Annotated in this window: 116 protein-coding genes and 1 pseudogene; 50 read left to right on the forward strand and 67 right to left on the reverse strand. The window is 45.1% G+C overall.

The genetic code is table 11. From position 1 onward, the window contains the following. Positions 1-596: 596 nt before the first annotated feature. On the forward strand, positions 597-2,807 hold the full coding sequence (locus QUA58_RS09955; RefSeq protein WP_333253010.1) for a PAS domain S-box protein: 2,211 nt from the start codon (positions 597-599) through the stop codon (positions 2,805-2,807). Positions 2,808-2,833: 26 nt separating this feature from the next. Next, a complete protein-coding gene (locus tag QUA58_RS09960; RefSeq protein WP_333253008.1) occupies positions 2,834-3,127 on the forward strand; it encodes a TIGR03792 family protein in 294 nt (97 codons plus the stop codon). Between the two features lie 238 nt (positions 3,128-3,365). Here the strand turns inward: QUA58_RS09960 and QUA58_RS09965 are convergent, their stop codons facing one another. The 7 genes from QUA58_RS09965 to QUA58_RS09995 all read right to left on the reverse strand — a co-directional run bounded on the left by QUA58_RS09965 (position 3,366) and on the right by QUA58_RS09995 (position 8,367). Continuing rightward, positions 3,366-3,578 (reverse strand): hypothetical protein, encoded by a 213-nt coding sequence (locus QUA58_RS09965; RefSeq protein ID WP_106147613.1) that lies wholly within the window; start codon positions 3,576-3,578, stop codon positions 3,366-3,368. Then, positions 3,562-3,837, reverse strand: coding sequence for a BrnT family toxin (locus QUA58_RS09970; protein ID WP_194011534.1), 276 nt, complete (start codon positions 3,835-3,837; stop codon positions 3,562-3,564). The genes QUA58_RS09965 and QUA58_RS09970 overlap by 17 nt, the downstream gene beginning before the upstream one ends. A 228-nt stretch (positions 3,838-4,065) precedes the next feature. After that, positions 4,066-4,485, reverse strand: a complete 420-nt coding sequence (locus QUA58_RS09975; protein WP_333393872.1) for a hypothetical protein — start codon at positions 4,483-4,485, stop codon at positions 4,066-4,068. Further along, a complete protein-coding gene (locus QUA58_RS09980; RefSeq protein ID WP_333253003.1) occupies positions 4,482-4,862 on the reverse strand; it encodes a type II toxin-antitoxin system VapC family toxin in 381 nt (126 codons plus the stop codon). Before QUA58_RS09980 ends, QUA58_RS09975 begins: the two co-directional genes overlap by 4 nt. Position 4,863: 1 nt before the next feature. Further along, entirely contained in the window at positions 4,864-5,085 is a 222-nt protein-coding gene (vapB, locus tag QUA58_RS09985; protein WP_106150059.1) for a type II toxin-antitoxin system VapB family antitoxin, read from the reverse strand. Between the two features lie 233 nt (positions 5,086-5,318). After that, the gene (locus QUA58_RS09990) at positions 5,319-7,820 is read right to left on the reverse strand and encodes an SIR2 family protein (protein ID WP_333393874.1); all 2,502 of its coding nucleotides are present in this window, start codon (positions 7,818-7,820) and stop codon (positions 5,319-5,321) included. 46 nt (positions 7,821-7,866) lie between these two features. After that, positions 7,867-8,367 carry an SLATT domain-containing protein gene (locus QUA58_RS09995; RefSeq protein WP_333393875.1) on the reverse strand — a complete coding sequence of 167 codons (501 nt, stop codon included), beginning with the start codon at positions 8,365-8,367 and terminating at the stop codon, positions 7,867-7,869. Positions 8,368-8,546: 179 nt separating this feature from the next. Between QUA58_RS09995 and QUA58_RS10000 the strand changes: the two genes are divergently transcribed. From QUA58_RS10000 to gmk, 7 genes are all read left to right on the forward strand, one after another. Then, on the forward strand, positions 8,547-9,917 hold the full coding sequence (locus QUA58_RS10000; RefSeq protein WP_333393877.1) for an NB-ARC domain-containing protein: 1,371 nt from the start codon (positions 8,547-8,549) through the stop codon (positions 9,915-9,917). A gap of 147 nt (positions 9,918-10,064) precedes the next feature. Further along, positions 10,065-10,541: a type II toxin-antitoxin system antitoxin SocA domain-containing protein gene (locus QUA58_RS10005; RefSeq protein ID WP_333393879.1), complete on the forward strand. Its 477-nt coding sequence runs from the start codon at positions 10,065-10,067 to the stop codon at positions 10,539-10,541. Continuing rightward, entirely contained in the window at positions 10,522-10,965 is a 444-nt protein-coding gene (locus QUA58_RS10010) for a hypothetical protein (protein ID WP_333393880.1), read from the forward strand. Before QUA58_RS10005 ends, QUA58_RS10010 begins: the two co-directional genes overlap by 20 nt. 941 nt (positions 10,966-11,906) lie before the next feature. After that, positions 11,907-12,743: a hypothetical protein gene (locus tag QUA58_RS10015; protein ID WP_333393881.1), complete on the forward strand. Its 837-nt coding sequence runs from the start codon at positions 11,907-11,909 to the stop codon at positions 12,741-12,743. Between the two features lie 534 nt (positions 12,744-13,277). Continuing rightward, entirely contained in the window at positions 13,278-15,380 is a 2,103-nt protein-coding gene (locus tag QUA58_RS10020; protein WP_333393882.1) for a M3 family metallopeptidase, read from the forward strand. Between the two features lie 993 nt (positions 15,381-16,373). Continuing rightward, positions 16,374-16,640 carry an extracellular matrix/biofilm regulator RemA gene (remA, locus tag QUA58_RS10025; protein ID WP_333046047.1) on the forward strand — a complete coding sequence of 89 codons (267 nt, stop codon included), beginning with the start codon at positions 16,374-16,376 and terminating at the stop codon, positions 16,638-16,640. A 78-nt stretch (positions 16,641-16,718) separates the two neighbouring features. Beyond that, entirely contained in the window at positions 16,719-17,288 is a 570-nt protein-coding gene (gene gmk / locus QUA58_RS10030; RefSeq protein ID WP_333393884.1) for a guanylate kinase, read from the forward strand. Here the strand turns inward: gmk and QUA58_RS10035 are convergent. Beyond that, complete coding sequence (locus tag QUA58_RS10035) at positions 17,285-18,019, reverse strand: hypothetical protein (RefSeq protein WP_333252980.1); 735 nt, start codon at positions 18,017-18,019, stop codon at positions 17,285-17,287. The genes gmk and QUA58_RS10035 overlap by 4 nt on opposite strands. Positions 18,020-18,255: 236 nt before the next feature. On the opposite strand from QUA58_RS10035, the gene xseA reads away from it, so the two are divergent. Together xseA and xseB are read left to right on the forward strand one after the other, a co-directional pair. Then, positions 18,256-19,425, forward strand: coding sequence for an exodeoxyribonuclease VII large subunit (xseA, locus tag QUA58_RS10040; RefSeq protein ID WP_333393885.1), 1,170 nt, complete (start codon positions 18,256-18,258; stop codon positions 19,423-19,425). Beyond that, positions 19,422-19,649 carry an exodeoxyribonuclease VII small subunit gene (gene xseB / locus QUA58_RS10045; protein WP_333393887.1) on the forward strand — a complete coding sequence of 76 codons (228 nt, stop codon included), beginning with the start codon at positions 19,422-19,424 and terminating at the stop codon, positions 19,647-19,649. Before xseA ends, xseB begins: the two co-directional genes overlap by 4 nt. A gap of 513 nt (positions 19,650-20,162) precedes the next feature. On the opposite strand, the gene QUA58_RS10050 is transcribed toward xseB, so the two are convergent. Beyond that, on the reverse strand, positions 20,163-20,372 hold the full coding sequence (locus QUA58_RS10050; protein WP_106149015.1) for a CsbD family protein: 210 nt from the start codon (positions 20,370-20,372) through the stop codon (positions 20,163-20,165). Between the two features lie 257 nt (positions 20,373-20,629). Next, positions 20,630-21,466 carry a PHP domain-containing protein gene (locus QUA58_RS10055; protein WP_333252976.1) on the reverse strand — a complete coding sequence of 279 codons (837 nt, stop codon included), beginning with the start codon at positions 21,464-21,466 and terminating at the stop codon, positions 20,630-20,632. A 112-nt stretch (positions 21,467-21,578) separates the two neighbouring features. Here QUA58_RS10055 and QUA58_RS10060 point away from each other — a divergent pair, with 112 nt between their 5' ends. Then, on the forward strand, positions 21,579-21,872 hold the full coding sequence (locus tag QUA58_RS10060; protein WP_333309829.1) for a hypothetical protein: 294 nt from the start codon (positions 21,579-21,581) through the stop codon (positions 21,870-21,872). 120 nt (positions 21,873-21,992) lie between these two features. Beyond that, on the forward strand, positions 21,993-22,319 hold the full coding sequence (locus QUA58_RS10065; protein ID WP_333393889.1) for a hypothetical protein: 327 nt from the start codon (positions 21,993-21,995) through the stop codon (positions 22,317-22,319). Between the two features lie 165 nt (positions 22,320-22,484). Here the strand turns inward: QUA58_RS10065 and QUA58_RS10070 are convergent, their stop codons facing one another. After that, positions 22,485-22,949 (reverse strand): hypothetical protein, encoded by a 465-nt coding sequence (locus tag QUA58_RS10070; RefSeq protein ID WP_333393891.1) that lies wholly within the window; start codon positions 22,947-22,949, stop codon positions 22,485-22,487. Between the two features lie 55 nt (positions 22,950-23,004). Here QUA58_RS10070 and QUA58_RS10075 point away from each other — a divergent pair, with 55 nt between their 5' ends. Beyond that, the gene (locus QUA58_RS10075) at positions 23,005-23,625 is read left to right on the forward strand and encodes a histidine phosphatase family protein (protein ID WP_333252968.1); all 621 of its coding nucleotides are present in this window, start codon (positions 23,005-23,007) and stop codon (positions 23,623-23,625) included. A gap of 37 nt (positions 23,626-23,662) precedes the next feature. Here QUA58_RS10075 and QUA58_RS10080 read toward each other — a convergent pair whose 3' ends face one another. Continuing rightward, positions 23,663-24,574, reverse strand: coding sequence for a HEAT repeat domain-containing protein (locus QUA58_RS10080; RefSeq protein ID WP_333393892.1), 912 nt, complete (start codon positions 24,572-24,574; stop codon positions 23,663-23,665). Between the two features lie 3 nt (positions 24,575-24,577). After that, positions 24,578-25,051 (reverse strand): hypothetical protein, encoded by a 474-nt coding sequence (locus QUA58_RS10085; RefSeq protein WP_333252964.1) that lies wholly within the window; start codon positions 25,049-25,051, stop codon positions 24,578-24,580. 139 nt (positions 25,052-25,190) lie between these two features. Here QUA58_RS10085 and QUA58_RS10090 point away from each other — a divergent pair, with 139 nt between their 5' ends. Continuing rightward, a complete protein-coding gene (locus QUA58_RS10090) occupies positions 25,191-25,562 on the forward strand; it encodes a VOC family protein (protein ID WP_333252962.1) in 372 nt (123 codons plus the stop codon). A gap of 113 nt (positions 25,563-25,675) precedes the next feature. Here QUA58_RS10090 and QUA58_RS10095 read toward each other — a convergent pair whose 3' ends face one another. Continuing rightward, positions 25,676-25,945 carry a hypothetical protein gene (locus QUA58_RS10095; protein WP_333393894.1) on the reverse strand — a complete coding sequence of 90 codons (270 nt, stop codon included), beginning with the start codon at positions 25,943-25,945 and terminating at the stop codon, positions 25,676-25,678. A 63-nt stretch (positions 25,946-26,008) separates the two neighbouring features. Beyond that, positions 26,009-26,680, reverse strand: coding sequence for a phosphoribosyltransferase family protein (locus QUA58_RS10100; RefSeq protein WP_333252960.1), 672 nt, complete (start codon positions 26,678-26,680; stop codon positions 26,009-26,011). Between the two features lie 194 nt (positions 26,681-26,874). Here QUA58_RS10100 and QUA58_RS10105 point away from each other — a divergent pair, with 194 nt between their 5' ends. Both QUA58_RS10105 and QUA58_RS10110 read left to right on the forward strand, forming a co-directional pair. Continuing rightward, positions 26,875-27,561 (forward strand): uracil-DNA glycosylase, encoded by a 687-nt coding sequence (locus QUA58_RS10105; protein WP_333393896.1) that lies wholly within the window; start codon positions 26,875-26,877, stop codon positions 27,559-27,561. 371 nt (positions 27,562-27,932) lie between these two features. Next, positions 27,933-29,816 carry an SUMF1/EgtB/PvdO family nonheme iron enzyme gene (locus QUA58_RS10110; protein WP_333393897.1) on the forward strand — a complete coding sequence of 628 codons (1,884 nt, stop codon included), beginning with the start codon at positions 27,933-27,935 and terminating at the stop codon, positions 29,814-29,816. 21 nt (positions 29,817-29,837) lie between these two features. On the opposite strand, the gene QUA58_RS10115 is transcribed toward QUA58_RS10110, so the two are convergent. From QUA58_RS10115 to tyrS, 3 genes are read right to left on the reverse strand one after another with little or no spacing between them, the layout of a single operon-like run. Further along, positions 29,838-30,428: a hypothetical protein gene (locus QUA58_RS10115; RefSeq protein ID WP_333393898.1), complete on the reverse strand. Its 591-nt coding sequence runs from the start codon at positions 30,426-30,428 to the stop codon at positions 29,838-29,840. 36 nt (positions 30,429-30,464) lie between these two features. Next, positions 30,465-31,175, reverse strand: coding sequence for an orotidine-5'-phosphate decarboxylase (pyrF, locus tag QUA58_RS10120; protein WP_333393899.1), 711 nt, complete (start codon positions 31,173-31,175; stop codon positions 30,465-30,467). A 39-nt stretch (positions 31,176-31,214) separates the two neighbouring features. Next, positions 31,215-32,426 (reverse strand): tyrosine--tRNA ligase, encoded by a 1,212-nt coding sequence (gene tyrS / locus QUA58_RS10125; protein WP_333393900.1) that lies wholly within the window; start codon positions 32,424-32,426, stop codon positions 31,215-31,217. Positions 32,427-32,786: 360 nt separating this feature from the next. Between tyrS and QUA58_RS10130 the strand changes: the two genes are divergently transcribed. Next, complete coding sequence (locus QUA58_RS10130) at positions 32,787-34,706, forward strand: transglycosylase domain-containing protein (RefSeq protein WP_333252945.1); 1,920 nt, start codon at positions 32,787-32,789, stop codon at positions 34,704-34,706. Positions 34,707-34,984: 278 nt separating this feature from the next. Here the strand turns inward: QUA58_RS10130 and QUA58_RS10135 are convergent, their stop codons facing one another. The 4 genes from QUA58_RS10135 to QUA58_RS10150 form a co-directional block, all read right to left on the reverse strand. Next, positions 34,985-35,308 carry a DUF1825 family protein gene (locus QUA58_RS10135; RefSeq protein ID WP_006632589.1) on the reverse strand — a complete coding sequence of 108 codons (324 nt, stop codon included), beginning with the start codon at positions 35,306-35,308 and terminating at the stop codon, positions 34,985-34,987. Between the two features lie 225 nt (positions 35,309-35,533). Continuing rightward, positions 35,534-36,127, reverse strand: coding sequence for a signal peptidase I (lepB, locus tag QUA58_RS10140; RefSeq protein ID WP_333393902.1), 594 nt, complete (start codon positions 36,125-36,127; stop codon positions 35,534-35,536). Between the two features lie 411 nt (positions 36,128-36,538). After that, positions 36,539-39,016 carry an ATP-dependent Clp protease ATP-binding subunit gene (locus tag QUA58_RS10145; protein WP_333252941.1) on the reverse strand — a complete coding sequence of 826 codons (2,478 nt, stop codon included), beginning with the start codon at positions 39,014-39,016 and terminating at the stop codon, positions 36,539-36,541. Between the two features lie 290 nt (positions 39,017-39,306). Then, positions 39,307-39,504, reverse strand: a complete 198-nt coding sequence (locus QUA58_RS10150; protein WP_333393903.1) for a hypothetical protein — start codon at positions 39,502-39,504, stop codon at positions 39,307-39,309. A gap of 26 nt (positions 39,505-39,530) precedes the next feature. Between QUA58_RS10150 and QUA58_RS10155 the strand changes: the two genes are divergently transcribed. Then, entirely contained in the window at positions 39,531-41,156 is a 1,626-nt protein-coding gene (locus tag QUA58_RS10155; protein ID WP_333393904.1) for a protein kinase domain-containing protein, read from the forward strand. 161 nt (positions 41,157-41,317) lie between these two features. Here QUA58_RS10155 and rimI read toward each other — a convergent pair whose 3' ends face one another. Next, positions 41,318-41,974, reverse strand: coding sequence for a ribosomal protein S18-alanine N-acetyltransferase (gene rimI / locus QUA58_RS10160; protein ID WP_333393905.1), 657 nt, complete (start codon positions 41,972-41,974; stop codon positions 41,318-41,320). 164 nt (positions 41,975-42,138) lie between these two features. Between rimI and lysA the strand changes: the two genes are divergently transcribed. The 3 genes from lysA (at position 42,139) to QUA58_RS10175 (ending at position 45,455) form a co-directional block, all read left to right on the forward strand. Next, positions 42,139-43,557 carry a diaminopimelate decarboxylase gene (gene lysA, locus QUA58_RS10165; RefSeq protein ID WP_333393906.1) on the forward strand — a complete coding sequence of 473 codons (1,419 nt, stop codon included), beginning with the start codon at positions 42,139-42,141 and terminating at the stop codon, positions 43,555-43,557. 237 nt (positions 43,558-43,794) lie between these two features. After that, complete coding sequence (gene cdaA / locus QUA58_RS10170) at positions 43,795-44,688, forward strand: diadenylate cyclase CdaA (RefSeq protein ID WP_333252925.1); 894 nt, start codon at positions 43,795-43,797, stop codon at positions 44,686-44,688. Positions 44,689-44,708: 20 nt separating this feature from the next. Next, complete coding sequence (locus QUA58_RS10175; protein WP_333252924.1) at positions 44,709-45,455, forward strand: isoprenyl transferase; 747 nt, start codon at positions 44,709-44,711, stop codon at positions 45,453-45,455. Between the two features lie 112 nt (positions 45,456-45,567). Here QUA58_RS10175 and QUA58_RS10180 read toward each other — a convergent pair whose 3' ends face one another. From QUA58_RS10180 to QUA58_RS10195, 4 genes are all read right to left on the reverse strand, one after another. After that, positions 45,568-45,840, reverse strand: coding sequence for a DUF3143 domain-containing protein (locus tag QUA58_RS10180; protein WP_333252923.1), 273 nt, complete (start codon positions 45,838-45,840; stop codon positions 45,568-45,570). A gap of 90 nt (positions 45,841-45,930) precedes the next feature. Then, positions 45,931-46,410, reverse strand: a complete 480-nt coding sequence (locus tag QUA58_RS10185; RefSeq protein ID WP_333252921.1) for a J domain-containing protein — start codon at positions 46,408-46,410, stop codon at positions 45,931-45,933. 151 nt (positions 46,411-46,561) lie between these two features. Next, a complete protein-coding gene (locus QUA58_RS10190) occupies positions 46,562-48,148 on the reverse strand; it encodes a chloride channel protein (protein WP_333393908.1) in 1,587 nt (528 codons plus the stop codon). Between the two features lie 467 nt (positions 48,149-48,615). Then, positions 48,616-50,052 (reverse strand): hypothetical protein, encoded by a 1,437-nt coding sequence (locus tag QUA58_RS10195; protein ID WP_333393909.1) that lies wholly within the window; start codon positions 50,050-50,052, stop codon positions 48,616-48,618. Between the two features lie 86 nt (positions 50,053-50,138). Between QUA58_RS10195 and QUA58_RS10200 the strand changes: the two genes are divergently transcribed. From QUA58_RS10200 to QUA58_RS10210, 3 genes and pseudogenes are all read left to right on the forward strand, one after another. Next, positions 50,139-50,279 carry a hypothetical protein gene (locus tag QUA58_RS10200; RefSeq protein WP_333393911.1) on the forward strand — a complete coding sequence of 47 codons (141 nt, stop codon included), beginning with the start codon at positions 50,139-50,141 and terminating at the stop codon, positions 50,277-50,279. A 21-nt stretch (positions 50,280-50,300) separates the two neighbouring features. Beyond that, a pseudogene (locus QUA58_RS10205) lies at positions 50,301-50,600 on the forward strand (pentapeptide repeat-containing protein); the annotation flags it as partial. Between the two features lie 15 nt (positions 50,601-50,615). Then, on the forward strand, positions 50,616-50,741 hold the full coding sequence (locus QUA58_RS10210) for a pentapeptide repeat-containing protein (RefSeq protein WP_333393968.1): 126 nt from the start codon (positions 50,616-50,618) through the stop codon (positions 50,739-50,741). A gap of 168 nt (positions 50,742-50,909) precedes the next feature. Here the strand turns inward: QUA58_RS10210 and QUA58_RS10215 are convergent, their stop codons facing one another. The 4 genes from QUA58_RS10215 to QUA58_RS10230 form a co-directional block, all read right to left on the reverse strand. Continuing rightward, a complete protein-coding gene (locus tag QUA58_RS10215; protein WP_333393913.1) occupies positions 50,910-51,260 on the reverse strand; it encodes a DUF5615 family PIN-like protein in 351 nt (116 codons plus the stop codon). Then, positions 51,244-51,609: a DUF433 domain-containing protein gene (locus QUA58_RS10220; RefSeq protein WP_333393914.1), complete on the reverse strand. Its 366-nt coding sequence runs from the start codon at positions 51,607-51,609 to the stop codon at positions 51,244-51,246. Before QUA58_RS10220 ends, QUA58_RS10215 begins: the two co-directional genes overlap by 17 nt. Before the next feature lie 196 nt (positions 51,610-51,805). Then, on the reverse strand, positions 51,806-52,342 hold the full coding sequence (locus QUA58_RS10225; RefSeq protein WP_333393915.1) for a hypothetical protein: 537 nt from the start codon (positions 52,340-52,342) through the stop codon (positions 51,806-51,808). A 262-nt stretch (positions 52,343-52,604) separates the two neighbouring features. Further along, a complete protein-coding gene (locus QUA58_RS10230) occupies positions 52,605-52,979 on the reverse strand; it encodes a hypothetical protein (RefSeq protein ID WP_333393916.1) in 375 nt (124 codons plus the stop codon). Between the two features lie 449 nt (positions 52,980-53,428). On the opposite strand from QUA58_RS10230, the gene QUA58_RS10235 reads away from it, so the two are divergent. Beyond that, positions 53,429-54,724: an NB-ARC domain-containing protein gene (locus QUA58_RS10235; protein WP_333393917.1), complete on the forward strand. Its 1,296-nt coding sequence runs from the start codon at positions 53,429-53,431 to the stop codon at positions 54,722-54,724. A gap of 5 nt (positions 54,725-54,729) precedes the next feature. On the opposite strand, the gene QUA58_RS10240 is transcribed toward QUA58_RS10235, so the two are convergent. Together QUA58_RS10240 and QUA58_RS10245 are read right to left on the reverse strand one after the other, a co-directional pair. Continuing rightward, a complete protein-coding gene (locus QUA58_RS10240; RefSeq protein WP_333252902.1) occupies positions 54,730-55,248 on the reverse strand; it encodes an isoprenylcysteine carboxylmethyltransferase family protein in 519 nt (172 codons plus the stop codon). A 288-nt stretch (positions 55,249-55,536) separates the two neighbouring features. Next, entirely contained in the window at positions 55,537-56,481 is a 945-nt protein-coding gene (locus tag QUA58_RS10245) for an aldo/keto reductase (RefSeq protein ID WP_333252900.1), read from the reverse strand. Positions 56,482-56,732: 251 nt separating this feature from the next. Between QUA58_RS10245 and QUA58_RS10250 the strand changes: the two genes are divergently transcribed. Then, positions 56,733-58,166, forward strand: coding sequence for a BCD family MFS transporter (locus QUA58_RS10250; RefSeq protein ID WP_333252898.1), 1,434 nt, complete (start codon positions 56,733-56,735; stop codon positions 58,164-58,166). A gap of 233 nt (positions 58,167-58,399) precedes the next feature. Continuing rightward, entirely contained in the window at positions 58,400-59,233 is an 834-nt protein-coding gene (locus tag QUA58_RS10255) for an inositol monophosphatase family protein (RefSeq protein ID WP_333252896.1), read from the forward strand. A 352-nt stretch (positions 59,234-59,585) separates the two neighbouring features. Here the strand turns inward: QUA58_RS10255 and QUA58_RS10260 are convergent, their stop codons facing one another. The 6 genes from QUA58_RS10260 to QUA58_RS10285 form a co-directional block, all read right to left on the reverse strand. Further along, positions 59,586-60,221: a retron system putative HNH endonuclease gene (locus QUA58_RS10260; protein ID WP_333393919.1), complete on the reverse strand. Its 636-nt coding sequence runs from the start codon at positions 60,219-60,221 to the stop codon at positions 59,586-59,588. Continuing rightward, a complete protein-coding gene (locus QUA58_RS10265) occupies positions 60,218-61,471 on the reverse strand; it encodes an AAA family ATPase (protein ID WP_333393921.1) in 1,254 nt (417 codons plus the stop codon). Before QUA58_RS10265 ends, QUA58_RS10260 begins: the two co-directional genes overlap by 4 nt. 235 nt (positions 61,472-61,706) lie before the next feature. Beyond that, positions 61,707-62,288 carry an NAD(P)H-dependent oxidoreductase gene (locus QUA58_RS10270; RefSeq protein WP_333252888.1) on the reverse strand — a complete coding sequence of 194 codons (582 nt, stop codon included), beginning with the start codon at positions 62,286-62,288 and terminating at the stop codon, positions 61,707-61,709. A gap of 37 nt (positions 62,289-62,325) precedes the next feature. Beyond that, the gene (locus QUA58_RS10275) at positions 62,326-63,210 is read right to left on the reverse strand and encodes a ChaN family lipoprotein (RefSeq protein WP_333252886.1); all 885 of its coding nucleotides are present in this window, start codon (positions 63,208-63,210) and stop codon (positions 62,326-62,328) included. Positions 63,211-63,809: 599 nt separating this feature from the next. After that, positions 63,810-64,172: a cupin domain-containing protein gene (locus QUA58_RS10280; protein WP_333252884.1), complete on the reverse strand. Its 363-nt coding sequence runs from the start codon at positions 64,170-64,172 to the stop codon at positions 63,810-63,812. Positions 64,173-64,268: 96 nt separating this feature from the next. Next, a complete protein-coding gene (locus tag QUA58_RS10285; RefSeq protein WP_333253013.1) occupies positions 64,269-64,544 on the reverse strand; it encodes a hypothetical protein in 276 nt (91 codons plus the stop codon). Between the two features lie 164 nt (positions 64,545-64,708). On the opposite strand from QUA58_RS10285, the gene QUA58_RS10290 reads away from it, so the two are divergent. The 4 genes from QUA58_RS10290 (at position 64,709) to QUA58_RS10305 (ending at position 67,678) form a co-directional block, all read left to right on the forward strand. Continuing rightward, a complete protein-coding gene (locus QUA58_RS10290) occupies positions 64,709-65,347 on the forward strand; it encodes a peroxiredoxin (RefSeq protein WP_333393923.1) in 639 nt (212 codons plus the stop codon). Between the two features lie 300 nt (positions 65,348-65,647). Then, the gene (locus QUA58_RS10295; protein ID WP_333393925.1) at positions 65,648-66,232 is read left to right on the forward strand and encodes a Uma2 family endonuclease; all 585 of its coding nucleotides are present in this window, start codon (positions 65,648-65,650) and stop codon (positions 66,230-66,232) included. A gap of 65 nt (positions 66,233-66,297) precedes the next feature. Next, positions 66,298-67,272: a cysteine synthase A gene (locus tag QUA58_RS10300; RefSeq protein ID WP_333393927.1), complete on the forward strand. Its 975-nt coding sequence runs from the start codon at positions 66,298-66,300 to the stop codon at positions 67,270-67,272. A 106-nt stretch (positions 67,273-67,378) separates the two neighbouring features. Continuing rightward, positions 67,379-67,678: a (2Fe-2S) ferredoxin domain-containing protein gene (locus QUA58_RS10305; RefSeq protein WP_333252874.1), complete on the forward strand. Its 300-nt coding sequence runs from the start codon at positions 67,379-67,381 to the stop codon at positions 67,676-67,678. 14 nt (positions 67,679-67,692) lie between these two features. Here the strand turns inward: QUA58_RS10305 and QUA58_RS10310 are convergent, their stop codons facing one another. The 5 genes from QUA58_RS10310 to QUA58_RS10330 form a co-directional block, all read right to left on the reverse strand. Continuing rightward, positions 67,693-68,922, reverse strand: coding sequence for a hypothetical protein (locus tag QUA58_RS10310; protein ID WP_333393930.1), 1,230 nt, complete (start codon positions 68,920-68,922; stop codon positions 67,693-67,695). Positions 68,923-69,087: 165 nt separating this feature from the next. Beyond that, positions 69,088-69,375 carry an HNH endonuclease gene (locus QUA58_RS10315; protein ID WP_190661290.1) on the reverse strand — a complete coding sequence of 96 codons (288 nt, stop codon included), beginning with the start codon at positions 69,373-69,375 and terminating at the stop codon, positions 69,088-69,090. 7 nt (positions 69,376-69,382) lie between these two features. Further along, positions 69,383-69,751: a hypothetical protein gene (locus tag QUA58_RS10320; protein ID WP_333393931.1), complete on the reverse strand. Its 369-nt coding sequence runs from the start codon at positions 69,749-69,751 to the stop codon at positions 69,383-69,385. Between the two features lie 9 nt (positions 69,752-69,760). Next, complete coding sequence (locus tag QUA58_RS10325; RefSeq protein WP_332985506.1) at positions 69,761-70,030, reverse strand: hypothetical protein; 270 nt, start codon at positions 70,028-70,030, stop codon at positions 69,761-69,763. 482 nt (positions 70,031-70,512) lie between these two features. Next, complete coding sequence (locus QUA58_RS10330) at positions 70,513-71,136, reverse strand: heme-copper oxidase subunit III (protein WP_333393932.1); 624 nt, start codon at positions 71,134-71,136, stop codon at positions 70,513-70,515. A gap of 12 nt (positions 71,137-71,148) precedes the next feature. Here QUA58_RS10330 and QUA58_RS10335 point away from each other — a divergent pair, with 12 nt between their 5' ends. After that, positions 71,149-71,322: a hypothetical protein gene (locus tag QUA58_RS10335; RefSeq protein ID WP_333393934.1), complete on the forward strand. Its 174-nt coding sequence runs from the start codon at positions 71,149-71,151 to the stop codon at positions 71,320-71,322. Positions 71,323-71,444: 122 nt separating this feature from the next. Here the strand turns inward: QUA58_RS10335 and ctaD are convergent, their stop codons facing one another. The 4 genes from ctaD to QUA58_RS10355 all read right to left on the reverse strand — a co-directional run bounded on the left by ctaD (position 71,445) and on the right by QUA58_RS10355 (position 76,425). Continuing rightward, positions 71,445-73,250, reverse strand: coding sequence for a cytochrome c oxidase subunit I (ctaD, locus tag QUA58_RS10340; RefSeq protein WP_333393936.1), 1,806 nt, complete (start codon positions 73,248-73,250; stop codon positions 71,445-71,447). 78 nt (positions 73,251-73,328) lie between these two features. Beyond that, a complete protein-coding gene (locus QUA58_RS10345; protein WP_333252397.1) occupies positions 73,329-74,330 on the reverse strand; it encodes a cytochrome c oxidase subunit II in 1,002 nt (333 codons plus the stop codon). A gap of 222 nt (positions 74,331-74,552) precedes the next feature. After that, complete coding sequence (locus QUA58_RS10350) at positions 74,553-75,311, reverse strand: class I SAM-dependent methyltransferase (protein WP_333393970.1); 759 nt, start codon at positions 75,309-75,311, stop codon at positions 74,553-74,555. A gap of 97 nt (positions 75,312-75,408) precedes the next feature. Beyond that, a complete protein-coding gene (locus QUA58_RS10355; RefSeq protein ID WP_333252403.1) occupies positions 75,409-76,425 on the reverse strand; it encodes an LD-carboxypeptidase in 1,017 nt (338 codons plus the stop codon). A gap of 73 nt (positions 76,426-76,498) precedes the next feature. Between QUA58_RS10355 and QUA58_RS10360 the strand changes: the two genes are divergently transcribed. Further along, positions 76,499-77,932 (forward strand): carotenoid oxygenase family protein, encoded by a 1,434-nt coding sequence (locus QUA58_RS10360; protein ID WP_333252396.1) that lies wholly within the window; start codon positions 76,499-76,501, stop codon positions 77,930-77,932. A gap of 828 nt (positions 77,933-78,760) precedes the next feature. Next, a complete protein-coding gene (locus QUA58_RS10365) occupies positions 78,761-79,582 on the forward strand; it encodes an SDR family NAD(P)-dependent oxidoreductase (protein WP_333252395.1) in 822 nt (273 codons plus the stop codon). Between the two features lie 117 nt (positions 79,583-79,699). Here QUA58_RS10365 and QUA58_RS10370 read toward each other — a convergent pair whose 3' ends face one another. The 3 genes from QUA58_RS10370 to QUA58_RS10380 are packed head-to-tail and all read right to left on the reverse strand — an operon-like array spanning position 79,700 to position 83,341. Continuing rightward, a complete protein-coding gene (locus QUA58_RS10370; RefSeq protein WP_333252394.1) occupies positions 79,700-80,002 on the reverse strand; it encodes a type II toxin-antitoxin system RelE/ParE family toxin in 303 nt (100 codons plus the stop codon). Between the two features lie 2 nt (positions 80,003-80,004). Beyond that, a complete protein-coding gene (locus QUA58_RS10375) occupies positions 80,005-80,280 on the reverse strand; it encodes a type II toxin-antitoxin system ParD family antitoxin (RefSeq protein ID WP_333393938.1) in 276 nt (91 codons plus the stop codon). 34 nt (positions 80,281-80,314) lie between these two features. Further along, a complete protein-coding gene (locus QUA58_RS10380; protein ID WP_445301870.1) occupies positions 80,315-83,341 on the reverse strand; it encodes a CHAT domain-containing protein in 3,027 nt (1,008 codons plus the stop codon). Between the two features lie 183 nt (positions 83,342-83,524). Between QUA58_RS10380 and QUA58_RS10385 the strand changes: the two genes are divergently transcribed. Then, entirely contained in the window at positions 83,525-83,788 is a 264-nt protein-coding gene (locus QUA58_RS10385) for a hypothetical protein (protein WP_333102337.1), read from the forward strand. A 43-nt stretch (positions 83,789-83,831) separates the two neighbouring features. Here QUA58_RS10385 and tsaB read toward each other — a convergent pair whose 3' ends face one another. The 3 genes from tsaB to QUA58_RS10400 all read right to left on the reverse strand — a co-directional run bounded on the left by tsaB (position 83,832) and on the right by QUA58_RS10400 (position 86,759). Further along, positions 83,832-84,491, reverse strand: coding sequence for a tRNA (adenosine(37)-N6)-threonylcarbamoyltransferase complex dimerization subunit type 1 TsaB (gene tsaB / locus QUA58_RS10390; protein ID WP_333393942.1), 660 nt, complete (start codon positions 84,489-84,491; stop codon positions 83,832-83,834). Positions 84,492-84,493: 2 nt separating this feature from the next. Next, on the reverse strand, positions 84,494-86,203 hold the full coding sequence (locus QUA58_RS10395; protein ID WP_333252391.1) for a serine/threonine-protein kinase: 1,710 nt from the start codon (positions 86,201-86,203) through the stop codon (positions 84,494-84,496). A 307-nt stretch (positions 86,204-86,510) separates the two neighbouring features. After that, entirely contained in the window at positions 86,511-86,759 is a 249-nt protein-coding gene (locus QUA58_RS10400) for a Ycf34 family protein (protein WP_332984083.1), read from the reverse strand. Positions 86,760-86,867: 108 nt separating this feature from the next. Between QUA58_RS10400 and QUA58_RS10405 the strand changes: the two genes are divergently transcribed. Then, complete coding sequence (locus tag QUA58_RS10405; RefSeq protein WP_333393944.1) at positions 86,868-88,121, forward strand: CCA tRNA nucleotidyltransferase; 1,254 nt, start codon at positions 86,868-86,870, stop codon at positions 88,119-88,121. Between the two features lie 190 nt (positions 88,122-88,311). Here the strand turns inward: QUA58_RS10405 and QUA58_RS10410 are convergent, their stop codons facing one another. The 3 genes from QUA58_RS10410 to QUA58_RS10420 all read right to left on the reverse strand — a co-directional run bounded on the left by QUA58_RS10410 (position 88,312) and on the right by QUA58_RS10420 (position 90,257). Further along, positions 88,312-88,662 (reverse strand): DUF952 domain-containing protein, encoded by a 351-nt coding sequence (locus tag QUA58_RS10410; RefSeq protein WP_333393945.1) that lies wholly within the window; start codon positions 88,660-88,662, stop codon positions 88,312-88,314. A gap of 158 nt (positions 88,663-88,820) precedes the next feature. Next, on the reverse strand, positions 88,821-89,258 hold the full coding sequence (locus QUA58_RS10415; protein ID WP_333393946.1) for a cupin domain-containing protein: 438 nt from the start codon (positions 89,256-89,258) through the stop codon (positions 88,821-88,823). Positions 89,259-89,486: 228 nt separating this feature from the next. Continuing rightward, positions 89,487-90,257, reverse strand: coding sequence for a cysteine hydrolase family protein (locus QUA58_RS10420; RefSeq protein ID WP_333393948.1), 771 nt, complete (start codon positions 90,255-90,257; stop codon positions 89,487-89,489). 213 nt (positions 90,258-90,470) lie between these two features. Here QUA58_RS10420 and QUA58_RS10425 point away from each other — a divergent pair, with 213 nt between their 5' ends. From QUA58_RS10425 to QUA58_RS10460, 8 genes are all read left to right on the forward strand, one after another. Continuing rightward, complete coding sequence (locus QUA58_RS10425) at positions 90,471-90,620, forward strand: hypothetical protein (protein WP_333393949.1); 150 nt, start codon at positions 90,471-90,473, stop codon at positions 90,618-90,620. 52 nt (positions 90,621-90,672) lie between these two features. Beyond that, on the forward strand, positions 90,673-90,810 hold the full coding sequence (locus QUA58_RS10430; RefSeq protein WP_333393951.1) for a hypothetical protein: 138 nt from the start codon (positions 90,673-90,675) through the stop codon (positions 90,808-90,810). Between the two features lie 113 nt (positions 90,811-90,923). Then, positions 90,924-92,063 carry a serpin family protein gene (locus QUA58_RS10435; protein ID WP_333393953.1) on the forward strand — a complete coding sequence of 380 codons (1,140 nt, stop codon included), beginning with the start codon at positions 90,924-90,926 and terminating at the stop codon, positions 92,061-92,063. Positions 92,064-92,194: 131 nt separating this feature from the next. Further along, complete coding sequence (locus tag QUA58_RS10440; protein WP_333393954.1) at positions 92,195-93,397, forward strand: glycoside hydrolase family 10 protein; 1,203 nt, start codon at positions 92,195-92,197, stop codon at positions 93,395-93,397. Positions 93,398-93,411: 14 nt separating this feature from the next. Beyond that, complete coding sequence (locus QUA58_RS10445) at positions 93,412-94,089, forward strand: TIGR02117 family protein (protein WP_333393955.1); 678 nt, start codon at positions 93,412-93,414, stop codon at positions 94,087-94,089. A gap of 404 nt (positions 94,090-94,493) precedes the next feature. Beyond that, positions 94,494-95,267, forward strand: coding sequence for a 1-(5-phosphoribosyl)-5-[(5-phosphoribosylamino)methylideneamino]imidazole-4-carboxamide isomerase (hisA, locus tag QUA58_RS10450; RefSeq protein ID WP_333393957.1), 774 nt, complete (start codon positions 94,494-94,496; stop codon positions 95,265-95,267). Positions 95,268-95,388: 121 nt separating this feature from the next. Then, positions 95,389-96,789 carry a cation:proton antiporter gene (locus tag QUA58_RS10455; protein ID WP_333393958.1) on the forward strand — a complete coding sequence of 467 codons (1,401 nt, stop codon included), beginning with the start codon at positions 95,389-95,391 and terminating at the stop codon, positions 96,787-96,789. A 190-nt stretch (positions 96,790-96,979) separates the two neighbouring features. Then, positions 96,980-97,276, forward strand: a complete 297-nt coding sequence (locus QUA58_RS10460; RefSeq protein ID WP_333252384.1) for a DUF433 domain-containing protein — start codon at positions 96,980-96,982, stop codon at positions 97,274-97,276. 232 nt (positions 97,277-97,508) lie between these two features. Here QUA58_RS10460 and QUA58_RS10465 read toward each other — a convergent pair whose 3' ends face one another. Both QUA58_RS10465 and QUA58_RS10470 read right to left on the reverse strand, forming a co-directional pair. Further along, positions 97,509-99,683, reverse strand: a complete 2,175-nt coding sequence (locus tag QUA58_RS10465) for a glutamine synthetase III (RefSeq protein WP_333252383.1) — start codon at positions 99,681-99,683, stop codon at positions 97,509-97,511. 899 nt (positions 99,684-100,582) lie between these two features. Next, entirely contained in the window at positions 100,583-101,833 is a 1,251-nt protein-coding gene (locus tag QUA58_RS10470) for an alpha/beta hydrolase (RefSeq protein ID WP_333252382.1), read from the reverse strand. Between the two features lie 186 nt (positions 101,834-102,019). Here QUA58_RS10470 and QUA58_RS10475 point away from each other — a divergent pair, with 186 nt between their 5' ends. After that, positions 102,020-102,214, forward strand: a complete 195-nt coding sequence (locus QUA58_RS10475; RefSeq protein WP_333252381.1) for a hypothetical protein — start codon at positions 102,020-102,022, stop codon at positions 102,212-102,214. A 3-nt stretch (positions 102,215-102,217) separates the two neighbouring features. On the opposite strand, the gene QUA58_RS10480 is transcribed toward QUA58_RS10475, so the two are convergent. Continuing rightward, the gene (locus QUA58_RS10480) at positions 102,218-102,820 is read right to left on the reverse strand and encodes a 2OG-Fe(II) oxygenase (RefSeq protein WP_333252380.1); all 603 of its coding nucleotides are present in this window, start codon (positions 102,818-102,820) and stop codon (positions 102,218-102,220) included. 143 nt (positions 102,821-102,963) lie between these two features. Between QUA58_RS10480 and QUA58_RS10485 the strand changes: the two genes are divergently transcribed. Next, on the forward strand, positions 102,964-104,076 hold the full coding sequence (locus tag QUA58_RS10485) for an ankyrin repeat domain-containing protein (protein WP_333393959.1): 1,113 nt from the start codon (positions 102,964-102,966) through the stop codon (positions 104,074-104,076). A 101-nt stretch (positions 104,077-104,177) separates the two neighbouring features. Here QUA58_RS10485 and QUA58_RS10490 read toward each other — a convergent pair whose 3' ends face one another. Next, a complete protein-coding gene (locus tag QUA58_RS10490) occupies positions 104,178-104,564 on the reverse strand; it encodes a DUF5615 family PIN-like protein (protein WP_333252378.1) in 387 nt (128 codons plus the stop codon). Then, positions 104,557-104,886, reverse strand: a complete 330-nt coding sequence (locus tag QUA58_RS10495; RefSeq protein WP_332990934.1) for a DUF433 domain-containing protein — start codon at positions 104,884-104,886, stop codon at positions 104,557-104,559. The genes QUA58_RS10490 and QUA58_RS10495 overlap by 8 nt, the downstream gene beginning before the upstream one ends. Before the next feature lie 151 nt (positions 104,887-105,037). Between QUA58_RS10495 and QUA58_RS10500 the strand changes: the two genes are divergently transcribed. From QUA58_RS10500 to QUA58_RS10510, 3 genes are all read left to right on the forward strand, one after another. Further along, complete coding sequence (locus QUA58_RS10500) at positions 105,038-107,398, forward strand: glycoside hydrolase family 31 protein (protein ID WP_333393960.1); 2,361 nt, start codon at positions 105,038-105,040, stop codon at positions 107,396-107,398. Positions 107,399-107,562: 164 nt separating this feature from the next. Continuing rightward, positions 107,563-109,077 carry a hypothetical protein gene (locus tag QUA58_RS10505; protein ID WP_333393961.1) on the forward strand — a complete coding sequence of 505 codons (1,515 nt, stop codon included), beginning with the start codon at positions 107,563-107,565 and terminating at the stop codon, positions 109,075-109,077. Between the two features lie 84 nt (positions 109,078-109,161). Beyond that, positions 109,162-111,066 carry an ABC transporter ATP-binding protein gene (locus QUA58_RS10510; RefSeq protein ID WP_333393964.1) on the forward strand — a complete coding sequence of 635 codons (1,905 nt, stop codon included), beginning with the start codon at positions 109,162-109,164 and terminating at the stop codon, positions 111,064-111,066. 53 nt (positions 111,067-111,119) lie between these two features. On the opposite strand, the gene QUA58_RS10515 is transcribed toward QUA58_RS10510, so the two are convergent. From QUA58_RS10515 to QUA58_RS10535, 5 genes are all read right to left on the reverse strand, one after another. After that, entirely contained in the window at positions 111,120-111,632 is a 513-nt protein-coding gene (locus QUA58_RS10515; protein ID WP_333252371.1) for a hypothetical protein, read from the reverse strand. Positions 111,633-111,843: 211 nt separating this feature from the next. Continuing rightward, entirely contained in the window at positions 111,844-112,122 is a 279-nt protein-coding gene (locus tag QUA58_RS10520; RefSeq protein WP_333252370.1) for a hypothetical protein, read from the reverse strand. 483 nt (positions 112,123-112,605) lie between these two features. Next, positions 112,606-114,225: a CHAT domain-containing protein gene (locus QUA58_RS10525; protein WP_333252369.1), complete on the reverse strand. Its 1,620-nt coding sequence runs from the start codon at positions 114,223-114,225 to the stop codon at positions 112,606-112,608. Positions 114,226-114,414: 189 nt separating this feature from the next. Further along, positions 114,415-114,885 carry a tetratricopeptide repeat protein gene (locus QUA58_RS10530; protein WP_333393966.1) on the reverse strand — a complete coding sequence of 157 codons (471 nt, stop codon included), beginning with the start codon at positions 114,883-114,885 and terminating at the stop codon, positions 114,415-114,417. Then, positions 114,878-115,057, reverse strand: coding sequence for a hypothetical protein (locus QUA58_RS10535; protein WP_333252367.1), 180 nt, complete (start codon positions 115,055-115,057; stop codon positions 114,878-114,880). The genes QUA58_RS10530 and QUA58_RS10535 overlap by 8 nt, the downstream gene beginning before the upstream one ends. Positions 115,058-115,343: the final 286 nt, after the last annotated feature.

The following is a 115,343-nucleotide window of genomic DNA, read 5'->3' on the forward strand; positions in this document are numbered from 1 at the left end:
CGAAAAATCTTCTCTTCATCCCTTGGGCTTGTCTTGGCAACTAGATTAACTGTTACCCCTACTTATTGAGCCGATACCTGAGGAAGCTCATGGTTTGGATCACGGGCCTACAGTTGCATTCTTTTAGGAACTTGTATAAAATACCCAACAATCACTAGGAACTCTTCTGAATATCAAAGTTTGGGGGCACTAGGAACTCTTCTGAATATCAAAGTTTGGGGGAAATTTTCTTGAGTATCTATAGACCATTGGTGTCAACAATCGCCTAAAACCCTTGTCTACCTCGTTTTTTGCCTAGTGTCGCTGCCCTCTTGTACCCCGGAATAGTTGGGGCAGGCAAGAGATCACTCCAGTCCCCTCCGATTATTCCGGGGGCGCCGGCGCGATCTATGCCTAATGGTCAAACAGCAGGCGGACACTACCTTTAGCCTTAAGTTGATAGCAATACCTATAGACATATCCCCATCAAAAATGATATCAATGATGGGTGAGACCCTCTAAGGAGATCGACCGAGAGAGCAAATCAGGGGAAAACAGCATTTTTGGTCTCAAACAGAATTTTTCAAACTTGACAGCTATGGAGGAAATCCCAAACCGTGCACACTAAGCCAGTTCAGCAAAAAAGTCAGGGACTGGGAAGGTACGTTGACGGGACTTTCCCGATCGCCCAACAACCCGCAGAGGCAGCCGTGTCCGAGAGTAAAGACAGATTTCGGAGGTTTGTGGAGCGCTCAGCCGAGGCCGTGGCAATGGTAGATGGTGAAATGCGCTATCTGTCGGTTTCTCGTCGCTGGGAAACAGATTGCGGGTTGGGCGACGGCGAGGCCATCGGCCGATCTCATTGGGAACAGTTCCCGAATCTCCCGGAATATTGGGAGCAAAATGCCCAGGCTTGTTTGACGGGAGTTTTGGAATACAGCGAGTTTGTGGCAGGGCGATCGATCGCATCTGTATCAGGAAAAACCGCAAGCTGCTCTGTCAGCGAGTCGGTAAGATGGGTATTTCAGCCTTGGAAAAATAGCGAAGGTGCGATCGGCGGTTTGATTTTGTTTGCCTCTAAGATAACTGAGGATCTCGCTCAAACCAATTGCTCTAGTAAATTTCAGTCCGAGGTCAAAAGCAAGCAGTTAGAAACTATACCACAACTAACTCAAATTGCCCTCGAAAATGCTGCTGATACAATCTTTTTTACTACGTCCGACGGTCAAATTTGCTACGCCAACAAAGCCGCTTGCCATCTTTTCGGCTACTCGGAATCGGAAATGCTAAACATGAGGGTTAGCGACATCGATTCGCAGTTGCCAGCATCGGATTGGCGAGAACACTGGGCTCAACTCAAGCAGCAAACCAACCTCACTTTTGAAACCAGTTACAAAACCAAAGACGGCGCCAGTTTTTCCGTCGAAGTTAAAGTCAATTATTTAGAATACGGCGGCTGCGAATACCGCTGCGCGATCGCCCGCGACATTTCCGCTCGCCTCGCAGCAGAATCAGCCCTCGTAGAGGCAAAAGAGCAACTTCAAGCCGTTTTGGACGCCGTGCCCGGATTAGTTTCTTGGGTAAGTTCAGATTTGCGCTATTTGGGAGTAAACCGACATTTAGCTAGCGCTTACAAGATGCCGGCAGAACTATTTATCGGTCAAAAAGTAGGTTTTTTAGATACAAGTCCCAAATTTAACGATTTAGTATACGATTTCTTTGCCAACCATAAAAAGAAAACATCTCAAGAAGTAACAGCGAGCATCAGAGGAGAAAATAAAACTTATCTAATAGTGGCTCAAAAATACCATAACAATACGGCGGCGGTATTTGTGGGATTGGATATTACAGAAAGCAAACAGTCTCTTTTAGCTTTGCAAGAATCCGAAGAACGCCTGCGACAACAAGCGGCTAAAATAGAGCAGACGCTGTTAATTTTGCAGCAAACTCAAACTCAACTGATTCAAACAGAAAAGATGTCATCTCTGGGGCAGTTAGTTGCAGGAATAGCGCACGAAATCAACAATCCAGTTAGTTTTATTTCGGGCAATGTCAGCCACGCCACTGGCTACATTCAAGAACTGCTGCGATCGATCGACCTTTACCACAAATATTATCCCCATCCCGTGCCGGAAATTCAAGATTTGATGGAAGAATTAGACTTAGACTTTATCAAAAAAGATTTGCCAAAACTGCTAAATTCAATGAAAGTCGGTTCCGAAAGGATTCGCGATGTCGTGCGCTCACTCCGCTTGTTCTCGCGTACCGACGAAGCCCAAATGAAGCCTGCTGATATCCACGAAGGTTTGGACAGCACTTTGCTGATTTTGCAAAATCGCCTGCAAGCTAAAGGGGGACGGCCGGGGATTTCTCTAGTTAAAGAGTACGGGGATTTGCCGCGAATTCACTGCTATGCGGGACACTTAAACCAAGTGTTTATGCACTTGCTGACAAATGCGATCGACGCTTTGGAAGAAGGGGGGAGAAATCCCGAAAAGTATGGTAAAATTCAAAATCAGTCTTACTTGTCTTCAGCCAGGTCGAACTCTGAAGTATGCAATCCCGAAATTAGGATTCGGACTTCTGTGGTAGGGGAAAACGAAGTTGCGATCGCCATTAGTGACAACGGCCCTGGCATGACTGAAGAAGTCCTCGACTGTATCTTTGATCCTTTGTTTACCACTAAATGTTCAGACACGAGCACTGGTTTGGGTCTAGCAATATCCCAGCATTTAGTAGTAGAAAAGCACGGCGGTAAGTTGCACTGTGTTTCGCGTTTGGGAGAGGGAACGGAGTTGATCATTAAAATTGCGATCGGCAACGATTAATTAGCTATTTACAAATAGGAAATAAGATGGTAATTGAGTGGCTAAAATTTAAAGTACCTCAAGAAAAGTGGGAGGAGTTTATTCAGCGAGATCAGGAAGTTTGGACGGCGGGACTAAAAAGTTGGGACGGTTTTTTAGGCAAAGAAATTTGGGTAGATCCGGTGGAAAATGAGGTGGTGATGTTGATTCGCTGGGAAACTAGGGAGAAGTGGAAGTCGGTGCCACAAAGCACAATCGAGGAGTTGGATGCCAAAATGGGTGATTTGCAAATTGCGATCGCCGAAAGTCGCGAATATCAAGTTCGCAAGTTTTTGGATTAGTTAGTCAGCAGTCTGTTGAGCGTGTTAATTTTTGAAAGATTAATCATGAGTTTTACCTTGATTGTACCGCAGACATCGATTTGGTATTTGGTGTGAAGGGCGATCGCACCTCCGTCCAATCATCGCAGTGTTTGGTATTTGGTGCCAAGGGCGATCGGGCTACCCCTTGCTTTCCACCTATGCAAGCACAGATAACCTGGAAACTTTCGGATCTGATTTGTTGTGTTGTGTGCGCTACCTAGACAGTGACAGACTTGGCAATTTTTGCCAGCAATCGCAACGCTTCATTGACAGAAGCTGAGTCTCGAAATATTTCTGCTACGTCTGGATCGAGAATCACAACATTACTTGATTTCATATAGGCTTCATAGTATTTGCCACGGACACCACCTGAAAAATCGTATTCAGGTCTCATCTCGTCATTAATTGTTACTTCAGGTTCCTGACTCATAGCTTTTTCTCTCTTGTCGGGTGGCTAAACGGGCACTGATTAAACGCACTTCACCTTCTCGTTCTGTATGGGACACAACAAAAAGGCGCTGTAAATTTGACTGACCGATCGTTAAAAGACGGAACTCACCTACAGAGTGGTTAGGGTCAGAAATTGTAATAGCCAGTGGATCTCCGAAGACAGTGACAGCTTCTTCAAAAGACACACCATGCTTTTTGGCATTACTAATCGCTTTGTTTGAGTCCCACTGAAACTTCATATCAAATCCGGTAGCATCGGAATGATTCAGATATATATTCTCTCCCTCTGTGTACTCTGTGTACTCTGTGGTTAAATCATTCCGATGCAACCGGAAACGAGATCATATATCTATTCTACTCTCAAGCAGAAGAGGGAGGTTGGCAATTGCCTAGCTTACTGCTCTATTTTACTATTTAAGGCAAAATGGCGAAAATCAAAAATGTCAATGTGACTGACTTCTAGGAACTCATAGACTCTGAGGAATGTTGAACTGCTGCTGTAGCGCTGTCATGGCTTTCTCAACTGGAATACCTTCACCTCGAACGAAGCTTTCGAGTCCTTTGCGGATGCCGATGATGGCTTCGAGGTAGTCGATTGGTTCTAGCAGTTGTTCGTAGGTATTAAGTTGGGGGTTTGGAGTGGATTTTAGCGATCGTACCAAACTGAGAAGATCCGCAAGTAGTTCGTCAGGTGTGCTATCGATTTCTTGGATGAGGAGTTCTTTGATGGTCATCGCGGCATCTGGTGGAGGATTGATACTTTGAGTATAACGAGTGCCGATCGCTATGAGTTTTGAGGGGCGATCGCTACCCGTACAATCATTGCAGTGTTTGGTATTTGGTGTGAAGGGCGATCGCAAGTATAAACTTTTTGCCTTGTTTATCACCACACCCGCTGAATTGGATAAGCATCAAAAGCCTCATCACGACTAATCAAAACAAGCGAATGATTCATCGTCTGTGCTACCAAAATGCGATCGAAAGGATCTCGGTGATGCAGAGGAAGACTTGTATAAATCTCAGTGTCTTCAAATGTAATTGGTAGAATTTGAACGTTAATGTATTCCAATTCTTTCGGCAGGTCTTCAAACGATCGATTCAGTTGAAGCTTACCGACATTAATTTTAATGGAGATTTCCCACAGGCTGGCAATACTAAAATACAAATTTGTTTTAGTATCGATCGCTTCTTTTGCTTTACTACCTAGATTGGAATCGCCAAGCAAGTACCACAGAAAGGCATGAGTATCTAAAAGGCATTCCATGTTACATATATTCCTTTAAATCTTCCAGCGGTTCATCGAAATCATCAGACATGACGATTTGACCTGCCCAACTACCATAACCATGAGGTTGTTCAAGTTGTTCTGGAGATGATTCAGTTTTGGCGTGTTTCTCAAGTAAATATTTTGCATAATGCAATATCTCTTGTTTGAGAGATTCTGGCATCTTGACGACTGTTTGAAAAATCTGTAGATCGATAGTCATGATTTCTGTGCAATTTTTACTAGATCATGTTCACTCATTATACTGTAATTGCAGTCAGAAGGTATTTGGTGCGAAGGGCGATCGCTCTGGGTACAATCATCGTAATGTTTGGTATTTGGTGTGAAGGGCGATCGGTCTTTCATTTTAGGCGATCGGTCGTCAGAAACAAGAAAGGGCGATCGCTCTTGATGCGTGAAGGGCAATCGAAGGCGTTGTGTTGGCCTGACTCGATGTCATGCTCTCGAAGTCTTTATTGCGTCGATTATCTGTGTAAGTTGTATTCCAGCTTGGCTCACCTTTCCATCATAGTTAGGGATATCGCCATTTTTATTTGCTTGTTCCCAATCGCTTTGCATTCTTTTGCAGGCTTGCTCAAACACTGTTCTGTTGCCACGGGAATAACTGCTATATTTTTTATCGAACAACTCTTTATAGGCATCGTACACTTGACGAAATCTATATTTATCGGGTGGAGTTGTCAATAATTTTTTATGGGCTTCAATGAAGTTATTAAAAGAGATTACCGCATCTGCTTCTTCTAGTAAAGCTTTTTTTAAAAAAATTCTCGCATATTGATTATCTATATATGATGTATCGAATGGAGTTCCCCAATAATCTCTTTTTCTTTCTGCGTAAGAATACGCAGTATTCAAATATCTTTCAGCAATATCATACTCTTCAAAAAGAATATGCGACATACCATACTGAAGCCAGTAGTGAGGCTCTGTTATCAACCAACGTGCACATTTTTTCAAATTTTCATAGTAGTCTTTGATATTTTTTTTCTTTCCTTGATCTGATAGTATTTTTTCAATAGTTGAGAATTTTAATATTTCTCTTAATATTTCTTTCTGATTATTTCCTTGATTCTTGGAAACTCCATATTTTTCGGCAATCTTCAATAGCTGACGGATAATAAAATCAGGCTCAAAATGATTCCGTAATAAGGTACTTGAGAAAATAGGAGATCTTGCATCAATGCGATTACCACTTCGGGAAAAAAATTGATGAAATGCTCTAGTGGCATCTGTATCTGAAATCGTGTTGTAAATATCATCTCGATCACACACATCAGAAACTAGAGCATTATCTGGATTGCTATAACCAAGAACACTAAGAAGGCAAATTGCAAAAGCAGTCTGTTTTAGACCATCCACACCAAATATAGGCTTAACCAGCTTTGCTATACGATCTCGCATCTGTGGCGCTTCAAATATTTTCAAAAGTGTCAGAGAGATTTTTTTTTCACAATCTTTTTCTATAATTTTCTTCTTTCTTTCAGGAGAATAGCGAGCCATTTCTTCCCAGATTCCAAGACTATCAATTATCTCAATCAGTTTATCTATTTCTGTATCGGTAAGAATATCTACACAGATTGTAGACCACCTAAGTGATGAAGAGAATTTATTTCTAAGACGGTCATGTTCTTGAGTTCTAGCAGCAACTATAAGCCTTACATTGTTTGGGCTTAATCTATCAAAGCATTCAATTAGATCGAAATATTTTTCATATCCATCTACTACTAATATGACTTCTGTATCTAATCGAGAAAATTTATATATGTCGCCAGCATAATCACCTTCTCCGTCTTCAAGTGAAAAAACATCGTTGCCCTTAATCACAAGGTATGATTTTAATTCTCTTATAAATATGGATTTACCATTTCCAAATTCACCAGTAATAATTAGGTTGTGTTTTCTATCAATCAATTCAATTGCTTTTTCGATTTCTTTTCTAATTACGAGATAAGGCGATTGTTGGGGTGCAGAAATTGCCTCATCAATATGACCATCGCTAATATTGCCATATAGTAGAAAATCATCGATATCTTTATCCCGCATTGATTGGTCGTTCCCAGAACTTTCATATTTGCGGAATGCTTTTATTGGTGGTAGTTTTGTATCTATTGGTGGATTGTTTTTTATGGCTTCGTCTAAGCGCTGAGCAAATCCATTTAGCCCTATTGTAAAAACAGTTCCAAATTTCTTTAAGTTATAGTTTTCCTTAATAGTTGGATTACTCCTAGTTACAAAATAAGTTTTATCCTTTAATTCTTGCGATTGGGCAAATAAAATCTTTTTGATTTCAATATCGTACATTGAATATCCAATAAATACGATTGCACTACAATGATCCAAATCATATTTAAAGTAATATTCCCAAGTAGATTCAGTAAATGAGTCAGGAGAAATATAAGATGAATCTGAGAGTTTGAAGCTTGTATTTAAATTCTCAGCAGTAAGAGACTCGATAGAACCATTAATGTGAACGCAAATGTCTTTGCCTTTTTGATAATATTGTTTAGGATCTAAATCGAGTGTTACTTTTTCGATCGACTTATCGACTTGCTTGGCTGATAACTCTATCGAGTTGTCGTAGTTCGTAGTATATATTGTTCGCCATTTCACACTGCATATAACTTTATGTTCATCACTTACACTAACTAGAGAATATTTTCTTTTTAAAAGCTTTATTAGCTCGTTTTTATCAAAATTGTCAATATAGTAATCTGCCTCAAACTGAAGATCGTTAGTAGCTTCATGATTTCCAAATTTAGTTCTTCCAAGTTGAGCGATTAACTGCGATAAAGGATCTGCCATAGGAGGTTCTTCACCATCCCTATTTTGGGTACCAACAGAAAATCCCGCACCTGTAAAAAGCATTACGTTACCTCTTGTAATTCGCTTCAATACATCATTAAGTTGGTCTTCATGTTGGGGTGGTGGATTGTACATGATTTTTCTACCTATTTCAATTTAATATTATTTATTACTTTTAACATCAGGAATCATTGAAAAGTCCAATAAGGTTCTCCTTATCTTCCTTCATCACTTCTTTCCTTCTCGACCAAATTTTATCAGGAATGTGTGGTGCTTCCTCTGACAGTCTATTAATATCTTGACGTAGAGGGGTACTAATCTCCTTAGTAAGGTTTTCACCAACTGTCAAAATCTCCTCAATTTCACGGCGTAAAGCTCCATATCTAGCTGCTGCTATTCGATGTTTTTCCGCTTTTTCGGAAAATCTGAGAAATGTTTGTACTCCTGATAAAACCGCACTCAACACACTCACTAACCCCACAAGTATTTGAAATCTTTTATCAATTGATTCACCAAGAGTCGCAAAGACTGAAGTTCCAACAAGAGTAGACAAAAATACTGCTGGCATACCCATCCAATAGTTCATACGCTCAAAAGATTTTGCAGACTCGTAGTGACAAAATTGGACGATTCGCACACGGCGATACCAATCTGTAAGTAGATCTTTAGAAGATATTTTCATTCTTTATATTGTTTATGAAAATCAAAGATTTGTCTACCCAGAAAGTATCTTATTTTGCCAACAACTTTCTCCTACTTTCACTTTTTTTAAATCTAGTTATGTACTAAAATATCTAAGAACATACTAAAATATATAAAACTGTGCTAGAGTACACAAAACTTTCCCATCCTCTTGAGCTAATGAATCTCAAAGAAATGTTAAACTTCGCCGATCGCATAGTCTTCGAGAAAACGGGTCAACACCTTGATGATTTACAAGAGGCGGTACTGAAAGGAACTGTACAACACGAGACATACAAGCACGTAGCCAAAGACTTTGATTGTTCTGAAAGTCGTGTTAGGAATGCGGCTTCGCAATTATGGCAATTACTTTCAGAATACTTAGGGGAAGATGTCAATAAAAAGAATTTTCGATCGGCAATGGAGAGATTGCAAAACTCTAATATTTTAAACTTTGCACATAACGTGAGGGGTAGTTTCAATATCTGTGGAGAAGGAAGACACCCCCCAGATATATCAACGTCACATCCAGATAATGACGAAAAATCTAACTCAAAACCACCTCAAACTCTACATCAAGATTTAAGCGAAATGCCGGAGTTGGGTAATTTCTTCGATCGCACTTCCGAACTCCAAACCCTCACAACCTGGATTCTACAACAAAACTGCCGCCTCATCACCCTCACCGGTATCAGCGGCATCGGAAAAACATCCCTAGCAGTACAACTCGTACAACAAATCAAACACGAGTTTGAGTATGCAGTTTGGTGCACGCTAGACGAATTCCCCACCATCGATAAATTTCAACCTAACTTAATACAGCTTTTATCCAAGTCAGAAAACCTAGATTCATCCCCAACCAACCAGAAACACTTACCACTAATTAAATATTTACAAAACCATCGATGCTTAGTAGTTTTGGATGACGTTCACAACCTTTTCTGTAGCGGCGAATTGGCAGGAAAGTATAAACCCAAATACGAAGAATATCGCTCCCTATTCAAACAGATAGAAAAATTATCCCATCAAAGTTGCTTTCTGCTAATCGGTTGGGAACCACCCAAAGAAGTTCCTCAACTCACCAGCGAAAATACTCCCATTCGCACCTTACAACTCACTGGTTTAGACACCGCAGCCGCACGGGAAATTCTCAGAGATAAAGGATTAGCAGAAATCGATAACTGCGAAGCACTGATTCACCGCTACCAAGGCAATCCCTTATGGTTAAAAAGCGTGGCGACTTTGATTCAAGAGCTAGGAATTAGTGCGAGTGAGGTATTAATAGATGATACCATATTGTTGCCGGAAGATTTGAAAGAAGTTTTGCAAGAGCAGTACGATCGCACTTCCGAACTAGAAAAACAAGTCCTGTCATTGTTTGCGACAGAAAACCAGCCAGTCAACGTCGCCAAATTGCTACAAAACGGACAAATATCATCATCATATTTGCTAAACGCATTGCAATCTCTCTCGCGGCGCTGCTTGATAGAAAAAGAAGCAAGTCTTTACACTTTGTCACCTGTATTGAAGCAATATATCAAAGGATTGTAACGGAGATGTTGCACCATTGTTAATAAACCTTTTTTTTCTTAGTCTGCGGAGGCAGACTTTGTTTGACAAGAAGCGGTTTCAACCGCCCAATCATAAAGAGTGGTGACTGTGCTATCATAGAATACAAAACTTATTGAATCGAGTTAGATGACCACAATAACTACAGTCACAACAGCCTCCCAACTCCCTGATTACTACATCTGGTTTGCCAATGATGTCGGCTCCTATCTCAGCAACCACAAGCTACAAAAACTCTTGTACTACGGCCAAGCCTGGTATCTCGCGTTTGAGGATACACCGCTGTTTGATGAAGATTTTGAAGCTTGGGTGCACGGGCCGACTATCCCGGCTTTATTTTACGAATACAAAGAACAATTTGACTGGAAGCCAATTCTGAAAGAAGTCGAAAAACCCGAGTTTCCCGAAGAAGTACAAGAGTTTTTAGACGAGTTGTCCGATGATTACCTCTTTCGGGATGCCTATGAGTTAGAATTGATGGTGCGCCGTGAAGATCCTTGGATTAATGCTAGAGGTGAGTTGCCAAAAGATGAACCTTCTCATGCTATTATTACGAAGGAATCAATGAGAAAATTTTACAAAACCCGTGTCATCGAAGAAGCATAAAAAAAGACAAGATACAGAGATTCGTAGTCAACCATCTTCACCAAAGAGAGAGGTTGTCAATATCCAAATTCCCGAAGCAATTAGTTTTTCTTTCAGGTATTATCAGGATGATAAAGATCAGTTTTTCATTGGCGGTAGAGACGCTAAGTATCTAGCGTCTTTACTGAGACGGCTGCGCGATTTGTCACAATTGAATGCTCAAGAGGTTATCAATAATCAGAGTAAAAGTCTGCGCTGTCATAGCATAGTTTGGAAAAATACTACTGAAGCTAGTGGCTTTGGCATTCCCAATGAAGATATCCTAATAAATGTTCCCTACCAGTTTCAAATTTCTGCTAATGAATACGGCAGGGTGCATGGATTTTTTAGTGAAAATGTTTTTTATATTGTCTGGCTCGACCCAGAACACAATCTTTATAGTTGAAATTATAGGCGAAGGAAGAAGGAAGAAGGAAGAAGGAAGAAGGAGAATGCAATCCAAACAAATAGACCTCTTTCAAAAGTCCTTTTAATCAAATTTTGGAACGGGCAAGATGCCCGTTCCACAAGAAAAAATGTTTTTTGTGGGATGGGCCGGAGATCCCGTCCTAGTTATTTTTGCAAGAGGTCTAATGATCTGGTGCTTAAGATTCGAGAATTCTTGAAGAAGTTGGGAATCTCAAACAGTCTGGGACTCATTCCGACTAAAGAAACCGGGTTGTTCACCTAATCTGCCGACTGCGACGAACTATTATCGTAAAAAAAAACGGTTTCTGGGCACCCGTGGGTAAGTCCTAATTTTAAGAAAATTTTGCATAGAGAGCTGAAATAAAATTAACGCTTAAAAAGCCTACTCCTAGTACGAGAATGATAAAGATGGCGATACTGAAAATAGACTTTAGCCGATCGCCAATTCCGGGTTTTTCTGAGTTCATTGGTCAATTTTGGCAGTAAATTTGAGAGGGGGCAATTGAGAAAGAGTAGATTATATCAAGGCGCGCACAAAAAGGCAACTCCCGACAAGCTCCAAATGACGATCGCCCTCAGTAAGTCGCATTTTTTAACTTTTAATCTAAAATCTAAAACCTAAAATGGTATTAGGCATTGTTCGGTTGGGTACAGCAGCGGCTTTGTTGATCGCCCGAACCCGATCGCGCTAACTCCTGTAAAATAGAGGGCGCGTTGGGGCGAACCTTTTAACAGCCGGAATTGGGCGCGATCGTCACAGGCTCCCAAATACATAATAATATGGCAGTCATCCTTAACTTACTCACAAAGGTAAAAATAGAAGAGTGCCAAGAAATAATCTAAAACATATAACTGAAAAAAGGATAGAAATCGATGCTCCACCCAGTCTCGCAACCTTACCAACAACGAGCAAATACTATGACCCAAAGAGCCGTGCGGAAGCCAAAACCCTCTGTTGCAAACCACTTGAGACCAATTTTTCCTCAAAGGCACTGGCTGGAATTGGCAGAGTACGCCTCTCTGGCGGCCTCTGGTGTGGGTTCCCTGGCGGTGGCAGTGTCGGGTCAAGCTTTTTACGGGGTGGCTCCCCTAACCTTGGCTTTGTCGCTGAATGTTGCTAACCGGTATCGGTTCGAGCAGCAGGTGCGGGTGCATCAAAATTCGGAAATGGCCCAAGTCCAAAAGTCTGTCAATAAAGTCGAAAAAACGGCGGTGACGGTAATTGTTAAATTGCGGAAGCAGTTGTCAGCAGATATTGCAGCGCTGCGCCAGCAAATGGCTGCAATGCCTAGGGCAGAAGGCTTTGAGGAGTCGATCGACATCCAGCGGCAATTGCTCAGTTTAGGAGAGTCGGTAGCTTCTTTGCAAGAAATCGTGGCGTCTGCTGTACTCGATGTCCGCCAGCAGGTGAGCGCACAACTGCAAGATTTATCAGTTGACCAATCGGCGCATCTCCAAGCTGTAGAACAGGCTATAGAGCAACTGCAAAGCGCGACGCAAGGGTTGATAGAAACTTCTATCACCCGAGACGACTGGGAAGTAGTAAATACTCGATTTTTGGAAATCCAGAAAGTCATGGCCAATTTGCACAGCCAACTACAAGTTCCCGCGCACCAATCCACTGCGGATTTGTCGATCGTCCAAGCTCAAATCCACCGTTTGGAACACGAGCAGCAAGAAGTTGTCAAACCTCACCTCAAGCGCTTAATCTCAGTTGTCAAGGAGTTGCAGCACACCGCAGAGAACCGTCAGTAGTCATTAGTCAGCAGTCATTAGTCATCAGTCAGAAGGAATACTTTTTCCATCGGACACGCTCGACATTCTCCGACTCTCCGACTCACGTCCGATCGAGTCCTACTTTTTCGACAACTGTGTTAAAAGATTAAAAGCTAATCTGTCTAGTTCACCAACAAAATGAGTCTGAAGCCCCGTCCTTCGCTTGACGGCTTTGTGTTAGAACATTTAGAAAGGCAAGTAAGAACAACCATCTACGTGTTGAAACAATCTCAAAAGGTGTAACTCCTGATTTAGCTCGCCTCGACTCGATCGTAGTCTGGTTAAACAAGCAATAGTGAATTGTTGGGCGTACCTAACTGGCTTGGTGATGGACTCTGAAAGTATAAAAAGACAAAAGTAAGCGCAATTGCAATACTTCTGGTATTAGTAGTTGTTTTGAGCGTGTAGAGGCGATTTGTCAGCGCCTTTAAGACTCAAATTGTGGTCTTAAGAATCTCCGTGGCTTTAGCCCGGAGAGTGTCAACTGTTTTCAACCTGTTACAAGAAAAATCAATGACTGCAACCGTAACTATTGCTGATAACCCGTTACTAATCGGTCAAGGATTGCCGACCTTTGACGCGATCGAACCAGAACACGTAGTCCCCGCTGTTACCCAACTGCTGACCGAACTAGAAGCCTCGCTAGCTGACTTAGAATCGTCTGTAGAACCGACTTGGAGCGGCTTAGTAGAACCATTGCAGCGACTCGGAGAGCGTTTAAATTGGAGCTGGAGCATTGTCGGACATTTGATGGGTGTGAAAAATAGCCCGGAATTGCGATCGGCTCACGAAACAGTGCAGCCGGAAGTAGTAAAATTTTGGAGCAAGCTCAGTCAAAGCAAACCGCTTTATGAAGCTTTTAAAGCACTGCGGGCTAGCGAAAATTGGGACAGCTTAGAGTCAGCTCAAAAGCGAATTGTCGAAGCCGCTCTCCGAGACGCCCAACTCTCCGGCGTCGGTTTAGAAGGCGAGCAAAAAGAGCGTTTTAATGCCATTCAATTAGAATTGGCCGAAATTACTACCCAATTTTCCAATCACGTCCTCGACGCTACCAAAGCATTCAGCATCACCCTCACAAACAAAGACGAAATTGACGGTTTGCCTCCGAGTTTGTTGAGTTTAGCAGCTCAAGCCGCTCGCAGCGCTGGCGAAGAAAATGCGGATGCCGAAAACGGCCCTTGGCGGATTACTTTAGACTTTCCGAGTTACGGCCCTTTCATGCAGCACAGCACCCGCAGTGACTTGCGCGAAAAGTTGTACAAAGCTTTTATCGGCAGAGCAAGTAGCGGAGAATTGAATAACTGGCCGTTGACCGATCGCATTTTGGCTTTGCGTCAGGAAAAAGCTGCTTTGGTCGGGTTTAGCAGTTATGCCGAATTGAGCTTGGCGAGCAAAATGGCTCCCGACGTGACAGCAGTGGAAGCTTTGTTAGAAGAATTGCGTCAGGCTAGTTATGATGCTGCTGTCAAAGATTTAGAAGAATTAAAAGCTTTTGCTGCCGAAAAAGGCGCGGCGGAAGGTGGAGATTTGAAGCACTGGGATATTGGTTTTTGGTCGGAACGGCGTCGGGAAGAAAAGTTTGCTTTTAGTGCCGAAGAATTGCGACCTTATTTTGCTTTGCCACAGGTATTAGAGGGGTTATTTGGATTAGTAAAACGCCTGTTCGGCGTGACAGTAACTGCGGCGGACGGTCAAACTCCTGTCTGGCACAAAGATGTGCGCTATTTCCAAATAAATGATGAAGCAGGAAATACGATCGCCAATTTCTATTTAGACCCCTACAGTCGCCCCGAGGAAAAGCGCGGCGGTGCTTGGATGGACGAGTGCGTGGTGCGCGCTAAATTTGTGGAAGCCGGAAAGACAACCACGCGGTTGCCGGTGGCTTATTTGGTGTGCAACCAAAGTCCTCCGGTTGACGGCAAACCGAGTTTAATGACTTTCTTGGAAGTCGAAACTTTGTTTCACGAATTCGGTCACGGTTTGCAGCATATGCTGACAACGGTAGACTATCCGGGGGCTTCGGGCATTAATAATGTTGAGTGGGATGCAGTGGAATTGCCCAGTCAATTTATGGAAAATTGGTGTTATGATCGGGCGACTTTGTTCGGGATGGCAAAGCATTACGAAACCGGGGAAACTTTGCCGGAACACTATTACCAAAAACTGCTAGCAGCGCGCCACTACATGAGCGGCACCGTCATGCTCAGGCAAGTACATTTTAGCAGCGTTGACATCGAATTGCACCACCGCTATCGATCGGGCGGCAGCGAAACTGTGGCCGATGTCCGCAACCGTATCGCTAAAACTACGACTGTTTTGCCTCCTCTGGAAGAAGACGCATTTTTGTGCGCTTTCGGACACATTTTTGCGGGCGGGTATGCGGCGGGGTATTACAGTTATAAATGGGCGGAAGTGCTCAGCGCGGATGCTTTTGCGGCGTTTGAGGAAGCGGGTTTGGAAGATGAAAGTGCGATCGCCTCTACAGGTAGGCGCTTCCGAGATACAGTATTAGGATTGGGCGGCAGTTTGCACCCGATGGAAGTGTTTAAAACTTTCCGGGGCCGCGAACCGAGCACTAAAGCTTTGTTAAGACACAGCGGTTTAGTTGCGGCTTAATCTACGGTGGAATAACTGGGGATTAATGCCGGTGAATTTATCTGCATTAATCCCAGTTTTTTGTTGAATAATATTTATACATATCCTGTATGTGTAGGGTGTGGTGTGGATGAAGTCTTACTGCTATAATTCCCATCAATTCCGGTAGCATCGGAATTATTCATCTCTCTGTTCTCTTCCTCTGTGCTCTCTGTGTCCTCTGCGGTTTAATCATTCCAATGCAACCAGAATTGATATCATGCGTAAAACCACTTTTTGCCTAAATTGTGCTGAATTCAAAATGTTTGTAGTAAAAACTAAAGTGTTCAAATTTTTATACTAATTTCCACAAATATTGCTACATATAATCCTGCGACCATCTGTAGGGAAACGGCACTGCCGTGTCCGGCGCGAGACTCTGCAAATTTTCATAATTGTTATAAAATTGATAAGTGTAGCAGCACTTTTTTTATTGGTATTAATAGGACTTGCATTCCTCACTACAAACCCATTTTATTGTAGAACATCATGCAAGAAACATTTGTAGTTTGGCACATCATCCAAAATGTTTGTGTGGAAAACCGGGCCGAAAGTGCGTTAGCGAAGCCCTCGAAGAGGATCGCCAGCAGCTTTTAGTTTAGGTTGAACGCTCATCAAACCAGCATTTGCGAATATTTGCTGTCATCGATCGCTGATTATACTTAACTTTCCCTCTCCATGAAATTAAATTTATATTTCGCAACATTTACGGGCTGTTTTCTCGATACAGCTAATGCTTTTATTAGCAACTCAAAATCGACGCTTTTACCGAATCTTTAAAATAGAGCGGCTACAGCGAGTCTTTTTTAAATTTTTGATAAAGAACGGGTACTCGGCGTCCAAAAGGTAAAAAAAATCAGCTATTAACTAAAAAAATCAGTTGGGATTAATTTGAGGATTGTCAGAAAAATCTTTGTATATATGATAAAAAGTAAGGATTGATAGTTACTCATTCACCCATAGATTAAGATTTTCATGGATATTCAATTAATTAATATCGGTTTTGGTAACATTGTGTCTGCTAATCGAGTGATTGCCATTGTCAGTCCCGAATCAGCGCCAATTAAGCGGATTATTACTGATGCGCGGGAGCGAGGACAACTGGTTGACGCTACTTATGGCCGCCGCACGAGAGCGGTAATTATTACAGATTCGAGTCACGTCATCCTCTCGGCGATTCAGCCGGAAACGGTTGCTAATCGTTTTGTGGTGAGCAAAGACGGTCAAGGTCGGGATGATTGAGGTTTGTCAGTTGCAATTTGAGCGCTTACAGTCTAAAGTAAGCGGACACTTAAATTGTTACACGTTTCTATTCTAAAAATGAAATCCGGTAAATTAATTGTTCTGACGGGGCCTAGCGGTGTGGGGAAAGGCACCTTAGTACGATCGCTCCTCAATCGCCATCCCGAATTATATCTTTCGGTATCGGTGACAACTCGTGAGCCCCGTGAGGGAGAAATTGAGGGAAAGCATTATTATTTTGTCAGCCGCAGCCACTTTGAACAAATGGTTGAGGCTGGAGAGTTGGCGGAATGGGCCGAGTTTGCCGGCAATTTTTACGGTACTCCTTATTTTGCTCTCCAGGATCGTACCGATGAGGGAAAATTGGTATTGCTCGAAATTGAACTCGAAGGAGCGAGGCAAATTAGGAATAAGTTTCCAGAAGCGCTGCGAATTTTTATTTTACCTCCTTCTTGGGAAGAATTGGAACGGCGGCTGCGGAGTCGCGGTCAAGATTCCGAAAGTGCGATCACCCGTCGGTTGTTGCGGGCTAAAGAGGAAATTGAAGCTGCAGGGGAATTCGATTTCCAAGTTGTTAATGATGATTTGGAAGTTGCTTTGAAAAAGCTAGAATCAATACTTAATTTGGTTGAGATTTCAGGTAACTAATGACTAATTACCCATTTCTCCGTCCTGGCTAAAACTTCGCTACTTTGTTTGATAGCAACACAAACTTTTAAATTCAATTCCAGAATATTCAATGAAGGCGAAATTTTTCTCAAGGGTTCAATTTCGCGAGGAGAACAGCCCAACATTTCCATATAAGCTAGCGTCCAGCCAATAGCTGGAATATCGCCTACATTGCCTTCTCCAGCGCAAAGGTAACAACCCAATCCGCCCTCCGGCCCACACTCAGGACAAACCCAATTGCCCAGTTGTGAATAGGGCAGATTTGTGCGGGAGGCGGATGCAATTGTTAATGCTTTAATATGATTTTGAACTACTTGTTTAAAACCTCGGTTTTGGTTGCTGTGGTAGTCTGAATTGCCGTGCGATCGCCCGATTGCTACTGCTTGCTGTTGTGACGAAGCAACAGATGCTGTTTGGTTCTCCCTGGTTACTCTAGATTCGCCTAGGTTCGCAGTTAGCTGAATACCATAGTCTTTCGACTCCGCAGTTTGATAGTGGTTGAGTCCGCTGGAGGAATCGGGTTCGGAAGTTGTGAAGGATTGTTCTATTTGATCGGCAAAATCTTGCATTGAGAGGTGATGTTCGATCGCCAAAGACCAAGTTCTTTTATGTCGGAGGTCGCCATATTTTCTGGCTTCTTCCTCAGTAATGCCGATCGCCGCAGCCTCTTGGCGCAGCACATTCATCGAAGTCATTGTATCTGATATCATTAGTTTGTTTGCAGTTAAATTTACGATCGCCCGCTCAGCCTACAAATAAATTACCTTAGATATAGTACAATAGTCCGGACTATTTTGAGATTGTATTCTGAAACCCTTGATTTTCCGTTAGCAAGTCGATTCGGCAATCGCCCTGAAACCCTTATTTTACGCTTGGCAATCACACACTGTCCGAAGCATTGATAGTAGCCTAAATCTAAAATCTAAAATCTAAAATCTAAAATTGGATGACTTCAATTCTTCCCGATACAGCTTTATCTGTTGCTGGACTAACATCATACCTGCAAGACTTGTTGGAGGGCGATCGCAACCTGCAATCAGTTTGGCTGACAGGCGAGGTGTCGAACGTTTCGCACCACCCCAGCGGATGCTTTTTCACTCTGTGCGACACCGACAAAAGCGCTGCGATTCGCTGCGTGGTGTGGAATTCTCAGCGGCTAAAATTTTTGAAGTTGCCGGCAAAAGGGGAACAATTGCTGGTTTTGGGAAGCATCCGGGTTTACAAAAATCGCGGCGAGTACCAGTTGACTGTGGTGCAATCGCTACCGGCTGGGGAAGGATTGCAGGCTTTGCGGTTGCAGCAATTGCGATCGCGCTTGGATGCTGAGGGTTTCTTCGATCCGGCCAGAAAGCGCCCGATTCCCGCGCATCCGCAAATTGTGGCGGTAGTCACATCGGATACTGGCGCTGCGTGGGGGGATATTCAGCGCACGTTAGCGCAGAGATATCCGGGTTTGCGGGTGTTGCTGTCGCCGACTTTGGTGCAGGGAGATTTGGCTCCGGCTGCGATTGCTAGGGCGATCGCGCGTGTAGAATTGGACGGTAGGGCTGATGTGATCATTTTAGGGCGCGGCGGCGGTTCTGCGGAGGATTTGGCTTGTTTTAATGATGAAAGAGTGGTAAGGGCGATCGCGAATTGTGCGATTCCAATTATCACCGGTATCGGGCACGAAAGAGACGAATCTCTCGCCGATTTAGTAGCAGATAAACGAGCCCACACTCCCACTGCGGCGGCCGCTCAAGCTGTACCAATTTTAGCAGATATTTACTTTGAACACAAGCAGCGAATGGTCAATTTAGCAAGTGCTGTGCGAACCCGATTTCAGGCAGAAGAAGAGCATTTGCAACTGTTACAAAATCGATTAAAACGTTTGCCTGCGACATCCCGAACTTTGCGACAAGCAACTGGTAAACTAGAAGTATTGCAAGAAAAGTTATCCGCACTGAATCCGGCGGCGGTTTTGCAAAGGGGTTATGCGGCGGTAATCCAAAGTGACGGTACGATCGTCCGCACAACTGACGGTTTGGAATTGGGAGAGGAATTGACTGTGAGGTTGAGTCGCGGCGTGCTGAAAGTTAAGATTGTAGAAGTATTGGATGCGGAAGAAAAGTTATGATTAACTCGCAGTTGCGCCAGTCAGACTGGAATTATGAGGAAACGGTCGATCGAATTGAAGCGATTATCGATCGGGTGGAATCGGGAGAGTTGCCTCTAGAAGAGGTTTTCGAGCAGTTTGGGGTGGCTGTGGAGTGTTGGCAGGAGTGCGAAGGTTTTCTGGCGCGGGGGAAGGATCAGATGGATTTGGCGATCGGGCTTTTAGCCCAGATACCCGATTTTTAACCGCAGATTTATTGATATTATTTAACCAATAAAATCCCCAAAAAAACCTCACAAAATCCTGTAGGGGCGGGTTCACCAACCATCTACAAAACAGACCAAAAATCTGATAAACCTGCCCCATCCCAGCGATAAATTCACATCAACATCTTACCCATAAATCCCTCGTACATTTTGATTGTCTGTTGGGTGGGGGCGGGTTTACAACATCATTCATTTTTACCGTAAATTGTTGGTTAACCCGCCCCTACAAACCTTAAGATTCCATCTATATTTAAACAAAAAAACCTCACAAAATCCTGTAGGGGCGGGTTCATCAACCATCTACAAAACAGACCAAAAATCTGATAAACCTGCCCCATCCCAGCGATAAATTCACATCAACATCTTACCCATAAATCCCTCGTACATTTTGATTGTCTGTTGGGTGGGGGCGGGTTTACAACATCATTCATTTTTACCGTAAATTGTTGGTTAACCCGCCCCTACCGCAAATCGCGGTTTGATGTCCAGTTTCTACAATTTGTCGATCGCTCTTTTAGCTTTATCTGCGATATTTTTCACAGCATCTTTAGCATCTTCTGCAGCGTGGCGAGCGGCCGATTCCGCTTGTTTTGCTTGGCCTTCAGCTTGGTCTTTTTTGTTCCCCGTGATGTTTCCGAAAATTTCCTGAGCTTTGCCTTCTACGTTTTTGCCGATCGCCTTTGCCCTGTCTTCTACACTCATAATAAGCTCCGCCGAGTAGTTGAACTTTACTGCTATCCTAACATTAGCTCAACTGAAGTTCCTCGCTAACTTCACATTAATTTATGTTTGGTTTATTTTTATCGATTTTTAGTAGGGTGCGTCAGAATGACTTAATTATTGCGATTTACTCTGATATAAACTGACGCACCAGAACGATCGCGATGTCTTGTAAGGTGCGTTAGAATGGCTTAATTGTTCCCATTTACTCCGATTTGAACTGACGCACCCCACAGTTATTACTTCAAACTCGCCGCAGCAACCTTAATCGGTTCCAGCAATTCCAACGGTATATGCAGCATATTCAATTGGGTACTTTCAACACCTTTCCTTTCATTTCTTTCGGGTTCGGGGCCGTGATAATCGCTGCCACCAGTTACCAGCAAACCGTATTCAAGACACAAATCTTTCAACTTTTGAATTTGGCTGGAACTGTGGCTGGGATGATATACTTCAACTCCCATTAAACCTGCATCTACTAATTCTTTTAAAACTTCCTCAACAGCGCCGCCGCGAAATAAATAAGGGTGCGCCCACACCGGTACTGCGCCGCAACTCTTGAGTAAATCTATGCCTTCGGCGATCGAGAATTTCTCGTAATGCACGTAGGCGGGGCCGTCGTCTCGCAGCCAGCGATCGAAGGCTTCCCGCGATGATTTGGCGTGACCAGCTTTTACAAGGGCAGAGGCAATGTGAGGCCTTCCCGGTGCCATTCCTGGGGATGTTGTTGGTAGTTCGATCGCGAATCCCAACGCTGCTAGTTTATCTACCATTTCTTGCGATCGCCTCAATCTTCCTTCTATGCGATCATTCAAAGGAACGCGCAACTTATTTGCATCGGGATAAAAACCTAAAATGTGCAAAGATCGACCGTTGTGCACTGTACTGAGTTCGAGTCCGGGGACTATTTCGATCCCGTGCAAAGCAGCGGCGGCGAAGGCTTCATCCCAACCAGACATCGTATCGTGATCGGTGACGGCCAAGGCGCGAACCCCCGAAGATGCGGCGGCGGCTACGAGTTCGGCTGGGGTGAGAGTGCCGTCGGAATAAGTTGTGTGGCAGTGGAGCTCTAGCATTGTTTTTCGGATTAACTATTTATCTACTTTGCGAACTCTATTAATCGCAGCTTCTCGCAATTTGGGAAGCACCAGCGATATTTCAATACTTGGGATATTCAGCAGAATTGGCATGACTCAAACTTTGTTTTGTTCGACTGTCTTGTCTATCTGCAACCTCTGTTCCTATAAATGCTATCACAAAAACTGTACGGAAACTCCCCAACCTACCAAGTATATAATTGCCAGTCGCGCTGTCTTCGCTTCTGAAAGTGCGATCGCCCTTGACAGAGATATTCGGGCGATTCCCCACGGGATAGCTTCGCTTCAGGGGCTTTCTGCTGTGCTAGTTAGCAAATTGGCTCAAATCAGCCTCTGCCGCCGCTTAACTCAAAACGCCATAAAATCATACACCATCAACAGTTGAGCGTTTTGGCGATCGAGATTTTTCAGGTATAAACTGTGGAGGTTCCGATAGTGGCATTGTGCGATCGCTAGCGTTGATGATTTTTGTATAAATTAATAACATAACATTCAGGTACAGCGTATGAAATCCACACTTTGCTTTCCCGAAACCTCTGTTCAATCTCAGGTAGATACTTTTGATAATAGTGCTATTGAATCTTGTATCGTGGCGGCTTGGATTGACTTAGTAGGAGGAGACTTTGACAGTTTGGGAGGAGATGATTGGCTTAATTTGTGCGGCGACATTGACGACGGCGAAATTTACCGGGAATGGTTTTTGTGGCAAGACAGCGAAGTCACTCAAGAGTGGGAAGCTTACGATCCAATTACTAATTACCGAGTTGTGGCATCTAGCCGAGAAATGCTGGTTTCTAAAATCGACCACATCGAAGATACCCGAAAAGTTTAGTTGTTTACGAGAATGTTCAATCTTGATATTCAACTTTAATAATAATTCTGAAAACAAACTCGGTTTGTCTCAAATACCTTGGCTCGAACATGATACATCGCAAAACCGCGTTTTTCAGACCAAAACAATAGGTTGGGTTTCGTTACACGGCCCCAACCTACTAATTTATGTCGCTACAGACTTTGGTTTTTCTCGTTCTAATTTGCGCTGCTTCAAAGCTGCAAGATTTTGTTTAATCGTGTCGATCGCAAATCCATTCCCCTGCTGTTGGTATAATTCGCTAGCACGGATCAAATCTGCCACAGCCTCGCCATCCGATCGCAAATTTGCAAAAATCAAGCCGCGATTGTGGTAAGCTTCTGCCGTTGCCACCTGTTGTATGGCGCTAGTAAATTTATCTTCAGCTTGGCGGTAATTTTCCGATTGATAAGCCTCAATTCCTGCTTGAAAATAAACCGCAGCTTTGCCTCCTGCGTCAGTATCTGGAAATTCGGGCGAGTTTAAAATTGGTTCTTTAAACAGTACAGAAATGCTGCCCTTACCGAAGTAAGCCCAAGTCATTGTCCCCACGCCAATCCCCAGCGCAGCGACAACAATGACAGACAGAGCAATAAAATTGATGAGTTCCATAGAGAAATATTTGTTGTATTACAATATGATAAGATAATTTCTAAGTTCTGGAACAATGGCAGCACAGATTTACCTCAACGGTCAATGGTTTTTCGGTTCGCTAGCTTTAGTATTGTCGATCGGCATAATGACTCAAACTGCAACTTCTGACGCAGCAACCAAAGCCCAAACTCAAGCGGGATGGCAATTGTTGCAGCGGGGAGATCCAGGGTTGGTGGTGGCAATGCGACACGCGATCGCCCCAGGCACCGGAGATCCTGTTAACTTTAAGTTAGGCGACTGTTCCACCCAGCGCAATTTATCAGTACAAGGAAGAACCCAAGCCCAGCAAATCGGAGCCAAATTTCGCAACCGCAACATCAAAGTTGTTAGAGTTGTATCGAGTCAGTGGTGCCGGTGTTTGGAAACAGCAAAACTTATAAATTTAGGCAAAGTCGAGCCATTACCAGCCCTCAACTCATTCTTTAGCGACAGCAGCCAAGAAGCCAGACAAACAGCAACAATCCGCAAATTAATTGTTGATAACCGCAACACAAAAGGCGCTATTATTATGGTAACGCATCAAGTCAATATTACAGCGATTACAGATATTGTTCCCCAAAGCGGCGAAGCTGTAATTCTTAAAGGCAATGCACGAGGTAAAATTCAAATAGTCGGACGAATTGGCGAATTTTAAGAATGTAAAAGCTTACACCCTATTCTGGTTAAGGTTTCTAACAATCCCCGTCTAAAATTTCTCGCAGAGAGGAACATTCCTGCCGAACATCAAGTGATTCATCGGAAAGTAGACCCTCAATAGTTTGCGGTTCCAGCAAACTCGAATATTGTTCGTCTAGCCTGCACAACTCAATAGCAGCAAGTACGCCTGCAATTCTTTCCTCAGATTCCGGCGACATCATCCGGTTAATAGAAGCAAGCAATACATGGTTTGGAGGTGATAGAATTTCAACCAGATTTCTCGCTGTATGCCGTACAATCGAATGTCGATCTCCGAGACGTAAGAACATCCACTCCAATAAAATATTGTCACCCTGGGGGAATTCCTGATGCCGTAGATTTCCTAATGCTTCGAGGGCAATTGATCGCACATCCCACTCATCGTCAGCTAGAAGACAAGCCAGTATGGGAGCAACAACGGGATTATCTAAATCTCCTAATTTGGCAGCAGCATTATATCTGACATCATTGCGATCGGAAAGTGTTTCAGTAGCAGCAGCAGTCACAACATCAGGCCACCGAGACTCGGGACTTATTCCCATCCAAAAATCATCGCCAAGATAATGAGAATCCGTCAGAAATTCGTCTGCTTGGTAGTGAAGGTGAGAATATACCACAGACACATCTTCGTGAATAACATCCCTAAAATCAGTTGGCGCACAATCATCTGAAGAAAAACAGCTAATAAATTGCGTTTTCTGCAAATTTGCACCTTTAAATAAGGTACCATTCAGACGGCAACCAAAGAACTCTACCATTGATAAGTCTAGTTTTTCTAGACTGCAATTTCTTAAGTCACAGAAACTCACAGTGTCCTTTGGCTGGATAGGAAGCCGATGCTTTGTATCCCGCCAATTTATTCCCAAATAGGGTGTTTTGTAAGTGCTCTCTACCTTAATAGTATCCATTGATTATTTTCCTAACTGATCTTTCCCAGAGTTGGCCCATCGAGGAATCACCGGATCGTTGCCGTTGCGGTAGTCTTCAGCCCATTGTAGCGCCTCTTCCATTTTTTCAATTTCTCTAGCAATCTTTTCTTTAGGCTCATGAGGAACAGAAGGCAAAATTGGCAGTTTTATTTGTAATGATACAATATATTGACCGCACTTTTTATCGTGGAGAGTTCCTTTTTTTAGGGATATTGGCGGGTTTTCCACTCCACCTTCAAATTGTTCTTTCATTACCATAAAAGCACAACTTCCATCTCCATATTCTGCCTCTTCCCGATATAAATCGTTCATAACCTCTTGAGCATCATCTATCGCCATAGCAACTGCACGCGGAAATCTAGATTCTCGATTCTCAATCAACCTAGAATCTGGGGTTGTTGCACTGACTCTTAGTCTTCTAAGATTCTGGTTCTCTTGATTTCCTTTTGGATTCATCTCACTTAGAAGAGTAAAGGGATTGCAGGGCGAGCAATTGATTATACCAAGACTTGCACAGTCACTCCCTTTTAGAGCCGAAGTTTTGATATCGCAGTGAATGTTGTATAATATTACTAATTTGTTACAACCCATTTATATGAGTTTCCAATACAGCGCCGCCCTAGTAACTTTAGCAGACCTCGACAAAGAAGTTCTGGTCAAATTCTACACCAAATTTCTCGACATAGAACCAAATCCTTACATTCCCAATACTTATGCTGAATTTCAACTCCCCGGCTTACGACTCGGCATATTCAAACCCAAAGATTCCCACAAATCCGAATTTGTAAATCGAGCAAAAACAGGCATGAGTTTGTGTTTGGAAGTCAGCGATATCGAAAATGCGATCGCCCGAATTTGGGCATTAGGTTATCCGCCCGCCGGAGAAATTATCAAAGCCTCACACGGTTTAGAAATCTATGCCTTCGATCCGGCCGGCAACCGCATAATTTTGCATCAATCTCATTAGAATGTAGGATAATCGCTAATAATTTGTGAACTCTCGCTCTTCTCTTCCTTTGTGGAACAGGCGTCCCGCCTGTGGTTCTTCGCGTCTTCGCGGTTCGTCAAAAAAAACATCAACTATCTAATCAGTTCAGCAAAACTATAAAAACTGATAATTAATAACAGCAAGGCTGTCAGATGAGTTAGTTGAAATTGAGGCCGCGGGCCGAGGTATTCCCGCACCAAAATTGAAAAAGACGAACCAATTATATAACTCAGAGACAGGGTTAAATACTGCCACTGCAATGTTACACTCCAGAACCCGAGCAAAATCATCGCCAAAGTCAACATCACCAACTCAACAAAGCGAGGCGGATTGTGCTGAGTAGACAGAATCAAAGTGTCCAACCAATATTGCCAAGGTCTCATGTTTTAGCGATCGAGCTTTTAGATTTAGCCTTCTAGCTTAACCTACGATCGCCATTCAGTTTGTTGCAGCAAACACGCCAAAGCCTCCGCCGTCTCCACCTGCGGAAACTGCCCATAAAAGCGACTGACACTGTAAAAAGGGTGAGGAGTCTCCAGAATAATCGACTTATCGGCTATTTTCGCCAAAAAATCCATCAAATCTAGCGGTGCCACAGGCGCGCAAATCCACAAAGCCACCGGTTGCTGCGACAGCAAAGCCTTCGCCGCCACAGCCACCGTCATCCCCGTCGCAATCCCATCGTCCACCAAAATCGCCAAAGCCCCCGCCGCGCTGACATTTGGTCGTCCCGAAGCCAAATCCGCTAACAGAGATTGAGCGCTATTTTCAGCCTGCTGGAGTGCTGATTTTTGCAAGCGTAAATTGTGCTGCTTTTGCTTTTGCCAGATCACCTGGCCATCAGCAGTTGCAGCGCCGATCGCGAATTCCAAATTATCTGGGCGAGTAATTTTCTTGGCGACAACCACATCCAACGCACAACCCAAGCGGCGCGCGATCGGCACAGCAACGGGCAAACCCCCGCGCGGCAAGGCGTAAACAATCGGTTTCACCGCCTTCTGTGTCATTAAACTCAACTTGCCGAACTCGTCCACAACTGCCTCGGCCAGTTTTTCGCCTGCATCGGCGCGATCGTCAAAAAACGGGTTAGAGAACATATTTTTGCCTGTACGAGCTCAACCAAACAATTGGAGATTTGCTGCTCTAATCTAAACTATATAGCAGTTTTCAATCCCATGAAATACAGTAGGGACACGGCACTGCCGTATCCCTACCCAATACCTGTACTTCACTCAAATGAAAACTGGTATAAACTATAATCTCAAAAAAAATCTCTCTAATTGTAAAATATATGTCCAGTGACTTGCAACTCAGTCTTTTTGACAGCAATCAAAGTGCCGCCTTCCAAAACGACTCAATCCCAGCAAATGCCAAAATTCCCATTCCCGCCGGCACATATCAAAATATGGAACAAATCGGCGAGCACTGCAACCGCTGTCACCGCTGCGAATTGGGCAACAGCCGCACCCACGCCGTCATCGGGCGCGGCAATCCTCAAGCCTCAATTTTGATTGTGGGAGAAGCGCCCGGACAAAACGAAGATGAAACCGGATTACCCTTCGTCGGGCGATCGGGCAAACTACTAGATAAGATTTTAGAATCCGTAGAATTGAGTGCAGAAACCGACGTATTCATCGCCAACGTCATCAAATGTCGCCCACCCAAAAACCGCCCTCCCACAGCCAAAGAAATCGAAGCTTGCAAACCATACTTGCTCGAACAAATTCGCATTTTAGACCCCAAAATCATTTTATTAACCGGTGCAACAGCCCTCAAAGGATTGTTAAGCGACAAGCGGCCAATTAGTAAAATCAGAGGTCAATGGATAGAATGGGAAGGACGGCTGTGTATGCCAATTTTCCACCCATCATACTTGTTACGAAATCCCTCCCGCGAACCGGAGACACCAAAATGGTTTATGTGGCAAGATATGCAGGCAGTAAAAGCGAAATTGGATGAATTTAAAACAGTAATATAATCAAAAATTACGCCTAATATCATCTCCAGTCAACCCCAATAGACCTCTTGCAGAAATCTTCGAGTCATAGAGCAACCGCAGATGAAGGGCAGATAAACACCGATTGACGCAGATGGTTTCAGGGTATTTTCGGATTTTTGCAAGAGGTCTAATACTTGTAGGGGCGGGTTCACCAAAAATCTCTGAATAAACCAACAAACTCATAAACCCGCCCCCACCACGCGACAGAATTGTCATTGCTTACAAAATTGTCATTGCGAGGAACGAAGCAATCTTAGTCTTGGCGATTGCTTCGTTCCTCGCAATGACAGACAATATTCCTGAATGCGTAAATTATGTTAATCTTAAAATATTAAAACCCCAAAATTTTTATGAGTCAATGCCTTAATCCCGACTGCCAGCATCAAAACCCACCCATCACAAAATTCTGCCAAAAATGCGGAAACAAACTGCTACTCGGAGACAGATACCGAGCAGTAAAATACATTTCCGAAGGAGGTTTCGGCCGTACATTCAAAGCGGTAGACGAACACCGACTCGATACAATCTGTGTAATAAAACAATTTCTCCCGCAACTACAAGGGAGTGCCGCCATCCAAAAAGCTACAGAGTTATTCAAACAAGAAGCAGTGAGACTGCGAGACTTAGGGAAACATCCTCAAATACCTGATTTGTTGGCATTTTTTGAACAAGATAAACGCTTCTATCTAGTACAAGAATTTATTGACGGTGAGGATTTATTAAAAGAATTACAGCAGCAGGGAAAGTTTAGCGAAATACAGATTAAGCAATTACTGACTGAATTGCTACCGATATTAGATTTTGTGCACAAGCAAAAGGTAATTCACAGAGATATTAAGCCGGAAAACATCATTAGAAATTCTCACGGTTCTCTAGTGTTGATTGACTTTGGAGTGGCCAAGGAATTGAGCGGTAGTGTTTTGACTAGAGTGGGAACTGTGACTGGTACTCCTGGTTATGCAGCACCGGAACAAATGCAAGGTCATGTTTTTCCAGCGAGTGACTTGTATAGTCTTGGTGTAACTTGCATTCGGTTATTAACCGGGTGTTTGCTGGTAGAAAAAAATGGAAATTTGGTTGACGAACTTTTTGACCCGATGCAGATGGAATGGATATGGAGAAATAAATCAGTTTCTCTCAGCAATGATTTGGGTAAAGTATTAGATAAAATGATAATGTTTCCAGTGGGTGCGCGTTATCAATCAGCAGCAGAAGTATTGCAAGCTCTTAATCCTGTCTCAGTAGCACCTACTCAGATATCAGCGCCACCACCGCAATCAAAACCTGTTCAGCCTTCACCAGTAGTACCTACTAAAATATCAGCGCCACCACAAGCAAAACCTTTTCAGCCTTTACCACCAGTACCACCAACTCAAATATCAGCTAAATCTCAACCAAAGGCTTCTCAGTTGAAATCCTTTACTGAAGACTTGGGTAATGGCGTAAATTTGGAAATGATTGCTATTCCCGGTGGAACTTTCACAATGGGTGCGCCGGAAACTGAACCAGAAAGCCAATATAACGAAAAACCTCAACATCGGGTTAAAATTCAACCTTTCCTGAGCGGAAAATATGCTATTACACAAGCACAGTGGAAAGCAGTTGCTAAATTGCCAAGAATTCAATTTGACCTTAACCCAGACCCCTCTTATTTCAAAAAAAATTATTTATTCACAAATATTAAACGACCAGTAGAACAAGTTTCTTGGTATGATGCTGTGGAATTTTGTGCTAGGTTATCTAAAAAGACCGGACGTAATTATCGCTTACCCAGTGAGGCAGAATGGGAATATGCTTGTCGCGCTGGTACAACTACACGATTCTATTTTGGTCAAACAATTACTACTAATCAGGTTAACTATCGCGGCAATTATTCTAACGGTAATTCACCAAAAAGTCAGTATCGAGAACAAACTACAGATGTAGGCAGTTTTCCCCCCAATGCCTTTGGTTTGTACGATATGCACGGCAATGTTTGGGAATGGTGCGCTGATCCCTCACATAAGAACTATCACGGAGCACCGACTGATGGTAGGGTTTGGGATGAGAATACTAATAATAATCGTTATCAAAATCATATTAATTTATTAATCAAGTCTAAAAATGATCGGCGAACCAGGTTGCTGCGCGGGGGTGCGTGGCTCAACTATCCCGACTATTGCCGCGCTGCGTTTCGTAACGACTATTCGCCCGACACTCGCAACTTCATAATCGGTTTTCGAGTTGTCTTATGACTGCGTAAACTTCTTAGCCATTTACACTTCTCCTTTTGCATGACAATCTCGCAACCACAAACGAATCGCCTCAGCAATTGCGCTTTTCTCACTTTCTGGCGGCGACAACGGACGAACATCCGCCACTCTACTAAACCGAGAAACAATTTTTACTAATTCCCAGCCCTTCTCCGTTTTAGTTAAAAACAGCCAGTGATATTGCTGAATCTCCACTCGCTGTCCCCCGCGATACTGCCGTTCTAATGTAGTAATAAAAACTTGACTGGCATTTTCAGGAAGTACATCTTTAAATTTTAAAGGTAGCGGTTCAAACTCCGGGCGACCTGCTACAATTATTTGACGGGACAAGTAACCGGGCGGTGTAGAAGTGTTAGGAGCAAAGCCCGATCGCACAATTACGCGATTAGCATAACTCGGCAAATCTTGCAACAGGCGATCGACCAAAGTTTCTAACTCAGCGGGACAGGGCGATCTGGCTAATAAACTATACTGATTTCCATTTAGACTGTTAGCATCATCGATCGCAAAATCAACTGCTATAGTCGGATATTCAACCGTAGATATTAGCAGATAAACACAGATAAACGCTGATGAAATTTTATCTGTGTTCATTTGTATTTACCTGCGGTTTAAAAAACATTCATATTGTTATTCAATCTCTTCACAAATCCGCGCAAAAGCCGCCACCGGATCGTCGGAAGCTGTAATCGGACGCCCTATCACCAGATAATCAGCACCTGCTTTAAATGCCGCTTTTGGAGTCATCGATCGCTTTTGATCGCCCCCATCAGCCCATTTCGGACGCACCCCCGGACAAACTAACAGAAAATCATCCCCGCAACTCCTTCTTAACTGTTCCACCTCTTGTGGAGAACAAACAGCACCAGCTAAACCCGTTTCCTTAGCCAACAATGCCATGTGCAAAGCATATTCTGGCAACTCCAAAGGTATTTTCAACTCAAAAGCCAACTGTCGCGAATTCAAACTCGTCAACAGCGTAATTGCAATCAATTTAGGAGTCGGTTTATCAACCGCCGCCGCCCCTTCTACCAAAGCTAACTGTGCCGCTTTCAAAGCATCTTTACCACAAGTAGAATGGATAGTCAATAAATCCACGTTGTACTTAGCCGCAGCCCGACAAGCACCAGCCACAGTATTCGGAATGTCGTGAAACTTCAAATCGAGAAAAATCCGCTTTTCCCGCTGTTTTAAAATTTCCAAAATCCCAGGCCCGGAGCTCACAAATAGCTCTAAACCGACTTTCCAGAAAGATACATCAGGTAACTTGTCCAGAAGTGCGATCGCCTCTTCTTGACTAGGGACATCCAAAGGAACAATAATTCGATTATCAGCGTTCATCAGCGTTCATCAGCCTTCATCAGCGGTTAAAAAAGATATTCAAGACATCAATCGCACAAACTTATTCTTCCCAACCTGCAAAACTTTACCGCATAAATCTGCAGGTGATTCAAACGTAAGGTTAACATCAGAAGCCCGATCGCCCTCCAACTTCACCCCACCGCCCTGCATCAACTTCCGTGCATCACCGCTGCTCTTGCAAAGCCCGCTAGCACTAAGGATATAAAACAACTTAGCCGGAAACTGGACATTTGCCAAGGAAAACTCCGCCACAGCATCAGCCTGTCCCGCCGCACCTTTGATCAGAGTCATTGCATCTTGTTGTGCCCGATCACCCGCTGCTTTCCCCCAATACTGACTTACCACATCCACAGCTAAAAGTTTCTGTTTTTCGCGCGGATTTTCTGGCAATTCATCAAACGGCAAATCTGTCAATAGTTCAAAATACTGGGCGATCGAACTATCGGCAATTTTCTCCAACTTAGAATACATCGTCAGCGGGTCTTCAGACAAACCGACATAATTATTCAAAGACTTCGACATCTTCTGCACCCCGTCAGTCCCCAGCAAAATCGGCATCAGCAAACCAAACTGCGGTTTCATCCCAAAATGCCGCTGCAAATCTCTCCCCACAGCAATATTAAATTTTTGGTCAGTTCCCCCCAACTCCACATCCGCCTCCAAGGCCACGGAATCGTAACCCTGCATTACTGGATACAGAAACTCGTGCAGGTAAATCGCATTTTCCTGCTGTATCCTGTTGTCAAATCCCTCTTTAGCGAGCATCTGCTGCACCGTCATGGTCTTCAGCAGCTCCAAAACCTTCGCCAAGTCCAATTTGGACAACCACTCGGAGTTATAGCGAATTTCCAAGCGTCCGGGTGTGTCAAAATCGAGAATCCGACGCACTTGATCTAAATAAGTCTTGGCATTTTCCGCCACTTGTTCCTCTGTCAACTGCGATCGAACTTCAGATTTCCCTGTCGGATCGCCAATTCTTGCGGTAAAATCTCCGATGAGCAGTACCGCCGTGTGTCCTGCGTCCTGAAAAGCTCTCAGCTTGCGGACGCAAATGCTGTGTCCCAGGTGAATTTCGCTCCCTGTGGGGTCAATTCCGAGTTTGACTCGCAACGGGCGATCGACTTTTGTCAGCAATTCGGCCAGATTTTCGTCAGGGTTGCTAGAATCAGGTCGATCGGGAAAAATCTCGCTGATGCCGCGGTAAAGCGCTGAAAGGTTAGGAGTTATCATAGGGGAGCGATCGGAAACCATAATATTTTGCCGGCCTTGCAGCGGAATCAGTTAAACTCACTGATTCACGCATACAAACACACTTAACAAGCTACCATAATCCCAAAGCGACCCTGCTTTTCTTGGCTAACCCCGCCCAAAAACACCTACCGTGCCCCCGACAACAGTCGCGGCGAGCCCCAAATTTTAGACAAAGAGTTCAAACTCCCAAATTCATCTGCCGCAAGTAAATCTAAAATCTAAAACTGGTAATAAGCGAAGCCGAAGTATCTAAAATCTAAAATCGACTGACAGCCTCCAGAGTTCGCATCTAAAATTACAAGTCTTAACCCCAAAATCGAGTGAGGAAGTGAAATCCACGTGTCAACTAACGCAGTCCGCAAACATACGGAAAACTCAGCCCCTGTATTCGAGTTTGTTCAGTCAGTCAGCAAAGTGACCGCCGGAACTATACTCAGCATGACAATGCTTGCCAGTTCCGTAGTCGCTGGTGGACTGGTTGGCTTAGCGATCAGCTTCCGCAATTTGCCAGATGTTCGGATCTTGCAAACCTACTCTCCTACAGAAACTACCCACATTTATGACATCAACGGCAAGCCCCTAGCCAGCATCCACGACGAAGCCAACCGGGATGTCGTACCCCTTGAGCAAATATCCCCGAATCTGAAACGAGCTGTTCTGGCGATCGAAGATAGCAACTTCTTTACTCACAAAGGCATCAACCCCGGCGGGATAGCCCGAGCCCTCATAGTCAACCTAGAGAAAGGTAGAACCGTTGAAGGCGGCTCGACTATGACTATGCAGCTAGTCAAGAACCTGTTTCTTTCTCCGCAGTCAAAATTTAGTCGCAAAGTAGCTGAAGCGGTAATGTCTATCCGCTTAGAGCAAATACTCAACAAAGACCAAATTCTGCAACTATATCTGAATCAAATCTACTTAGGTCACAACTTGTACGGCGTAGAGACAGCCTCTCGAAGCTATTTCAACAAGTCAGCCAATAATTTGACTCTTTCAGAAGCAGCGATGCTCGCCGGCTTAATTTCCGCCCCCGAAGAATACAGTCCTTTTGTCAATTACAAGTTGGCAAAAGAGCGGCAGGAAATCGTTTTAAACCGGATGAAAGATCTCAAATGGATTACGGTGGCGGAAGCGGATACCGCCCGATCGCAAAAAATTAAGCTCGGCAAAATTACCTCCTTTGGCGGCTCTCAAGTTCCTTACGTCACGCAAGCCGTAGTCCAGGAACTGACAAGGCGTTTCGGGCGAGATGCCGTGGTTAAGGGAGGAATGCGCGTTCAAACCACGATCGACCTCAAAATGCAGCGCATAGCCGAAGAAACAGTCAAAGCGTGGCACAATCGGCTTTACTACCAAGGCCTGTTTTACGATCGCGACGAAGGTCAAATTGCCCTAGCCGCCGTCGATCCCCGCACCCACTTCGTCAAAGCAATGGTGGGCGGCGTCGATTACGAAAAGAGCCAGTTCAACCGCGCCATTCAAGCACGCCGCCAGCCCGGATCTTCTTTTAAGCCTTTTATCTACTACGCTGCCTTTGCTAGCGGCAAATACACCCCGGATTCAGTTGTCTACGACTCCCCTGTCGGCTACCGCGACGGCGACGGCTACTACTACCCTCAAAACTACGGCGGCGGCTTCTCCGGTGCCGTCAGCATCCGCAGAGCTTTGGAAGTATCTCTGAACATTCCCGCCGTCAAGCTTGGCCAAGAAGTCGGATTGAATAAAGTGATTGAGATTTGCCGCGTACTCGGCATCAGAAGTCCGATGGAACCCGTGATTTCTTTGCCGTTGGGTGCCGTTGACCTGACTCCTTTAGAAATGGCCGGAGCTTTTGCTACCTTCGCGAACAACGGCTGGCATTCTGACACCACATTTATCGTGCAAGTCACTGACAGCAGCGGCAACGTCTTGCTCGACAATACCCCCAAACCCAAATTAGTTCTCAATTCCTGGGCGGCCGCATCTGTCAACAGCGCCCTGCAAGGGGTAATTAACAGCGGAACGGCAAGGGCTGCTCAACTTGGGCGACCGGCTGCTGGGAAAACTGGTACAACTTCCTCAGAACGGGATATCTGGTTTGTGGGTTACGTGCCACAGTTGTCGGTGGCTGTTTGGATGGGCAATGACAATTATAGACCGATGAGCTACGGTGCTACTGGCGGTACTATTGTCGCCCCTGTTTGGCGTGATTTTATGAGCCAAGCTTTGCAGGGAGTTCCCGCAGAAAATTTCAAACCTGCTTCATCTTTTGAGCGGCCTTAATTATCAGTTGACAGTTGACAGTTGACAGTTGACAGTTGAGCGAAGGAAGAGTTAAAAGTTGACTGTTGATTGTTTAGCGAAGGAATAAGGAAGAATTAAAAGTTAACAATTAACAATTAACAGTTAACTGTTGAGCGAAGGAATAAGCAAGGAGAAAAGAAGTAATGGGTAATTACCAACTGTCAACTGTCAACTGTCAACTGTCAACCGTCAACTGTCAACTGTCAACTGTCAACTGTCAACTGTCAACTGTCAACTGTCAACTGTCAACTGTCAACTTATGATTGTTTTTCCAGCTCAGATTTCATCCGCTCCAGCGTTGAGTTCATTTGCTCAAACATCTGCTGGGGCGTGATACCAAATTGATTGAGCTGTGTTTTTAACTGCTCTACAGTCATCTGAGCCATGAAGTCCTCAGAAAGCTCAAAGCGCTTCATAAAAATACGGTAGCGCTCCATCATTGATTCCATCTGAGCGATGAACATTTTCTTGCCTTCGCGATCGAATTTGCCGTAATTGCCACCTAGTTTGATGAGAGATTGATAGTCTTCAAACAACAGCTTGGCTTCTTGCTGAACAATTTCTGAATCAAAAAATCCCATAGCTTTCCTAATTTTTTAATATTCTACTAATTTTGATCGAGGCGAGAAATGCCCGCTGCTTTTTCTACCATTTTATCAGTTGCCGGAGGAAGTCCCTACCCCTTAAGGCGCAAGAATAAGTAGAAATTTCCGTACAGCATAAGGCATGGGCATGGAGCATTGGGCATTGGGCATTGGGCTTGCGATGTCAACAGTCAACAGTCAACAGTCAACAGTCAACAGACTTCAAACTTGCCCGATGCGTTCTAGAGGCCAAAACCGCACTACAGCGCGGCCGATGATGTTCTGCTTAGGTAAAAATCCCCACCTGCTGGAGTCGTTGCTGTTGTTGCGGTTGTCTCCCATCACAAAGTATTCATTTTCTGGGACGCGATAAGGTCCCCACTGGTATTTAGGAGGTTCGGCAATATATTTTTCGACCAGGGGTTTGTCGTTGAGATAAACTAAACCTTTTTTAACGGCGACGGTTTGACCGGGTAAGCCAATTACCCGCTTGATGAATGCTTGGTCTTGGGTAAAGCCTTGTTCTTGCAACTTTTCGGGAGGGGCAAATACTACGATGTCGCCAGTTTTGGGAGGTTCGAGGTAGTAGGAGATTTTTTCGACTACGACGCGATCGCCCACGTGCAAAGTTGGTAGCATAGAATCTGACGGTATGTAGCGCGGTTCCGCGATTAACGCTCGAATCACTATTGCTAAAGTCAAAGCAATAATCACTATCTGAAGATTTTCTCGCTGTGACTTCCACGCTTTATGCCACCAGGTTTCAGGCGGATTTTCTGCTACTTCTGTACCCAACTTATTTTTTTCAGATGTCATGAAAGTCCTCGCTATATAGTTGCCACTAATTATCTGATTAAGCTCATCAGCATTTAAATTGCATCTCAAGAAATAATCAAACCATGAGCTGGCTGGACAAGCGAACCCGCCCAAAATACACAATTTAAATGCAGTACAGCTTACCATTGAAGTATGTCGCTGTTAATTACTAGACTTGAAGTGCAGGCATTCGCAAACAGTCTTGAAATTATCTGCGTTTATCTGCGTTTATCTGCGGTTTCCCTATCAATCAAAAATTTATGCAATAAGTCTACTCTTGATATTAACTCATAAAAAAGGCAGAGAATTTAAATTCTCTACCTTTTTTATGTGAGGATTTCGAGTGATTTGCGATCGCGAGATTAGTTATTTCACAATTTTACTCGCGATGCGATCGCACGCCACTCAACCTTACTCAGCACCTTGGGGCAGCAATTCCCGCTTTTGACCTTGCAGCACCTTAACAATTCCGGCTTCATCCACATCCACAACAGCGGTATCGCCATCTTTGATGCGGCCAGAAAGGATTTCCTCAGCCAAACTGTCTTCCAACAACCGCATGATAGCGCGGCGCAGGGGTCGAGCTCCGTAGCTGGGGTTGTAGCCTTCTTCTACCAGCCTTTCTTTGAATTTCTCGGTCACTTCCATCGTGATTCCCTGTTCTGTCAAGCGGCCGAACACTTCTTTGAGCATGATGACGGCAATTTCCTTGACTTCTTCCTTGTTCAACTGACGGAAGACGATAATTTCGTCAAGTCGGTTGAGGAATTCTGGGCGGAAGTAGTTCTTGAGTTCTTCGTTAACCAAAGAGCGAATGCGGTTGTAAGTAGCATCGGCTTGGTTGTCGCTGAACTCGAAGCCGAGGCCACCGCCACCTTTTTCAATCACCTTAGAACCGATGTTGGAAGTCATAATCAGCAGCGTATTTTTGAAATCTACGGTGCGACCTTTGGCATCTGTTAAGCGGCCGTCTTCCAATATTTGCAAAAGCATATTGAAGACATCGGGGTGGGCTTTTTCGATTTCGTCGAACAATACGACGGTGTAAGGACGGCGGCGGACTGCTTCTGTGAGTTGTCCGCCTTCGTTGTAACCGACGTACCCTGGCGGCGAACCGATAAGTTTGGAGACGGTATGACGTTCCATGTATTCGGACATATCCAGCCGAATCATCGCGTCTTCGGAACCGAAGAAGTAACCGGCTAGGGCTTTGGTCAATTCGGTTTTGCCGACGCCTGTGGGCCCGGAGAAGATGAAACTGGCGATCGGGCGATTGGGATTTTTCAACCCAACGCGAGCGCGACGAATGGCGCGGGAAACGGCTTTCACTGCTTCTTCTTGGCCGATCAAACGCTGGTGCAAGGTATCTTCCATGTGCAGCAGTTTTTCGGACTCAGATTCAGTTAGTTTGTTGACCGGCACGCCCGTCCAGCTTGCCACGATTTGAGCGATGTCTTCTTCGGTAACTACTGGCGATGGGTCGGTGTCGCCACGGGCCGCCGAGTCGGTTTTTTTGGCTTGGGAAATAGCGCGAATTTCGGCTTTGATGGTCATTTCTCGATCGCGCAATTCGCCCGCTTTGTCAAAGTCTTGAGAACGCACCGCTTCGTCTTTATCTTTCAGGACTTTGCGGAGTTCCTTATCAAGTTCTTTGGCTGCGGGGGGAAGTTGAGAGTTGATCAGGCGGACTCTCGAACCTGCTTCGTCTACCAAGTCAATTGCTTTGTCTGGTAGGAAGCGATCGGAGATGTATCGGTGAGAGAGTTTGGCTGCGGCTTCCAGGGCCGTGTCCAAGATTTTCAGCTTGTGGTGCTGTTCGTAGCGTTCCCGCAGACCGAAGAGAATCTCGATCGTCTCGTCTACAGTCGGTTCGCCGACCATGACGGGCTGGAAGCGCCGTTCTAGGGCTGCGTCGCGCTCGATGTGCTTGCGGTACTCGTCGAGGGTAGTAGCGCCGATACACTGGAGCTCGCCTCTGGCCAAAGCCGGCTTGAGGATGTTCGCTGCGTCGATCGCACCTTCAGCCGCACCTGCACCGATCAAAGTGTGCACTTCGTCAATCACCAAAATCACGTTACCCGCCGTGCGGATTTCGTCCATGATTTTTTTCAGGCGCTCTTCAAATTCGCCCCGGTATTTCGTACCAGCGACGAGGAGGCCGATATCGAGGGTGACGACGCGCTTGTCTTCGAGGATGTCTGGGATGTCGTTGTTAGCGATGCGCTGGGCCAGACCTTCGGCGATCGCAGTTTTACCGACTCCGGGTTCGCCGATCAGTACCGGGTTATTTTTGGTACGGCGACCGAGGATTTGAATTACCCGTTCGATTTCTTTTTGCCGACCGACTACGGGGTCAAGCTTACCATCGACCGCCATTTGAGTCAGGTTGGCTCCAAATTCGTCGAGGGTTGGGGTTTTGGTGCGAGCGCCGCCGCCAGTGGCTGCGACTTCTGCGGTTTCTCCCAGCATCCGAATCACTTGGGTGCGGACTTTAGACAAGTCTACTCCCAGATTTTCCAGGACTCTGGCCGCCACTCCTTCACCTTCGCGAATCAGGCCCAGCAGCAGGTGTTCGGTGCCTATATAGTTGTGTCCGAGTTGGCGGGCTTCTTCGAGGGACAGTTCTAGAACCCGCTTGGCGCGAGGGGTGAACGGAATTTCGACTGCTACGAAGCCCGAACCGCGCCCGATGATTTTTTCGACCTCAATCCGAGCATCTTTGAGGTTAACCCCCATTGATTTGAGGACTTTCGCCGCCACTCCGGTTCCTTCTCCGATCAGACCCAGGAGGATCTGTTCTGTCCCTACGAAGTTGTGACCCAGGCGGCGAGCTTCTTCCTGGGCCAACATGATTACTTTTATTGCTTTTTCTGTGAAGCGTTCAAACATGGTTTATTCCCACCTGCTATGTGCCCGTTTTGAGGTCACGCTCGCACGACGAGCGTTTTTGTTCGAGTTTTAACTCGTGATGCTAATTCTAGCGCGACACTCCCACCGCTCTGCCGCACTCGGCTGCGGTTGCAGATTCCAGGCTCATGTTGCAGGGTGGCTTTCAACTGGGAAGACCCAAATGGTGGCTGACCTACAACCTCCCCTAGACTGCAAGAAGATTGCTCTTCTCGGTCTGTGCCCAACCTACGACTGCGTATTGATGGATTCTAGCACAATCTTTTGGGCTATCATGTAGCTGCAAAAGTGGTAGTTACCGAAGAGTACGGCTGTTTTTTAATAAAAGTTATTGGTTCGATGGGCGCGATCGAGACCTTCTCTTCAGTGACTTCTACATTTTTTCGGTAGGCTGTTTCGTAGCCGAGTTTTTCGTAGAAAGCGATCGCTCCTTCGTTGAACTCCCAAACACCCAGCTCAATTTGAGTCAAGCCTTTGCCCAGAAGCCACTAAACTTATGAGCAACCATCCAGACTTTACCAGCCACGGGTATCAAATTATCCGAGAATTAGGACGCAACCGGGAAGCAGGGCGCATTATCTACCTGGCAACTGACCTTAACAAGGAGAGACAGGTAGTAACTAAAGAATTCCGTTTTGCTATAGCGGGTGCTGACTGGTCGGGTTATAAAGCTTATCAACGGGAAATTGAACTGCTGCAACAATTAAATCATCCCCGGATTCCCCGCTATCTGAATTCGTTTGAAACTTCATCGGGCTTTTGTCTGGTGCAGGAATATAAAAATGCGCCATCTTTAGCGGAACGACGCAGCTTTACTCCTGAAGAAATTCAGCAAATTTCTGTGTCGGTATTAGAAATTTTGGTTTACTTGCAAAAGCGGACTCCTCCGGTTATTCATCGAGATATTAAACCAGAGAATATTTTGGTGGACAAGCAATTAAATGCCTATCTAATTGATTTTGGTTTTGCCCGTATTCGGGGTGGGGAAATGGCGCTTAGCAGCGTCGCAGCGGGAACGGTGGGTTTTATGCCGCCAGAAGAACAGTTTGGTCGTTCTTTGACGGAAGCGTCAGATTTATATAGTTTAGGGGCAACGCTGATTTGTTTATTGACTGGTAGTCGTTCTGTTGATGTTGGCAAGTTAATTGATGACAACTATCGGTTTGAGTTCAAGAAATTAGTTCCCAAACTGAAGCCGCGCTTTGTTGAGTGGCTGACCAAAATGGTGGAACCAAATCTGAAAAATCGCTATGCCGATGCGGCTGTTGCTTTGGCAGCACTGAGGCCGATTGATGTTGTCGGTAATGCCACTTGGTTAGAAACTCTAGGTCGTGCCATGAAACCCATGATAGCTGTTCGTGTAGTAGGGTTAGCTACCCTTGGTGTTTTCGCTGTCATTGGCACGAATTTGATCGGTTTCAGCAGTCAAAAAGCTGAAATAATTGCCAGTCCTAAACAGGTTACTGAGGATACCAAACTGACGGGTATTAATCAGGTAAAATCTTCTCTAGTGGCCTACTGGAATTTCGACTTATGTCAAGGTGTGGGGAAACCGCTGCTTCCCGATGAATTAGATAATTTAGTACAGGGAACGAGCATTCGGGGCGTTACCTGTGCAAACGGACGTTTTGGATATTCAGGATACTTTGATGGTGTTGATGACTTGATTGAAATTCCCTCTCAATCTAGGTTCAACTTTACAAATCAGATGACCGTTGTAGCTTGGGTCAAACCTTTACGAATTTCTGGATTACAAACTATTGTAAACAAGTGGTATGCAAAGGACTCGTATATGCTGTTGATTGAAGATGGGAAGTTCGTTTTTACAGTAGCGTTTCCTGGTGGAACGTGGGGAACTCCAGTCAAGGTTTCAGCAGCAGCTACCACAGGTGTTTGGACTCATGTCGTCGGTGTTTTTAACGGTCAAAATCTTTTGATTTACATCAACGGTCAACTGGCAAACTCAGTAGCAACTAGCGGTACGCTTCAAGCTTCAGAACGTCCGATTACAATTGGAAATCATCCTTCCGGGAATGCCTTTCAAGGCTTTATTGATGAAGTTAGGCTTTACGATTCTGCGCTCAACAATAAACAAATATCGGAATTGTCATATCCTCAATAGCCAGAAATCGTGAGCAGCGTTTCCCTGGGAGAAAGCGGCGGTTCACTTTGCTGTGTTGGATACTTTAGATGAAACATCAAAACCCTCTCTTTTGCTCACATACAAACATGATACTTTCCAATTTAACTTTCAAATGCGGTTGCGACGCCATCATTTTACATTCAAAGCTCAAAACTATCGATCGCCAAATGCCAGTTTTTCTGATGCAGCCGATCGCAAATTTGCACTTTTTCAACCCCCAAATACTTCTGAAATTCGGGTTTTTCAATGCCGCTGCGCCACATAATTACAGCATCTTCTCCTGTATCTGCGTAGTATCGCTTGCGCCGTCCTGCCTCTTTAAAGCCAAATTTTTTGTACAGAGACAGTGCGATCGAATTAGATGCTCGCACTTCTAAAGTTGCCCGTTCTAATTGTCTGCGGTTTGCCGATGTTAGCAAAACCCAAAGCAGAGCTTGTCCCAAACCCTGACCTTGAAAGCGCGGATCGATCGCCAAAATTGTAATATGAGCTTCTTCTAAAATTGCCCACAGACAACCCAAACCGATGAGCGTTTGGGTTGTCTGTAGGGGCGGTGCCCCGGTGCCCGCCCGGTTTTGAGGGGAGAAAATATCAAAAGGATCGAGTTCGCTGTCCAATTTTTCTGAGGCGCAGTCTGCTGTTTCCGATGCCCACAAACCCAATAAATCGCTGTTAGGACTGTCTAACTCGCGTCTGTAGCCTTCGATCGTCCAAAGTCCGCCAAAACAGAGGCGATCGAGCTCGACCGCACTGTTGAGGTGTTCGGCGGCGATCTGTTTAATTTCTAGAAAACGCACGGCAGTAAATTGTACACTAGAAAATAAAGTAGCGATTAGTTTTTTTTTGCTATTGTCGAGTAATTGCTAATCAGTCTCAAAACATTAGTCTACAGCAGCGACTGTTCGCTGCCGGCTAAGGACTTCTGAAAAATAAATAATCACCAAGGATAGTTATTGCGCCGATGGTATCAACTCAATCTCTCAGGGTGGAATCTGGACTTCAGTACCTGTCAGAGTCTCAAGAGGCTCTCTCAAGTCTATCGCCCAATCAAGAACTTTTACCGCTGACAGCCCGCGTTAACAGCCGAGACCGGCTGGAAATCGGAGGCTGCGAAGTGACAGCTTTGGTGGAGCAATTTGGCTCGCCACTGTACATTTTAGACGAAGAAACGCTGCGGGCGGCTTGCACCCAGTACCGGGATGCTTTTGCACGTTACTATCCGGGCGAAACTCAAGTGCTCTATGCTTCTAAAGCTTGGAGTTGTTTGGCGGTTTGCGCGATCGCAGCTTCCGAAGGTTTAGGAATAGATGTAGTATCTGCAGGGGAAATCTACACTGCACTGCAAGCTGGCGTTAGCCCTGACAAAATCTATTTCCACGGTAACAACAAATCCCGCGAGGAATTACAGCTAGCTGTCGAAAGCGGCTGCATTACCGTAGCCGACAATTGGCAGGATTTAGAAACTCTTTCTGAGTTGGGGAAATTGGGTGTCACCAGTAAAACAGGCGGGCCGACACGAGTTATGGTGCGGTTTACTCCTGGAATTGAGTGTCACACCCACGAGTACATTCAGACTGGTCAAATCGACAGTAAATTTGGCTTCGATCCCAATTCGCTCGATCGAGTATTTAAGTTCATCAGCGAACAGCCGTCCTTATATTGTGTGGGAGTGCACGCTCACATCGGCTCTCAGATTTTTGAACTGCAACCCCACGACGACTTAGCCGAGGTCATAATTCAGGCCTTGACAAAAGCACAAAGTTATGGTTTGCCTGCGACAGAAATTAATATTGGCGGCGGGTTGGGCATTCGCTATACTGAGACGGACGATCCTCCTAGCATTGACGATTGGGCTCGGACAATTTGCACCGCAGTGGTAGCAGCTTGCGAGCTGCAGCAATTGCCATTACCGAAATTGCTTTGCGAACCGGGGCGATCGCTCGTCGGTACAGCCTGCGTCACTGCTTATACCGTTGGCTCTCAAAAAGTCATTCCGGGAATGCGGACGTATTTAGCTGTGGATGGGGGGATGTCGGACAATCCGCGTCCTATTACCTATCAATCAGTGTATCGAATCCTCGCAGCCGGCAAAATGCGCGATCCCTTAACGGAAACAGTGACAATTGCTGGAAAACACTGCGAGTCAGGCGATGTTCTGATTAAAGATGCTAAATTGCCAGAGTGTCACGCCGGAGATATTCTCGCCGTTACGGCGACAGGAGCATACAATTACAGTATGTCTTCTAACTACAACCGAGTACCCCGACCGGCAGCGGTTTTAGTGAAAAATGGGGAAGTTAACACGATTTTACAGCGGGAAACTTACCAGGATTTGCTGAGGCTCGATCGCCTTCCTGAACGACTCGGAGTTCAAAAGTAAAAACTTAGAAGTTAAAAGTTAAAAGTTAAAAGTTAAAAGAAAGACAATCCATGTTTACTTAGTGATGATTGCCTTTTCACTTTTAACTTTTGCCTTGTTCAGTCACACGATTGGATTGACACTCCCCTGTCTAAAAACACGGGGATTTTCAGCATATTCCTTATAACAACTGTTCATGGTTCACGGGTTCGAGTGCATCACGGTTCGCGGTTCACAGGCGGTAGCGTTCGATGAACCATGAACAATCAACAATCTGGCTTTGACTTGGCCCTGGTTCAGTCCTTATTGATTCAAGGGATCGATATTGGACTGGTTTTTGCCCTTGCGTATTTGGTGCTCGTCATTGTTGGCGAGCGCAGAACGCTGTGGATGGTACGGGGATTTATCATTTTGATGCTGGCGGCGGCGGTGAGCAACTGGGCTGGATTGAGGCTGTTGCACGTTGCCCTCAACAGCTTGGTGACTGGTTCGGCTGTGGCAATGGCGGTAATATTGCAATCGGAGTTTCGCCGATTTCTGGAACAATTGGGTCGGGGGGAATTTCGGCAATTGTTTGGACGCGATCGCCGACCAAATCCCGAACCGGACAGCGTAATAGATGAAATTGTGGACGCAGTAAAAGAACTTTCGCAAAACCGCACGGGCGCTTTACTAATTATAGAAACAGATTCTCCGATCGACGATCGAGATTTTTCGGTGCCGGGACTCAAGCTAAATGCTGAAGTTTCTAAAGAATTGTTGCAGACAATCTTTCAGCCGCAAACTTTGCTGCACGACGGAGCTGTTTTGATTCGAGGTTCGCGGATCGTGTCGGCGGGGGTAATTTTGCCTTTGTCCGATCGCACTGCGTCGCGGCAGTTGGGAACCCGCCACCGGGCTGCGATGGGGATTACGGAACGGGTGCAAGCTTGCGTGTGCGTGGTGGTGTCGGAGGAAACGGGTTCTATTTCTCTGGCGCAGATGGGAATTTTAAATCGACCTTTGACTAGCAACAAACTTAAGGAATTGCTGGAAGCAAAGCTGTTTCCGTCCGAGGGAGAAAGAGCTGTGGCTCCAATTCCGATCGGCAATTTCGGACGGCAGATAGGATTGAAGGGAGTGACGCTATTAAAGCGGATACTGCGCCGTTAGTCGGGTAATCGGGAGAAACCATGAGTCAAGGAATTTGCTTGGAAAAGTTGCCTGCGGATCTACAACTAGAACTACTGCCTAAGCACATCGCAGTGATTATGGACGGGAACGGGCGCTGGGCTAAGAATAAGGGGTTGCCGCGGATTGCGGGCCACCGCCGAGGAGCTAGCGCTCTCAAGGAATTGCTGCGCTGCTGCAAAGATTGGGGGATTCCAGCTTTAACGGCCTATGCTTTTTCGACGGAGAATTGGGGGCGGCCGGCCGGGGAGGTGGATTTTTTGATGAGTTTGTTTGAGGGGAAGCTGCGGCAAGAATTGCGGGAGATGGTGGACGAGGATGTGCAAATTCAATTTATGGGGAATTTGCAGGCTTTGCCGAAGTCTTTGCAGGCGGAAATCGAGCGTTCTGTGACGGCAACTCAGCACAATCGTGGGATTCTGTTTCGGGTGGCGACGAATTACGGCGGCCGCCAGGAGATTGTACAGGCTTGTCGGGCGATCGCCACTCAGGTGAAAGAGGGCAAGTTGCAGCCGGAGGAGATTGATGAGGTTTTATTTAAACGCTATTTGTATACTGCTGATGTTTGTGACCCGGATTTGCTGATCCGGACGAGTGGGGAAATGCGGTTGAGCAATTTTTTACTATGGCAAATGGCTTATGCGGAAATTTACATTACTGAGACGCTGTGGCCGGATTTTGATCGATCAGAGTTTCACCGCGCTTTGTCTACTTATCAGCAACGTAACCGCCGATTTGGCAAAGTCTAACGATTTGGGATTTTAGATTTGGGATTTTAGATGAATTTTTCAGTTGCCAAGTAGGTAGATTCTGAAATGTATTTCTCAATCTAAAATCTAAAATCGCCAATCTAAAATCAAATTAGGGGCCGGAGAAAACGGCAGCTTCAATGTCCTGACGTGAGAGCGAGTATTTGAATGCTCGCTGAATGTCTTGGCCGTCGGCTCCAGCATCGATGTAGCGGATGGTGAGTTGGTCAAGATCGAGGGAGAGTTCTGCTTTCCATGTAAGTTGCTCGATCTGCCAGCAGTGGAGTTCTCGCCGATCTTGCTGGCAGCCGCGGCTTTTTAGCCACTGCTCGATTTCCGGGAGTGGATGGTTGTACAAAGGAGTGTCAGCGGAAGGAAGAGTCATGGGATTTTAGATTTGAGATTTTAGATTTGAGATTGGGGATTTTCGATTGAGGATTTCCGACTTTAGATTGGAGATTTGGGGTTTGAGGCTTTAATTGCCGCGAATTAAGCCGATCGTGATCGCCAGTACCAAACATCCGATTAAGGTAGCTCCCATGATCAACAGGGCGAACATTTCTCCTGGAGAAAGAGGTCGATCCGTGGGATCTAGGTAAGCGGAGTTGGAAGTTTTTTTGCCGGAGCCGGAAACCGGAGTCTCGAAGCCTGGGGGCGGCCCAATCACGTTCAGGCGAGAATAGCCTATTTTGAGGTCGTAGGCGAGGCGACGTTCTGGGTTGCTGAGGGTGGCGTAGGCATTGTTGAGTTGCTGAAATTTGGCGGTGGCGACGGAGGGCGGCAGCTCGGTGGTATCGGGATGGTAGAGTTTGCTCAGTTCCCGGTACGATCGCCGAATTTCGATTACTGAGGCTGAAGGATGCAGCCCTAACAAGCTGTAATGAGTGGAACCCAAGGGGGTTTTTCCGGGTATTTTTTGACTTTTGTTTTTTGCAGTTGCCTCGTTTCCTGCCACCGAAGCCCCTCTCTGCCTATTGTTAATAATATTTGGTTATTTTAGCTGAAATCTGAAGGAACAGGAATTAACCACAGAGGGCGCAGAGAACGCAGAGGGAAGAATTCTCAATTCTCCCGTTCTTCGTCTGTTTCTGCTGTCACGCTGTTTTTTATTCTTTATTGGGGTTGACTTTTTCGGAAGAATGTGAATTAGCGAGGGCTAGCACTGGGGCGTCGGTGGGTTCTGGTCGATCAATACTGTGTTCGCCGTCAATGGGGAGCGGGCAAGAAATCAACTCTGTGACGATCCGATCGCCCAGAGCATCTTCCCAATCCTGCAACTGCTCTCTGGCTGCGATCGGGGAATTGACAGCGACATCTACGCCCATTTGGTGCAGGTTAAGGCTGTGAGTGGTCGATCGGCGGTTGACAAACTCCACCAGCCAAACGCTCAATCCGACTGCAGCCATCAAAGGCAACACAATCCTGTAATCGCGGGTTAATTCAAACATCAACAAAATGGCTGTCAGCGGTGCTTTGGCGCTGCCGGCGAGGATGGCGGCCATTCCCACCATTGCGTAGGCAGCAGGGCCTGCAACTTGATCGCTCAATGCCGGGATCATTTCCAAAAAGATGCCGTAAGCCGAACCCAGACAAGCTCCCAAAAACATCGCCGGAGCGAATATCCCCCCCACCAAACCGCTACCGAGGCTGATTGCTGTCACCGCCAGTTTGACCAATAGCAGCAACAACAGCAAAGGCAAGGAAAATTTCACATCTTGCAGCATGGCCTCAACTGTTTCGTAGCCTACGCCCAAAACTTGAGGAAACTGCAAAGCGACTAAACCGACAATCGCGCCGCCGAGGATCGGATGAAACGGGCGGGGCAGTCGTCCGAGCCAACCAAATCCTCGGATTTTTCCTTGAAAACAGCGATCGGTCAATTGAATTGCTTCTGTATAAGCTAGGGACACACAGCTCGCCAAAAGTCCCAATCCCATGTACAGAGGCAGTTCTAGCGGGCTACGGACATCGTAGACAGGCAAAGCAAAGGCCGGCTGAGCTCCCAAACAAATTTGAGCGATCAGCGCCGAAACTACGGCAGAGAGCAAGACAACGCTGACTGAGGAAGTGGCGAAGGTGCTGCCGAGCACGACTTCTAGGGCAAAAAACACTCCGGCGATGGGAGAGTTAAACCCGGCGGATAAACCTGCTGCAGCTCCCGCGCCGAGGAGCAAGCGCTGCCGTTCTGGGGAGAGCTGCAAGACTTGAGCCAGCAGCATTCCGAAGTTGGCGCCGATTTCGACGCTGGGGGCTTCCGGGCCGAGGGATGCGCCGGTGCCGAGGGATACTGAGGCGGCCACCATTTTGGTGATGGGTTTGAGGGGGGAGAGTTCTTGCAGGCCGCGGGTGGCTGCAATTAACGATGACATATTCGGGCCAAAATCCCGAAACCGCCAGCGCATCAGCCCGATGATGACTCCGCCCAGGGTGGGAATGCAGGCTAGCGTCCAAGGGCCTTTCGAGGCGATCGCGCCCATGAAGTCTTCCAGCATCAGGCTGTGGATGAAGTGGATCAGGTAGTGAAAGGTGACGACGCCTGCGCCCGTAACTCCCCCTATGACTAGGGAGAGGATGAGCAGGAGGGTTTCCGGGCTAAGGTGCAGACGGTTGAACAGCGGGCTGAGGCGGGAGGCTTCGGGAGTTTCTGCGGTTGGATCAGGTGGCGGCAGATCCACAGGAGGGGTGGCTGTCATTGAACGGTTAATTCTTCTTTGAGAAGTTAGATAAATATTACAGTTTATTTCTTATTCTCATTTTGAGTGATTTTAGGGGAATTGACAAGCTATGCGATTTTAGATTTTGGATTTTAGATTGAAGAATTGAAGAATTGGGAATGAATGATGAATCGGGTGTTTGAGAGCGCGAGCATATAGTTATGTTTTTTGGGGGAATGATGTTAATTAAGATGTATTTTATGGCTGATTGTTTGGAACAGATGAGGGGCTTAAATGACAAATTAAGAAACTCAGTAGATTCGATATTATTATATGCTCACTATATTGAAAAATTGAAGACTTTTATATTTATTCCACGATACGGTTTTTGAATTCACACGGAAAACCGCAGATATTAGCGGATTAACGGGGATTAACGCAGATGCAATTCCAGATATTTTGGATTTTTGCAAGATGTTTTTTGCATTAGAATCTAAAATCTAAAATCACTTGATTGGTTGTTGTGCGGCCGGGATTCTGGGTCTGGGTTTGGCGATCGACATTAGCGGATCGCCGATGGTGGCGACTTTCCAAGGAGGCGATTCTAGCTGGCGGGCTGCCATTAAAAAGGGTGCGCCTCGTTTTAGGCGATCGACCATTATTTTAGGTGGGATAAATGCAGATAAAAGAGGTTCGTTGACGCTACCAACATATGCGTAAGCGCCATTTTGCAACCACCTGCCGGCAACGGTATTTGCATCATCTGGAGCGGATGCTGACCAACTGTGAATCATGTGGATTGCTGCGGGAAATTGCAGTTTTGGTATGTCGTCAACTACAGCATCGCCGTTACCGACTTGAAATGATTTTGGATAGCCTTTAGAATTCATCAATATTAAGTCAAATGTCCACGGTTTTGATGCTAAATTACGCCACTTTTGCAGGCTAGCTTCTGGTTGCTGCACTAATTCGACATTCAAGCCTATGCTTTTTAGTTCGCTAGCTGCTGACTCCATTTCGTATTTTCCCCAATTTCCTTCTTTTGGGTAGCTGTCATAAAGCATGGCTGTTTGGCTGTCGAGAAATATGGCACACATGGCTTGATAGATCGATCGCACTTCTGATCCGTAAATCCAGCCGGCGGCGGCCCACCGTTCGCCGTTGGGATGCCTTCCCAAACCGTCGGTAACAGCCCATTGTTCGTCTTTGTTTTTGGGGGATTGATATTTTACTGCTAGTTGTCGTACAATGGTGATTGTGTCGATCGCGTCTCCGAGTTGAGAGTAAAAATATCCGGTGGATTCGACGGCTTTGGTAACTGCTGTTTGCAGATTTTTCCACTGTGCATCATTGAGGTTATCGTTGGGTTTTCTGAAGTTACCTTCGAGAAATACTAAGGGTTGGCCGCGGGCTGCTGCTAAGGCAACTGCTGCTGTACGTGCGGGGTCGTTTTCTGATGTGATTACTACTCCTGGGGGTTCCCAGCCCAGCTCAGTCCATTTTGCTTTTAAGGTTTTAGTATCCGTGGCATTCCAGGCTGCTGCTGCGCTGTTGAGCATTAATTGTTGGAGTTTTTGACCTTTTGGGAGTTGCTGTTTGATGCTCGGCAAACGGATGATTTCTTCGGGTTGGAAGCGCTGCAAAAACATCGGCGTGTATTTTTTGTCTTCGATGAGAATGGGCCAGTTTCCTTTGAGATTCCATTTTTGGATTGCTGCTAAGAATGTGGCTTCGTCGGGGACTAAAACTATGCGGTTGACTGTTGGGATGTTGTCGCGGAGGATGTTGACTCGGAGGCCTGTTTGTACGGGCCAGGGTTCTTGTTTGGCTGATGGGGGGAGTTGAAAGGGTTTTTTGAAAAGGCGATCGCACCCGACACCGATTATTGCTAAGCTTGCAATAAGTGCGATCGTCAGGAATTTAAGTTTTAATTTTTTTTTCATAAGGGAAGAGAAGATCGGGATAAAACTCGATCGCCAACACTAGAAATTATGCGTATATTTTTATACAAGTAGCAGATTTTCGAGCTATGACACAAAGAAAGATTGTAAGTGCGATCGGGATGGCGACTTTTTGTGCGATCGGCTTAGTAACTACAGGTTTAATAATTTTCGCAGCCAACGGTTCCTCAGTCAAGCATCAAGTCCGACAATTGCTTGTTACCAGATAATGTCGAGGCTGCAATCTCTCTGGGGCTAATTTGAGTGCAGTTTTTCTCGAAGGCGTCAATTTAGAAAATGCCAACCTGAATAATGCCAATTTGTGGAGTGCGAATTTGGTCAATGCTAACTTGAAACAGGCCAACTTGGCTGGTGTTTACCTGATCAGCAGCAATTTGGTAGGGGCAAATTTGGAGGAAAGTAATTTAGAAAATGCTTTTTTAGAGGATGCTTATTTGGGAGGGAGTAACTTAAAAAATGCTAATTTAGCAGGTGCTTTTATGAAAGGTGTTTTTCTCGTTAATGCTGACTTGGCGGGGGCGAATTTGGAGGGTGCTAATCTGTGGATGGCTAATCTGGAAGGTGCTAATTTGCAGGGTGCTAATTTGAGGAATGCTTTGCTGTTGGAGACAAATTTGACGGGGGCGAATTTAAAGGGCGCGGTGATGCCTGATGGTACGCGGCAGGAATGAAAATCATTAGTCATCAGTCATTGGTTAGGGGAGAGGGCGATCGCACTTGCAGCCTTCATTTCCCGTTATTTGGTGAGGAGATGAACAAGTGACTAGGTGCGATCGACATTCTAATAGCTAGCAGCTTGACCTACCGCACCAACGCAGTGTTAAGTTTTGGCGTAGGAATTAAGGAAAGGGAATAAAAAGAATCTGGCCTTCATATTCGTCGGGCTGACTGCAACAAACGAATAAATACAAGTCATCAATGACCAGCCCGATCGAAGCCGTTGCAATAACTTCAACAACTCCGGGCATGGGCAACCTGTTTTGAATTCGCTCGTAGGCGTAGCCGGTAATTGTCGCCACATCATGGGTAAGTAAAATACGCCCCTCATTGGCTGCCCATTCTAAGATAGTAGGATCGTCTGCATGGATTAAACCTACATCTTGAATGCGAACAACATCTAAGTCTGGTAAGCGTCTGATTAAGCCTCGCAATATCGAACCGTTGAAGTTCTCATCAGTTAATAGACGCATTGGCTATGAATTCTCCTTGATTCCGATCGCGATCGCTCAAGCGCTGCCTGAGATTAGCCAAGTTATACTGCTGCACAAATTGACTGTGCTGTTGTTGAGCTTTCTGGCGACGTTGATCTAAGTAGTTATCTATTTTCTGACGATGGCTGAGATAGTAAGCGATCGCTGCGTATATTTCCTCTAAATGGAGAACAGAATACTGAACCGCAATTTCTTCAGGTGTAGAACCATGATGGTATGCTGCTAACAAGCTATCGAGGGTAACGCGGCTGTCACCAATGCGGATGCCACCAGCTTCATCCCAACGAAATGGCGGGGCAGCAACCTTAAATTCGATTTGAGTGCTCATAAGTCTATTATCAGAATAGTTGTGTCGATCGATCGTTACCTGTCTGCATTATAACCAAAACCTGATCGCCCTGTCGGTGAGAAAAAGTGACCGGCTTTTGTCAAGCTTTGTAAGTTGGTAAATTTTGGAGCTAGGGGAAAGGGCGATCTCACTTGCAACCAAATTGTTAGCCTGTGCGAAATGATGCAACTACTTACTATCTAATACGAGGGTTCTGAATCATGAATAGGGTATTGCCCTGCCAGTTAGGATTATAATCAGAGATCGACCCAGCATTATTGACAACACCAGAGGAACCGGGTTTATTTTCAAAGCAAACTCCCCAGTCATCTCCAATTATCACATTGTTACCAAGGAAGTTATTCTGTTTTGGTGGCACGGTATAGCGGTTAAAAATTTGTCCATTGCTTGGGTGGTAGAGAACAACAGTCACTGGTGTACTCCACTCATTAAAGAAAGCCACATTGCCAGTACCACCGCGAAAAGCTTCTTTTGAATACGTTCCCGGACATTGCCTGTTTACAGGCCTTGTATCAACTTGCGTTGGAATTTTGCTTGGAGCTGTACCACCGTTTGATGGACGACCTAATGGACGCCCCGGACAAGTTGGATCGAGTCTTCCTAAGCCACTGTTACAACCAGCATAAGCGCTCTCAAGGGTCAATGAAAACCCTGTAGCGTATAAAGTAGCTGTTACCATAAAGGTAGTTAAAAGTTGAAATCTTTTTGCCATATTTCTAAACCTCACAGTAATTCATGATTGGGTGTTAGTCATTTTTTTCTCTATCTTTTCAATCAAAACTCAAACCATATCGCCCTGCCGGTGAGAAAAAGTGACAGGCTTTTGTAAAGGTTTGTAAGTTGGTAAATTGTTGAGCTAGGGGAAAGAGCGATCGCAGTTGAACCTCATCTACGATCGCCCAATTTTATTTGAATAGTCTTTGCTTCCACACAACCAGAAATTGACAACACCAAAAGGAGAAATGTAGAAGAGCTTACTCAAAAATGCGTCTACAAGCGAGTCTCGCAGCAGGAATTCCCGCACCTGCTCCAATAGCTGCCCCAATAATTGCCCCTACTCCTGCTGCTGAAGAACCCATCGCAGCTCCTGCCGCTACCAGTCCTGAAGCAACAACTGTAACGCAATCATCAATGTCTGATTGCGAATCTGACTGTGCAGCAGGATGGTCTGATTTCCATTGCTGAGCGAGAGGCATTGCCATTGGTTCCAACAAAGCTTCTGTATCACCAACAAGTAATGTTGGATCTACTGCCCTCAGTGCATCACTTACGGCACTATTTGGATTAGTAGGATCTACCTCAGATAAAGCATCACTCACAGAATCAACTGTTTCACTGAACCAACTCATGATTAAATACTCCTTCAATAAATACGACTATGAAAACTCACACGTTATTTGATGATTGCAGCCACCAGCGGTACAACATTCTTCCTAGTCGGCTTATGCTGCATATCTGCGGTTTAAATCCGAACAGTCTTAACAGATTTTTTTCTGCCTTAATTCAAAGAATAAATCACTCCGATCGCCCTGCCGGTGAGAAAAAGTAACTCTCTTTTGTAAACTTACGTAAATTCCCCGATCGATTTGAGATTTCACCTTATCCCAAATCCGGTTTAAATATCCCCCTTATTTCTCAGTCCGCGAAGGCGGACTTCGTTCGTATAGACGCGGTTTCAACCGCCGAATATAAAATGGACTACCTTGCGGTTAATTCAATAAATTTGTTTTCTATCCTGAAAAAGAACCCCCACTCAGAATAATCGGTAAATCTACTGAATAAATCAATATGACAAACTATGAAAGGACAAGAGGCGATCGCCCTAATCGACATTTTGTTACAATCCGCCAATAAAAAGCAAAAACTCAATGACGTTCAATCCCTCGTCTTTCTGGAAACTTGGGAAGGACATTCTTATCAAGAAATAGCCGATCGCTTACTTTACGAACACGATTATATTAAACAAGTCGGTTCGCATTTGTGGCGAACTATCTCTCAAATCATCGGTGAAAAAGTCTCAAAGCAAAATCTTCAAGCAGTCTTGCGCCGCTACCAGCATGGCAGCGCACCAAATAACTGCATCCAAGATTGGGGAGAAGCGATCGATGTTTCGCAATTTTACAACCGCCAACAGGAACTCGAAACATTAGAAACTTGGATTAGTGGCAATTCTACCCGTGCGATCGGTATTTTTGGCATTGGCGGTATCGGCAAAACTTCTCTGTCTGTCAAACTCGCTCAGCAAATTCAATCTCAATTTCAATTTGTGATTTGGCGCAGCTTGCAGCAAGCACCGCGATTAGATGTTATCCTCAGCAATATTTTACCGATTTTAACTAATTCATCAGCGACAACAAATAACTCTGTTTCTGCTCTCATGGAACAGTTGCGACAAAAACGCTGTTTGTTAATTCTCGACAATTTGGAGTCGATTTTGCAAGGGGGAAATCGCAGCGGACAATACCAACAAGGCTATGAAGATTATGGACTGTTAATTGCGCGCATTGCTGACGAATCGCACCAAAGTTGTTTGATTTTAACCGGAAGAGAACAACCGGGCGGGTTCGCTGTGCGATCGGGCGAAAATTTGCCGGTGCGATCGCTCAAACTCTGCGGCCTTTCACCGCCTGTATGCCAGCAAATCCTCGCCGATAAAGGATTAAAGGCAACGCTACTACAAAGTAGAGATATTGTCAACTACTTTGGCGGCAATCCCCTGGCGATCAAAATTGCAGCCACGACTATTCAAACACTTTTTGGCGGTGATATTCAGAGATTTTTATTGCAAGGAAATACTGTTTTTAGCGATTTGTGGGATTTGCTCGATCGCCAGTTCGATCGCCTGTCCCCCCTGCAACAACAAATCATGTACTGGTTGGCCATGAATCAAGAAGCAGCGACTCCTGCGAAGCTAAAAGCTGAAATTTTGCCCAAAGTTTCTGGACGCGACCTGATGGAAGCATTGGAGGCGCTGGCGGGGCGATCGCTCATCGAAGATCGGCGATCGCTCAACGATCACGCACCAACAACTTTAATGCTACAGCCTGTGATCGTCGAGTATATCATAGAACGCTTGATTCAAACCGCAATCTAAAACTTTTAATAAATTCCGGGAATGAGTTTTTTGACTCGCTGGCGATATTCTGAATAGTCGGGATATTTTTCACTCAACCAGGTTTCTTCGCGATTGGCTTTGATATCAAAAAATATCAGTAAAATTGCAGTAGCTATTAAGTGCGATATGCTCATTTGAAAAATTGTCCAACCGAAAGCTGCTAAAATTAAGCCGCTGTATAATGGATGCCGCACTATGCTGTAAATTCCTGTTTGGATTAATTCTCCGTTTTCTATGGGATAGGGTAAAGGTGTGAGGTTTTTTCCTAAGTCTATCAATCCTTTGACGATTAAAATTAATGCACCAAAACCGAGCATAGCTGCCAGAAACCAGGTAAGATAAATTAATTGAGTTGATTGAATTTTGAATCCCGGCAGTTGATAAACTGGTAAGATGGCAAATCCTGCTAGTAATGCTCCTTGCAGCAATACTAAATATTCGCCGCGGCTGTTGTTGCGCCAGCCTTCGCGCGTGAAACCCCAGTCAGTTAATAGTTGTTTCATAGTTATAGGAAAGTTCGGCAACGGATTTTTTAACGGATTTAACGGATGTCACGGATAGAGGGAAGTTCGGCAACGGATTTTTTAACGGATTTAACGGATGTCACGGATAGAGGGAAGTTCGGCAACGGATTTTTTAGCGGATTTAACGGATGTCACGGATAGAAAGGTTAGAAGAGTCCTGGACGCATTAAGAGCAAATCCACCGGGTTTTTTACGGAATTCGCAGGGTAAAATCTGTGTATTTTCGTGAAAAAACCCGGTTTTTGACTGGTTGTGAATAAGTTTTATTTATTCTAGCCAGGGACGTGTCATTAGTTCTAGTTGGTTGACTTCATCTTGGCTTAAAGTCCAGCCTAGTGCGCCTGCGTTTTCTTCGGCTTGTTTGGCGGTTTTGGCGCCGGGAATTGGGATGACTCCGTTTTGAGATATTAACCAGTTTAGGGCAACTTGGGCGGGCGTGCGATCGCGCTTTCTCCCCATTTTCCGCAAGGTGGACATGACTAATTCGATTTTCTCAATCCCGGCTTTGCTGAAGCGGGAGTCCATTTTACGGGCTCCTGTCGGTTGTTCTTGGGCGCTGTATTTCCCGGTGAGCAATCCTTGGGCTAAGGGGCTGTATGCTAAAATTGTGACTCCCAATTCGCGGGCTGCACTGACAATTTTTTGTTTTTCTACTTGTCGCGACAGCAATGAGTAACGGACTTGATTTGTTGCTAGGGGAACTCCTCTGGCTGCTAATATTTTGTGGGCTTCGCGCATCTGTTCTTCTGAATAGTTGCTGACTCCTACTGCTTGAATTCTGCCTTGTTTTACTTCGTCTGCTAAGACATTCATCAAGGTTTCTTGACTGAGTAAAAAACTGAATGGCCAGTGTACTTGATAGAGGGCTATTTGTTCTACTTGCAAGCGTTTTAAGCTGGCACTCAAGGCTTCGGAAACTGATTTTCCGGTAATTCGCCAAGGTACGGGGCCGAATTTTGTGGCTATTTGTACGGGTTGGCTGGTTTTTTTGATAAATTGTCCCAGCAATTCTTCTGACAAGCCGTTACCGTAGACTTCGGCTGTATCGAAAAAGTTGACTCCGGCATCTAGGGATGTTTTGAATGCTGCTTCTACTTCGGCGGCGCCGTAGTTGCTGCCGTAGTTCCAAAATAGTTTGTCGCCCCACGCCCAAGTTCCGACGCACAGGGGAATGACGGCTGGGCCTTTTTGTCCTAGGGTAATGGTTGTCACGGTTCGTAAATCCACAATTCTTTATTTTCTATTATTTTCATAGGAATAATCGCTTTTGAGCTTCTAGCTGGAGGAGGAAAGGTGGCTGGTGGCGATATATCATACCATTTTAGATTTTAGATTTTAAATTTTAGATTTTAGATTGGGAATAAATAATTGTGTCTGGGTTGGCAGCACGGGCGTACAGTTGCATTATTTTTTAACTGGTATCAGTTACTATAAATGCTGATGCTGTGTTTATTTGAATAGTTATGTCGATCGACCGTTTGCCAGATTCTAGATTAACAGATTCCGCGACTGCTGCTATCAAGAGAGTTACCCTCGTGACTATGTTCCGGCTGGGTTTGTTTCAGATGGGGCTGGGTATGATGTCGATTTTGACGCTGGGGGTGCTCAATCGCGTGATGATTAAGGAGTTGGCGATTCCGGCTACTGTGGTGGCGGGTACGCTGGCAATGCACCAGTTTGTCGCCCCGGCTAGGGTGTGGTTCGGGCAAATGTCGGATGCTAAGCCTTTGTTTGGGCATCACCGCACGGGTTACGTGTGGGTAGGAAGTGTTTTGTTTGTAATTTCGGCTTTTTTGGCGGTGCAGGTGATGTGGCGCTTGGGAGCTAGTTTGGAGGCTGTGGGATGGACGACTCCTACTTACGGTTGGGTGGGTTTGTTGGGTTTGGTTTTTGCAGTTTATGGTATCGCAATTTGTTCGAGCTCGACTCCTTTTGCTGCTTTGTTGGTGGATGTTTCGGATGAGGAGGATCGATCGAAGTTGGTGGGTGTTGTGTGGTCGATGCTGATGGTTGGTATTATTATCGGGGCGATTGTCAGCAGCGGTTTGCTGAAGCAGATTGATGGGGATGTGCCGCGGGAAGTTTTGCAGGCTTCGATTAATGGTTTGTTTGTGAAGGTGCCGGCGGTGGTTTTGCTGTTGGTGGGGATTGCAACTTTTGGGGTTGAGAAAAAGTATTCGCGGTACGGGGTGCGATCGCTCGCAGTGAATCGAGAAGATAAAATTACTTTGGGAAGTGCGCTGCGGATTTTGACTGCTAGCCGTCAAACCGGTTTGTTTTTTACTTTCCTGCTGGTAATGACGATTTGTTTGTTTATGCAGGATGCGGTTTTGGAACCCTACGGCGGGGAAATTTTTAAGATGCCGATTTCGGAAACTACGCGGTTGAATGCTATTTATGGTACTGGTGTGCTTTTTGGTTTGAGTGCTACTGGTTTTTTAATTGTGCCGCGCATCGGCAAGCAAAATACGATTAGGTTGGGTTGTTTGTCGGTGGCTGCTTGTTTTTGTTTGATTATTTTATCGGGATTTACTGGTAATCCAATTGTGTTTAAGTCGGCTTTAATGTGCTTCGGATTAGCTTCAGGAATTACGACGACTGGTGCGCTAAGTTTGATGTTGGATTTGACTGCTGCAGAAACGGCGGGGACTTTTATTGGCGCTTGGGGTTTGTCGCAAGCGATGGCGCGGGGTGTGGCGACGGTTAGCGGCGGTGCTATTTTGGATTTTGGCAGGAGTTTGTTTGGGGTGCCGATGTTGGCTTACGGGTTAGTATTTGCTGTACCGGCGGTGGGTATGATTCTGGCTGTTTGGCTGTTGGGTAGGGTGGATGTGCGGGAGTTTCAGGATAATGCTAAAAGTGCGATCGCCACTATTCTTGAAAATGAATTAGACTAAGGTTTAGTCATTAGTCAGTAGTCAGTAGTCATTAGTCAGTAGTTATTAGTCATTAATCCAACGTCATTAGCATTTTGTAGGGGCGGGTTTAGCTAAGGATATATAATACAAATGACTAAAAAAAAGGCAAAACCCGCTCAGTCATTAGTCCAACGTCATTAGTCAATATTCATTGGGAATTGGCAATTGGATAATTCTCTCCCCATCTCCCTTAGTTGTTAATTGTTAGTGAAATGAAAGATTTTTGGAACTCTATTTTAATTTTTTCTCAAACTACTGTCAAGACAATCGGACAGCAATTTTTGAAAGATTTCGGTTATGCACAAGCGCATGAGAAAGATGATGGCACTTTGGTTACGCAATCTGACAATTGGGCGGATGCGGAAATTAGAAGTGCGATCGCAATTGCGTTTCCCAACCACGGAATATTGAGCGAGGAAGGAGAACACGTTTTCCCTGATACTGAATGGTGTTGGGTTGTCGATCCTTTGGATGCTACCACTAATTTTGCTCGCGGAATTCCGATTTGGGGGATTTCTTTGGGTTTATTGTATCGCGGAACTCCGGTTTTTGGCTGTGTGCATTTGCCCCCGGTGAATCAATTGTTTCACGGTTTTTATGCAGAGGATTTGGCGGGCGATAATGTATTGACAAATATGCCTCAAGGTGCATTTTTAAATGGTAGGCAAATTCGCCCGAGTGCTGATAAAATGAGCGGAAATCATATATTTAATTTGTGTTCGCGGAGTGTGGGAATTGGGCCTCATCTTCCGAGTAAAATTCGGATGTTGGGTATGGCTAGTTACAATTTTTTGATGGTGGCTTCTGGTGCGGCTATGGGAGGGGTGGAAGCAACTCCGAAAATTTGGGATATTGCCGGGAGTTGGGTAATTGTGAAGGCTGCGGGTGCGGTTTGGCTACCGCTGGAGTCCCAGGCGATTTTTCCGTTGGAAGTAGGGAAGAATTACGGGAGGGTTTCTTATCCCACTTTGGTGATGAACCGGCAGGAGTTGGTGTCGGTGTTTTTGCCGTTTGTGGAGGCTTGGAAGAAGAAGAAAATGGGCTGATATTAATGTCACCTCGAACCGAATAGGTTTGTAGTGAGGACTTTAGTCCTTCTTTCTTGCGGACTAAAGTCCTCACTACGAACCTGTTTTATCGTAGTGTAGGGATGCCCCAATCGTACAATTATTAAATAAAACTGCATGGCAGATGTGACGGAGGAGTCTCCCACGCCTGCCGTGCGGTTTGGAAGAAATATACCGACCGATGACCGATGGTTAAATTATGCTTGCTCTGGTGTATTTCTGCCAATGTGCGATCGGGTGGTTTTCTTTTAGGTCGATCGGGTGATGCGGTTCTGGTATAATTTAGAGTAAGTCTGATTCTCCATTTCGCAATCTTTGGGTGAGATTAAACTTAACAAACACCAAAATAATTCTTGAGAAAATACAAAACCGCATTACAAAAAGGCTGGTATCGCCCTTGTGCATCCATTTGTTGACAAACTTCAGCTAATAATTCTGCCTCTTCCTGCGTCGTCATTCCTTTCAGTGCTTCCAGTGCTTGAATTCGTCCCTGCGTTAAGTCATAATGGTTGAGTCCCAAAACTTTAATTGTTATTTCAGCGTCTTTTTCCTCATCTAAATTATTTGTAGTTGGCAGTATCTCACCAGTGCTAGAGTAACTAAAAAATTCTTCACAGTTCGACTTTAGTGGTGAAACTGCGATAGAAAGATTCTTTTTCTTATTCCCACAATACTCAGGCCAATTTGGACATCTGCCACAAGAACCTAGCAGATTTGTGTAATCAAGAGATAATTCTGAATCATTCTTGCTCTGGGGGGCTAAATGTTCAATATGGCTATTACTTTGCTCAACTTTCTTACAGCAGTAGCAGCAAATATAGCCTTGTTCACTTAGCAAAGAAATGTGTACCGATCCTTTTTCAGGATTGGAAAAAGTTTTGTAATCATAATTGACACCAAGAGACTTTTGTGTAGCCTTCCAGTCCGAAAAATCTTGAGGTTCTTTTCCCTTTTGAATATATTTCATTTATTGAGAATTTCCTTGCGTTGAATTAGCCAATCTGCTCTCACAAATTCTGGATCTTCTTCTCCCATTCTGTGCGCTAATTCTTGGCGCAATCGCCGTGCGTTGTCAAGTTCACCCTTGTCTATGAAGCGAAACAGTTCATGTAAAGATTCCTGAATTTCCTGCGGACGTTCAGGGGTTCCCATGAGCGTTTCTAAAATCCGATTGCTATCTTTCCCATAGGATGGTATTCGCTCAATCACAATTCCTTCAGATGTTGACCTCAAAAGATGAACCCATTTGAGATCGCTGATTACCTGTGGCGAATGAGTGGTAACTATAAACTGGCAATTAGGGAAAGTTTTTGCCAGATTCGGAATAATCGCCCGTTGCCATTTTGGGTGCAAGTGTAGCTCAATCTCGTCGATTAAAACAACCCCGAAACCCTGAAGTGGATTGCATGATGGATTCGGATTTGCGATCGCCAAACGCCTTGCTAAATCTCCTGCCAGTGCTAACAAGCATTTTTCACCATCGGATAGTTGATTGATGATAAGTTCATCGCCTTGTTTGTCCACAGTCATTCGCAAAGGCGATCGCCGAATCCGTAAATTTGAGAAGCCGTTTAGTAAGTTAGCGATCGCATCTCTGACTGCTTCTAATTGGCGATCGCGATACTCATTATAATTATTTAGTCGTAATTCGTTTTCTAAATCTTCCCGATCTCTAAACCATTCAAAAAAGCGCCTAAAGTCGATCTGCCCTCCCGTGAGTACCTCGTCATAAGCAGTTATCTGCTGAAACGAATGTTTCGTCCTAATCTTCAAAGGAATATCAAGTACAGCGCGGTTAGTTGGGTAGTAAATAGCTAGAGGTAATGCTACGTTGGAAGTACCATCTAACTCATTGTGTATGTTGTCAACAACAGTTTTTAACTCCGCAAGGTTGCTGCTAGTATCTTTGCTTCGCCCTTTAGTGACATGAGTTAAAGACCATGCCAATTCCTGCCCATCGTTGATTGAAATTGTGATTTTATTGTGAGTTTCTTTACCTCCTTTTTTGATGTCATCGTCGTTGAAAAATCGTCCAGAACTATTGGGGTTTTGAATTCGCTTTGTCAGCCAGGACAGCAGAATAGCCAGACAATCAAGTATGCTAGATTTTCCCACACCGTTGATACCGATAAACACAGTCGGCTCATCTCTATCAAACTCCAGGGTCAAATCGCTGAAGCCTCGGAATGAGTTCATTTTTAGACGCTTGACTTTCACGCTTTGGTTCTTGTTCTGGCTGAGTGGGTTATATTTTTGAGATTATATCAAATCAATACTGCCAAATATAGTCAACAATAGACAATATTGTCAAATTAGTAAACTATCTTAAGATTATCTGCGTTGCATCTGTGTTGATCTTCTTTGAAGGATCGGTTGATCTGCTCAACCAAAGATTTATGCAATCGGTTCTGCGTTACCAGGCACAAAGCGCCTGGTAACGAGTAAAATCGCCTTATGCGATTAATTTAGACAGGACATTCGACAATTTAGCACCGAGATTTTCAACAGATTCCTGCAGTTGGGCATCTTTCATCGTACCGTCATCATTAAATGCTTCAAAAGCTTTGGGAATTGCTTTCTGATCCGGGAGGACAAACACGTTAATATTACCCAGGATCGATCGCAAATGAACCAATCCCCGCAAACCGCCCAATCCGCCAGGGGAAGCACTCATAATCACCGCTACTTTGTCAGTAAAAGCCACCAATCCCGGTTCGCCAGGAGCTGGGCGCGATACCCAGTCGATCGCATTTTTCAACACAGGCGTAACCGAACTGTTATACTCGGGAGAAGCTATCAAAAACCCATGATGCGCTATCATCAATTCCTTCAACTTCCGGGCATTTTCTGGCATTCCCTCTTTTGCTTCCAAATCTTCATCAAATATCGGCAGCGGCAAATCGCGCAAATCTAAATATGTAACTTCTGCACCCGCCGCCCTAGCCCCAGCCGCTGCAACTTTTACCAGCAGTTTGTTGTAGGATGCTTCGCGGGTACTTCCGGCAAATGCCAGTATTTTTGGTCTGTTTGTCATGGATTTTTAGGGATAATTGCTTCTGAGTAAAATTTTACTATTCCCGGTGCTGCCAAACAAAGTCAGCAATAGATTTTTCTGCCGACAAAGCAGGATTTTCACTGGAATTGAATACAACGGATCGCGTTTTTACCTTCCCGACTCCCAAACGCCTCTCGACGCGGCTGGGAATGCCGTAACCGTAAATAATATGCCCTTTCCCCGCCAAAACTACAACTTGATAGTCGGGATTGGCTTTGACAAATTCAGCGATTTTTTCCGCCATAGTTTCGTCCCACAAAACTTGGGCTTGCAAAAATCTTTCAAAAGCCGTACTATTTCCCTGTGCTGCCTTTTGGTGTTGCTGATAAACTTCTAGCAGCAGTTGCCGATATTCGGGGTTGTCGGTGCGAATTTGGGAAATTGGCGGAATGTGCTTTTTGTCCTCTGCTGTGAGGCTTTCTAGACCTTGAGTGGCAACTTTTCTCGTGACTTCTGACGGGGTATTTAAGGCGAGGACGGGTAGTTGATTTTCTTTGGCAAACCGCAAAATGGGGGCGTAATATTCCCAGGGAAAACGCCATCTGCGATCGTACTCTGTTTGCTCGACTAATTGCTCTTCTGTCAGTTTACCAGCTAAGTAGTTGTCGATCGCACTTTGGAACGGACGCTGAAACATCTCCATTGCGATCACAATTTTACGATTTTGCCGCTGCATTTCTTGAATAATTTTCAGTTGAGCTTGGTGGTCTGTCTCGCTATCGTGAGTTTCTCCGAGATACACAATTTTCGCCTTCACCAACTGTTGCAGAATCTCTTGGTTAGTGTAAGTTTGCTGCGCTTGAGGCTTCACAGTCGGTTCCGCTGTCGCTATCACATTGCTACATAGCAGGAAAATGCTCAGCGATAAAACACACAGTTTGATGAGTTTGGTTGTTTTCATAAAAATATTATGCCTGTTTCTCGCAGCAGCAACCACAGCCGGAATCTACTATTTTAGCTGAGCAGCTAGAAAGCTCGATGCTTGATTTAACTTCACAATTACCCGCAATTATCTACACCCCTAGAGGGTTGTCTTCCCTCTTCCCTCTTCCTTCTTCCCTCTTCCGACCTTTGTAAAGTTTAGTTGCAGGTACTTGCGCTTCCGAGAGAAGGTGGTAAATTAATAATATGAAGCAAACAAAAAGCTTCTCCGACAGATACCAAATCCAGATCTCACAGCGAAGTTCACAATAGAATCTAAGGAGTAAAACGCTGTTTAATCTCACATCTGTCCCATCAAAAACCAATAGCAGCACCCACCAAAAAAGCTGATACTTCCTCAAATAATTAGAGGGGAGCAATGCAACTAAATCCGAGGATTATTGCAACTCCGCATCGAAGTTTTAAAAAGAGGAAATCACTCGGTACATAAGGCTGGGTGCTGTTGTTGTTAAAAGATATTTTCGGTTTGTGATGTTTTTTTCAGTAGAGGTAGAGCCTCTAGATATGCGTTACCGGGCAGAGCCGGGTAACGAGCATAAAAGGAGAAAAATTAGAAAATTACTGGAAAATAGTCTCGTCTTCCTTTCGCCACGCGGGATCGACGATACAAATAAATATTAGCGGCTCTGTGCCACAGTTGTAAATAAACTGCTTGGCGTTTGGCGGAATGTAAACGGCATCTCCGGCTTCTACGAATTGATTTTCGTCGTCGATGTGCATTTCTCCAACGCCGCTGAGAATGTAGTAAACTTCAGAAGTGGTCAGGGAGTGCAGCGCAGAAGTTTGCCCTGCGGGCAAAGTTGCATGGGCTAAACTGTAACGCAAATCCACAGCTTCTTTGTCTGGATGCAGCAATTCTCGCAGTTGAGTACCGTCGCCAGCAATAAACTCGTCGCAGGCATTTAGCTTTTGAATGAGCATTCTTTCCGCACTCCTAAAAATCTCTCTACCACAACTTAAGTTTAATTGAAAGAGCCAGAGATGTTAAGAAATGTGTAAAGCGGCGGCAGATTTTTTTTAACCGTAAGTTCCCGATTGCGATCGATAATCAGGACAGTCGATCGCATCTTCAGATAAAGCTATTGTAGGCTGAACGGGACACTTGAGGTGGTAGTCGCCGGTGAAAAATACGCAGTTAGCACAAGGGATTTGGTGCATCCGCTGAGCTCGGCGCATAGAGTCGGCGACAGTACGCCCGATACTCGAACACAGCAAAAAAACTAAGCCCCAGGCGGAGACAAAACACAGCGGGACTAAAACAGGCTGTATTGCCTTAAGCAAAAAGTAAAGCATAGCCAGAAAATTTAGCGGTAGGAACAGGCCGCACATACCTTACAGTAGTGGAATTGCCGATCGATCGACCAAAAAGTTTAGAATCCTTTACAGCTCGATCGAGAAACCGGGCAATTATGGCATGATAAGGAACAGTCCTTAAATAAAATTAGAGGAAATTAGTTATGACTCTGCGATTAGGCGATACAGTTCCCAACTTTACCCAAGCTTCGTCCGAAGGGGAAATCAATTTCTACGACTGGGCTGGGGATAGCTGGGTCGTGTTGTTTTCCCACCCAAAGGACTATACTCCAGTGTGCACCACCGAACTCGGTGCAGTGGCCCGTCTCAAGTCTGAATTTGAAAAGCGGGAAGTAAAAACCATTGCCCTCAGCGTCGATGATGTGGATTCTCACAAGGGCTGGATTAAAGATATTGAGGAAACTCAAAATGTCACCCTCAACTATCCGATTTTAGCAGATGGCGATCGTAAAGTCTCCGACATTTACGACATGATCCATCCCAACTCGCTGAACAACTTAACAATCCGCACAGTTTTTGTGATTGACCCGGAAAAGAAATTGCGTTTGAGCATTACTTATCCGGCGAGCACTGGTCGGAATTTTAATGAAATTTTGCGAGTAATTGATTCCTTGCAACTTACCGACAAATACAGCGTTGCGACTCCGGTTGATTGGAAAGATGGCGACGATTGCGTAATCGTACCTTCGATTACCGACCCCGCAGAGTTGGCAGAGAAATTTCCCAAAGGCTATACGCCGATTAAGCCTTATTTGCGGATGACTCCTCAGCCGAATAAATAGGTTTAACATTCCTGGACGCAGAACCTAATTATGTAGGGTGCCCACGGAGCACCTTACCTCTATAATTCGCGCGTCATATCAAATCCGTTGACATCGGAATTATTATCTCTCTCTTCTCTTTCTCTGTGTCCTCTGTGCCCTCTGTGGTTTAATCATTCCGATACAACCGGAATTGATCCCACACCAGCTTATAGCTAGGACTTGAGTCCTTAATCCTGATTTTCGAGGACTCAAGTCCTCACTACAAACAAAGAAATTGTGCAATCTTGTCTGAACAATTTAGAGTGGAGGAAAGGCAAAATGCTGTCATCAACAATTGTGTTGCGAATACCGCCAAAATTGCAAATGACAGACGACGAGTTTTTCGAGTTCTGTCAAATCAATAGTGAGTTACGCATTGAACGCAACAAATCGGGAGAATTGCTAATTATGCCCCCTACTGGTTCGGAGACGGGAAACCGAGAAGGTAATATATTTGGGCCGCTGTGGGTTTGGGCAGAACAAAATGGTACTGGTTTAGCGTTTACTTCGAGTACAGGATTTACTCTGTCAACAGGTGCAGAAAGGTCGCCGGATGCTGCTTGGATTAAATTGGAAAGATGGAATGCTTTGTCACCCGAACAAAAGCAAAAATTTGCCCCTATTTGCCCTGATTTTGTAGTAGAACTCAGGTCGGGTTCTGACAATCTCAAGCCATTGCAAGAAAAAATGCAAGAATATATGAGAGAACCAGGAGTGCAGTTAGGCTGGTTAATAGACCGCAAAAATCGCAGAGTTTATATTTACCGTCCGGGTTTGCCAGAGGAATGTTTGGAGAATCCGGCTACAGTTAGCGGCGACCCCGTTTTGCCTGGATTTGTACTCAATATGAGCAAGATTTGGTAGAACTGGTAGCAATAAATATCAACTTATTGTAAAAATTAATAATAGGATGCAAACACACAAAAAATATGGATATTAAAAACGGCTTTGTAGGCACAATCGGCAACACACCACTAATTCGCTTAAACAGCTTCAGCGATGAAACTGGCTGCGAAATTCTCGGCAAAGCAGAGTTTCTCAATCCCGGCGGTTCTGTAAAAGACCGGGCTGCTTTATACATCATCAAAGATGCAGAAGAAAAAGGCTTGCTGAAACCGGGCGGCACCGTTGTTGAAGGCACTGCAGGCAATACTGGCATCGGTTTGGCCCACATTTGCAACGCTAAAGGTTACAAATGTTTGATTGTGATTCCAGATAACCAATCTCAAGAAAAAATCGATGCTTTGAAAACCTTGGGCGCTGAAGTTCGGACTGTTGCCGCTGTTCCTTACAAAGACCCGAATAATTATGTCAAATTGTCGGGAAGATTGGCTGCGGAAATGGAGAATGCAGTCTGGGCAAATCAGTTTGACAATTTAGCCAATCGCCGAGCTCATTACGAGACAACTGGGCCGGAAATTTGGGAACAAACAAACGGGAAAATTGATGCTTGGGTAACAGCTACTGGTACCGGCGGCACTTTTGCTGGGGTAGGAATGTTTTTGAAAGAAAAAAATCCTGCTGTTAGAATTGTCTTGGCAGACCCGATGGGCAGCGGGCTTTACAGTTATTTCAAAACTGGAGAAATTAAGACTGAAGGTAGTTCGATTACTGAGGGAATTGGCACCACTCGCGTCACTGCAAATATGGAGAATGCCCCGGTAGACGACGCGATTCAAATTCACGATACTGAAGCTGTCCGGGTGATTTACCAACTGCTGAGAAAAGAAGGGCTGTTTATGGGGGGTTCTGTGGGGATTAATGTGGGGGCGGCTGTGGCTTTAGCGAAGCAAATGGGGCCTGGACATACGATTGTTACGGTACTCTGCGACGGCGGGGCTCGGTATCAGTCGCGTTTGTTCGATCGACAATGGTTGGCTTCCAAAGGTTTATCACCAGATTAATCGTAGGGTGCGTTGCGGCGCACCTTAAAATCTGGGCTTATATGCGCGCACCTATTCCCATGATAAAAAAATAGCATATATGTAGCAGATTGTCAAGTAAAAAAACATGAAAATCACAGAATTTTCTAGGCAAGTTCTTGTTTGCCAAAACCGCACTTGTCGCAAGCAAATTGCAGCAAAGGTACTGGCAGCTTTTCAGAAATTGTCGCCCTCAGAAGTTGAAGTTGTTGCTAGCAGTTGTTTGGGACAGTGCGGCAACGGGCCGATGGTGTTGGTGCTGCCAGAAGAGGTTTGGTACAATGGCGTTTGTCCTGAAGAAGTTGCGACAATAACTGAGCAACATTTGCGCGGAGGAAAGCCAGTGGAGAGGATGCTTTATCGCAAGTTTCACCGACTTTCTCATTAGTCGATCGCCCGCCTTTAAAATTCTTCCGCAAACAACCGGCGGAGAATTTCCGTGACTTCGGCGCAAAATCTGGCGTCGAGTTCGATCGCCAAGCGATCGACATTGGAACCGCCTACAGGTTTTTCTGCCCGCAAAGTCATGGCTAAAGTTCTGAGTTTTGCCGGCTTTCCCGCCGCCTTCGGCCGTTCGTCAACAAACCGCACTAAAGCCACATAAACTGTTTCTAGGGTTCCCCTGATCGAGCTCAGTCCGTAACCCAATTTTGAGATAATTACTGGAGAAGTGATCAGGCTATCCATCCCCAAAGTTTTAATTGCTACGTCCACATATCGAGCGCTGTCGTGTCCCATTGCTCTGACAATGCTTTCTAAGCTGTTCCACTGAGATGCTTTCATGCGCGATCGCTGTTCGATGTGGAAGTGCCATCCTAACATGGAAATCAGCCTGGTTAAGTCATAAGCAGATACGGAATTTTTTTGTTTTGTGCTGTTTAATGCGGCACTTAACAGCACTTGTTTTTTGGTGAGATCGAATATTTTGGGGTTATTGTGATAAGGATTTTCGCCGTAATCGCCGCGAAAAATTAGGTCATTATTGCCAGTAGCGCTCTTCAGCCATTGCTCTAGTCCTATGCGAGTATCGAAGCGTTTGAACATCGCGGCTAAGGAGTTTGAACTTGCTATATGTGAGGCATAGCTAATCATGTCTTTTGCTACATCGTAAAAGTAAAAATCTTGTTTTAGCCCGTTGCCATCTCTAACAACGCAGTTGTCAATGTCGCAGTCGGGATATTTGTTATTTATTTGACTGACGATATTAAGGAGTGCGATAATTTTAGTGGCACTCCACTGCTCAGAATTGGTAAGCGCGTTTTTTCCCAGCCACTGCGCCTGAATTTTGCCCTCTACAAAAGTACCAATGCAAACGCAGGCTTCTTTGATGTCTTCGTGGAGGAAACTTAAAGCTTGAGAGTTAATTTGAGGTAGTTCTCCCAGGCTGGGAAATGGGGTAAGTTTGAGGGGATTATTGGGTCCGGGAATAGAGCTAATTAATTTTAAGCCGTCGGGTTTCTGTTTGAGATAATCGGGATAGTTTTTAATTTCTTGTAGGTAAGGGGATTTTTCAATGCCCCGGTCTAAAAAAGCTAGTTTGTTGATGTTAGCTTTGGCATCTATTTCCATTTGGAGGTAGTTTTTGTAGATGCGCGCTCGGTCTTTTGCGAGTTCGAGGGAGGTGAGGTTCATGATAATATTTGGCAGTTTGTTACGAATAAGTAAATCACTATACTAGGATTTACGCAAACAAACCGGGTTGCTGTGCAAAATTTTGGGTTAGGAAACGAAAAATTAATGAAGAAACCGGGCCTCAGAGAGTAACTGCGTCCAAGACTATATATCTGAGCTCGCTCCCTACGATCGAGCTTTTTTGCCGCGTACTTGAATGCGTTTGTCGGTTTTTTGTTTCTTAATCCAAGAGACAAATTTCTGGAGTTCAGGGTCATTTTTGAGCTTTTCCAGGGTGTTGAGCTCTTGGGCGAGATGTTTGTTGTCAAATAGAGAGTGAATCTGGCGGTGACAAGCGGAGCAAATGTCGATTGTCGGGCTTGGATCTTCGTTTTTCCGCTTGGTGTTTTGTTTGGGGATGAGGTGATGGGCGGTTAATGCTTCCATTTGTCGATCGCACAATTCGCACTGCATAATTTTCTCAATGCTGTTTTATAGGCGTTTTAAAAACCATTTCATATTCTCGATTGACGTTCGAGTAGTTATCCAAATTGCCGCCATAAAGCCATGTTTGGACAATTTCTACCGCATCTTCAAGAGAGTCTACGCGGATGCGCGCCACTGCATTGTCCCATTCGCTTTCGATATTCCAATCTTCTAAATCAATTCCTATTCCCTCCAAATCTGTATCAATCCAAACGTGCCTCTCGGGACAAGCAGTGCTTTGAAAAGACAAAGTGCACAAACAAGTTTCAGCGCGATTAGTTTCAATCGCTTTGAATATCTTACTTCTAAGCATTTGCCTGAGAGTTTCAGTAATATCATTTTTTGATGCAGTTTGCTGATTCACAATATCACCTCATTTTTGGAACTTATCGCGATTATCTGTTAGTAACTTCCGCAGATTTTTACCCCCGACTATCCCTGCTTTTAAAGCATTTTCAACCGACATAGTTTTTGCCTCTGCGGGCAAGACTTCACTAATTCCACCTTTGCGGAATTTGCCAATATATTCCTCTACAGATATTTGGCGATTTTCGTAAAGCTGGCGAGTAGTAGGTGAATTTAGATTACCTTGATTGTGTTCTCTAGCCCAACGCTCAAATTCTGGGTTTAGTTGCTGATTCACAATATTAGACACTACTTGGCAAATAGAACATTAAACTGCGAGAGATTTTGCCGGCCGCGCTGGCTAAGTAGACCGAAGTTGGAAGACCGAAGTTGGAAGAAGGAAGAAGACATATTGCAGCAAGCTTTTTAGTCATCCGTATTTTACGTTTAATTAGGGGGATTTATATCAATTCCGGCTGCGTCGGAATGATATAGAGGACACGGCAGTGCCGTGTCCCTACCGCGCTCCATTGTAGGGACACGGCACTGCCGTGTCCTGATTTCGGGTAATATTAATTCCGATACAACCGGAATTGATATTACTTATAGCCGATCGAGGAATTGATTTGCCAACTTACTCCTATTATAGTGTAACCAAAGTTGACGGTCGCCACAAACAGTTAGCGAACCTGCACGGTAGCCAGCAGCCCAAACAATAAAAAAACCCCCAATTGGGGGTCATACAAATCTCTTGTGGCAGAGGTTGAAAAGCCTCTGGGATCACAAAATATACAGTAACAGAAACAAAACAATCCAAATCACATCGACAAAGTGCCAGTAAATCTCAGTCGCTTCGATTCCGAAGTGGTGCTCACTAGAATAGTGACCTTGCGCGCGCGATCGCCACACCACCGCCACCATCAGCAGCACTCCCAACGTAACGTGCAAGCCGTGAAAAGCAGTCAAAACGTAAAAGCAACTGGCATACAAATTCGTCGTCAAGCCAAACTCTAAATGAGCGTATTCGTAAACCTGACCGAACAAGAAAACTGCGCCCATAGCAATAGTTACGAGCAGCCAATTACGCATTCCCACCGCATCATTTTTTTTGATTGCAGTATCCGCATTGTGAATCACAAAACTGCTAGCAATCAGAATTACCGTATTGATTCCCGGCAGCAATAACTCGCGATCGGGCGTACCTTCAGGAGGCCACGCGGGGGCCATCGCCCGATAAATCAAATACGCGGCAAACATACCGAAAAATATCATGCCTTCAGCGCACAGGAACACAATTACCCCTAACATCCGGTGGTCGGGATGCTCGACACCGTGTGCTTCTACCTCGCCCTCGTGGTGGTAATTCAGGGCTGTTTTTGTCGGATCTATCGCGGGAATTTGCATAAGAAATTGGTAATGAAGAAGTCAGTTGTCAGTTGTCAGTTGTCAGTGGGCAGTTGGCAGTTGGCAGTTGGCAGTTGGCAGTTGGCAGTTGGCAGTTGGCAGTTGGCAGTTGGCAGTTGGCAGTTGTTAGTTGGGAGCTGGGAGTTGGGAGCTGGGAGTTGGCAGTTGGGAGTTGGCAGTTGTTAGTTGGGAGTTGTTAGTTGTTAGTTGTTAGTTGGCAGTTGTTAGTTAACAGTCAACAGTCAACAGTCAACAGTCAACAGTTTTTATTCCCAATTCCCAATTCCCAATTCCCAAATAACTAATAACTATTCGCCATCTTGACTTTCATCAGCAGGAGAATCAACATTTACCTCTGATTCAGGAGCGACCAAAGTTGCAGTACCGCCAAAGAAAGTTGAAGCTTGAGCCTCAGCAATAGGAATACCTGTTTTCTGGGCGTTACGGGTGGCATTTTCCCTCAGCTTGAGCCTGAGACGTTCCCCAGTATTCTGAATTTTTTCCATGCCGTAATCGTAAGGCCCCGTTGCCAATACCGGCACTCCTTCAAAATTTTCGATCGGGGGCGGCGAAGTCGTCATCCATTCCAAACTCAAAGCTTGCCAAGGATTGTCACCTGCTTTCGGGCCGTACCTCCAGCTCCAAATCACATTAATGATAAACGGGATTGTAGACACTGCCAGCATATAAGCACCGACAGTACAAATGACATTAATTGTGGTAAATTTCGGGTCGTACATTGCCACCCGCCGGGGCATTCCTTGCATCCCCAAAGCGTGCATCGGCAGGAAAGTTACAGTAAAGCCCACATAGGTTAAAACAAAGTGAACTCTACCCCAAAATTCATTAATCATCCGCCCCGTCATTTTGGGGAACCAGTGGTAAAAAGCAGCGTAAATTCCAAACACTGAGCCGCCAAACAGCACGTAGTGTAGGTGAGCGACGACAAAATAAGTGTCGTGAACGTGAATGTCGAAAGGTACGGAAGCTACCATGATCCCGGTGATGCCGCCGAGGACAAATGTTGAGATAAAACCCATCCCAAATAGCATCGCGCTGACAAGCCGGAGTTTGCCTCCCCAAATAGTTGCCAACCAGCTAAATATTTTAATCCCAGTTGGTACGGCGATGATCATAGTCGTGATCATAAAAAACATCCGCAGCCAGCCGGGAGTGCCGCTGGTAAACATATGGTGCGCCCACACGATCAAGCCCAAAAAGCTGATCGCGAGACTGGAATATGCGATCGCCAAATAACCAAAAATTGGCTTGCGGGAATGCACCGGCAAAACTTCTGAAATCACCCCGAAAAAGGGCATAATCATAATGTAAACTGCCGGGTGCGAATAAAACCAGAATAAATGCTGGTAGACGATGGGATCGCCGTTGCCTGTTGGGTTAAAAAATGCCGTCCCTGCTAACAAGTCAAACGACAGCAAAATCAAAGCTGCGGCTAAGACTGGAGTAGCAATCAAAGTCAGCGCTGAAGTCGCAATCATCGCCCAGCAAAACAAAGGCATATCATTGAGACCCATGCTCGGAACCCGCATGGTAAAGATGGTAACGGCAAAATTAACCGCCCCCAAAATCGAAGAAGTTCCCAGAATCAAAACGCTGAGAATCCAAATTTCTTCCCCCGCTTGAGCAGTAACTAAGCTCAAAGGCGGATAGGAAGTCCAACCCGCTTGTGGAGCTCCCACCAAAAAACTGCTCAACAGCAACACGCCGCCTACGGGAATTAGCCAAAAGGCGATCGCATTCAGCCTGGGAAATGCCATGTCTTTTGCCCCAATCATTAAGGGGATCAAAAAGTTAGCAAATCCGGCTCCGGCGGGTACGATCCACAGGAAGATCATCACCGTCGCGTGAACAGTAAATAAACTGTTGTAGAGTTCGGGGGGGACAAAATCGGAGTCGGGGGTGGCGAGTTCTGTTCGCACCAAAGTTGCCATCACGCCGCCGATTAGATAGAAAATAAATGTTGTGACTAGGTATTGAATACCGATGACTTTGTGGTCGGTATTAAAAGTGAAGTAGTCGCGCCAATGTCTATCGGCGGGCGCTGTTCCGCGAGCCTCAGTGTTTGCACTTTCTTGGAACTGTGCTTGTGTCATAGTTATTAGTCATTAGTTATTAGTCATTAGTTATTAGCTTAGGATAAAATACCCAGTGCCAGAAACTAATGACTATTTTTAGTGATGAGTTGGGTGAAGTTGTTCTAGGGTTTCGGAATTAATTTTTATTTCCCTGACGTAGGGAGCCAAAAATTCACCGTCTGACAATTCCCCAGGATTGACTGCAACTGCTTGCTCTAAGTTTTGACTGCTAGCAACTTGCTGGCTTTGCAGCCAACCGTCGAATTCTTCTGGCGTGTGAACGACTGCTACAGCTTTCATCGCTCCGTGATAAGCGCCACACAATTCAGCACAAACAACCCGGTATTCGCCGGTTTTAGTTGGTGTAAATCTCAGTTCGCTCGGCCGCCCAGGAATTGCATCTTGTTTGAGGCGAAATTCCGGCAGCCAAAATGCGTGCAGCACGTCTTGAGCTGAGATATTTAGCTGTACGTCGCGGTTGACTGGCATATGCAGTTCGCCGGAACTAACACCGCTTTCTGGATAGCTAAAAATCCAGGCGTACTGCAAACCTGTGACATTTACAACTAAGTCTGCTGGTTTGTTTTCATTTTCTGGGGAAGCGCCGACGCCTAGAGCCACAAGTTTTCTAGACGGAATTTGTGGGGTATTTTGACCTGTTTCTGAGAGTGTGGCGGCGATCGCACTTCCGCGCATTTTAGAGTGCGCTTGCATGGTGCCGTGGTCGTGATTGCCCATCGGATCGAGGCCTCCCATTGAGTTGTAAATCTCAAAACTGTAGACTCCGATTCCTAAAATAATCACCGCCGGCACGGCTGTCCAAAGAATTTCTAAAGGAAAGTTGTCATGCCAAGGCGGCCCGTCTGTGTTGTCTCCTGGACGGCGGCGATATTTAATTGCAGCAAAGATGAGAATTCCCTGGACCATGATAAATAGTCCAGTGGAAATGGTCATCATTGTATTGAATAGTGCGTCTATGTCGGATGCTTCGTCAGAGGCGGCGATCGGCATCAAACCGTGATTCTGCCCGTACCAGAGACTGATCAGAGTCACTACGATGCCGGCGAGCATGGTGAGGATGGAACTTGGAATGTTCACGCTGGTACTTCTTAATAGCGACACTTCTTCGCTTAAAAAATGAAAGAAGCGCCTCTGGGTTATCAAGTTTTAATTGTAAATGGTATTTTTAGTAAAATGTCTATCTTAAGGGTTACTTAAGGCTTAGTATGTTTGACTGAGCGATCGCCAGTGCACACAAATACGTCTTTTGTACCTTGACAAAAATGATTAAAAATGGTAAGCAATTGCTCTGTTTGGCTGCTAAATTTGAGATTGTTTCTCAAACACCATCAAATGCTGCTGGGGCAACATATCTTTTGTCTCTTTCCATACTAAACCGACGGCGGCCATTTCTTTTTTTACCTGCTTCTGCGTCATTTTGTGCAAACCTTTAATGGGAATCAGCGGGTTTTCGCCCCGATACTCGATCGATACCGTGCGGCCTCCCGGTTTGAGTGCTTTGACAATTCCTTGCATCATTTCTCTGGGATATGCAAATTCGTGATAAGCATCGACCATTACAACTAAATCTACGCTATTTTCCGGCAAATTCGGATTGTCCATACTTCCCAAAACTGGCTCAACGTTAGCGATATTTTTTTCTTTTTTATTCAATTCCAGAAAATTAATCATTTCCGGCTGCACGTCAACTGCTAAAACCTTTCCTTCTGGAACTAAGGGAGCGATGCGAAAGCTAAAATAGCCAGTTCCAGCTCCAATGTCGGCGACAATATCGGTTGGTTTTAAATCGAGATTGTTGACTAATCGAGCTGATTTTTCTTCCATGCCGCGAGACGGTCTTTCCAGCCAACCAGCGCCTTGATATCCCATGACTTGGGCAATTTCTCGACCCATGTAAAATTTGCCTGTTCCGTCGGGATTGTGGACGGTTCGCTGCTGGTAAATTGTGTCGCCATTTGCGGTTTTACTTGCTGCTGCACAGGCATTGAGCGGCAACAGGCAAATTATTGCTAAGATAATTGCTGCTAGCGGTTTGAGGAATTGTCGGTTTTTCACAATCGTCCTAATTGTATGTTTAATTTTTTCATTACCAGGCTCTGCGGGGTAATGCAGGAGCAGAGGAAGAGCTTCGCGAATATCGAGAATAGTTTAAAATTTAGCTGACAGCGGATTCTAACAATTTAATTGTACCAGAGTCAGCGTCAATTTCAACTTCTAGACCGATCGGCAAAGTGAACTTATCCCGAATGTGTCCCACCATTGAACCGTACCACGCGGGAATCTTCAAAGGGCGAATGTGGTCGGACAAGACTTGAGGTAAGGTTAGGGACTCTTGGGGTTTTTCAGCTTCGCACTTGGTACAGTCTCCGAAAATAAAACCGGATATTTTATCGAGAATGCCCGCTAATTTGAGCTGCGTCAACATTCTATCGATTCGATAAACTTCTTCGCCCACTTCCTCGACAAACAAAATACAATTTTCCCACTCCGGCAAATAAGCCGAACCCACCATTGCGGCTATTACTGATAAATTGCCACCAATTAGTTTTCCCCTAGCTCTTCCGCCCGTGATTGTTTGAACTGGCACGGTTTTGGAGTTTTGCATCGTAACAGAACCTCCGTCAAACAAAACTTTCTTGAGGTAATCTACTGTAAAGGGGCTCCAAGTTGACGCACCTAAAGGGCCGTGAAAAGTAACTATATTAGTTTTAGCATAAATCGCCAATAACAGCGCAGTAATATCGCTGAATCCCATAATAATTTTGGGATTGTTGCCGATAATATCGTAATCCAGGAGCGGCAATATCCGAGCACAGCCCCAGCCGCCCATCCCGGTAAAAATAGCTCGCACTGAGTCATCGGCAAAGGCTGCGTTGACATCGGCGGCGCGATCGGCATCCTTGCCTGCTAAATAGCCGTAGCGGTCGTAAAAATGCTCTCCCAATTTAACTTTTAATCCCAGCTTTTCGATAACTTTAAAAAAATCCTCGATTTCTTTTTTGTAGTTGAAAGCCGCAGGATTAATTAAAGCTACTGTATCGCCGACTTGCAGGCGGCGCGGCTTATCGATCGCACTTTTGGGAGATAGGTTGGTTTGGGCGAGGGGCAAAAGCTGAGTACCAATAGCAGTCAGCCCAAAAGTTGTGAGCAGAGCGCGGCGGCGGAGAGTCATAGCTGTTAGGTAATTTTTGCTATAATTGTATAGCAAAATCTCTGCCATATCAGTTTAAAATTGCGAGTTTACAATGAAAACCGACACTAAAATCTCAGCTAAAAAATCTTGGGCTAAAGCTTTAGCCCATCCTGCTGGAGAGTTTCCGCTGACTCAGCTATTGGTTAAAAGCGGTAAAATTCCCAACGGATTGCGCGGAACTCTCTACCGCAACGGGCCCGCACGTTTGCAACGCGGTGGCATGAATGCGGGACACTGGTTTGATGGCGATGGTGCAATTTTGGCAGTACATTTTACCGATGTCGGTGCTGCTGCTGTTTATCGCTACGTGCAAACACCGGGATATCAAGCTGAAGAAAAAGCCGATAAATTTCTCTACCCTAATTACGGCATGACAGCACCGGGCCCTGCGTGGCTGCGGTGGACTAAATCTGTGAAAAATGCTGCCAATACTTCAGTTTTAGCTTTGCCCGATCGTCTTTTAGCTTTGTGGGAAGGCGGCTTGCCTCACAGCCTGGATTTGCAAACATTGGAAACTCAGGGAACGGACGATTTAGGAAGTTTAGAGAGCGGATCTTCTTATTCAGCTCACTGCAAGCGCGACCCGATTACTGGGAATATTTTTAACTTTGGAATTACACAGGGTGCTAGTACAAAGTTGAATCTCTATAAAAGCGATAGTACAGGCAAAATATTCCAAAAAGCAACAATTGCTTTAGATGGAATTCCGATGATCCACGATTTTGTTTTTGCAGGGAAGTATCTCATATTTTTTGTGCCACCGATGCGACTAAAACCTTTATCGGTTTTAGCTGGAATTAGCAGTTACAGCGAGTCTTTTGAATGGAAACCCGAGTTAGGAACGCAGATATTAGTTGTTGACTCGGAAACTCTGTCTTTAGTTAGTTGCGGCGAAACCGAACCTTGGTTCCAGTGGCATTTTGCTAACGGTTTTGTCAAGGAAGATGGTTCGGTGGCTGTAGATTTTGTGCGCTTCGCTGACTTTCAAACTAATCAGCGGCTGAAAGAAGTAGCGGCGGGTGAAACTCGCACCGATGCGGAGGGGACTCTGTGGCGGGTTCATCTCAATCCTCAAACTGGCAAAGTGACAGCAGCCGAAGAATTGCTGGATCAAGCTTGCGAGTTTCCGATCGTACCTGCTTCAGAAATAGGGCAAGACGCACGATATATCTATCTGGCAATGTATCGGCCTGACGTTGATATTGTAGCGGAACGTTATGGTGCGATCGCCCGTTTGGACACGCAAAGCCGCAATCTCACAATTGCCGACTTGGGCGAAAATCGCTATCCCACAGAGCCCATCTACGTTCCAGATATTTCCTCGGAGAAAGGTTGGATAGTAACAGTTGTTTACGACGGCAATTCTGACAGCAGCGAAGTCTGGATATTTGACAGCGACGGACTTTCCCGCGAACCTGTTTGCCAGCTAGAACTACCTGGTGTCATACCTTTGGGCTTTCACGGCACTTGGAAATCGGCAGTCTGAGAAAATTGTAAAGAAGTGTTACGGAAGATTTATTAAAAATTGTTGCCGCTTCTGTGTCAAGTTGTTAAGGTGTGTGTAGATAGGAAATTCTCATATCTAGGAGGTGTGGAATTGATAATCTGCATTGCTCAATTATCCTGTGCCAATTCGCACGAATCCCCGGCGATTGTAAGTCGCGGTTGCACAGGATATCGTCTGCCTCTGCGGACTAAAAAAAGAGGGGTAATTAAGCCCTGGCGAATAACCCATCCCGGCGAATATTCCCGGCCAATTTATTCGCAGCTACACAGGCAAAGTCCGCCTCCACGCAGTGAAGAAAGAGGGGTTCTCCAACCCCGGTAAATGACAAATTTGCGGTGAATATCCCCGGTGAATAAATTCGCGGCTACGCAGGCAAAGTCCGCCTCCGCCGACTGAACAAATCCCCGGCGGATAACCAATCTCCGGCCAGTTTATTCGCGGCTACACAGGCAAAGTCCGCCTCCGCGAACTGAATAAAAGCGGTAATAAAGCCCGCTTGGCCAGGATTTATGACTAGGTTTGCCCATCTCAGCTTTGTCTGCTGGCATGAGGTTACAAGACCAGATAATTAACTGATTTCTGGCAAACCCAAAGTTTAGTTCAGCTCACGCGCACGTTAGCGATTCAACAGTTTTTGGTTTTGAGTTAACCCCACAAGTAAATGAGGTCTATCGAAACAAGATAGCCTTTTCAACAATTATGAATTATGAGTTGTTACCGCCAAAACATTCAACTCATAACTAATAATTCACAACTCACAACTCATAACTCCGTGCCGCGGTGAGCATCTACCAAAAGGTTTAATCTATGCAACTTCAAGGAAAAACAGCTCTTGTTACAGGAGCTTCGCGCGGAATTGGGCGATCGATCGCCCTGGAATTAGCGAGACAAGGAGTCAAACGTTTGTTGATTGTGGCGCGCAACCGCAAGCAATTAATTGAACTGGCAGAGGAAATCGATGTTTTTGGCACAGAAGTAGTGCCGTTAGCTTTGGATTTAACTCAGTCAGTAGCGGTGAATATTGCGATCGCCCAAGCTTGGCGAGATTGCGGCCCGATCCACCTGCTAGTCAACTGTGCAGGCGTCGCGCACCAAGCATCATTCTTGCGTTCCCCGCTGCCATTAATCGAGGAAGAAATCGCCTTGAATTTGCTGGGAACCTACACAATTACCCGCTTGATAGCTCGCAGAATGGCGGCGCAAGAAGACGGAACAATCGTCAATGTTTCGAGCTTGATGGGCAAAATTGCTGCTCCGACAATGGCAACTTATTCTGCTACCAAATTTGCCATTTTGGGATTTACTCAAGCTTTGCGTAGCGAGTTAACTCAGTACAATGTTCGAGTCACTGCTTTGCTACCATCTCTAACAGATACGGACATGGTGCGAGACTTGGAGCAATTTCGCTGGGTAGTGCCCACAACTCCCGAAAAAGTTGCCCTAGCGCTTGTCGCGGGATTGCACAAAGATGCGCCGGAAATTTTGGTAGGATACCAAAGTCATTTAGCGGTTTGGTGTCACCGAATTGCTCCTTGGTTGCTGGATTTTGTGTTGCGGATGGCGACTCCAGAACTTCGGGATAAATCGCGGGGCCGTAAATTGCGGGAGGCTTTAGCTAGCGGGCGATAAACCCTTTTATGGGCGGGCTCTCCGGCCCACCCCACAAGAAAACTCATTCTTTTGTGGAACGGGCATCTTGCCCGTTCCTAAGCGCACCTTACATTTGGCAAACACTCTAACTGTTAGTCACTCATCCTCATCAAAAAATAGCGATGGTAAATCCCGTTCTCCCCTCACCACCCTGATAATTTCAATTCCACTGTCTATCGCCCGATAAAGAATAATGTAACCCATGAGAGGAAGCCCCCGCACAGAAGCAGCTACTTCCTCGTAACTACGACCCATCTTAGGAAAGTTAATTAAATTGCGACACTTTCGATTGAACTCCTCGACAAACTGTTCTCCGGATTCAATATTTCTAGCTGCAAAGTAATCGGAAATTTCATCTAAATCGCGACTAGCTTCTGGAGAAACAATGTAGCGACTCATCTTTAGTTCTCCCGCATTTTCCGAAATTTTTCCTGCAATCTTGCTATGACTATTTCTCCATCAATCCCTTCACCGCGATCGAGTTGAGCTATTCCTCTTGATACTTTTGGTCGCGTTTCTTCTACCCATTTTTGATAGCTGTTGCTCTCTTTGGGCTCGCTGTTGTCGGCTAGGAGTTCTAATGCCGCTGCGATTACCTCCTCCGCCGAAGGATATCTGCCACTTGTAACTTGTGCTTCTATGAATTTTTCCTGCTCAGGCTTGAGAGTAATTTTCATGGGGGTTTACCTCTGAGAACCTTTAGCTATTATATCATTTCCACTCCCCTTGCAAGGTAAAAGCCGCCCAATAATAGGGCGACTTCCATTTTTCCTGCTGCATCATTTCGATCTGCGCCGCCCTCAAAGCTGCCGCCGGCGCTAACTTTTGTTGCAGCATTTTTTGATAAAACTTTTGCATTAACACAGCAGTTCCTTCATCATCCACACTCCACAAACTCACCGCTACCCGCTGAGCACCTGCATACATAAAACCCCTTGTTAATCCCACCATTCCTTCGCCTTTAACATTCTGTCCCATGCCCGATTGACAAGCACTTAAAACTACTAAATTTGCTGACAGTTTCAAGTTGAAAATATCGGTGAGGCGCAAAAAACCATTGACAAGATTGCCCTTGTCATCTACCATCGACATCACCATTCCTGACAGTTCGGGATTTTTACTGTTGGCAAGGCCGTGGGTGGCTAAGTGAATGATTTGATAATTGACTAAATTTCCATCGGTAGCGGTAGTGCGACTGGCATCAAAATCAAATATTTGACGGCTAGAAGCTGAGGGGAATAAGCTGGATATTGTTTGGGCTTCTTGGCGGGTAAATGGTAGACGATCGGGGGGCCATTTTATCTCGGAAGCGCGAACCGAGCGATTTAAACCGAGGTTATTTGCTTCTAATTTTTCTGTTGTTGCTTGGGTGATTTTTCCTTTAATTCTTTCATCGTCTGGACTGAAAACAGGGTCTGCTAAAATTGCTAAAGTTTGGCTGGGCGGTTTTCTATCTCCGTAATTTTGCCTGAGAATAGCGAGAGTTGAGGCAGAAGGCAGAGTGATAATTTCATGTTCGGCAATTAAGGGAAAATTGGTATTTTGTCCGGCGGTTTGGGGAAGAGTTAAAGCGGGAAAAGGGGTATAGTGCAGCACGCCGTCGGGAACAATTAATAAGCGTTTGTTTGCTAATTGGGCTGCGGCAGGCTGTAAAATTATTTGACCGAGATTTGCACTTGCTTGGGCAACTTTTTGGGGAATATTTCTCTGGGTTGGGCTAGTGACTGCGGTGCGGAAAGCCACTGCTGCTGTTTCAATGTCGGCGCGTTTTGGCAATTCATAGCTAGTTAGTCCCGTTGATGTCACCACCCACAAATAACTGCGAGATTCGCCCAGGGAATACTGCAATAAAATAGTGTTTTCATCGAGAATCTGTTTCTGAATTTCAGGCAGCGTTAAAGGTTGGGGTTGGGTGAGGGCAGCGTAGCGGGGGCTGGAGGTACGAATCTGGGTTTGAATTTGCTGATATTGTTGCAAAAGTGCGAGACGCTGAGAGTCGATTTCAGCGATTTTAGTTTGATTGGGGTTGGGACTGCTGACTGCTTCGATGCGCTGCTTTTCAATGGCATCGAGTTGCTGTTGCAAGCTCTTTTCTTGTTGCAGTAACTCGGGGGAAATGCCTTCGCGAATGTTGGCGTTACTTTCAAAGAGGAGTTCGAGGAGGCTGCGAGCCCTCGAACGTTCGCTGGCTTCTAAGGCTTTTGTATCGTAACCGGATTTAGGATTAGTTTTATGCAGTTGCATTAACAAATCGATGTAGAATTCGTAGTAGTCCTGTACTGTCGCAAAGTATGAGGTGCGGAGTTCGGGGCTGGCTATTTTGGTGCGGAGGTTTTCGATGATTTTGAGAGAGGATTCAATGTCGTTGAGGGCTTCAGTGAGATTGTTTTGAGCGCGTTTGGCATAAGCTATGCAGTAAAGGTTGACAGCTTCTATTTCGGGGTGGCTGACAGCCCGACTCAGAAGCAGGGATTGGCTAAAATACTGTAGCGCTTTTTGTTTCTCTTCCGACTTTAAGTAAACTAAGCCGATGTTTTTGAGGATGGTAGCTTCTCTGCGGCGATCGCCAACTTCCCGACTCAGGCGAAGGGATTGGTTGTAATGCTCTAAAGCATTTTGTTTGTCTCCCGAATCGTCGTAGATTCTGCCAATGTTGTTGAAGGTGATAGATCCCCCGCTGCGATCGCCGATTTCCCGACTTAGATGAAGGGATTGATAGTAATATTTCAAAGCTTTCTGTTTCTCTCCCAACTCTGAGTAGACAGCCCCGATGCTGTTGAAGATATTAGCTTGCACCGATCGATCGCCGGAGGCCTGACTTAGGGGAAGGGATTGGTTGTAATATTCTAAAGCTTTCTGTTTCTCTCCCAAATCTGAGTAGACTTTGCCGATGTTGCTGAGGGTGACAGCTTCCCCGCTGCGATCGCCGATTACGCGACTTAGGGGAAGGGATTGGTTGTAATAGTCTAAAGCTTTTTGTGACTCTCCCAAAACTAAGCAGACAGCCCCGATGTTGTTGAGGGTGGTAGCTTCAAGCGAGCGATAGCCAATTTCCCGACTCAAGGGAAGCGATCGGTTGTAATATTCTAAAGCTGTTTGTAGTTCTCCCAAATCCGAGTAAACTTTGCCGATGTTGTTGAGAGTGATAGCTTCCCCGTGGCGATCGCCCAAGGCGCGAGTGGGGGGAAGAGATTGGTTGTAATATTCTAAAGCTGTCTGTTTTTCTCCCAAATCCGAGTAGACTTTGCCGATGTTGCTGAGGGTGATAGCTTCCCCGCTGCGATCGCCGACGGCTCTCCCCAGCGGCAGGGATTGGTTGAAATACTGCAGCGCTTTTTGTGGCTCTCCCAATTTTGAGTAAACTAGACCGATGCTGTTAAGGGTAATAGCTGCTTGCGAGCGATCTCCGACTGCTTGACTCAGGGGAAGCGACTGGTTCAAATACTGTAGCGCTTTCTGTTGCTCTCCCAATTCTGAGTAAACTAAACCGATGCTGTTAAGGGTGACAGCTTCTTTCTCGCGATCGCCCGCTTTTCGATACAGTTTTAATGCTTCTTCATATTTGACGATCGCACCTCTTAAAGCTTCCGCTGTTCCTTGTTCGTAGAGTTTCTCTGCTTCTTCATATACTTTTTGGGCTGTTTCGGTACTGCTAGTTTGTGCTGTTTGTACGGCTTTGCCAACGGGCGCGGCGGCTGCAACTGGCTGACTTAGCTGCACCGAAAGCGCGATCGACATACCAGCCAAAAACCATTGAGCGCGATCGAACATAGCCACCCCTTTTGTATTTGCTTCAATCTTACTCACTAGCTCGCTTAGTGTAAAGGCAGGAAGAAGTAAGGGCGATCGGCATTTTTGCTAGAGTGAACGAGTAATGCGATTCCCTGCCGGATCGCTACGCCGCGCGTACTTTTTCCCAGCATGAACAACATCCTAACTACCCCCGATCCCGTAACAACCCACTGGGATTGCCCCGAATGCGGCGGCACCGGTACCCTCAGCCCAGAAATTTGCCCTATTTGTCTCGGAGCAAAATACATCGATCTGGCGACAATAACTAACTGGATGCTCGATTTCATGGAATCTCGCGGCTGCGATCGAGCTGAGATCGATCGATTGCGAACCGAAAGCCCAGACCCCCTAACATTAACTTTTTGCCTCGAAGTTTGTATCGCCCTTAAATAAACAATTTACCACTTACCAATTACCAATTCCCAATTATCAATTTTCAGTGTCCCTTAACCGGATGTTGACCGTAAAAAGGCAAAGCATCCGACCAATCAGGGCGACTTCCTTGTTTCCACTCCAAATAAGCCAATTCCAACACACTAGAAACCGACGAACCCAACTCGCTGCCAACTTCAATTAACTGATAAGAATTCCCCCAATTATCCAACTTTTCCTGCCAGGATTCGGGTGTCATTACCGTATCCGTAAACAACTCAGTTACACCAGAATTACTGTTAACTGAATAAACAGCACCAAACAATTGACCCCGCTGTGCAGGCATTTGCAGCGCGATATCCTGATTTGAGATAGATTTTTTACTGCTGCTGCAAGCGACAGCCGCCAAAGTTGAAACCGCAAAAACCGGAATATCCAACTGTTGAGCTAAAGTGCGCGCCGTCACCATACCCATCCGAGTGCCCGTGAAACCTCCGGGCCCCTTTGCCACTGCAATAAAAGCCAAATTCGCCCAAGTTTGCGGCTGAATAAACTCGACTAAATACTGATGCAAATGAGTTGCTAAATCGCGATCCAAATTCCACGTTTGGCAGCGAGAATCCCCGGCAAAATTGCTGATGGCTAAACCGAGTTCGCGACTCGCTGTGTGCAGGGCTAAGCCATATTTTTTAACTGATGTTCTGTCTTGGGGATTGCTATTCACGATTACTGATAATTTTCCTTAACAAAAAACAGAGGCAAAGCCACAACTAAGCAACCCAAAAGAACGCCAAATATTCCCGTATTTAAAATTCTTGAATTACCCATGCCACCAGTTATTAAAAACAGCAATACTAAACTTGCAAATAAATTTTTATTTGCAAATTCTTTTTGTTGGGAAACTTGATGCTTCACCGTCATAAAACCAGAAGCAACTATTAGCGCGAACCAAGAATTAAAAATTACTATTTGAGAGCCAAAGATAAACCAAACTAAGGCAAACATTAGCGTATCTAGCCAAAAATCCTGAGTTTTCAACTTCGGCAGCCAAAATTCTTGGGTAGCAACAGGGGCGATTTTTTTGACTAATTGATTGTGTTGCAGCCGCACGAGTTTGTTTCTCAATTGAATCTTGGGATCGATTTGCAATATTTGCTTCCACTCCGGGCGACGAGAATTGTTGAGTCTTCCCAAAAGCTTCACGGCTGCGACTTTATTTAACTCCAAATCGGTGAGTCTGGTGGCAATTATTTGAGATAAGTGCGGATAGTAAACGGGGTTGTCTTCGGTTCTGTTGATGACGATATTGAGCTGTTGCTTGGCTTGACTGACTTGGATTGTAACATTGTACGGGGCGATCGCCTCTTGTAAAGCTTGCTGAATTTCGGCTTGCTGTTGGCGAGTGAAAAGCGACACACCGGGCGCAGGTGTAACCACCCGTTCTGCGGGCGTTTCCGGCGCGTCTAGCATCGGCTGTGCGTCTAAATACACGGGTTGGGGATTCAAGTGCCGGATGACTGCTGATGCTGAGCTGTAGCGCCGATTGGTGGCACTTTGAAGCATGGTGTCGAGGATGCGGCCGAAATCATCGCTAACAGCAGTCTTCAAATAATTTCGCCAAGCCCAAGAATCCTCGGTGCTGTCGAACAAATCGAAGGGAGGAATGTGAGTCAGCAAGTGAATGCAGGTAACGCCCAAACTGTAGATATCGCTGGCAAAAACTGCTTTTCCCATCAATTGTTCTGGGGCTGTATAAGCAGCACTGCCGATGATTGTACCTGTTTGCGGCAACCCGGTTGCTGTTACTTTCTTAGCTGCACCAAAGTCTACTAAAACGATATCTTTTTGGAAAGGAGAGGGTTGATAGGAACTTTCTAAGGCTGGTAAAGGAGTTGGAGATAGTCGGCGGCGAATGATATTTTCTGGTTTGATATCGCGGTGAATAACTTTGGATTTGTGGACGAAGTGGAGCACTGGCAATAAATCGTTGAGGATTTGCCGAATTTGATTTTCGGTGAATGCTCCTTTTTGTTCTAATTCTCTGGCTAGGTTTTTGCCGTCTATAAATTCTTGTACTAAATACTGTCTCCCGTCTTGTTCAAAATGCGCGATTAATTCTGGAATCTGGGGATGTTTTCCCAAGGTTTCTAGCTGGGCGGCTTCTTGGTGAAATAGTTGAGCGGCTTTTTCTGCTGCGGTATTTTGCTGCAAAAATTGCTTGATTACGCACTGCGAAAAAATCAGGGGTTTGGTTTCATCAACTGCTAGAAATGTTCGGCCAAAGCCTCCTTGCCCGATCGCCTTTATGGTACGGTAGCGAGATGCTGAGGGCGATTGTTCGTTAGTTAACAACAATTTTGAGCCACAACTTTGGCACAATTCTGCATCACCTGGGTTTTGCGGATTCTGACAAGTTGGGTTTAAGCAATAGCTCATTTGATTTTAGATTTTAGATTTTAGATTTTAGATTTTAGATTTAGGAATTGGGCATTGGCCAAACAGGGCATTGGGCATTGGCCAAACAGGGCATTGGGCATTGGCCAAACAGGGCATTGGTAATTGGTAATTGGTAATTGACAACCCCAAGCTAGTAACACATAACTAATGACAAACGATTCATGACCAGTGACAAATAACGTTCGCTAGGGGCTGAAAGCACTGATAACTAATGACTGATGACTGATGACTAATGACTAATGACTGATGACTGATGACTACTGCCAACTGCCAACTGACTAATAACTTAAGTCGGTACGAGTTCGCCGGGCCGCAATTTTGCCCATTTACCGGTCTCTTGCTTGAAACTTTCACAGCCGACTACATCCCATTCCATTTCAATTTCGTCTTGGCGGGGGCGGATATTGACGTTGATGGTGGGTTCTACGGGGTCGAAATCGGGTGTTTCGGTGAGGTGGATTTGTTCGTGCTGTCCTTCTACGGCGTGGTAGGTGAAGCAGCGGTCTACATAGTGGCAGTTAATACAAATACACATTCTTGATATCCTCTGTGCATTTCAAAAAGATTGGTGAAATTTGAGCTTTCTGTTAATCTAGCGTAGCAAGAGTTTAATTGTTTGTAAGGAAAGTAGATTTTTGTTGCGATGCCGATTAATTTGCCACCTGCGTTATCTCCTGAGACTTGGCCGTTCGATTGGGAAATGCTGACACCGCCTGTTTATTTGGTGGGCGGCGCGGTGCGGGATGCGCTGCTGGGACGCCGATCGCACTATTTTGATTTGGATTTCGTTATGCTAACACGGGCGGTGAAGACTGCTCGAAACATTGCCGATCGCACGAAAGGCGGATTTGTCTTGTTGGATGCGGAACGACAGATTGCGCGGGTAGTGTTTGCGGGCGGTACGGTGGATTTTGCGGAGGCTTTCGGGGGGACTCTGGAGGGGGATTTGCTGCGCCGGGATTTTCGGATAAATGCGATCGCCTGCAATCCTTTTACGGGAGAAATCATCGATCCTGTGGACGGTCAAACTGATTTGCGGTTGGGTTTGCTGCGGATGATTTCGCGATCGAATTTGGAAGACGATCCGCTGAGGTTATTAAGAGCTTACCGTCAAGCGGCGCAGTTGGGTTTTGCGATCGAACCGGAAACTCAATCTGCGATTCGCGAATTAGCGCCGTTGTTGAGTCGGGTGGCGGTGGAACGGGTGCGGACGGAATTGGGTTATTTGTTGAGCAATAATCACGGTGTTCCTTGGATTTGTAAAGGTTGCGAAGATGGTTTGTTTTCGATTTGGTTTGCAAGTGCGATCGACCGTTTTGATATCTTGACAAAAATCGATTCCTGTGCTGCTGATTTGGCGGTAATTTATCCAGAGTTGGGTAGAGAATTTGGGCGATCGATTCGAGATACAATTAAAACGCCGTTGTTGGCAGTTGGGAAGTTAGCTATTTTAGCAAATTCCGACCCGACAATCGCTGAAACAGAGTTGCTGCGGTTGAAGTACAGCAATGCAGAGATTAAAAGTGCGATCGGGCTTTTGAAATACTTGCCCAAACTGCAAGCAAAACCGATTGCAGAAATGTCTTTGCGAAAACAATATTTTTTGTTTCGGGATGTAGGAATAGTATTTCCAGTTTTAGCAGTTTTAGCCCTAGCGGCGGGAGTTGCCGTTGATGAAATTTCCCTGTTAATTAATCGCTACCTCGATGCCGATGACATTATCGCTCATCCCACCCAATTAGTTAGTGGCAATGAGTTAATGGAATCTTTGAATATTCCCAGAAGTCCGCTCATCGGTCAATTATTAATGGAGATTCAATTAGCGCGAGTAGAAGGGAGAATTGCGACTCACGAAGATGCGCTGAAATTCGCGACTGAATGGGTTGATGTTGATTGATATTTGGCAAATATTGCAACAACAATATTGCTAGGGGCTAGTTCACCAACCATCTGTAATTCAATCCCAAATATCTAGAAACCAGCCCCAGCGACCATCTGTAAATGCGCCTACATTTATCTGCGTTTATCTGTGCTTATCTGCTTGACATCTGCGGTTGAATTATCAATCCAAAAATAATGCAATAAGTTTATTTAGGACTGACTGTTAATTCTGCAGGCAATTGAAACTTACCATCTGCACCCGCTTCAAACTCAAAAACTTGCAACACAGCATCAATATTCAGCGGCCCGTAAATGTGCGGGTAATCTTCACCTGCTGCAAATTCATACTTAAGTTCAGATTCTACTTTTGCTGAGTCAATCCACAGCAGCAGCAATCCTGTTTGTCCCACAAAAAATTTATTAGCAGATCTAAGAACTTGCGGTAAAGTGGAACAGTGGATAAATCCTTCTGTATGTAGCGTATCGCCGCGATAGGATTGCACTTGTTTTGCTTCTTCCCACTGTTGGCTGCGGGTGATATGAAAGATAACGCTCATAGTTTAGATGGGTTTTAGATTTAATCGAGAATTGGTAATAAAATTGAGAGGGACAATTTCCGCCGCAACTTAACTGTAAATATCATAATTGTATCATCGATCGGTTCGCCTTCAAGACTTTAATCATTAAAAAAAAGACTAAAGTCTTGACTACCAACTTAGCAGGATACAAGTACATCCGATCGCCCGAGAACTCTCATATCTTCCTCATCAAGTTCGACTGGTGTACCGCTGCGAATTAGTTCCACAAAATCCTCATTCGGCACCATAATGCACAAAGTGTACAAACGTTCACTGCCCGTATTCTCAATTACGTGAGTCGCCGTTGGAGGCACTAACAAACTATCTCCCGGTTGAATACTAACTGTTTTGCCGTCGCAGGTTGCTTGCCCTCTTCCTTTGAGTACAAAAAACATTTCTACTGCCAATAGATGGCGGTTGGGAGGAGTTTTACCCCCCACATCGAAAATCTCCACGCAAACTGTTAAGGAAACATTAGCTATTACCGGATCGAAGACGATAGCTAATCTATTAGTATCGCCCGGACTGATGCGAAATGCTTGGTAGTCTTTGGGAGACTTTATAACAGGAATCATGCACTGGTTTGTCATTTTTTTATTGTTAGTTGTCAGTGGTTATGTTTCTGCTGTCATTAGTGAGAATCCAGAGTCATTAGTCCGCCGCTCAACCTCAAAAGTTTATTAATTTTACAGGAGAGTTCGCTGTCAGAGCAGGAAGCGAGATATATAGGCTTTGCTGTGCGGGACTCTCGCACTCCTAAAAAACGCTTTTTATACTCCAGAGGGATACTCCCCTGATGACTGCTATTTAATTGCTTCTAACATAGCCTGAGAATCCGACAAAAAGCCAAAACATTGTTTAACGTTATAAAGAGTAGCTTGCCAGCAATACTCGGGAGATGTCGTAGCTGTACAATCTTTGACTAAAATACAGTCGTAACCGAGAAAATTAGCATCTTGCAGTGTAGCCATGACGCACTGATCGGCGTTTACTCCTCCGAAGAAAAGTGTAGTTCTGCCGAGGTTCCGCAAGATACTATCTAAAGGAGTATCCCAAAACCCGCTCATCCGATATTTATCAACACAAATATCCTCCGGTTTGGGTTTTAATTCATCGACAACCTGCGCCGCCCAACTCCCTGCCATCAGTACAGGTGCGTTGTTTTTTGGCAGCGGATCTCCCAAACCTATGCCGTCGCCTGTGGGATTGTAAACGTGACGGGAAGCTGCACTAATATTGAGCAAATCGGGGCGGTTTCCCCAGTTGATCCAAATAATTGGTACTGCGTGCGATCGCAATTTTGGTAGCAAATTTGTTAAAGGATTAATTGGAGTCCTGGCGGGCATTACATCTACGCCAATATGTGCTAGCCAACCGTCGGGGTGACAGAAATCGTTTTGCATATCTATCACCAACATTGCTGCTTTTGCTAAGTCCAAACGCAAGGTTTTAGTTTCCGTTTCCAGGGTAACAGGTTGAGGCGCGATCGGCGATCGGGTGATATCGGCAATTTTGGCATCAACTTTCCAAGCATTCGGCGCTACGCCCAAAGTGCGGAGAGAATCAGGATTCATATAGATTGTGGCTCAAAAACAATTTCAATCTTATAACTATTTGATGGTTACTAACTTGTCATATCTTAAATCTTTGTTATAATTAAGTATCCGGGGTGACTTTTTGATAAAATTTAGGATTTATTAACTTTATGATCGTTGGGCGATCGCAAATGTTAGCGCCCTGCAATCATACAATAAAAATTAATATAAATTTACAAAAAGAGTAAATCTATGAGCTTTACAATTCAAAATGCTTTAATTCCGGTGGATAGCGGTTATGAAACCGCAGATGTGCAGGTGGTGGATAATTGCATAAGTGCGATCGCCCAGAATTTAATTGCTGCGAAAATAGTTATTAAGGGCAAAAATAAGCTGCTGTAGCCCGGTTTTATCAACGCGCACACTTACTATTCAGAAATTTGGCAAAGGTAAGGTGCAAAGGATTGATGTTGATGATTTGAGGCGGGAATTATTCGATCGCAGCGAGTGGAGTAGCAAGCGTCAATCGCAAACGGTGAGCGAGATTGAGGCCCATTACCGCCAAGTGATGAAACTGCAAGGTTACTCTTAAAAAATTAACCAATAGAATATGATATCATGTCCGGTTGAATCACATAATTAGCGCGACCACTAAAAATTAACGCAATCAACCTCGCAAATCCCAATCACTCAGAAGCTCTAGCCATGACACCCCCTAACAACCAGATAAATGTAGACGCCAGACTTGTTGCAGCTAATACCAAATTTGGCTTTAACTTGTTCAACACCCTAAGCAAACAACAGCCGAATAAAAATATCTTTATTTCCCCTACTTCTGTCGCCCTCGCACTGTCAATGACATACAACGGAGTCAGCGGAGAAACCAAACAAGAAATGACAAAAGCTCTCGAATTAACGAAAATGAGTCCAAAAGCAATCAACGCAGCCAATCAAAATTTGCAAAAGAGTTTGCAAAAAGATGACCCCAAGGTTCAAGTATCAGTTGCCAACGCGCTTTTGGTCAGACAAGGCTTCTCATTAAAACCCGACTTTTTGCAAATAAATCAACAATACTACCAAGCCAATCTTACCGAAATAGACTTTGAGAGTCCGCAAGAAGCTCTCAGCATCATTAACAACTGGGTGAGCGAAAAAACTCACGGAAAAATTGATAAAATAGTCACTAAAATCAACCCTAATACACTTTTGTTTTTGATTAACGCTATCTATTTCAAAGGCAACTGGGAAACGCCCTTTGATAAATCTCAAACTACCAACAAAACTTTTTATTTAACAGACAGCAGTTCCAAACAGCATCCAATGATGTTTCAGAGCGGCTCTTATCGGTGCTACGAAACAGAAACTTTTCAAGCAGTCAGTTTACCTTACGGCAAAAAAGGCGCTCTGAGTATGTATATTTTATTGCCAAACTCCAATACCAATTTGGCAACTTTCTCGCAGCAATTAACACCCGAAAACTGGAATAAATGGATGCAAGAATTTAGAGTTAAAAGTGGAATGATTGAAATACCGCGCTTCAAAATGGAGTATGAAGTTCAACTGAAAGACACACTTATAGCTTTGGGAATGGCAGAATTTTTCGGTGGATTGAAAACAGACTTTTCCCCGATGACTGATAGCCAAGTAGCAGTAGAATCGGTAAAACACAAAACATTTGTCGAAGTTAACGAAGAAGGTACAGAAGCAGCAGCCGTGACTGTAATTGAGATGACGAGATCTATGCCAGCTTTTCAAATGAATGTAAACCGTCCATTCTTTTGTGCTATTCGAGACAATACTACAGGAACAATATTATTTATGGGTACCATCGTTGACCCCCAATAATATCAAAAATAGTAGGTGCGTCAGTAAATGTTCGAGTGACTTTTAATAAAATAACCCTCGCTGACGCACCCTCACAAGCTAATTATACGGTAAAATATCAGTCTAAAAATAATCATATTTGAGACAAATTGATGATTAAATTGCACAAATGGCAGCGGATACTGGCTTTAATAGTTGTTTTTGCGATCGCCCTTACCTCCTCCGCGATATTATCCCCGCGTCTCTTGGCTCAAACCCCGCCCAAAACCCCAACAACTGAATTGCGTGGCGTCTGGCTGACTAACATTGACAGCGAGGTGATATTCTCCCGCAACAACATCATTGACGCTGTAAACCGACTGGACAAACTCAATTTTAATACCATCTATCCCACGGTTTGGCAAGGAGGCTATACGCTTTATCCGAGTGCTGCCGCCCAACGAGTATTCGGACAGTCGATCGACCCATCGCCCGGATTGAAAGACCGAGACATCCTCAAAGAAATTATAGCACAATCCCGTCAAAAAGGTATAGCAGTAATCCCCTGGTTTGAGTTTGGTTTCATGGCTCCCGCCGAATCGGAATTAGCCACACTTCACCCAGACTGGCTGGCGCAGCGGCGCGACGGTTCAACTATTTGGAAAGAAGGCCAACACGAGCGAGTTTGGCTGAATCCTTTTCATCCCCAAGTGCAGCAATTTATCTTAGATTTAATCCTAGAAATTGTCGATAATTATGATATAGATGGCATTCAATTTGACGATCATTTCGGCTTGCCAGTAGAATTTGGCTACGAGCCACTAACAGTGTCAATGTATCAGGAACAAATCAAAAGCCCTCCCTCCGACGACGCCCGCGAAACCTTCTGGGTGCGCTGGCGCGCTGACAAAATCAACGACTTCGTGGGGCGAGTTTCCCGCGCCATCAAATCCCGCAAAGAAAAATGTATTGTCAGCTTATCTCCGAACCCTTTTCACTTTTCTTTACCCGCCCACTTGCAGGACTGGTTTACCTGGGAAAGACGCGGCTACATCCAAGAAATTGTGTTGCAAATTTATCGCAGCGATATCAAGCGTTTTAGTGCCGAACTGGAACGGGAAGAAGTCAAATTAGCTAAACTTCACATTCCAACTGCGATCGGCATTTTAACAGGTCTTAAAAATAATTCTGTGCCGCTCAAGCAAATTCAAGAACAAGTGCAAGAAGTGCGAAAAAGAGATTTCGCTGGCGTGTCGTTCTTTTTCTACGAAAGTTTGTCGAATTGGGCTAGGGAAACCCCCGAACAGCGTAATTATGCTTTGCAAGAATTTTTTCCCACAAAGATGCAGCGCCCGCCATCCGAAGGCACAAGTTGAAACCCACGGTTAAAATGAGAAAAATCATACAGCGCTTAGGAATTGTCATCTTATCTTTTAGCACTTTCTTAACAATTGGCTATCTCACTCCCAGAAAGTGGGGAAATTACTCGCAAGCAGATTGCACAATCTCTCTATACATTTCCAACCAAGGCATCCACACCGAAATCATCGTTCCAGTGAAAAATGAATATTTTGACTGGAATCAATTTTTACCGCTAACAGAAATAGGACGGGATGCCACTTCTGATTATAAATATATATCTTTTGGGTGGGGAGATAGAGCTTTTATGCTGGAAACTCCCACATCAGGAAGTATCAACCCAGTTACAGCTTTCAAGGCGCTATTTCTCCCTACTCCGTCTACCGTACAGGTTCAAAGTTATCGGGTTTTTCCCAAAAGTATAGAAACCAAATGTGTGAAAATTAACGGCGAAAATTATTTGAAGATGGTAAATTTTATTAAAAATTCATTCCTATTAGACGCAGCAGGTAAGAAAATTAAAATTAGCTACGGCTACGGTAACAGCGACAGTTTTTATGAAGCAAAAGGCAGTTACTATGTTTTGAGAACTTGCAACGACTGGACGGCAGAAGCTTTGCAAAAAGCCGAGGTAAATACTCCTTTATGGTCAACGCTTTCTTCGGCAATTATGTTTCATCTTGATAGCGGTTGCGAATGTCACAAATAAATGGTATTAGGTAATGTTCAGTTGACAGTTGACAGTTGACAGTTGACAGTTGACAGTTGATAGCGACCTATACCTGGCAGGAAGAGGATTGGATTCAGTTGACAGTTGACAGTTGACAGTTGATAGCGACCTCTACCTGGCAGGAAGAGGATTGGAGTAATGAATAGTCTTCTTTTAATTTCTCCCGCTTATGGGTTCCGGCTTTAAACCAAGTTTTTTTGGTAATGAATAGTATTCTTTTAATTTTTCCCAATAGGGAGAGGCTTTAAACCAACTCTTTCGGGTAATAATATTTTTAATTTAGGTTATAAAATTTATAATTAATTATTATGTATGGGTGGGAATCTTGCCTAAAGTTGCATTCTTTTTTTTAGCTGGTATAATTACCAATTTGAGGAAAAATTATGAATGTAATTCCAGCGATCGACCTATTGGACGGAAAATGCGTCAGATTGTATCAGGGAGACTACGCCAAGTCTCAAACTTTTAACGACAATCCCGTAGAAGTCGCCAGACAGTGGGTAAATCAAGGCGCGACAATGCTGCATTTAGTAGACCTCGACGGGGCCAAAGCAGGCCATCCCGTCAACCAAGCAGCCATTGAAGCGATCGTCCGCGCAGCAGACGTTCCTTGTCAAGTAGGGGGCGGAATGCGCGATCGCCCTTCTGTTGCGGCCATTCTCAATTTAGGCGTTCAGCGCGCCATTCTTGGGACTGTTGCTGTCGAACAACCGGAATTAGTCGGTGAATTGTGCGCCGAATTTCCCGATCGCATTCTCGTCGGAATCGATGCCAGAAATGGTAAAGTTGCTACCAGAGGCTGGCTGGAAACTTCCGAAGTTTTAGCAACAGAATTGGCGCAAAAAATGGCCGAATTGGGGGCAGCAGAAATTATTTACACTGATATTCACCGCGATGGTACTATGGAAGGGCCGAACTTAGAATCTTTGCGCGAAATTGCTAACGCTATTTCGATTCCAGTGATTGCATCGGGCGGCGTTAGTTCGATCGCAGATTTACTCAGTTTGTTGGCTTTGGAACCAATTGGTGTCAAAAGTGCGATCGTCGGTAGAGCAATTTATACCGGTGATATCTTGCTAAAAGAAGCAATTCAAGCTGTCGGACAAGGGCGGTGGCAAGATGTACCCCCAGATTTGGGTTCTTCCAGTTTTGCTTGAACATCTGAATCCGGTGCCGCCAGCCTTTAAAAAACTGGAACTCCTAAGTTTGTGTGCATCTAGAATTATCTGATTTGAATGTCTTTCTTATCATCATTGTACCATGTTTTTAAACCCAACAATGACAGCTTTAAGTTCTGGGATAGCATCCTTAGTTGCTCCCATACCTTTGTTAGCAACAGTCGATCCCGAAAATTCGCCGCTCGTTCTGAGCGGAGTTCTGCTCAGTTTGGTAGTGATTTATCTTGCCAGCAAATTAGGCGCGGAAGCGGCTCTGAAGTTTAATCTTCCACCTGTTTTGGGTGAACTTGTAGCAGGGGTGATTGTTGGCGTATCCGCTTTGAACCTGATCGTTTTTCCCGAAGGCGGACTGTCAGCTTCCAACTCAGGAATTATGACTGTTTTGCAGTCGATAAATCCTATGTCCCCTGCCTCCGTCACCAGCGTGTTTGAATCGCAGAGCGAGATCGTTTCTGTGCTGGCTGAATTGGGGGTGATTATTCTACTGTTTGAAATTGGTTTGGAGTCGGATCTCAGACAACTCAAAGAAGTAGGAATTCAAGCCACCTTTGTCGCTGTTGTCGGCGTAGCAGTTCCCTTTGCTGCCGGTACTGCGGGCTTGATGATAATTTTTCACACGGCGGCGATTCCGGCAATTTTTGCCGGGGCTGCTTTGACGGCAACCAGCATCGGAATTACCTCGAAAGTGTTGTCTGAATTGGGAAGGCTCAAATCAAAAGAAGGTCAAATCATTGTTGGGGCTGCAGTAATTGACGACGTGCTGGGAATTATTGTCTTGGCGGTAGTTGCTAGTTTAGCGAAAACAGGTGAAATTGATGTTGTTAATGTCATCTATTTAATCATTGGTGCAACTGCATTTTTGCTAGGTTCAATTCTGTTGGGCGGCATTTTTAATAAAACCTTTGCCGCAGCAGTTGATAAACTCAAAACTCGCGGTAATATCGTCATTCCGGCATTTATATTTGCTTTTTTCATGGCGTTTATCGGCAACGCAATTCATCTCGAAGCGATTTTGGGTGCCTTTGCGGCTGGTTTAGTGCTAGATGAAAGCGATGCCCGCAATGAGTTGGATGAGTTGATTAAACCCGTCGCTGATTTGTTTGTACCCATCTTTTTTGTGACGGTGGGAGCGCGCGCCGATTTGGGCGTTTTGAACCCAACAGTGCCGGATAATCGGGCGGGACTTTTGATTGCCGTGTTTTTGATTGTAGTGGCGATTTTGGGCAAGTTGATAACTGGTTGGGCGGTGTTTGGTCAGCCTGGAATCAATCGATTGGCGATCGGAGTTGGGATGATTCCTCGGGGCGAAGTCGGGTTAGTTTTTGCCGGTATCGGTTCGGCTAGCGGGGCTTTGGATAAGCCGCTGGAGGTTTCGATTATTATCATGGTAATTCTGACGACTTTTTTGGCTCCGCCTTTTCTACGGATTGCCTTTGGCGATACGGTAGAGCCTCCAGCTAGCGGGGAACCTTCCAGCGAGCAAACAGCAATTGGCGGGTGATTATCTGTTGGGTATCTAACAAATAAAGAAACGGCGTCGTGCCGTTTCCCTACTAAAATTAACCCGCAATTTAACTGGTTCCTAGGCTCATCACCTGGGAACTTTTATCACTCTTGCTCTGCCTCGCTTTAACTGGTAACGAGTAAAAGCACTATAATTGTGGGAAATACTTGATCTGGTATTTGCAGCTATGGTTCAAACAACGGAACATCTTTACATTGTCAGAGATCAGCAAATTCTCAGCGGTGAGCCGATCGTCAAGGGCACGCGGACATCTGTTAGGGCGATCGTTGAAACTTGGCGTATGGGCATTTCACCTGAAGAAATTCCCAACGGTCTTCCTCACCTAACGCTGGCACAGGTATTCGATGCGTTGAGCTATTACAGTGACCATCAAGATGAGATTAATACTTATATTGAACGCAACCAAATTCCTGATGATTTAATTATGCAAAGTCTCAGAAACCGGGTTTATCAGAAAATTTGAGTTGGGTAGCGTAATATTTAGGAAGAAACCGGGTTTCTGGCAATTCTGCAAAGTCTAAGAAACCCGGTTTCTGGGAAAATCTAAGTTGAGTAGCGTAATATTTAGGAAGAAACCGGGTTTCTGGTAATTATCCAACAAATTTCACCTGCAATTTACCAAAAAAAATAAGGAAACAAAAACAAATAAGGATGCGGTACTGCCGCATCCCTATAGAAATTAACTCAATTTGCTATTACTTAACAAACAGCATTTCTTGATAAGTAGGCAGCGGCCACAAATCATCAGCCACTTCACCTTCCAAAGCATCAGCATACTGCCTAACCTCATCCATCAAAGGGCGAATTGTTTGCGAAGCGTACTGCATATGCTCGTCTGTTGTAGCAAAATCGTGTTTGGTCAAAGCATCAGTCAACTTGCTCGCAGTATCCATCATTGACTTAACCAGAACCGCTACTTTTTCGGCAGTGGCTTTTTCCAATTCAATGCCAATTTCTTTCAACTTATAAATCGTGGTAGAAAGATCGGACAAATAGCTCACCGCTGCCGGATAAATCATAGTTTTCGTCATGCTCAGTACCAGTTTTGCTTCGACTTCAATTGCCAGCAAATACTGCTCTGCATACACGTCATAACGGCTTTCGAGTTCAACCGGAGTCAGAACACCTGTCTTTTTAAACAAGTCCTCAACGTATCCTTCCTTCAACGCGGACAAAGCATCTGCCGTAGTCCGCAAGTTGGCTAAACCCCGTTCTTCAACAGCCATTTTGTGCCATTCTTCAGAATAGCCGTTGCCACCAAATAGCACCGCGCCGTGCTCGTCCATCACTTCTTTCAGGAGGGTTTGGATAGCAGCATTCAGTTCAGTGCCCTTAGCCAAGTCGCTTTCTAATTTGTTAGCAACCCAGTCCAAAGAATCTGCAAGAATAGTATTCATTGCCACCAGCGGGCCGGAAACAGATTGACCGGAACCTACAGCACGGAATTCAAAGCGGTTTCCCGTAAAGGCAAAGGGCGAAGTCCGGTTTCTGTCGCCGGCATCTTTTACGAAAGTAGGCAGTGTTTCTACGCCTAAATTCATGATTCCGCGATCTTTAGAACCTTTAACTCCGCCCTTGCTAATTTGCTCGAAGATATCTTCTAATTGCGAGCCCAAATAGACGGAAATAATTGCTGGTGGAGCTTCATTAGCACCCAAACGGTGGTCGTTGCTGGCAGTTGCAACTACTGCGCGCAACAAGGAGCCGTATTTGTGAACGCCGCGAATTACAGCGCCGCAGAACACTAGGAATTGTATGTTAGAGTGCGGTGTATCGCCGGGGTCTAATAAGTTGCCTTGGGTGGCGTTACCGACTGACCAGTTGACGTGTTTGCCGGAACCGTTGATTCCTGCGAAGGGCTTCTCGTGCAGCAAGCACATAAAACCATGTTTCTTCGCTGTGTTGCGGAGAATTGTCATGGTTAATTGTTGGTGGTCACTGGCGACGTTTGCTGCTTCAAAAAATGGTGCAATTTCAAATTGACCGGGTGCTACTTCGTTGTGGCGGGTTTTGGCAGGAATTCCCAGGCGGTACATTCTTTCTTCTACTTCTTGCATGAAGACTTGAACGCGCTCTGGGATTGCTCCAAAATAGTGGTCGTCAAATTGCTGACCTTTGGCGGGAGGTTTGCCAAAGAGGGTGCGACCGGCTAGCAGTAAGTCGGGGCGGCTGTGGGCGAAGTTGGAATCTATTAGGAAGTATTCTTGTTCGCAACCGCAACTGGAATTTACGGGAGCAACTTCGGTGTTTCCTAACAGCTTTAATACTCTGGTTGCTGCTTTGTTCATGGCGCCAATGGAGCGCAAAAGCGGGGTTTTCTTGTCTAGGGCTTCACCTGTCCAAGAGATGAAAACAGTGGGAATGCACAAAGTCATGCCGTTGTCTGTTTCCATGACATAGGCGGGGCTGGTGACATCCCAGGCTGTGTATCCGCGAGCGGCGGCGGTGGAACGAATGCCGCCGTTGGGAAAGGAGGAACCGTCGGGTTCGCCTTGTACTAAAAGTTTACCTGCAAATTCTGAGATGACGGAGCCGTCGCTTTGGACTGAGATGAAACCGTCGTGTTTTTCGGCGGTGCTGTTGGTTAGCGGGTAGAATACGTGGGCGTAGTACAGGGCTCCTTTGGAAATGGCCCAATCTTTCATTGCTACTGCAATTACATCAGCTACGGAAGGATCGAGGGTTTGCCCGGTTTGAATGGTATTTTTTACTGATTTGAAAATATTTTTGGGCAGTCTTGCTTGCATTTGGCTCAGACTAAAAACGTCTGTTGCCCACATATCTTCTAACCGCTTGGGAGGCTTGGGTGGGGTCAGTTGGCGGTTGACGATTTGAGAAATTGCTTGAACGCGCGATTGGTTTCCACTCATGGTTATTTTTATTGGGATTAGGGGAGCAGTAGTTGTGAAAAATAGGGGTTAGGGCAAGTCTAACCGTTGATGAATCTGTTAGATTTTACTAACATTTTTAGTCAAGGCTAACTTTTTGGAGAAGGCCTTTTTTGGCAGGATCTGAAGGATTGGAGGAGCGAGGCGCAATCACTTCGCTTTCTGTGTTGCTGAGAATCCAGTGTTCGATAGATGCGGTGGGATTTCAGTTTTTAGCAATAAAATAGATGACAAGAGGCTGTACTAACTTTAGTTAACATCATAGATGTGGTCGGTGCACAGATTTAGTAGCTAATTTTAACCCTGGTAAGCTCAAAAATTTTGTGCGAGTCAATTCCGATTAATTCTGGTCAAAACTACTTATGGTTTTTAACGGTTCGACGATCGATAAATCGCAGTCCAGCAAACAACGCACTCGTTTATGGTTTTGGGGAATTATGGAGAGTACACAGTCTACACTTGGAAAGTTTAAACAATCATTAACCAAATAAATGTATCCTAAGCTACAGAATTCTGATTTTTTTTCAGAAAGGTCGATCGCACCGAGCGCACACAACCGCAGGATTTCAGTGTAACAGTACGCGGGGCGCTGAAACTGAGGGCGATCGTACATTTACAGGACTTACCCAGGCACACTATATAGTGTGGCAAGAAAAGGATCTCGCTTTGACTTTGCTGAATTCGGGTATGAAATTTGTAGGGCAATCCCCCGGTGGTTACCCCACCACTGACGGGTAAGCTTTGATTCAACAGCAACGCCACAAAACTTTCTCGGAGCCGTAATGGGGATTTCTATGAATTTAAAATGAAGAGACTTAGAGCAATAGTTCAGACAGTTTGAGGCCCCGTTCATTGAGCACAAATGAGTAAATTTTAAACTTTTATTTAACTCGTTGGTAATCCGAAGACTTCAGAGCATGAGCCAAAAAGCGTTCTGTGTAGTACAAAGCAAGTTGATTGCTCGGCCCATTAAAAACTGCATCAAAGGCGTGTTCAGCCCAAGGGATTTCAAGCAAAATAGCGCGATTGCCCGTGGCTCGCAATCGTTGGTAGAGCGATCGACCAAACTTAGGCTGAACTATATGGTCGCGACCTGCATAAACCAGTAGAGAAGGGGGAAGATTGGGTTTAATATAATTTATGGGAGAAGCCTGACGGTAAAGCTCGTTGAGTTCATCTGGGGTTCCTCCCAGAAAGGCACGCAAGACGGCTCGAACATTTATGGCATCAGGAAAAGGTGGGTCATTGTATCCCCGGATCAGGTCATTTGGCCCGTAATAGTTCACCACTGCTCGAACGGGAAGCACGCTTGAATCATAAGCAGTTAGCATTGCTAAATGGGCACCGGCAGACCTTCCCATCAGAGCAATTCTATTGAGATCGATTTCCCAATCATTGGCATGATTTTTGATATAGGAAAGAGCGGCTTGTACGTCCTCAAGCTGAGCAGGAAATCGATACTTGGGAGCGTGGCGGTAATCAATTGCAACCACACAATAGCCTTGAGCGGCCATGTAGCGACTGAATTCCTCATTGTAATCGGGATTGCCTCTGAGCCAAGCTCCCCCGTAGAGCGTGATTATCGCCGGATATTTGCCAATTTGCATCGGCCGGTAAAGGTTTAGTTTCAGTGAAACTCCGTCAGGGTTGGCAAATACAATAGTGCGATCAATCCTAACCTCTCTGAGGGGAATTCCTCGGAACGAATCTGCGAGAATAAACGGTTGAGGGCGTAGCTGCGCGCGATCGGCTGGAGGAATGGCTGCTAAATAGTTTTCCCCTAAAACTGCTTGCATTTGGGTAGCTATGGCTGCATTGGCTGCGGGGAACTGCATCAGGGGTAGCAGGCCCAGGATTAGGGCGAACAGGTTACAAATTGACAAAATAATGTAGACTTTGCCTTGATGCCGCCTCAAAAGGTTCAGCAGAAGGGCGATCGTATTGATACCGACCAACCAAGGACTGATTTCTGGTGCACCCACCGCCAAAGGGTACAGGAACAGCGTGGGTGCTGGTACGATGACCCAGAGACTGAGAAATAGTGCGATCGCACTCAGGAACCAAGAAATAAATGGCGAGACTAAGAATGCTGCCAATAAAGGTAACTTTTTGCGGTTCTTCTTGTGGAGCATCGGATTTTCGCAGCCTAATTTTTAATCAGTTTAAACTAATACCATCGCCATAAAAATAGGCTACAATGACACTGAGATTTTAACAAGTGTTGCAGAAAAGTAGATTTCCCAGAAAAAATTGATTTAACAGTTAGTTCGTTAAAAATAACTTTGTTGCATTAGATACTACCAGCTCTTGCAGAGATAATGGGGCTACAAAACGCCCAACGGTTGCATCACATTCTTACCCAATTACGCCGGGAGGCTCAAGCCTTGAGAAGCCAAAGGCTAGAATTAATTTTAAAAATTATTAAGCCGATCGACATAGTTCTCATCATTGACGAAACGGCATATCTAAAGAAAGTAAAACCCACAGATCGCGCTGTCTTTTTGAGCGAATAAACCTTACTTAATTTTTGCTTTCACGGCCCTAGACTCCACTGTGAATCCTGGAATATCTTGCAGTTCTGTTTCGCTCAAACTGTACTGTTCGCAAACCAAACTTAAACGAGTCCCGGTACTTTTAACGGCGTTGACAGAGTGAGTCAAATCTCCTTGAAAATAGATCAGCGAGTTGGCTTGCGGCTTAATCTGCCCGACTTGCTGTTTGTTGCGCCGCAGTATCAATTCTCCCCCTTGCAAGTTGGGGGGAACTTGTACGTACAAAACGCTGACGGCTGCGGGAGGTTCAACAGTTTTGCAGTACGATCGCAAAGATCGATCGATATGCGGATCGACACGGGAACCTTCACCCAGCAGCAGGGGATTGAGATAAAAAGCGTTGCATTCAGGGTTTAATGCTCTGTCTAGATAGGGTTTGAAGAAGGGGAAGCGGCGCTCTACTTCGGCAATTTCGGAACGCTTAAACACCACGGAAAAGCCTTTTGTGCCGATGAAATCGCGGTTGAGGTTGTTGATGGCAAAATAAGGTGAGGCGAGAATTGCTCCTCGCAAGTCGTTGAGATAGTCGATCGAGAAAGCGTTAGGATGTTGGCTGTAATATTTCAAGGCGCTTAAAAATCATCAAAGTTTAACGGAAACAGCGGATCGGAATGTAGCAATCGTTGATATTTGGGATTGTTTGGTTCCTCGCGCGGGATCTATGGAAGTTAAAAATTATAGTCTATTCTAGGAGCGACTGTAAGATAATTATGCGTTTTTTTCGTTTTGGCTGTCTTGGTATTTTAGGCTTGTTAATTATCCTCTCGGTAGCGCCCCGAGAAATCATGAAATCGGGTATTCGCAGCGCTGATTGGAGTCCAGACGGCCAATATGCGATCGCCATTGTCAGACATCCGATGCTGTTTTCAATGCCCGGTGGGGGCAGCGATGCGCCTTGCGATGTATTTTTGTTCGATGCGTCTGGAAGGGAGTTGAAGAGTACAAGTTTTGAGATGGTGCAACTTGTGTCTGCAGACTGGATTGGCGATCGGGTTGAAGTTGGAATGTTTGAGCGATGGGAATTGCCCAAAATAGATAATATCAACATTCTGCTGTTTAGTGCTGCTTACACGGGCAATTTGTTGGAAGTTAAAAAACTCTTGGCCAACAATGCGGATGTTCATTTCAAGACTTATTTAGACCAAACACTGTTACACGCGGCTGCTTTTGGCGGGAATCAGACTATTGTACAGTTGTTTCTGCAAAAAGGATTGGATGTAAGGGCGATCGACAAAGCAGGAAAAACTGCCCTGCACATGGCGGCTGCTGGAGGGGGTAGCGGGGTGATAGACTTATTGATCGCCAGCGGTGCAGATATGGAGGCGATCGATCGCAATCAACGCACGGCACTCAACATCGCAGCAGAAAGCGGTAATTTTGCAGCAATGAAAGCCTTGATTAATCGAGGCGCTAATGTGAAAAACGACCAAATTTTGTTTGCTGTTATTAGCAGGTTTAAACCGGGCAAAAAGAAACTAGAGATGGTTGAATTAATCCTAAAAAATCAAGCCCAAATTCCTCAAGGATTGTTGTACAGTGCGGTGTCTTGCGGAGATATTGACCTGGTAAAATTATTGATCGATCGCGGTGCTGATGTCAACGCTCCCGATCCTTACGACAATACTACTCTATTGATGAGAATTGTGCAACCTAACACTGGTATTTCTGGGCTATTAAAACCTAAATTTGTGAAGTTGTTTCTTTCAAAGGGTGCGGATGTGAACGCTCGTAATAAAAATGGTGCAACGGCTTTAACCATTGCTGAAAAATCATCAACTTCGGAGATTGTTAAGTTGCTCAAGCATAACGGCGCTAACAGATAACTCGGCGGTTGAAACCTATCCTAAACAAACTTTCTGCCGCACCTATAATCAGCTTCACCGAACGTCCTACGCAGACAGTTTTAGTATAACATCAAATCGATCTATCTATCGTACTCTTGGTAGATAAAAACTTGACTAACAGATTTTGGTTGATTCTGTTTTTTGATGCGAACCAAGCGATTGGTAAGGTCGGGATTTTCACTTAAGCAGGCATGAAGTGCTTGGGCTTGTCCTCCATAATCCCGATCGTCCTTACAGATGATGATACCTGAGTGAGCAACACCAGTTCTGTGTAGTGCAATAAAATCATCGCGGTTTAACGTGACTAGAATTCGCTGCTGTTGGGTAGCGAAAGCGAGGACTGTCTCATCGGGGATACCCTGGTTAGCATTTTGAGCCTCGTAGCAAGTGAGGAAATCGTATTCTAGTTGCCGCAAGTGTCCAACAATATCTAGGGGAAAGTTTTCGTCACAATAGATTTTAGTCATCTACCCCGTCTGAGTTATTATAAGCGATCGCGCGATCGACTTCTGAGGAGTTTTGTTCGTAGTATTCCCAAGCAGCAGCGAGGTTTTGGGGAGTTAGGCTTGGATAGTTACGCAGAAGTTCTGAATCGCCTGCACCTTGCTGGCGGAAAGAAACCAGCGTCCAAACGGGAATCCGGGTACTGCGAATGCGGGCATTACCGCCACAAATGCCGGGAGTTTTCTCGATCGCATTAGCTTTGAGACGGCTTTCTAACAGTCCTCTTTCTTCGGGGGAAAGCGATTCTATAACTTGGACAAGCGACTCGATTAATCGCGCATTCATACTGAAATTGAGCTAAGGCTATGACATTATTGTAGCCTACTTCCCCCCAAAATTATTGAATATGGAAAATTGCTCTACCTAGTTCATCCTTTGGTCAGATGACAGTCCTGAATTCCTTCAGCAAGATAGATAATATTTTAGGTCAGGGTAGATGCCGCAATACTTCGGAAAACTCCAAACAACAGAACAGCCTTGGTCAACCATCGACTCCGTACAATCGATCGCTCGAACCGACGATCGCACAATTCACTTCAACTGCGGCGAAACTTCCCTCAACATCAGCATCCTCGCACCGAATTTAGTCCGAGTGCGAATGTCCCCGACGGGCGAATTCACAACTCGTAGCGTAGCGGGGCGTAAGCCATCGTACTCAGTAACTCTCCCTGACGAAGAGTGGGAAATTGTACCGTTTGAAGTGCGAGAAACCGACGAAAAAATCGAAATAGAAACAGCACAAATAACAGTTTCTGTCAAGCGCGATCGCCCTGGAGTCGAATGCTTTGACAAATCGGGAAAACCCTTTGCTAGCGACTGCGATCGCGCCCTAGGATGGCGCGCCGGCGCAACCGCAGGCTGGAAGCGCATCGAAGCCGACGAACACTTCTACGGTTTCGGCCAGCGCACCGGCTTTCTCGACAAACTCTCCGAAGTCAAGACAAACTGGACAATAGACGCGCTTGACTACAATTCCCTCAGCGATGAAATGTACCAGGCGATCCCATTTTACATCGCCCTGAATCCCGATCGCGCTTACGGCATTTTCTTCAACACTACATTTTGGAGTCAATTCGACATCGGCGCCGAAAAACCGGGCGTGTTGCGGATGGAAACCAGAGGCCCCGAACTCGACTACTACATCATCTACGGCCCGGAACCCGCCCAAATTTTAGCCACCTACACGCAGTTAACCGGGCGGATGCCAATGCCGCCAAAATGGGCGCTGGGATACCACCAATGCCGCTGGAGCTACTACTCCGAGGACGTTGTGCGGGAGTTGGCCAAGGAATTTCGCGATCGGGCGATTCCCTGCGATGTCATCCACCTCGACATCGACTATATGCACGGCTACCGCGTTTTTACCTGGAGCCCGAAGCGTTTCCCCGATCCCGCGAAACTGATCGCAGACTTGAAAGCAGCCGGTTTTAAGGTTGTCACGATTGTTGATCCCGGTGTCAAGTACGAACCGGAAGGAGATTATGAAGTATTCGATCAGGGTGTGGAGAATGACTATTTCGTCCGCACTGCTGAGGGAAGGCTATTCCACGGTTACGTTTGGCCCGAAAAAGCGGTGTTTCCCGACTTCCTGCGGCCAGAGGTGCGCGAGTGGTGGGGCGGCTTGCACAAAGCCCTTACTGATATGGGCGTTGCGGGGATTTGGAACGACATGAACGAACCTTCGATCGCAGAACGGCCTTTTGGCGACGGCCACGAACACATCTGGTTTCCGCTGGATGCACCGCAAGGCCCGGAATCCGAGGGCGCCACCCACGCGGAAACGCACAATTTGTATGGGTTGATGATGGCGAAAGCTTGTTCGGAAGGGTTGCAAAAAGTGCGATCGGGCGAGCGATCTTTTGTGCTGACGCGATCGGGTTTTGCGGGCGTTCAGCGTTACTCCTCGGTATGGATGGGCGACAATCAATCGCTGTGGGATCATTTAGAAATGTCGATGCCGATGCTTTGCAATATGGGGCTTTCCGGCGTGGCGTTTGTCGGTTGCGACATCGGCGGTTTTGCGGAGAATGCAACCGCCGAAATGTTCGCGCGGTGGATGCAGGTGGGGATGCTGTATCCCTTGATGCGCGGTCATTCGGCGATAAGTACGGCGCAGCACGAACCGTGGGTGTTTGGCGATCGCACTGAGAAGATTTGCCGCGAATACATGAATTTGCGCTATCAGTTGTTGCCTTACATTTACACGTTGTTTTGGGAAGCTGCGACGACGGGCACGCCGATTTTGCGACCGCTACTATATCATTTTCCGCGCGATCGGGCAACTTATCACCTTTACGATCAAGTATTACTCGGCCCGTCGCTGATGGCTGCACCTGTTTACCGCCCTGGAGTTGAGCATCGCGCCGTGTATTTGCCGGAGGGGACTTGGTACGATTGGTGGACGGGCGAATGCTATCAGGGCCCGATGCACATTTTAGCCCATGCACCTTTGGAGAGAATGCCGCTTTACGTGCGGGGAGGGGGCATAATTGCGATCGCGCCCGTGCAGCAATTTGTCAGCGAACAACCGCTTGATTCATTGAAAATGCGAATTTGGCCCGGAACTGGTGAATGGACGCTTTATGAGGACGACGGACACAGTTTTGAACACGAACAAGGTGTCTGGGCTGCGACTAATTACCAGGTGTATTTTGAGGGTGAAAAAGTGATAGTTGAAATTGCGGCGCGGGAGGGAGAATTTTCGATTTGCGATCGTGAAGTTACTGTGGAAGTTGTTGGCGTTGGGGAACAGCAATTTACAGACGATGGTGCGGCGCGGCGTTTGACATTTGGATAGTTTGGCATAAAGCGGTTTATGCTATGGTGGGATTCGTTTAGGGCGATCGCTCGATCTGGTAGAGTTTGAGATGGAAAGGGCGATCGTAACCTGAAAATCGGGTCAGCCTGTGATTCCGGTGTGGTGCGATCGAATTCATCAGCAAGTACAGCAAAACTAAAAAAATGGAAATTAACACCTTGGATGATTTAGATAAACTTGAGCTCAAGATTCGTCAGAAAATTAGCAAATTCAGGCTAGGTGATGTTTTGTACTCTCTCTATGAAATAAAAGATAGCTTGCGTCCCTTTATAGCTGCGGGAGTTGCCCTATTTGCTGTTAGATTTTCGTTGCCTAGCATAGCAAGCCAAAACTTTAAATTACTAAACATTAATACAATTATAAGACTTGTTTCTGATTACTTACTAGCCGATCCTATAACCTTTGACCAAGAGTTAGAGAATAATTTTATGGGTTCTAATCCCGCTTTTGTGATGTTGAGATTAGCCTGTAGCCAATTTCCATTTGAGGTTAGTGAATTCAGTCAATTTTCAAGACCTATCTTACTTTACCATGAGATTCCCAATAGTTTAGTAGGTAAGGCAGGTATTCCAAAATTCGATATACACAAAGAATTTTTAATTTTTAATGGAGTCTCTATACATGAATTTATCAATATTGGATTCGCAGCATCTGCATTTGCAAGAAATAATTTTTCGTTCTCCTTAAACTGGTTTGAAAAACTGCGCTCACAAGGTATTAGTCTTCTTGATGATAAAGCTATCTCTCAGGCAGTTTACCAGTTAGCAGGCGATCAAGTTAAAATTACAACCTTGTATGACAAGCGTAAAAACACCGATCGTAGATTTAGAATGTATGATTTTAATCCTCTGCAGACATATCCCCTAATATTTCCTTGCAAAAGTAAGGGCTTTGGGAATTTTGGACAAGACTTTATGTGCGCTTCAGTGCCTGGTTTAATTGATGAAAGAATGTCTCTCGGTATATATTATCAACTATATAATAATTTTGGTCAAAAATTTTCCAATTATTTTGGATATGTTTTAGAAGAGTATTTAAAACTTATATTAAATAACTCTATTACTTCAGAAAAAATTATTGATATACGCGACTTAGACCTTGGATTCAAATCTCCTGATTATGCAATTATTGATGGTAGTGTAGCGATAGTTTTGGAGTGTAAAGCAACCAAATTTAAATTACCTGCTAAAACTATCTCATCTGAAGAGGCTATCAATGATAGTTTGGAACAAGTCAAAAAAGGTTTAATACAACTTGATACCTTTATCAAAGCCTGCAAAGCCTGCAAAGCCCGAGCAAGTAATCTAGATGAATTTCATGAGTGCAGCACATTTATGCCAGTGTTAGTTACTCTTGAAGAGATGTATTTAATTAATAGTGATGATTTTCGCGCTCACATAAATGAGTTATTGAAAAATGAAGAACTCGTCAGTCTAGATTGGCAAATACTCTCAATTGGTGAGCTAGAACGTTTGCAGCCTCATCTAGCAGCGGGCATTCACTTATCTCAAGTGCTTCAAGATTTAAAACACAAAAGTTTTAATAGTGTGTTAAAGGAGTTGGCTTCACAAACTCGCAAAACTTTTAAAGATTCTTTCCTCTATCCTAAGCAAAAAGAACTATATCAGCGCCTTGGTATTCCTGACAGAAGTGAATAGAAAAATTACTACTGACAACATAGGATTTCCTTTTTTACAATATACCGTCCGGGGATGACTAGACCCGACACCTACCCACAAACTATGCAACCCATCCAAATTACCACAGTCCAAGCTTTGCGGCGCAGCTTAGGCCTCATAATCAAAGCTGCACCCATTGAACTCCGCAATTTAATATTACTCAATATCATTCGCGGTGCGGCCCCATCTGTCGTGCTGTTCTTAAATAAATTAATCATTGACGAAGTATCTCGCCTGCTGTCGCAAACGCAAACAGCACAGCCCTTAGCTTTGATACTTTCCCAGCCAATGTTGCTGTGGAGTATTGCTGGAGTCTTAATTCTCAAATTAGTTGGCGACTCCATCGATACAATGAGTTCCTTTACAGTAACATCTTTGCGCGATCGCCTTCAAGGCGCAGTTGAAGGAAAAGTCCTCGAAAAAGTTGCCAATTTCGACGATATCGCCCTGTTTGAAAACCCAGAACTCTTAAATATTGTAGAACTCGCAAAAACCGGAGTATCCCGAATACAGCAACTAGCCTTCACCATCAGCATGACCATCACGGGAATTTTTATATTTATTCCATCTGTAAGCCTTGCTGCTGCTATAGCTTGGTGGGTGCCTCCGGTGATATTACTTTCATCAATTCCCTCAATTTACATCGAAAGAAAATATACGAGACTCATCTGGAGAGTTCAAAAAAAGCAAGCTAAAATTACTCGCGAAATGAACTTGTCTGCTAGAGTATTGACTGGCGAAGAATACGCTAAAGAATTGCGTTTGTTTGGCTTGCAAGAACTTTGGCTCAAACGCTGGCAAGGTCAGTTCGTGCAGTTTTTTAGCGAGATGCAGGCAATCAGAAAAAAGGGAGCAATTATTGTACTGCTGTGGTCTATTCTTAGTAGAATAGGAGTAGCTTTGCCCTTTGTTTATGTGGTAATCGGAGCTTTGGGAGGGCGCTATACTTTGGGAGATTTGGCGCTTTATTCTGGTTTGATTGTCCAAGTAGAAAACAGTTTAGAATTACTGATTAATAATTACACTAATTTGTACGATATTGCTCTCGGTGTGAGTCCGATTTTTCAACTGTTGGATATGAAACCAGAGTTGCAGTCTCCGCTTGGGGATGTAGCGTCTCGCCTGCCTAGTTTACCAGATGGCGGGCAAGATGGCCGTGCCACAGGTCAATTGCTAGGTCACGGGCAAGATGCCCGTGCCACAAAGGATAAAATTGGTATCGAGATTAAGCATTTATCTTTTTGCTATCCCGGCAGCAGTAAAAACACAGTTACAGATATCAACTTAACCATTAATCCGGGGGAAATGCTAGTTTTTGTGGGTGAAAATGGCGCGGGCAAAACTACCCTTGGCAAACTGCTCGGCAGATTGTACGATCCGAGTGAAGGTTCGATCGCCTGGAACGGTCAAGATTTGCGATCGTACTCCCTATCATACGTGCGATCGCGCATCGCGTATGTCATGCAAGATTACGCCCGCTTCCCCTCCACAGTCCGCGAAAACGTCGGTTTCGGCGACTTGCTTTCCCTGTCGGATGACACCGCAATTAATCAAGCAATTTCCGAATCAGGAATCGCAGCTAAAGTCAACAGTTTAGAGCAAGGTTTAGAAACACCCTTGGGGAAACAATTAGAAGACGGTATCGACTTATCCGGGGGACAGTGGCAAAGAATTGCGATCGCCCGCGCCCTCATGCGGCTTTCTACAGCCGAAGTCCTAATTTTTGACGAACCAACCGCCGCCCTAGACCCCAAGACAGAACACGAAATTTACAGCATCTTCCGCCAAATCGCCGTCGGGAAAACAACGATTGTCATCAGCCACAGATTGGGATTGGCCAAAATTGCCGATCGCATCGCCGTGATGGAAAATGGTAAAATAGCCGAAATCGGAACTCACGACGAATTGATCGCATCCAACGGAATTTACTGTTCCATGTTCACCCGTCAAGCTAGTAGCTACATTTAGAGTTAAACAAGGTGAATCCGCCGCTACCTAGAAAATCTTTTTCTTAGCAGCGACTACGACTTGGGGAATATTTTCCTTACCAGCCACAGGATAACTAATATCAGCCCCCCAAATCCTAAACCGAAAGCCAAACTCAAGACAATCGTCGCGGTGAAAGGATGAAGCGGGAGGGAAGAATCGGGTTGCCATTTAATGGGTGTATCTTTGATTAGAGGATAGGCTGCTGAAAAGATTTGGCCGCCGCCGATCGCAGTTCCGACAAAAAATATGATATTCTCAAGTTGGCGATCGCGATATTTCTCATTTTTTTCCTGTTGCGCGTCCAATTCCACCTGTTCGATTTCCACCATGCCGCGGATTGTGGAGATTGTCTGCTGGAACAAATCTTGATTGGCAATCAGGTAGTTTAAGTATTTTTGAATTTGACTTTGATATTTGCGATCGGACAAATCCCGAAACTTCTGCAAAAACTCTAGATTGTCACCTATGGACAAACCTGTAATTCTAGCATAAGCTTCCTCATAATTGTCAGTATTAATATCAGTCGTAATACTGAATTCTCCCAAATGCCGCAATTCCTGACCATAATGTTTGTCCGATGGATGCTTAAATTTGACTCGGTAGCAGGCCGCTTTGGGGATTTAATTGCTTTAAACTTGCTACTGAAATGGTATCATCATCTTTATAATAAAAAGTCAAGTCTGCGGTGTAGGTGTCGTGAATTCGTCTAGCCTCAATTGAGCCGTTGAGTTTGAGATTATACTGCTGAATAAGAGGCTAAAATTTTATAATTTTGCCATCTGTTAGCAATTTTTGATCGCTCAAGTTGGCATCTTCGCCCGCTGCATGATACTTTCCATCTTGGTAGCAGATGAGATTGTTTCGGAGGGATTTGAGTTCGGGAAAATCGAATTTTTCGCCGACATTATCGGCGAGGTTTTGCCAGAGATGTTCGGCATTTTGGGCTGTTTGTTGGTAGCCTTCGTCTCCGTCATTTCGCCGGTGGAAAGGATAGAGGGTGATGCTGGTATTTCTAATTTGCGGTGGTGGCTTCATAATCAAACTTTGTGGAATATACTGACATTATATCCGGTAAAATAAACATAATTTCGGTAGCTTGTCTGCAAGTTCGATAGTCCGATAGTCCGATAGTCCGACATTCCGACATTCCGACATTCCGATAGTCCGATAGTCCGACATTCCGACATTCCGACATTCCGACATTCCGACAGGGGTTAAAACCCCTGTCTCATAGCTAAAGTCGGTTTCAACCGACTGGGGAGATATTACAATGCTTGTTAAAAATTGTGTTCTTCAGTTCTCTTTGAGAGGACTTTTGCTATGAGACGGGGGTTTTTAACCCCCGGCGGACTTGTGGGTTAGCGTGGGATTTTGGACGCTGATGATTGTGGTGAATAATCGCAGGTTTGCGATCGCATTTCTATCGTTGAGTGGCGAGAAACCGGGTTTCTGCGACAATTTTTGATTGAGTACGAAAAATCTAGCAAGAAACCCGGTTTCTGAGATTCGCGACAGTATTTATGTTGGATTCTCAACCGATTCCGTCCCAGAATCACCGGTTTCAACCACCGAAACCGGCGGCCCAGACGGATATAGCCTCATCATATTATCCATCAGCACTTCCATAAACTCCCTCACAACTTTTTCCGGTGCATCGCCATCAGTACCACCAGGCCCAGCTTGCTCGATTTCGTTCTCTAAATTCTTTTCAATTTGCGATCTAGTTTCGCACCATGCCCGGATTTTTTCTGCTACAATCTGCACATTATCTGTTGATTCCACATCAAGCGCAGCTAAATCATTAACAAATAACTTCGGTTCCGATATTTTCAATAACTTAGCTAAACCCGCCCCAATCTCTTCAGATGTATAATTATCGGGTAGTGACATTTTTAGCCTCCTTAAATCTACTTGTTGAATCTCTAATGGTAAACTTTCGGTTTCGCCGATTAAGGTAAATGCAGCCCAGGCTATCGGACTGGGAAATCGTTCCTTTGTTGTTAGCATAGCATACCGCAACGCCGCCGCTCTGTTATCGCCTCGTGCTAAATTTTGGTAAAATTCAATCATCAGTAATTTGGCTGAAATTACTCCCATATTCCACAGGGAGACGATGATACTCGGTACTCCCGCGAGGATGAAACACCGCGATAGTCCGTTGACTCCATCTCCCGTGATTGTACCGCGGCCTGTGCTGCAAGCGCTTAATACTACGAGTTCGGAATTGAGTTTTAATTTGAGGATTTCGGCGGCATTCAGCGCGCCGTCGTCGTCTCCTGAAGCAGCTAAAATAATCGTGCCGGGAATGCCGGAACCTTGGAAATCGTCGAGGAGTCCGTGGGCGGATAAATGGACGATGCGGGTGTTTAGCATCTGGTCTAATATGGCGGCTTTGGTGGCATTTTTTCCGCTAATTGCTGCGGTTCCTAAAATCGCGGCTATGGCTTCGGCGGCTTCTTTTGCCCTCGATATTTGTCGGAGTTTGTAGGGGTTTTTTTGGAATTTTGCAGCAATAGTTGGATCGCCGACTATCAGGGCTGCTTGTCTCAATCCTTTGATGTTTTCTTGGTGTTGGCTGGTTTGTTCTAATACTTGGATGGATGGGGCGGTGAGGATGGTATGGTCTTCGATTAAGTAGCGGTTGTTGGCGGATTGCAGGGCCGTGAAGGGGACTAAAAATAGTTCGTAGTGGGGGATGAAGATGACGAGGGAATCGGGGTCAGTTGGGAGTAAATCGGCTATGGGTTCGATCAGGATTTGATGGAGTATTTTTAGTAAGCGGCGTTGTGTCTCTATACTAGAATTGGGCTCCATCTGAATTTTGTTGCCTTCATCATCGGTTTCATCAACTCCGATGGAGACGCGGGTTTTGAGGATGATTTGTTTGAGGGATAGCTTTTGTTGGTTGAGGGGTTCGAGGTTGGCGGCGCGATGGGTGATGTTGCCGTTTGGTTGGATTACCCAGATGTAAAGGTTGTCTGAATCGATAATCGAATATTCAACGATTGTGGAATTTTTCTGTTGGGCGATTTGTTGGACTCTGGGAATTGATAATGTACTTGTGACTTCGTTGGTTGCTAAGTCGGTTGTTAAGAGGTTTTCTTGCAATAATTCTGCGAAGGCGCGGGTACGACCCATTTCGGAGATTTCTAGGGCTTCATCAAATTTAGTTTGGGCGACTAGGACTTGTTGCAGGTTGCGATAGGCAGATACTTGGGTTTCAAAGATTGATACTTTGTGGTCATTGTTGACTAATTCAGACCGAAGAGTTTCCAGAATTATGATTGATTCACGAAGTTTTGCTTCTGCTTCTGCGAGTTGGTTATTTTAGAAAAAAATTAAACCTAGATTGTTCAAAAAAATGGCTTCTCCTTGGCGATCGCCTATTTCCCGTGAAATCTCTAAAGACTGTTGGCAAAAGTCGATCGCCCGATTGTACTGCCCTAGGGATTGGTAAGCATTGCCCAAATGGCCGAAGGCATGACCTTCTCCCACGCGATCTCCGATTTCCCGTTTAATCACTAAAGACTGTTGGTGAAAGTCGATCGCCCGATCGTACTGCCCTAGGGAATAGTAAGCACAGCCCAAATTGCCTAATGAAGCAGCTTCTTTTTGGCGATTTCCGATTTCCAGATAGATAGTTAATGCCTGTTCCCAAGACTGCAAAGATTCTCGAAATTGACTGATTTTATACTGCTGATTCGCTTGTTTCAACAGTCTGTCTGCTTCCGCTTTTTGTTCAATTTTTGCTAGGAAATCGCCGACTCGTCGTGCTAATTTCTTCACCCAATTAAACATTGTCACCATCTCCTTTTTCTCTAAGATTATCTGCCACTTCTAGCATTGCCGCCACCAAGCCATCATCCAGCAAATCCGGGTGACTTTTCAATATCTGGGCTTCTTCGCCGGTGGGACAAGTTAGAAGTTGATTAATCAGGTTGAGATAGGCTGGTTGGCGTTCAGAGTTCATGGGGGAGTTAGGGGAAGGTTGAAGGGTGAAGGCTCAATTAAATTGCGATTGATTGATTATAGATTGAACTGGGATTAGCGTGGGTGGCGAGAAACCGGGTTTCTGCGACAATTTAGGTTAAGCACAAGAAATCTCGGAAGAAACCCGGTTTCTGAGATTAGTATGCGCTCTAATTTCCGCTGCGTGGCGAGAAACCGGGTTTCTGCGACAATTTGGTATATGTAGGGTGTGTCGCCATCGACAATCTCTGAAAAAGAGTAAAAATCTAATAGCGACGCACCTTACA

Origin of the sequence: Microcoleus sp. N9_A1 (genome assembly GCF_036701795.1) — a bacterium.
GTDB lineage: Bacteria > Cyanobacteriota > Cyanobacteriia > Cyanobacteriales > Microcoleaceae > Microcoleus.

Bases quoted from the DNA above. Each gene is read 5' to 3' on its own strand.
- QUA58_RS09960 (WP_333253008.1), top strand. From the start codon at position 2,834: ATGGTAATTGAGTGGCTAAAATTTAAAGTACCTCAAGAAAAGTGGGAG.
- QUA58_RS09965 (WP_106147613.1), bottom strand. From the start codon at position 3,578: ATGAGTCAGGAACCTGAAGTAACAATTAATGACGAGATGAGACCTGAA.
- QUA58_RS09970 (WP_194011534.1), bottom strand. From the start codon at position 3,837: ATGAAGTTTCAGTGGGACTCAAACAAAGCGATTAGTAATGCCAAAAAG.
- QUA58_RS09980 (WP_333253003.1), bottom strand. From the start codon at position 4,862: ATGGAATGCCTTTTAGATACTCATGCCTTTCTGTGGTACTTGCTTGGC.
- vapB (WP_106150059.1), bottom strand. From the start codon at position 5,085: ATGACTATCGATCTACAGATTTTTCAAACAGTCGTCAAGATGCCAGAA.
- QUA58_RS09990 (WP_333393874.1), bottom strand. From the start codon at position 7,820: ATGTACAATCCACCACCCCAACATGAAGACCAACTTAATGATGTATTG.
- QUA58_RS09995 (WP_333393875.1), bottom strand. From the start codon at position 8,367: ATGAAAATATCTTCTAAAGATCTACTTACAGATTGGTATCGCCGTGTG.
- QUA58_RS10000 (WP_333393877.1), top strand. From the start codon at position 8,547: ATGAATCTCAAAGAAATGTTAAACTTCGCCGATCGCATAGTCTTCGAG.
- QUA58_RS10005 (WP_333393879.1), top strand. From the start codon at position 10,065: ATGACCACAATAACTACAGTCACAACAGCCTCCCAACTCCCTGATTAC.
- QUA58_RS10015 (WP_333393881.1), top strand. From the start codon at position 11,907: ATGACCCAAAGAGCCGTGCGGAAGCCAAAACCCTCTGTTGCAAACCAC.
- QUA58_RS10020 (WP_333393882.1), top strand. From the start codon at position 13,278: ATGACTGCAACCGTAACTATTGCTGATAACCCGTTACTAATCGGTCAA.
- remA (WP_333046047.1), top strand. From the start codon at position 16,374: ATGGATATTCAATTAATTAATATCGGTTTTGGTAACATTGTGTCTGCT.
- gmk (WP_333393884.1), top strand. From the start codon at position 16,719: ATGAAATCCGGTAAATTAATTGTTCTGACGGGGCCTAGCGGTGTGGGG.
- QUA58_RS10035 (WP_333252980.1), bottom strand. From the start codon at position 18,019: ATGATATCAGATACAATGACTTCGATGAATGTGCTGCGCCAAGAGGCT.
- xseA (WP_333393885.1), top strand. From the start codon at position 18,256: ATGACTTCAATTCTTCCCGATACAGCTTTATCTGTTGCTGGACTAACA.
- xseB (WP_333393887.1), top strand. From the start codon at position 19,422: ATGATTAACTCGCAGTTGCGCCAGTCAGACTGGAATTATGAGGAAACG.
- QUA58_RS10050 (WP_106149015.1), bottom strand. From the start codon at position 20,372: ATGAGTGTAGAAGACAGGGCAAAGGCGATCGGCAAAAACGTAGAAGGC.
- QUA58_RS10055 (WP_333252976.1), bottom strand. From the start codon at position 21,466: ATGCTAGAGCTCCACTGCCACACAACTTATTCCGACGGCACTCTCACC.
- QUA58_RS10060 (WP_333309829.1), top strand. From the start codon at position 21,579: ATGACTCAAACTTTGTTTTGTTCGACTGTCTTGTCTATCTGCAACCTC.
- QUA58_RS10065 (WP_333393889.1), top strand. From the start codon at position 21,993: ATGAAATCCACACTTTGCTTTCCCGAAACCTCTGTTCAATCTCAGGTA.
- QUA58_RS10070 (WP_333393891.1), bottom strand. From the start codon at position 22,949: ATGGAACTCATCAATTTTATTGCTCTGTCTGTCATTGTTGTCGCTGCG.
- QUA58_RS10075 (WP_333252968.1), top strand. From the start codon at position 23,005: ATGGCAGCACAGATTTACCTCAACGGTCAATGGTTTTTCGGTTCGCTA.
- QUA58_RS10080 (WP_333393892.1), bottom strand. From the start codon at position 24,574: ATGGATACTATTAAGGTAGAGAGCACTTACAAAACACCCTATTTGGGA.
- QUA58_RS10085 (WP_333252964.1), bottom strand. From the start codon at position 25,051: ATGAATCCAAAAGGAAATCAAGAGAACCAGAATCTTAGAAGACTAAGA.
- QUA58_RS10090 (WP_333252962.1), top strand. From the start codon at position 25,191: ATGAGTTTCCAATACAGCGCCGCCCTAGTAACTTTAGCAGACCTCGAC.
- QUA58_RS10100 (WP_333252960.1), bottom strand. From the start codon at position 26,680: ATGTTCTCTAACCCGTTTTTTGACGATCGCGCCGATGCAGGCGAAAAA.
- QUA58_RS10105 (WP_333393896.1), top strand. From the start codon at position 26,875: ATGTCCAGTGACTTGCAACTCAGTCTTTTTGACAGCAATCAAAGTGCC.
- QUA58_RS10110 (WP_333393897.1), top strand. From the start codon at position 27,933: ATGAGTCAATGCCTTAATCCCGACTGCCAGCATCAAAACCCACCCATC.
- QUA58_RS10115 (WP_333393898.1), bottom strand. From the start codon at position 30,428: ATGAACACAGATAAAATTTCATCAGCGTTTATCTGTGTTTATCTGCTA.
- pyrF (WP_333393899.1), bottom strand. From the start codon at position 31,175: ATGAACGCTGATAATCGAATTATTGTTCCTTTGGATGTCCCTAGTCAA.
- tyrS (WP_333393900.1), bottom strand. From the start codon at position 32,426: ATGATAACTCCTAACCTTTCAGCGCTTTACCGCGGCATCAGCGAGATT.
- QUA58_RS10135 (WP_006632589.1), bottom strand. From the start codon at position 35,308: ATGGGATTTTTTGATTCAGAAATTGTTCAGCAAGAAGCCAAGCTGTTG.
- lepB (WP_333393902.1), bottom strand. From the start codon at position 36,127: ATGACATCTGAAAAAAATAAGTTGGGTACAGAAGTAGCAGAAAATCCG.
- QUA58_RS10145 (WP_333252941.1), bottom strand. From the start codon at position 39,016: ATGTTTGAACGCTTCACAGAAAAAGCAATAAAAGTAATCATGTTGGCC.
- QUA58_RS10155 (WP_333393904.1), top strand. From the start codon at position 39,531: ATGAGCAACCATCCAGACTTTACCAGCCACGGGTATCAAATTATCCGA.
- lysA (WP_333393906.1), top strand. From the start codon at position 42,139: ATGGTATCAACTCAATCTCTCAGGGTGGAATCTGGACTTCAGTACCTG.
- cdaA (WP_333252925.1), top strand. From the start codon at position 43,795: ATGAACAATCAACAATCTGGCTTTGACTTGGCCCTGGTTCAGTCCTTA.
- QUA58_RS10175 (WP_333252924.1), top strand. From the start codon at position 44,709: ATGAGTCAAGGAATTTGCTTGGAAAAGTTGCCTGCGGATCTACAACTA.
- QUA58_RS10180 (WP_333252923.1), bottom strand. From the start codon at position 45,840: ATGACTCTTCCTTCCGCTGACACTCCTTTGTACAACCATCCACTCCCG.
- QUA58_RS10190 (WP_333393908.1), bottom strand. From the start codon at position 48,148: ATGACAGCCACCCCTCCTGTGGATCTGCCGCCACCTGATCCAACCGCA.
- QUA58_RS10195 (WP_333393909.1), bottom strand. From the start codon at position 50,052: ATGAAAAAAAAATTAAAACTTAAATTCCTGACGATCGCACTTATTGCA.
- QUA58_RS10200 (WP_333393911.1), top strand. From the start codon at position 50,139: ATGACACAAAGAAAGATTGTAAGTGCGATCGGGATGGCGACTTTTTGT.
- QUA58_RS10210 (WP_333393968.1), top strand. From the start codon at position 50,616: ATGGCTAATCTGGAAGGTGCTAATTTGCAGGGTGCTAATTTGAGGAAT.
- QUA58_RS10215 (WP_333393913.1), bottom strand. From the start codon at position 51,260: ATGCGTCTATTAACTGATGAGAACTTCAACGGTTCGATATTGCGAGGC.
- QUA58_RS10220 (WP_333393914.1), bottom strand. From the start codon at position 51,609: ATGAGCACTCAAATCGAATTTAAGGTTGCTGCCCCGCCATTTCGTTGG.
- QUA58_RS10225 (WP_333393915.1), bottom strand. From the start codon at position 52,342: ATGGCAAAAAGATTTCAACTTTTAACTACCTTTATGGTAACAGCTACT.
- QUA58_RS10230 (WP_333393916.1), bottom strand. From the start codon at position 52,979: ATGAGTTGGTTCAGTGAAACAGTTGATTCTGTGAGTGATGCTTTATCT.
- QUA58_RS10235 (WP_333393917.1), top strand. From the start codon at position 53,429: ATGAAAGGACAAGAGGCGATCGCCCTAATCGACATTTTGTTACAATCC.
- QUA58_RS10240 (WP_333252902.1), bottom strand. From the start codon at position 55,248: ATGAAACAACTATTAACTGACTGGGGTTTCACGCGCGAAGGCTGGCGC.
- QUA58_RS10250 (WP_333252898.1), top strand. From the start codon at position 56,733: ATGTCGATCGACCGTTTGCCAGATTCTAGATTAACAGATTCCGCGACT.
- QUA58_RS10255 (WP_333252896.1), top strand. From the start codon at position 58,400: ATGAAAGATTTTTGGAACTCTATTTTAATTTTTTCTCAAACTACTGTC.
- QUA58_RS10260 (WP_333393919.1), bottom strand. From the start codon at position 60,221: ATGAAATATATTCAAAAGGGAAAAGAACCTCAAGATTTTTCGGACTGG.
- QUA58_RS10270 (WP_333252888.1), bottom strand. From the start codon at position 62,288: ATGACAAACAGACCAAAAATACTGGCATTTGCCGGAAGTACCCGCGAA.
- QUA58_RS10275 (WP_333252886.1), bottom strand. From the start codon at position 63,210: ATGAAAACAACCAAACTCATCAAACTGTGTGTTTTATCGCTGAGCATT.
- QUA58_RS10280 (WP_333252884.1), bottom strand. From the start codon at position 64,172: ATGCTCATTCAAAAGCTAAATGCCTGCGACGAGTTTATTGCTGGCGAC.
- QUA58_RS10285 (WP_333253013.1), bottom strand. From the start codon at position 64,544: ATGCTTTACTTTTTGCTTAAGGCAATACAGCCTGTTTTAGTCCCGCTG.
- QUA58_RS10290 (WP_333393923.1), top strand. From the start codon at position 64,709: ATGACTCTGCGATTAGGCGATACAGTTCCCAACTTTACCCAAGCTTCG.
- QUA58_RS10295 (WP_333393925.1), top strand. From the start codon at position 65,648: ATGCTGTCATCAACAATTGTGTTGCGAATACCGCCAAAATTGCAAATG.
- QUA58_RS10300 (WP_333393927.1), top strand. From the start codon at position 66,298: ATGGATATTAAAAACGGCTTTGTAGGCACAATCGGCAACACACCACTA.
- QUA58_RS10305 (WP_333252874.1), top strand. From the start codon at position 67,379: ATGAAAATCACAGAATTTTCTAGGCAAGTTCTTGTTTGCCAAAACCGC.
- QUA58_RS10310 (WP_333393930.1), bottom strand. From the start codon at position 68,922: ATGAACCTCACCTCCCTCGAACTCGCAAAAGACCGAGCGCGCATCTAC.
- QUA58_RS10315 (WP_190661290.1), bottom strand. From the start codon at position 69,375: ATGCAGTGCGAATTGTGCGATCGACAAATGGAAGCATTAACCGCCCAT.
- QUA58_RS10330 (WP_333393932.1), bottom strand. From the start codon at position 71,136: ATGCAAATTCCCGCGATAGATCCGACAAAAACAGCCCTGAATTACCAC.
- QUA58_RS10335 (WP_333393934.1), top strand. From the start codon at position 71,149: ATGAAGAAGTCAGTTGTCAGTTGTCAGTTGTCAGTGGGCAGTTGGCAG.
- ctaD (WP_333393936.1), bottom strand. From the start codon at position 73,250: ATGACACAAGCACAGTTCCAAGAAAGTGCAAACACTGAGGCTCGCGGA.
- QUA58_RS10355 (WP_333252403.1), bottom strand. From the start codon at position 76,425: ATGACTCTCCGCCGCCGCGCTCTGCTCACAACTTTTGGGCTGACTGCT.
- QUA58_RS10360 (WP_333252396.1), top strand. From the start codon at position 76,499: ATGAAAACCGACACTAAAATCTCAGCTAAAAAATCTTGGGCTAAAGCT.
- QUA58_RS10365 (WP_333252395.1), top strand. From the start codon at position 78,761: ATGCAACTTCAAGGAAAAACAGCTCTTGTTACAGGAGCTTCGCGCGGA.
- QUA58_RS10370 (WP_333252394.1), bottom strand. From the start codon at position 80,002: ATGAGTCGCTACATTGTTTCTCCAGAAGCTAGTCGCGATTTAGATGAA.
- QUA58_RS10375 (WP_333393938.1), bottom strand. From the start codon at position 80,280: ATGAAAATTACTCTCAAGCCTGAGCAGGAAAAATTCATAGAAGCACAA.
- QUA58_RS10380 (WP_445301870.1), bottom strand. From the start codon at position 83,341: ATGTCGATCGCGCTTTCGGTGCAGCTAAGTCAGCCAGTTGCAGCCGCC.
- QUA58_RS10385 (WP_333102337.1), top strand. From the start codon at position 83,525: ATGAACAACATCCTAACTACCCCCGATCCCGTAACAACCCACTGGGAT.
- QUA58_RS10395 (WP_333252391.1), bottom strand. From the start codon at position 86,203: ATGAGCTATTGCTTAAACCCAACTTGTCAGAATCCGCAAAACCCAGGT.
- QUA58_RS10400 (WP_332984083.1), bottom strand. From the start codon at position 86,759: ATGTGTATTTGTATTAACTGCCACTATGTAGACCGCTGCTTCACCTAC.
- QUA58_RS10405 (WP_333393944.1), top strand. From the start codon at position 86,868: ATGCCGATTAATTTGCCACCTGCGTTATCTCCTGAGACTTGGCCGTTC.
- QUA58_RS10410 (WP_333393945.1), bottom strand. From the start codon at position 88,662: ATGAGCGTTATCTTTCATATCACCCGCAGCCAACAGTGGGAAGAAGCA.
- QUA58_RS10415 (WP_333393946.1), bottom strand. From the start codon at position 89,258: ATGATTCCTGTTATAAAGTCTCCCAAAGACTACCAAGCATTTCGCATC.
- QUA58_RS10420 (WP_333393948.1), bottom strand. From the start codon at position 90,257: ATGAATCCTGATTCTCTCCGCACTTTGGGCGTAGCGCCGAATGCTTGG.
- QUA58_RS10425 (WP_333393949.1), top strand. From the start codon at position 90,471: ATGAGCTTTACAATTCAAAATGCTTTAATTCCGGTGGATAGCGGTTAT.
- QUA58_RS10435 (WP_333393953.1), top strand. From the start codon at position 90,924: ATGACACCCCCTAACAACCAGATAAATGTAGACGCCAGACTTGTTGCA.
- QUA58_RS10440 (WP_333393954.1), top strand. From the start codon at position 92,195: ATGATTAAATTGCACAAATGGCAGCGGATACTGGCTTTAATAGTTGTT.
- QUA58_RS10445 (WP_333393955.1), top strand. From the start codon at position 93,412: ATGAGAAAAATCATACAGCGCTTAGGAATTGTCATCTTATCTTTTAGC.
- hisA (WP_333393957.1), top strand. From the start codon at position 94,494: ATGAATGTAATTCCAGCGATCGACCTATTGGACGGAAAATGCGTCAGA.
- QUA58_RS10455 (WP_333393958.1), top strand. From the start codon at position 95,389: ATGACAGCTTTAAGTTCTGGGATAGCATCCTTAGTTGCTCCCATACCT.
- QUA58_RS10460 (WP_333252384.1), top strand. From the start codon at position 96,980: ATGGTTCAAACAACGGAACATCTTTACATTGTCAGAGATCAGCAAATT.
- QUA58_RS10465 (WP_333252383.1), bottom strand. From the start codon at position 99,683: ATGAGTGGAAACCAATCGCGCGTTCAAGCAATTTCTCAAATCGTCAAC.
- QUA58_RS10470 (WP_333252382.1), bottom strand. From the start codon at position 101,833: ATGCTCCACAAGAAGAACCGCAAAAAGTTACCTTTATTGGCAGCATTC.
- QUA58_RS10475 (WP_333252381.1), top strand. From the start codon at position 102,020: ATGGGGCTACAAAACGCCCAACGGTTGCATCACATTCTTACCCAATTA.
- QUA58_RS10485 (WP_333393959.1), top strand. From the start codon at position 102,964: ATGCGTTTTTTTCGTTTTGGCTGTCTTGGTATTTTAGGCTTGTTAATT.
- QUA58_RS10490 (WP_333252378.1), bottom strand. From the start codon at position 104,564: ATGACTAAAATCTATTGTGACGAAAACTTTCCCCTAGATATTGTTGGA.
- QUA58_RS10495 (WP_332990934.1), bottom strand. From the start codon at position 104,886: ATGAATGCGCGATTAATCGAGTCGCTTGTCCAAGTTATAGAATCGCTT.
- QUA58_RS10500 (WP_333393960.1), top strand. From the start codon at position 105,038: ATGCCGCAATACTTCGGAAAACTCCAAACAACAGAACAGCCTTGGTCA.
- QUA58_RS10505 (WP_333393961.1), top strand. From the start codon at position 107,563: ATGGAAATTAACACCTTGGATGATTTAGATAAACTTGAGCTCAAGATT.
- QUA58_RS10510 (WP_333393964.1), top strand. From the start codon at position 109,162: ATGCAACCCATCCAAATTACCACAGTCCAAGCTTTGCGGCGCAGCTTA.
- QUA58_RS10520 (WP_333252370.1), bottom strand. From the start codon at position 112,122: ATGAAGCCACCACCGCAAATTAGAAATACCAGCATCACCCTCTATCCT.
- QUA58_RS10525 (WP_333252369.1), bottom strand. From the start codon at position 114,225: ATGGGTCGTACCCGCGCCTTCGCAGAATTATTGCAAGAAAACCTCTTA.
- QUA58_RS10530 (WP_333393966.1), bottom strand. From the start codon at position 114,885: ATGTTTAATTGGGTGAAGAAATTAGCACGACGAGTCGGCGATTTCCTA.
- QUA58_RS10535 (WP_333252367.1), bottom strand. From the start codon at position 115,057: ATGAACTCTGAACGCCAACCAGCCTATCTCAACCTGATTAATCAACTT.